The sequence below is a fragment of the Peribacillus sp. NPDC096622 genome (assembly GCF_044762665.1).
GTDB classification, from domain to species: Bacteria; Bacillota; Bacilli; order Bacillales; family DSM-1321; genus Peribacillus; species Peribacillus frigoritolerans_B.
This window is the reverse complement of sequence record NZ_JBIWES010000015.1, coordinates 1-81,979: the sequence shown is the minus strand read 5'-3', so window position 1 is coordinate 81,979 and position 81,979 is coordinate 1. Positions and strand designations below refer to the sequence as shown.

Sequence of the window (81,979 nt, the reverse complement as noted above, 5' to 3'; positions counted from 1 at the left end):
CTTTGAGTTAGATTGGACTCTATACTCGTATCTTACTGAGGGGCTCTATTTTTTTCAAACCTGATATTTAACGATCTACAGGAATGCTAACCTGCTCCTTTAGTTCCATAAGAAAAAGCTGCATTAAAGCAGCACCGATCTTCAGTTAACGCACCCTTAGTTCATTAAGACAGGAGATGCCTTAACAACTCCTTTAAGAACAAAATTTATTTATTAGGCACTAATAATACTTTTTTTATTTTTAAAGTAAATAAACAAATTAAATATGCTTAACCCTAAAATTATAAGAAACAAATATGAGGAAATAGCGTCTCCTGCTAAATTTAATTCATCAGCTATATATCCCATAATTATAAGATTAATACCAGAAACAATTATTGAAATTATTGAAGTAATACTTACTGTGAATCCATTAACGAGGTTGCTTCGTTTCTTTTGAACCAACAAAAAGATGGAAATAACAATTAAACTAATTATAAAAGTAATAAAAACTAATCTTAAAAAATCGTATATCTCTAACCCTCCCATAGTCATCCCCTTATTATCCTTTTTCTATTAATTTTACCACAAAAAACCATTTTCCTTAAGCCAAAAAGTCCACCAAATGGCAGCCCCGATCTCACTAACGCCACATTAGTTAAAGAAGAAAAGCTGCCTTTATAGTTGATCTACATTCTTATTGAGACAAATGTTTGTAATCTAATATTTCTATCTTAAAACCATGATTACATTTCAGTTGATTAAGCTTTTCACTGTCACAGGAGGGAGATATTCTTAATTTAACTTGGTCGTCTACATAATCCAATGGTTCATTACGTTCGGAAGAGACTTGAATTTTTATATCGACATCGTAAGAATGATTTTCATTGTAACTTATGCCAACAATTCTTTGCCATTGCCAACTCAAATTACGTCCATACTCTTTTTCAACTTTCTTATCTAGCATTGGAAACACGATATCTCCAAGAATATCCTCTGTTGTTCCATACCATCCTTCCACTTTTGAAACCGATTCTGCATTAACTGCTTGCATAGGAGCTAAGGCAAATAAAAAAAATCCCAATAAGATTAAATGTCGCTTAGCCATCAAGGTTCACCTCATAATTCTGTTTACTCCTTATTCTTTAGCTAAACTCAATAGTTATGCCTTAGTAAACTAACCTACACCTTAGTTCCATAAGAAAAAGCGATCCTTCTTAATTAAGAATCGCACACAGTTGAATTAATGATTGGGTTTGCTGTTAATAAACTCCTCGATTTCACCTTCTCTTAACCTATAAACAAGGTCGAAATAATTCTCTTCTGAAAGGATACCTTTAGTTCTCCACTTTTGCATTTCTTTATAGTGTAAACTTACAAAATAACCTTCTAAATCCCTTCTTGAAACACCCTGTTTTTTCGCCATTTCAGCTATAGAAAGACCCTCTTTCCGGTATTGGTCAAATTCCTTCTGATTAACTTTTAGCAAAGTATAGATTGGTTCATAATCATAGTGGATTTGATAAACTACTTTTCCTTCTTGATTATGTACTTCTTCTGCTAGAACACTTTGTGAAAAAGTTAGAAATACTGCACTTAAAAATAGTACTTTTTTCAAGGTTACCTTCAACACCGACATAAAACCTCCCACTTTTATAAATAGTTCATGTTTATTGTGTAGGTTTCTATATATTTTATGTCTCTTATTTAAAAAAAGCTGAATAGCCTTCTAACCTGCCACGTTAGCTGCATAAAGAAAAAGCTGCATTAAAGCAGCTCCGATCTTCAGCTAACGCACCCGTTAGTTCATTAAGGCTTAATGTAGAGTTGACACAAACTGTGCAATAGGAGGAGAAAGTCTCTCCCTTAGATTATTTGCCTTTCGGAGCTTCTGAAACCCTTACCGCGACCCGGTGGCTTCAATGTTTTCCTGTACTCTCCCTTCTAGAGCCACAGATGAGTTTTAATTTCATTTAATCATTGCCTTAATTTATTTTAAATTCTATGTATATAACTCTTAACAATATCAAAACCTATGACCAGCAACACATTACATTCATAGGAGCTGACAACATGGCTAGAAATAACAACAATAATCAATTAGTAGTTAATGGTGCAGAGCAAGCTCTAGAACAAATGAAATACGAAATCGCTAGTGAATTCGGTGTTACACTTGGCGCTGATACAACATCTCGTGCAAACGGATCTGTTGGTGGAGAAATTACAAAACGTTTAGTGCAAATGGCTGAACAACAATTAGGTGGAAGAACTCGTTAATCGAAATCATATGTATTGTAAGGGATAGTGATTGGACTATCCCTATTTATAATTCACCAAATCTCAAAAAAGAAACAGAAACATCAGTTGCTGTTATTTTGCTAAGTCGCAGTACGAATACACTGAGCTTGTTGAACTAACCTCCCCCGATAGTTCCATAAAGAAAAAGCTGCCTTAAAGACAGCTCCGTTTTTCAGCTAACGTTAGAACCATCAAATCCTCATCAAAATAGTGCCCATTATACTTTAAGGCATTTCGTTCTGTTCCATATACTTCAAATCCCAAAGACTTATATAGTTTCTTTGCGGAGTCATTATCAGATACAACAGTTAAATTTATTTGTTCCAATCCATCAGAATTCTTCGCCCTACTTATAAGTTCATTCATTAATGATTTCCCTAAACCCTGACCTCGATTGCCTGGAGCTATGTACATTCCAAAAACATTCCCTTTATGTTTGGTTTTGAGATTGTTTTCACGTATAAAAGTAACAATTCCAACTAAAGATTTTCTATTATCAAAAGCACCTACAATGAACTTGTCCCTTATTGGTTTTATTCGCTCCTTTACCGTTTCTAATGAAAATCCCACCTCTCTCTCATATGTTGAACCAAATGCTTCTGGGTTAATTTTCAATGCATTCAATCGCACTTCCTGGTATAAATGGGCATCGGACTCTTTTAAAATACGAATATTCATTAGCTACTCCCTCCGTTATTTTGCATGAAACTTTGTATAGAAGAGTTTTTCTATACGATTAAGTTTGTATAAAGCATTCTATTTATCGCTACTAATATCCTTCTTGATGTAACCTGCCCCGTTTGTTCCATAAGATCAATCTATTGAACCAATTCCTAATAAAAGATATATATATTTTTTATGAATTTAAAATCATTAATTATACATAATATTAAAATTAAGCCCATTGCTATTATCATTAAATATCTAATCAGTATAAATGGTTTAGTACTTTCCTTTTTTCAAAAAACAATCCCATTACATATTTCAACTTATTTGACACTAAATTTCCCCCATTAACTACAATTGTAATATTCGTTTGATCCTAAAGCACTTCGTCTACAGTAACTGAAAGCTTTGATTGGAGGTTTTTGTTTAACGATTTACCAAACTCAATCAGATCACTCATAAGGCTCTGCCTTTTTTTAAAAAGCGTTTTTACTGGGTCTATTTTCCTCCTATTACGAAGATTACTTCATTATAAAGAAGATGAAATTCTACTAATTATTATAAAAAAAAATTATAATATTTATTTTTTGAAAATTCTTAATTTTCAGTATTTACAAAGTTCGACTTTTTTTGTATTATTTAAGAACAAGAAATGATAAGGAGGTGAGGCCAATCGATTAGGTAAGGCGAAGGTTAAAGAAAATTATAGACTCTCGTGAAGAAGCATTTTACACTTACAATCTTATGAAAGGATTTCAGGTAAATGGAAGGCGAATAAGCGACCTTGTGATTCCAAAGTTGATGGATGATCAAGGTCGCTTACTTCTTTATTTTAGTAAGAAAATTTTTCTTCGTCGATTTGACTCTCATTTTCTCTTATTGTTTTTAACACCCTCTTTGGAAAAGGAGATTGACAATGACATGGATGGATATTTTTATACTAGAAAACTTAATATGGATGGATATTTTAATGCTAGAAAACTTAATTAGAGCGAAAAAAGCCCAGTTATTAAATATAGTTGAACACCATGGCCTCAATCATCTTAAAACGATTCAATGTAGCCAAGAGTTAGATCACTTGTTGAATCTACATGAAAGAACAAAATTCAGTTCCATGTAAGCAGAACACGTAACCATTCATTTATACATAACCCAATTACTGTTTTCTTTTGCCTATTCAACTCTACCATCTATGTTCCAAAACCCGTCCTTTTTAGTTACAATGCACGTCATTAAACCCTGTTCATTATTCGTCCAATAACCTAATAAAATCTATTTTATTGTAGATTTGAAACAAAGTTTGATCAAATTAATCCAAGAAACCTTGATAAATGAATAATTAGAAAAGGCATGTTTTGAAAAAATATTAATCAAAACATGCCTTATAATATTTAATTGAATTAATCTTTCACAAAAAGATTGATAATTTGTGTTCCTTAATGTACTAACTCAACCGGTAGTTCATTGAGAAAAGTGAAACTTCTTCAAGAATCGCGCCCTTTAATGGAATAACTGATAAGCTTCTATTGGTCGGTATTGTGGGACAAAAAAACATATTATTTACTACATAACACCTAAAAGGGGGTAATCAACCGCAGCAACATATCTACCTTCGGAATCCGGTAGTCATCAATCCCGTTCGAATTGATGACCATGATACCAGAAAGGATTGTCAGATAATAGGCGATAAGTTCTCTGGGATCACCTGCTACCAATTCTCCGACTTGCTGACCCTCTTGAAATAAAGGAAGCAGTACATCAATAAAACTATCCATCGAATACTGTTCAAGCAAATGCTTCACCTTCTCAGGCACACCGTCTGACGTACGTGCTTGGTGGATAAGCATGAAGTATGGAGCGCCGCTTTCGTCGAGAATTTCCGTTGTCAACGCCCTGATTTTTTCAATCGATGTACCTGGCAGTTTATATACGCTTCGTATGGCCTCCTCTGTTTCAGCCATTGCCTCTTCAACAAGCGACACGAACAATTCGTCTTTCGATTTGAAGTAATGGTAAAGCAGCCCCTTGCTGATGCCTGCGGTTTCTGCTATCATACTCATCTTTGCACTTATGATACCTTTACGGGCAAAAACCTGGATGGCCGCCGAATTAATTTGCTCTCTTCGTTCATCGCGTATTTGATGCAATTGATCATCGTTAAATGGTGCCAATGTTGAGCGCTCCTCTACAAGACAATATAGTTATTTTACAGTATATCAAATAGATCTTAAAATTCGCTAATGCTACTGCTCAAACGGCGTTTCCGAGAATCGCGGTAGCATTTCTTCCAAAATCGCCTCGACGGATCGTTCGTCTTCCACCTTAATCATAGAGAGTAGGCGCATGCCTTCATCCGAAGAGGATAGAACTTGGACCGCCGTCTGTGGGTTGAAGATGTGACGGGGTGATATAGATAACGTATTCACACCCCAGTAGAGCCCGTAAAGTCGCCAATCAGGCTTGCTTGTAGCTTGCTTGAGAAACAGCTCCATATATTCCCGGCTGAAGGCATTCCCCATGTTTGAATCCGTGCCTTTATATTCGACGCCTTCCCACCGAAGATCAGCCGTACAGTTCAGCCAGAAGGCCGGCTCAATTGCTTCTTTAATTCGACGAAGCACGCCTTGCTCCCAATCAAACCGGTCTTCCCCACGCCGTTTTAGCAAACAAGCCTCCAGTATTTCGGCTGCCATCGCAACCACGGTCATACCTTGGCCGAAGATCGGATCGTAGATACAGTAAGCATCTCCCAAAACCAGTAAGCCTGCAGGCCAACGGGACATCTGTTCGTAACGATGGCAGTACAATTCTGGAACACGGAACCCTCTGGGAGAGGTGATCGGATCAAAGTCGTGTACGATTTCCGATATGATCGGACTTGGAAGTTTCTCCAAGGCCAGCTCGAATTCGGCTGCATCCGTTGGAGGATATTTCCCTCCTGGACGGTAAAGCAACACTTCGGCAGTCTGGTCTTCGATAAAGGAGAATACGCCCGTGTAAGTACCGCTGTCAGGCTGACCCTGGAGGTTGATGACATCCCATTTATCAATCAAATGAGTCAAATGAGAAGGCACTTTATAACGTCGGGTACTGTACCCAAGGAAAACTTTTAGCAAATCTGGTTCTGGAACCTTGTAATTCAAATCCTTAAGCCATCCCGAAAGTTTCGAGGAACGCCCGCTTGTATCAATAACCAGATCTGCTGTCAGGGCTTCCTCGTGCTTGGATTGATCGCGACTTCTAACTTGAACGCCAGTAACAGTTGTCCGATCAGGGGTCGTTAATAGCCCGATAACGTTGTGCTTGGATAGAAAGCGCACGTTTGGAATAGCCTTAACTCGTTGGCGAATGACCCACTCCAGAACAGCTCGACTGAATTTAAGATCGTTCCGGTCATACTTCATTTCTAAACTCCCGTGCTGGTTCATGAAAAAAACCTCTTTATTCAGAGATGAAGGGGTACCTTGCTCTAACAAGTCATGCTCAAATCCCGGAAAGAGGCGTTCAGTGATCGTTTTCCCACGAGTGGTAAAGCGATGCGGATGGAATGCCTGTGGAGTCCCAGAACGGACGTCTGGCCCTGATGGAATATCATCTTTCTCAACAATTAGTACCTCGTCGAAATGATCGGAGAGTATACGTGCAGTCATTAATCCTCCCATACCTCCACCAATGACGATGGCCTTACCTTTATTAAAATAAGTTGTCATGATATCCCACTCCTTTTTTTGACTGACTCAGTCGGTCAATACGTGTTATTATATGGCTGCCCTTGATTCGTTGTCAACAGTTTTTTTATACTATACTAATAAGACCATCGCAAAGGACTTGATAACTAAAGTCTTTGAAACATTATCGGAATCTGTAGCCAGCATTACTTCTGATAAGGCCGATAATAACCTTGATAAACGAACAAAAAGAAAGAGCGTGTTTTGAAAAAAAGATTGATCAAAACACGCTCTAAATATATTCAATTCAATTATTACAATCATTCTTTTATAAAAAAGTTTATTCATTTTCGGTAGGTGCTGTAAAACATTAGCCCCTGTTAGCGAAACATGTCCCCTGATGCTGAGAAATATTATCTTATGTTTATCGCCACTCAACAATTTCATCAAGATTTTGTCTTGTTTTTGGACGTTTGGGATCCTCTTGCCGATATCCGAAAGCAACCATACAGGCTACACCGTAATCGTTGTTGTTTATGATACCCTCATTTTGTAAAATATCTGTTACCTGCTTTTTATCAAAACCTTCGATCGGACAGGAATCAATACCGATTTGAGCCGCGGCTGTCATCATGTTTCCTAATGCTATATAAGTTTGCTTACTTGCCCATTCAAAAATGAGACGGTCATTATCTTCGAGTTCTGTTTCGACGAAGTATTTGTAGAAACCGGAAAGACCTTGCACAACTTCTTCAGGCATATGATGAATGTCTTTCATCATTTTGATCACGTGAACGGAATCATGCCTTAAGTCTTCTTTTCTTCTGGCCAATATAACTACAAAATGGCTGGCAGTGGGCAGTTGTCCCTGGGCACCGCCAGATACATGTTTTAATTTTTCGCGAAGCGCTGCATCCTGGATCACGACAAACTTCCACGGTTCAAAGCCAAATGAACTTGGGGACAATCTTCCTATCTCCAAAATAAAGTGAAAATCTTCATCCGAAATCTTTGTGTTGATATCAAATGCCTTGCAAGCATGTCTGAACTGGTACGCTTTTAAAATTTCCTGTTTTTTACTCTCTTTTCCTATCATGTGGAATCATCCTTCCTTTTTAGTTATACCAAAAATTATATTTACCAAAAGTATTTTATTATCCTGCTATTCAGCTCAATAAGCTTTAATTTAGCGACCAGTTAGGTTTGACTTTTCATAACAAATCCCTCATCTATTTTTACTCGTTTGGTTATCTAAGAAAATACCAAAAACCACTGTTATTGTAATCCCCTGCCCATGGATTAATAATTTGTCTGTTACCAGGCAATTTCAAAAAAACATATCCCAAATTATTACCATAACTATAGTACTTTTGTTACTTTACTTTACGGTCAGTAAAACGAACAAATCCTATAATATTTGAATAGAGAACACTAAAGAAGTAAAATTACTTCTTAAAGAAAAATCATTACAACTATATATGTATACACCTTTTTCTTTCCTTAATTTCATTCCAGATTGGGAATCATGATATCCTATCATTCGTTCTTCTTCCCATACATTAAAAACATTTAAAACACCCTTGGAACAATTTAAGATTAGCTCAGATGACTGTTCGTTCTTCCATATAACAGCTGATTTTTGTTCTAATTGATCCTGAATTGAAATTCCATTAGTTGTTATAAGTGCTATTCCCTGGTTTCTCGATGAATTTGAACTGATAAATTTCAATCTAATCGTTTGTTCTTGATTGATTTTATGAACATCAGTTCGGATAACTCCATTATATCCCCTATGATTACCAGTGTTATATAGTCTTTCCTCAGTTAGTAGCATTCTTCTTCACCTCTCCCACAATATTAACTTGCAAGTTTTTATTTTTATCATTTAAGTTAAGTACTAAACTTAATGAATAGCATAGAATCAAACAGGGAACACAGATTAATGCCATACCTAAAAAAGAAAAAGATGGAGAAATGGAGTATAGATACCCACTAACTATAGTTAATATCCCACTGCCTAAGCTTAAAGCAAGAGCAGCATAGATTCCATGAGCAAAAGGAAAGTATTTATTTTCTACATGTTCATCTAAATATTTAACAAATGCAAACTGAGTAAGTCCAAAAGTAATAGAATGTAAAAGCTGTGAAAATATAAAGACTGAAATATTGTTAAAACAAGCTATTAATAACCACCTTATAATGGAAGCACTAATACTATACATCAGTAATTTAGGAACTGATTGTTTCTTAAATAAGGTATCAGATACATAGAAAAAGACTATTTCAGAAATTACAGCAATAATTAGTATAATCCCTGTAAAACTAGTTTTTATACCAATAGTTTTTAAAAATAAAACAGCGTAACTATAATATGCGGCATGAGCAGCTTGGATGATACTACACATAGCTAAAACTAGCAAAAATGACTTAGATTTAAAAAGATGAAAAGATGGTACTTTGTTCAATGCGATTTTTGTTTTTAAAGGTACAGGAGCGTTAAATGATGCAATTAAAACAAACATGATACACCCAATAATCATTAAGTAAATAATAACGGTTTCATCTTTTAATGAAATTATTACCCCTGTTAATGACAAAGAAATAATATATCCAATGGATCCGTAAGATCTACTTTTTCCATACTGTATTCCACTTTCTCTAATAAGTGTGGACGCCATAGCTTCGTGCATTGCTAAAGGCATTGGATAAATTAGGCTTAATAATATAGTGATTAAAACAACTGACATTACATTATCTAAAGGTATCAAAACTATTATTAATACGACAGATGCTAAGGGAACTATCCGATTTAATTGAGCTAAAGTTATATATCTACATGCAAGTGGGAATATAAAAAATGTTGTTATTGCCCTTGTTATTAGACCCATAGCAATAATAAGACCAGCTTCATCAGCCGTAAAACCTTTACTTAAAATTAGCCAAGAAGACCAATAAGGTACAAAAATTCCAAAGGTAAAGAAAAATCCAAAAAACTGTAAAGACATCCATCTTTGGTTAGTCATTATATTTCTCCATGTTTAAAATAAATTTGATCTTTCTTATTACTTTGTTCCAAAATAAATTTATTCATTATTTTGAAACACAATTTAAAATCGTTCTCGTTGTAATTAGATGTTAATTTATCCATAAAACCATGTTTACTACTTACCTTTATTACCTGGGTGCTATTTTTCTCTTCTAACTCTTTGATAATTTCATTAGGGTCAAATGATTTTTCTTTTTCAGGAAAGAATAATAAGGTTTTACATTTTGGTGTAACACTTAAGTAATCCCTTATTCTCGAACCATAAAATCCAATAGCACCATTAAATAAGTTAAATTCATTACTACATAGCCACGCTATAGTGGCTCCTACACTAAAACCTAATATGTATAATTCCGAAAATTCAGATCTCAATTTTCTTGCTAGAACTTTTACTTTTTCTGCTGCTACTTCAAAACCAATTTCTTTAACAAAATGTAAGTACGCCTTGTTTTCCTCTTTGTACGTATAATACTCAACCTTCTCCAGCAAGTTCGGGCTTATTACAGTATAATTCAGCTGCTTTAAATTCGCACAAATATCTTTAATATGAGCGTTGAGCCCATATATCTCATGAATAACTAAAATAGCTATCCTATCCCTACGATCTTCCACTATGTACACCTCCAAATAAAATATAAGTGGCATTACGTTAAATATATAAAAATTTTAAAATAATGCTACTAGGAAGGGGCATGAACTAAACACGCAAAATAAGAATAGACTTTTAAATTCTATTCTTATTTTGCGAAAAATCTCTAATACCGATTCTCTAAAAATCTTATTTCTTAGTATCTTACTTGCATCTTTGCAATTCCTGTAAAAGTAGGATTAGAAGACCAAGTTGGTTTTTCTAAATCATATAACGCTTCAATATTAGGGAAACGTGTTAGAACTTCTTTAAGAATTTCAACAATTTCTGCACGAGCAAAAGCTGCTGCTATACAAGTATGGTATCCCCCACCGAAAGCAACATGGCGGAAACCTGTTCTATTTATATCCATTACATTAGGATTTTCAAATACTCTCTCATCCCTACCAGCCGATGCTAAAAAGAAGTATACAGAATCGTTCTTCTTAATTTGCTGACCGTGTATTTCAATATCCTCTGCTGCATGTCTAATAATATATTGAATTGGCCCCTCTAATCTCATTGTTTCATCTAACGCTTTTGATAGGAGTGACTTATCCTGCTTTAGGGTATCAAGTACACTTTTGTTTTCAAACAATAAATGTAAAGTATTACTTAGTACAAATTGAGGGATTTTATGGCCACCAAATATTAAATGCATCGTTTGAGCAATTAGTTGTTCATCAGTTAATTCCCCATCTACACCAGGAGTATCAGAGATTAGGCGACTTAATAAGTCATTTTTCTTGTCTTTTCTTCTTTCTGCAATTGCTTCAGAAAGATAGGCATAAATTTCTTTTACACTTCCTCTGACTTGTTCACTAATTTCCTTGCTAGGGACATGAGATACTACAAAATCTTGCATGAATAATGCGAGATCATCAGACCACTTAATAAACCTTTCAACTTCTTCTCCTGGAATCCCCAGCATCTTACATAGAACCATTGCCGGGATAGGATGGGCAATTTCTTCAACAAAATCAAAAGAACTAGTATTACTTTCTACTACTTTATCGATAGTATCTGAAACAATCTTTTTAATTTCAGGTGTAATAAGCTCTATTTCACTCACTAAAAATGCTCTATTCATGTACCCTCTAAGCTGTGTATGAATAGGGCGATTATTATACACCATCCACGTCTTAATTATATCTATAATATCGCTAAAATGTTTATCTTCTCCTTCAGCAAGGTTACTCATTTTATTTGGAATAACAGGAGTTGAAATGAATTTTTCTCCTGGTAAATTCTTAGAAACATCCTCATATCTTGTAATAAACCATGATTTCATCTCTTCATTCCAGTACACAGGTGCTTCGTTTCTTAAATGCTCGTAATATGTATAGCGATTCTCAAAATACTCCTTGCTATATACACTTAACTGTTCTAATGATTGTTTCTCGATAACACTCATTTTTACTTCCTCCTACTAAATTGAAATTATTTTTTCCTCTAAATTATTTGTAAGATTTATAATTTGTTTCTCTGATAAATGACATATTAAATCACAAACATATCTTGCTTTCTCAATATCACTAGAGGTATTGACTACTTTATGAACTGCTTGCTTTTCGAAAGGAAACATAGATACCTCAGTATTTAAATAAAACAGGTATTCAAAAGTTCTATTCATTAGATTATCTATCTTCCTATCAATTTCTAAATTAATTTCTCGCTCTAAGAAGCACTTACGCGTAATTTGATTTAGTAAAAAAAGTTTCAATTGATCCTGTATAGGAATTTTCAGTTTACTATACATTGGTTTTTGAACATTTATTTCAATAGATATGTTATTTATAAAACCATTAATTATAGACTTCTCGTGCATTGACTTTCTTTTAATATTACTTTTTAATAATCCTTTAAGAACATTTTCATTAATATCTCTTATAGTATTAAGTACTAATTGACGTAATTCTGTTGTACTTAAATTTGTAAAAGCATGCCTTGCTTCATCAAAAACTACACTATTTGTAAAATGAGCATTGATTAATTGTGAAAATTTTATTTTTCCAAAAAACTCAATAAGATCTTTAATATCCGAAATTACATATGATAGTGTGTCTGCTATGTCTACAATCCCTTGTTCCAAAACACTCTCCTGATATAATGAGAATATTGGTTCTAGAGTAGTAGCCATATATCCGTAATATCCTTTAATCAACCCCGTATACTCTTCTCTAACCTCAGGAATTATTCGTTTATGTTTTAATAGCGAAGTCAATGTTCTAAAGGTTCCATTAAACTGACTGTTGACTAACATTTTAATTGTCTGCGCATTTGATTCAAAGCCTCCCTTTCTAGCCATAATGGTGTCTAAAGAACGTTCACCTGTATGACCAAACGGAGGATGTCCAATATCATGGGCCAGACTAATTGCTTTAACCAAATCCTTATTAATTAGCGAAATATTATTCTTTTTCATACTGATATTAAGGTAATCCACAATTAAGCTTGAAACATTACAAACATCAATACTGTGGGATAACCGATTATTACAATTTTTAGAACTAGGGATTAACTGAGTTTTTTCTGACAACACTTGAAGTTGTTGTGATTTTAATACTGTATTAAAGTCATGTAGAAAAGGATTATTACATTCTTTTGGCTCACCAGATAATCTTAAATGATCATGATTGTGATACATGGCTTTACACATAACAATAAATCCCTTCAATCGAGAATAAATTTTAAAGAACTCAATAAAAAACCAAGAGAAAGTAAGGATTATTTTCTCTAAAGAGAGATAAGTCCTACTTTCACTTGGTTTTTTAAAAGGTGAATATTAAAAAGATACATATGTTAGCTTAATATACTAATAAGTAAATATGCTTAAATAAAATATTAATGATTTATAGAGTATTAGTATCTGTTATGCAAACAGATACTAATACTTAAAATACACTTAATACTCTTCCTCTTTTTAAAATCAATTTCCTAATACCAATAAAGTAAAAATTACCTCGTAGTCTAATTCTTTAACGGGAATTAGGTAGAGACTCTCGGACCATATTTCCAAGGATATACGAGTTATAAACTAAATATCACACAACACAAAATGGGATAATATTGATTTATTAGCAATAATAACCTGCAGGGAATTATTCTAATTATAATACATTGATTAAAAATACATTTCAACTAAATCCAAAAAAATAGTATATTAGGCATTTATGGTATTTTAAGTAAATCGATTCTGGTTCAAAAGTCTATGTTGGATAGCTGCTTTATATATTGAGCCCTCAACTAAACATTTCTTTTCGATTTCATTGAAGAAGGACAAGCCGTCAACCATATAGCTTCTTGTTTATGTTAGATGAGCACACGTTTTTAACGGTCGGGTATAATCAAGTGGAAGGGTTTGAACTTGAAGGTGTGAAAATGAGGAATATCATTTGTTCCTATTAACGATTCCCTGTAATTATTCGTGACTTAGCATTACAAGGGTTTACAATTGTCGTAGATGGCCACTTGCAATGGAAACACATTGGAATACGCTACCGTGCGCGAGCAATTGAGAACCAAATGTATGGGTTACATTAAATGTAGCGGGGACAAAGTTAGGAGGGGAATTCGCAGGTTGCTCACAAATTGTAGATCCAGGAGGAGACATTTTTCGAAAATTAGATCAAGAAAGTTGGTGAATTAAAGGCCATTTTAGGTTTAGAGAAAGTACCCCAAATTAGAAAGGATGTTCCCCTATTCGCTTCCAGAGTACCAGAAAAGTATAGAAAGGTATTAAGTGGGAGCAACTCCAGAAATACCAGTCTTTAGGAGTAGCTATTTAGGTTTTATTCAAACAAAGCATAAGTTTCACGAAAATACAAGATAAGGAAATATTTAGTTATATAACTAAACTCTCTCAATATAGAAAGCGAAATCTCTCGATATCTCGTGTTTTTCTTAGAGTTTCATAGTTAACATATTACAATTTCCCTCCAAATGGAATTAAATATCTAAAAAGGAATGTACGGACCTGTGAAGGAAAAGAGCTGTTCGTCACAGCTTTTAAAACAACTATTACACCTGTTAGTTCAACCTTAACTTGTTGGTTATACTCCTGATTCTTATGTAGGAGTTCCTTCTACTCTTTCCAATTAGGAATGTTATCATCTTCCCAATTTAACTGTTTTAATTGGTCCGCAACTTTCACGTAATGTTTTCATATCCTTTAAGTGATCATTACCTTTATTTCCATACTATTCCATACTATCTTTTCAACGGTTAGTGTCTAATATGTGCCCCAACCTTCTTTTTCGAATGAAGAATGCACTGAACCTTTAAGTCCTCCACATCCTCATTAAATATATTATGCTAATTAAAAAAAATAGCTTAATGTCCGATTTAAGCCTGCAGTATTGTATTCTGAACGGACCACATCTTCATTAAAACAGATAGTAGGGATTTTGGGTCAACTCCTGGATATAATGTAAAATACGCTTGAAACGCTCACTAATCATATTAAGGTCTTTAAACGTGCCCAAATCCCATAAAAAAATTGTATATAGTTATTTTATTATCGATGATAATTTTCGCTTAACCCATTTACTAATACTAATTCCTTCTTGTTCAGCTACAAAGCAGTGTATCCCGACCATTGGGATGCACTGCTTTGTTGTTTGTTCGAAAGATAACTGGCTTTATTTCTCTTAGGTTATACAGTATTTGATCGATAGCAGGCTTTGTTTTAACTTTACCCGTTTTAAAGGTCTTTCCAAGTTCACCGTAATCATTGTGGTAATTTAGTAAGTGGTTCCAAATTCAAAAGAATCTCCTACTGGTGAGCGAGCCCGGCGGAGAAAAAACGTTATTTAGTTTAAAAAGAATCACAAGTAGATGAATCTATATTGTGATTCTTTTCAAGCTAAAAAAACTCGGATTCAAATCTTTAATCCTTCTCTCCGAACTCTTTTCCTGATGATTTTTGATCCTTTATTTTAAAAGAAATGAGGAAGCTAATTAACGAAAGTACAGCGATGACAATAAATGAGATTTGCGCGCCATACATATCAGGATGTACGATCTCGGGACGCTGCTGAGCATTTTCGGTTGCTGATGTCATCACAGTAACAAGTATTGCAGTACCTACAGATGCGGCAATCATTTTCATCGTATTATCCATTGCTGCACCATGGGCGATTAACCGTTTAGGCAGCTGGTTTAAGGCGGCCGTTGAAACAGGCATCATAACCATGGCTAATCCGAACATCCGAATACTGTACATTACCATAATAAATGTAAAACTTGTCGAAGGACCCACATCCGTAAAAGTAAAGGAAGAGGCGGTTATGAGGAGTAATCCGCCAATAACCAGCCACCTGGCCCCAATCCGGTCAAAAATACGTCCAATGAACGGGGACATTAACCCGGTAATAAGTGCTCCAGGGAGTATCGCCAATCCAGCTTCAAACGCAGTAAATCCTCGCATGTTTTGCATAAATAGCGGGATGAGCGTTTCGGCACCTATCAGACCCATAAAGGTAATGGCTCCAATAATGATGGCAATCGGGAATAATGAATACGTGAACACACGGAACTCCAGCATTGGATGCTTCAATCGCAATTGCCTTTTGATAAACCAAACAAGTGTAATTGTTCCAATGCCTAGGGATATGATGGTACTCTCGTCTGTCCAGCCATAATTACCTGCAGCTGTAAAACCATACAATAATCCACCGAAACCTACGGAAGATAAAACAATCGAAAGTACATCCACTTTTGGCCGTGTAACTTCTGTTACATTTTTTAAAGCGAAGAACGCAACTATGATATCAATAATAGCAATTGGAAGAATGATAAAGAATAACACCCTCCATGAGTAGGTCTCCGTAACCCAGCCCGACAAAGCAGGCCCAATAGCCGGCGCGAAGGAAATGACCAGACCGACCAGTCCCATAGCTGCACCCCGTTTATGAACAGGGAAAATCATTAGGAAGACTGTTTGCATTAACGGGAGCATGATTCCGGCTCCGCTCGACTGAATCATCCTTCCTAGCAGCAGCATTCCAAAATTAGGAGCTAGCCCCGCTACCAATGTACCTATGGCGAAAATCCCCATCGCGGAAAGGAAAAGCTGTCTGGTGGTAAAGCGCTCCAGTAAAAACGCGCTAACAGGGATCATGATCCCATTAACAAGCATAAAAACGGTAGTTAGCCACTGTGCACTATTTGCAGTAATATTCATTTCCTCCATTACAGGAGGAATGGCGGTAATCATTAATGTTTGATTCAAGATCGCAATAAATGTACCCGCAAGCAAAAGAGCAACAATCGTTGTCTGTTTACTATTTGTTGAACTCAATTATGGTCCCCCTTTACGATTTGGAAAAAAACATACTTTTGTAGATTACACGAATTCACATCAGATATCCAGTTATTTGCTGTTAAAAATAAAAGCAATAAAGTCAGCATTAAATCATTACTTTCCCTACTAATAAAAGTGGATTTCCTTTGAAGAACAAGCTGCAATTGATTTCCGTTTTGGCCTAGTCACAGGGTTGCTGTTGAGCCAAACACGGAAGCACCTTCAAAAGCCACTCCACTATAAGGGCAGATCAAATAGGCGCAGTAGACATCAGCACATTTTATCAAGCGATCGACTTTTCATTGCATAAAAACTTAACTGGCTTATAACCACTATTCACCATTGCAATTACGTTGTCGAAATTTGCTTAAATAACAATAGAAGAAAGTCGTCAGTTTCAGAGGGGTTTTTGCTCAATTTTGGACTCTATTGAATGGCACTCTCTTAAAAGATCCATAAATGGTTAAAAACTTTTTATATGGAAAAAGTTCAAAAGAGGGAGAACTAGTCATCTGGATGACTTGGTCGCCCTCTTTTGTTGAATAATCACTATACTTCTTTATTCGAAACCCTGTATGAGTTTGCTGCATATCTCCATCTTTATATTTTTCCAATGTTATTAAAGCGACCTTCGGTAAAGACAAAACAAATACTAGTCAATATAAATGAGCTATTAAACCCCTTGTGGATGCAATTACCCTAGAATTTCCGATTAATTTAACACTTCTATTTAATTCTTTAAAAAGTTCCTATATTTTCTTTATCCCTCCTGCAAATAAAAAGCACCCTATTTAATGGATGCTAAGATTTCCTTTCTTTCGTAATCTTATTTCGAATTTTTCACTGAAAAATTCATTTGCATTAAATATAGTACTAATGTCTGAAATATCACCTACGTTCACGATTAAAGCTTCATCAACTTCTTGATCTGTGAGAACTATGCGATATTCATATTGATTTTCAAAATATTTATCTTTCCAAAAATAAATATCAGTCCCTTGATTTTTATAAGAGCTCATCCTAGCTGAGGAATTGATGTTATAATCGTCATATTTTACCAATCCGCCTCTGTAAGCATAACCTTTTTCATTGAGTGCTCTAGTAATTCTGTCAATAAATTGCGATGGCGTAACAAAAATTAAGCTATCACCGAACTCCCTGATCATTTTATTGATTTGTTCTTTAGGTAAATCAAATTTGGTATAGTAATACTTTTCATCCTCCTTAACCACTTTTAACATATCGCCAACAATTGCAAACATACAATATAATGGTCTTTTTTCATTTATATTTTTTCTGAAATTCATCTTTTTAGTTCGCCCCGACATTATTAATTCATGGGTATCTTGAGTAAAGAAATTCATTGTTAATTCCGTAAAAACATGTGCTGCTTCAAATTTATCTCCTACCCCTTTTTCTCCCGAAGCACTCTCCATATCAATATACTTTTTGAAATTGTTCATATATAAATCCCCAGACAAGAAACTTTCCACAAAAGATGTGAACTTTATAAATCCAAAAACTTGACCCTTAAATCCAACGTCTGATATTTTCATACTCTTCATTCCCTCCTATTTGACTACTAAATTCGACAAAAGGGACTATTCACCGTTATTTATTCCAAGAATATTAAGGAACGTTTACTGTTAGTGAACATGTAAAAATGTATGCCTAGTTTACAAAGAATATACTTCATTAAAAAACGCTTATCCAAAGGATAGACAGTCTTTCTTCTATTAAGCTTCCAACAGCATATTCGATATGATTTCCTGTTGACAAATTACGAAGGTCTAAAAGCTGAATTCCTCTATTTTTATGAGGTTCACCTTTGTAAAGCAGCACACACAACTGGTTCGCATCGAATTCGTATGTTTTTACCTTCCGTAAACTGGAGTTCTGATGAGAAATAATCCGATTTAATAAGGTATATAGAACCCCTTGTTCCTCCAAATATTGAATTACGTAAGAATGGTAATGCCATGTAGATAGATTCTAAAATGATCATATCCAGCCTTAAAGAATTTTTAGAGCTTCAGCCAATATTTCGGCTGTTTCTTTATCAGGTAATGTACCTGTTATGTCCTGTACATATTTATAGAAAGCTTTATAAGATATTAAAAAGGACATACAAGCAATGAAGTAAGAAATAATTAACGAGGAAAATAACCGTTTCCGCTTATTAACAAATATTTAAAGCGGGATCGTGAATATACAGAATATCACTAGGACAGCGGTACTGTATAATAGAAATATAAGTTTACATATTTTAATGCTAATTACATAGCGCTCAGCTTTTTACAAACAAAAACTTAACTAAAATATCGGCAGAAAGGTTGGTAACTATTTTGAGTATAAATCCAAATATGGTGGAGATAGCCTCCCTCCTCGGGGAAACGTCACGTGCAACTATACTGGCAAGTTTAATGGATGGGCGTTTTCATACTGCAGGCGAATTAGCATTGATGGCTGTAATAACACCTCAAACCGCCAGCTTTCACCTTTCTAAATTAGTGGAAGGTAACCTTGTTAAAGTTGAAAAACACGGACGACATCGTTACTATCAGCTAGCAAATGGAGAAATTGCACACATTTTGGAATCGTTTCTTGCCATTTCCCCATCTCCTCAAGTTCGGTCGTTAAAACAATCAAGTCAAGTCAAAATGCTTCAGGAAGCCAGAACTTGCTATGATCATTTGGCAGGAAAACTAGGCGTCCAATTAACTGAATCGATGTTGAAGGCCGGATATTTGAAAAAGGAAGAGAGGGAGTTTACAGTTTTGCCCAAAGGAGATCGTTTTTTTTCTGAATTCGGCATAGATTTACTTGATTTAAGAAAAAAACGCCGTTCCTTTTCCCACTCATGTTTAGACTGGAGTGAACGTCAGCATCATCTTGGCGGTGCTTTAGGAAATGGGCTCCTTTCACATTTTTTTGATTTAGGCTGGATAGTCCGTGTTCCATCTATTCGCGCAGTAAAAGTAACACCTAAAGGGAAAGATGGATTTAAAGAAGTTTTTTGCATAGAGGTATAATTTAATAATCCCTCGTAAAAAAGAAAAGAGGCTCATTTCTTTTTCACGAGGGATTTTCTGTTGAACTATTCATACGATTACTATAAAGCTCTATTAACAAATTTATTTTCCTTTTGGAAATTGCTATTTACAAGATAGATGCCAATGATAATAAACAGTCCGCCAATTAGGACTGAAGTGTATATCTGTTCACCTAATAGTGCCCACCCTGATAATACACCGAAGAAAGGTGCCAAAAATAAAAAGGCACTTGTTTTTCCTGGATCACTCTTTTGTAAAAGGTAATACCAAACAGCAAATTGAACGATCGATGACATGATACTTAACCATAATAAAATGAACAACGAATTACCATTCAGTATGAAAAATGGTTTTTCAAGATTAAAGCTGCCAAGTAAAAGCAGTAAACCGCCGAAAAGCATCTGATAGGCAGATAAAACCCATGTATCGGAAATCGCTCCCCATTTTTTCGCCAATAAAGTGGAAATGGCCCAGAAAACAGCAGAAAAAATGCCGAAAAGAATACCAACCTTGAATTCAAGTTGCGCCCCCATCGTTATAATTACCCCAACTAATCCTAATAAAACTCCAATCCATTGATATAGTTTATAGCGTGTTTGTGAAAAGATAGTACCGAATACAACAACAAGCAACGGGTTCGTGAATGTAAGAATGGAGGATTCACTTGCTGTAATAGTGCGTAAACTCAGGAAAATGCACCCCATTACTCCGGCTGTTTGAAATGTGCCGATAATAAGCATCTTTATCCAATCCCCTCTAGAGTTTGGATGCGGTCTTTTTAAAAAGATTACGATCATCGCCATTATGAATCCGGCAAGTGTGAAGCGTAATGCTGCTAATAATAATGGGGATGAATAAGGTAAACCAATTTTAACGACTGCAAAAGAAGAACCCATCAAAAATGTCGTTAAAAGTATCAACAGTGTAAATTTGTAAACATTCATTTTTTTATCTCCTGACATATTTAAATGACCGATCTACAGATATTATAGCTGGTGATTATTTCAGCTCTCATCGAAATATGGAATACAAGTGGAGATAAATTTAATAGTATCGACATATCATAGGGATCTTCATAGTTCAATTGGCATATGTAACCTCTTTAAATCTTTGAAATCAAATTTAAAAAAGAGTTTACCTCAAATCTTGAAGTTTTATCTCTTCTAGCAAACTTCATGCCTTAAATTTCTCTCATCAACCTAACTAAGCTTGTAATTCCTATTTTTCATATATTTCAAGAGGCAAATCATCCGGATCACAAAAAAAAGTAAACCTTTTTCCTGTTAACTCATCAACACGGATAGGTTCGACTGGAATGTTCTCTTTTTCTAAATCTTCAATCGCCTGATTAATATCTTCCACTTCAAAAGCAAGATGTCTAAGCCCTCTTGCTTCAGGATAACTAGGTCGGTGGGGGCTATCAGGAAATGAGAACAATTCCAGCTGATATTCCCCTCCGACGATTAGATCCAATTTATAGGATTTCCTTTCTGACCGATATGTTTCCTTCTCGATATCACACCCTAAAATATTCACATAGAAGTTTTTTGATTTTTCATAATCGGAACAAATTATTGCTACATGATGTATTTTATTAATCTTCATTTGCTTCCTCCCCAAGAACATCGGTTATTTTCAATCTAATTTTACCAAAGTTATACATTAGACAAAAACTTAGTTTTCTTTACTTCCTTCGGACTCAACTGCACGAAACTGCTGCATCCATTTCCCTTTCATCTGAATATAAAATGCTTTATTTTTTAAATAAATGAAAATTAACCTAAAGACTTGAATCAAGTCTTTTAATGTTAAGCTTATTTAATAGCACTTCATACTGATCAGAAGGTAAATAAAAATTAATCAGCAAATTAGATAGCCAGTCTTTTTTATATCACCATTCTTTTCATTTCACCTAGATATATATTTAGGTGGAAAGGGCTCTTTTTATCTTAAAAATGATGATTCCATATATCATGATTATGATCCCGATCAATTTATTTATGGTAAAGGTGCTTTTTCAAATCCGAACCACCCTAAGGTGTCAATCAGAACTGCCATGGTTAGTTGTGCGACAAGGACGATTGATATGGCATAGGCTGGTCCTAAGTGGCAGATTGCCTGCATGATGCAATAGTCGAGTAGGACTCCCAAGACGCCACTTAATAGATACAGCTTATTTATATGCCCAATCGCTAACAGGTTCTTATCCTCCAAGATGATGAAGATGGAACGCTTTAAAACATCGCATTTATAACCATTCTTATGAAAAAATCTATATATCCTTTCTCATCTCTTATAAAACGACCTGGATCTAACCAGTTCATAAAGAAGTGACAAAAAGGCTTATGTTGTACTTGCTAGGCTTAATTGCAATAACTCTCCCATTTTCCAATGTGGAGTTATGTCTACATTGGTAGCAGCTTTAAAAATTGAACCTTTTTCCCCTATAATAAAGAAAAAAGCATATCCCTTCGGGTATGCTTTTCTTTACCAGTTATCCGTTTTATCTAATAATTGATCAATATCAAATGTATCGAGATGAAATGGAATTGACTCTTCGGCAAGTTCTTCAGTAGCTAAAAGCAATTGGTCAATATCTATTATAGTCAAAAACAATTCACCTCCCTTTTAATACTTTTACACTCAAACATTACTACTAATAGTTGATTCTTTTGAGGGTATCATATCTACATTCGACATTTATTTAAGGGTAGTTCATAGGAACCGACAACGCTCTTAGTCTCCAAAAGCTCTCCAGAACTAGCCAAAAAAGTAGGTTTTGTTCAAAGGACGAACAAGCACCAAGCTAAAGATTTAAAAGCCTTGTATGGTGGTTAAGCCAAAAAGCAGGAGTACTTCACCATGGTTGTAGCTATCAGTCTTTAACTCGGGTCTTGATAAGTCTGAAGGATTTCAATGGATGTACTTATATCGTGCATTCTATTCAGGAGGAAGTACCATTGATGTGGTTCGGTACCAACTCTAAGTCTCATCCAGCCGACACAGCGACAGTTGCTCATTAAATCCAATATAAAATTGATCTTGTGCAAAATCCGATCATATGCATACCATGCAGCGAGCCAGCGTCCATGTGTATTATTCGCTGCTCTCGGAATGTATCGAACCGAGAACCTTCCATCTCCAATTCCAGCCCCTTCATAAGTACTGGCAAATGGAAATTCGTCACATTCATATCCTTCAGGCTTACTTAGTTTGGAACACGCTGCATCTTTCGCCTTTCTATTGGCGTTATACTGCACCAAATCATATTTAGAATACATTCGGGTAAGGGGGGGCTTCCCTTGTAATCCAGAAATCAAACTTCCTGGGGACGTTAGATCGTCCTTATGATGTTGAAAAGCTTCCAACATGACGTTGAAGTAAGAGTTATTCATGTCATAGTAGAAAACCAGTTGTACGTTAGCAAAGATGGACCCTTCATGATAGAAATGAGGGTTCAACACAAACATATAGTCGGCAGAGTCCATACGGATCTTCTCTTTAGGACCGTCTTCGGTAAGTGGCGGGAATTTATTACAAGGAGGGAGAAATGAATAGCTCCCTATTTGTAAATATTCATACACATAATACTTTTCTAATAATTTCCATTATACCGAAAATAAAACTATATAATTTTACAATTGTATAACAATTGTATGTATTGAATTTTCAGTCAAATCTAAAATACTTTTGGGACTTTTTATTTTTTGTGAGAAAGCTAATAAAATGGAAGGTGCAATTGGATTTATTATTTTTATTGAGCCTTAAATGAAATAACTCACCCGTAAGTTCTATAAGTAAAACGATTCTTGATCGCTCCCTATTGTGGAAAAAGAACCAGCTGACATAAAACTAATTTCAGGAAGTTTCAACCATATTCTTTTCCGATTTTTACTGGTATAATATGGATGATTTTGTTAGTGAGAGGAGAGAAAAAGATGAATCAACTTGTATTTAAGCAATTTGAGATGACGAGAGAATACTTCATCAAGAATGTAGAGTCCATTTCTATGGAACTAAACGATGTGCAGCCAGATGGCTTTAATAACACAATTCATTGGCATACTGGTCACGTTTTGACAATTACAGAACAAACTATGTTTGGTTTCCCGCATGTAACAACCCATCTTCCCACGAATTATATAGAATTGTTTGGGAATGGCACAAAGCCAGCTGATTGGACAGGGAATATACCTGCTATGGATGAGCTGGTTGTACAGTTGAAAGATCAATTAACTCGTTTAAAGCAAATTCCTCCTGAACAGCTAGATCAAGATTTGGATACACCATTCCTAGGATGTAAGACTGTTGGAGAACTTGCAGGTTTAACATTAATGCATGAAGCGACTCATATGGGGCAAATTCAGGCAATGAAGCGTATGATTGAGCATGTAAGTCTTAAAAACTGAATTTAACAAAGTGTTATATTAAGATGAAAAAACCAGTCTAATAAAGCTGGTTTTTTCTTTTGGTATATTTTATACATCATTAGTCTACATAACACTCTCTATTTTCATTACTCCACAAACTATTCCTTCTTGAACACCCTTAATCTACCTATTTTTATTAAGCTATTCTGCCCCTTAGTGCCATAAGAAAAAAGCTGACTCAGCAATCTTATTGAAGTAAAGCACCCGTAATAAACATATATTAGATTTTCCCCATTAAAAATACCCGTTATTTTTTTAGAAGCTATAGAATATTATAAAAGGGTATGATTTTTCTAAATGAGGTTTTCTATTATGTCAAAAAACAATCAACTGCAAAAACAAATAGACACTCAACTATCTGTAGCAAACTTTACTGGTACTGAATTAGGACAAGAGCTTGCAAATATTCATCAAGAAGTTTCTCAATTAATTAAATCGTATCTCCATTTCAAAATTTCCCACAAGGTGGCCCAGCAAATCTAGCTTCAAACTCATAAAAAAAACAGATAGTATCATATAGTTCTCAAGCTCAACAACAAATGAAGAAAGCAGATCAACAAAGAAGAAACTCCAAAAGAAAAACATAATATAAGAGATTATATAGGGCATGGGAAGATGACCGTCTTTAATAGAGGGCATCTTCCTTTCTCAAGTCCTTCATTTCCTTTCACTAAAAAGGAGATGCCGATCATCTCCTGGTAATGAAGTAAAGCACCTGTTAGCCATCCATTAAGCGCAAAAATCAGCGCTCCACCACAGAGAATGAAAATCGTGGGAAATCGTCCATACTCATTCTATGGCTGGATGAGTAAGGCGATGACTATGGTGCCAATAGAGCCCATTCGTTAGTCTGACTCCAACGGCCCCGGTGCATCACAGACTGTCGCTCCCTTAAGGGGTTGACAATAAATAATGGATGATAAACAATACAACCAGGCTCGGACCTTTTTTAGTAGATCTTATTAACTAGCTCACCTCGACAATAAACCCATGAGCTAGCCTGTTTTGACCCTGATGATGTAGATGTACAAGAGTTCCCTGGTTATCCTCTGAGGTTATTGTTTACTTAAAGATATCCAATCCAACTTTAAAGAATGAGTTTAATCCATAAGCCACTGATTGAACCGTATTCGCATTATCCAATAGTGACTGTTTATTCTCCCCAGTTGGATTCTCTTTTGCACGTATAAAGGAGGCTTCCAGAGCTGACAACTTTTGTTTCAACTCATTGATTTGCTCTTGGACTGAACCCTTAATTGCAGTAGCTTCCCTGAAGCACTGTTTACCTTTTGGACTAATCGTTGCTCTGCTTATCTTCCCAGTTGTACTCTTTTTGATAGCTATGAGGTTCTTGTTCGCAAGTATCACTAACTCAGCCCTTACCACTTCAAGATTTTTATCGTACTTTTCAGCAATTTTACTTACACATCTTTCTCTATTGCATTCCTCAAGGAAAAAAAGTATTTGCTTTTGTAGATGATTCATATTGGTTTCTCCTCTTAAGTTTGTTTCCATTTGCAAGAATTATGAAGTTTCTTTCTACCGTTTCTATAAAGTTTGCATACCATAAAACCCCAAAACACATATATTGTTTTTTTCGTATTTTCTCTCACAAAAAAACACCTTTAATTTATCACAGGAACCACAGAATCTAATATAAAACTACAGAAACTAACAAATGTTTTTTAAATATTCAATTAATCGCACAAAAATTGGAAGTATACACATTCATAACGTAAGGGAAAGAACGAGACAAACATTGTTTAAGGATATAGGGACAAGAGGATCAGTGCCATTCGATTGCGGGAAGTATTAGGCTCAACAACTCGAAGAGTAAGAAAAACAGCTGCTATGTTAACCGAAATCGATGAATATAGTAAAAGGATCTAAGATCATCTCACCAAGAAAAGCTGGTGGCAGAAATTATGAAAGTAAATAAAAATATCCATATGGGTTATACCAAGATAAAATTCTCTGGCGCCCGTTAAGAAAACAGGTTTTTTCTGAAGTATATATCAATTAGGGTTTTCCATCCTTTTCCCAAACAATAGTTAGCTCGGATTTTGAAGATATATCATCTATAAATTCTTCATCACGATTTCTATATCCCTTTCCTCCGTCTGAAGTTAAAAAGTCATTCCACCTTGTGAAATCATATTTCCACTCAAATGCTTTACTATTACCGCAACAGACTCGATATTATGAGTCCAATGTATTTTCCTTTCGGATAATTGATTTACCGTTTTATCTCCAAGGCTTTTTACACTTTTAAACCTTTCGATTAATCTTTAAATATTCGTTTCCAATATCATAGTCAGTCCCTTCCAAAAATATTATTTTCTTAAAATTAACTTGAAATTTTTACCACAACCATTAAAATAAGGTTTTCTTCAACTAACTGCCCATTTAGCTCATTAAGAAAAACCGAAATCAGGTCATTTCGGTTTTTCTTTTTTATAAACAGTACAACTTTTTTCTAATCCACAATTTCGATTCTTATCGCAGTTAAAACATCTATTAATAACCGATAAAACTTAACAACTTTCATTTTCTTTTCATTTGTATATTCCTCAAAACTTTTGCCCTTTTTAAGTCATTAAAAACCCCTCTAGATAGTAGTTGTAACATCGTTTGTTCGTGATCTTGTTACACTGCATACCTTAAGTGGATAATATGACTTGAAAATTCAAGTAGCCTAACTCTCTCGTGGCTATCTTAGTCCATATGGACTTGGACTTGCCCAAAACTTTCGAACTTCTGAGTAAAATAACTTGAAGTAAGATCAGATATATGAACTCCAGTATTCCTTGTTGTATGAATAAAGCGACCATCCCCTAGATAAATACCGACGTGGGTTATCTCTTGACTTAAGTCTGTATCTCTAAAAAATACAAAGTCCCCTGCCTTTGGATCGCTGATTTTCGGCAGCAAGGAATGGTAGTCCGCTGCTGAACCACGTTTAAGGGAAATGCCCTGCTCCTTCATGGCCCAATAGATAAAACCGCTGCAATCCATTCCAATCATCGGATCATATTCCCCGAAAACATAGTTAAATCCACGTAGAGTATAGGCATACTTTATGACATCGTAAGCTTTATCATAGGAAGCCTCTTGATTTGTATAAAATGGATACAAGGGATTGCTGTATATTTGAAGATACTGTCCCTGCATCAAGCTCTCAGTTGGTAACGCGTTACGCTTTTTGATTGTATCCACCGATACACCGTAATTATCCGAGATACTTTTAAGTGTTTCATTATTTTGAACGACATGCTCTCCTTTTGGTGTATACGTTTTATACTCGGCTTGGTATTGTGCAAAATATTTTTCTGTGGTAGATCTCACCTGAACTGTCTCTGCTCCGTATCCAGAATTAACGAACTGATTTCCCCCCAGATAGATCCCAGCGGTGACGACTTTTGTACTTCCCATTTCTAGAAAAAATATAACATCTCCAGCCTTAGGCGTATTTGTATCCATTCCTTGCTTATAATAGCCTTCAACTGACAAACGGTCGATAGGCACCTTTTGTCGGGAGAGTACCCAATGAATCAATCCGCTAGAATCAAACCCTTTGATAGGTGTCTCTTCCCCAGCCGTTTTTTTAAATCCTGTAAAAGATTTCGCATAATTCCCAATTTGTTTCCCTCTCTCTGACCACTGATAGTTCGAAGGAGTATAATCAGTCTGAATGGTTAACTTCTGGCCAATATATAACTTATCATCCGGTAAACCATTCATATTCATTAGTTGCTCTGTCGATATATCATAGATCGCTGCAATCGATTCTACCGTTTCTTGAGAGGATACAGTATGCACTCGATCTGCTGCTTCAACTTTCAAGCCAGATAAAAAAGTAAAACTAACCATGCCTAGTAATAAAAACAACATACTACCTAATATTCTTTTCGCCATTTAACCCTTCCTTTATCATACAGATTTTGTTCCTTCCTAATGAAATGATGTAATAAAATATCAACTTTACAACTTTAACATAAAAATACTATTAATTGGATTTACTTCCACTTTTATAAAATTGAACTAACCTGCTCTTTTGTTTATACTTTTGCGATATTAATATAAGGCCATATTGTAAAAAAATGCCCCTTCGTAAAAGTGTCTTTTACGAAATACGCTATTAAGCTAATTATAGGATCAACAATAATAATGATATGACGCGAAATACAAAAAGCTCAGTTCCAAAGTAAGAAAGAACTGAGTTCAGACTGTAGACGAACTCGATGAAGAACAAGTTTGTCTCAATTTTATTTAGGTTTATAAAACCTTGAACATCGCTTGGAACATAGGGTACTCGCTTTCCGCGGGCGGTCCGCCCTCGGCGCTTTTGCGCCTGTAGGGTCTCCCCTAGACGTGCCTTTCCGCAGGATTCTCCCACAAACGCTCCAATCAACTCTGTTTTGAAATTTAGATAAGACCCCCTTTTGTCTACAAACTCCTGAGTTTTTAAATATTTCCTTCACTCTTATATGTTGTAAAGTTATGAATAAATAACTTTATCTTTAACTTTGCATAGTGACTTCTTGTTCCTTTTTTCTAAATATTTGTTTTCTTAAGAATGGGATTATCCAACGATCTAAACCTATTCTCGCTGCATTAAAGCCTGCAACAAGGATAAATATTTCAATTAAAACCATCTGTGGGTTTGTACTCGTTGCTCCAGAGAACATGTAGGAAAAGTTCATTAGCACTCCCATTAATACAGCAAAAGTTGTAAAAGTTCCTAAAATTAATCCAAGTCCGACTAAAAATTCACCCCACGGAACTAGAATGTTGAATATCCCTACATTTGGTAATGCAAAGTCACCTAAAAAGTCAGCCCACCAAGATTGAACAGATGGATGTTCACCAGTTACTTTTCCTATTGCACCTGTTATGAATCCAGATGCATCAAATTTCCCACTAGTTATTTTACTCCACCCTGCATTCAACCACTGCCACCCTATAAATATACGAAGTATTGTCAGCATAAATGACGCGTAAACATTTTCTCTTATAAACTTAACTAACATTATTAAATCCTCCTTAAAAATAAGTAGTTATACTGGTTAACAACAATTTTCACAAGGCTATTAAATTGTCTTAGTCTTAGTCGTATCTATTCAAAAAAAGATAATCCGTAAAAATTTATCAGTATTTTTAGCAAGCTCCATTGCTAAAAAAGACCCTTGTTTGTTGCCCTCTTGAAATTTCTCCAACTAACCATTTGCAAACCTTTAAGTGCTCATTCTTTTTCTTTTTTTTTAAATAAACCTAGATGGGGATACGTTCCGAGAAATACAGATCCAAAACAGTAATTAGAAAATCTCATTCAATATTGCTTCTTGGGGACATATGGACAGATTTTCTTAGCTCGTTAAAACTTTTTCCGGATATTTGAATATTGACTTATCTTTCGGGATTAAGTTTAACAAACCTATTAATAATGTTTATTTCCCTGCCCCATTTGGACTGATAACCCCAACCAATTCACGTTTACCGCTTCATTACCATGTTAGGATACAAACAAACTCTTAACGGTAAATGCGGAATTCATTGCAAACATCTCCTTTGTAAATAATTTTTCGATAAACTAATAATGTTTACCAAAGGCAACATCAATCTAAAAAAATAAAGTGGTTATCTATCACACTTCACTTTAACTGCATTATATGCACTAAGGTAAAAAAGTTTCCCTAAGGAAAATTTTAAGCTAAAGGTAAAACCTTGTCAATCAAAATGGAGCCATTACTACCCTTATCTTCGGGTGGCTGGGTGTGCACTTTCTTAAGAAAAACGTTTAAATGTGAATGCCCCATTTCTACTTCTTATATGTAACAGGTTTTTCACTTGGTAACGTGACAGTTATTTACTTTATTAATTCTAACAATAGTAAAGTAGTGAACTTGCCCCTAATATTGGGAAATACTTTGCTCAAAAGAAACAAAAATACCTAATAATGTGACTAAATAAAATTAATCTAATAATTTATTCTTTTTTCTCAAAACCAGACTAATCTAAACGTAAAGATATTAGCATACGTCCATATACTATTTGAAATGAGTAGGAAAATGGTGTATAGACCTACTGAAAGATGCCCGAACGTATATAAAAGTTATATAGAGAATATCTAATATACGACCGATCTAGATCGTAATCGAATTATCCGTTTGGCCTTATTTATCGCCGCACATTCAAAAAGAGGATAAAAGTATCCTCCATAAACATAAAATTACTGAATTCCCTCTCCCCTGCAACTGCTTGTATCGTTTCTTCTTCCAAGGAAATGTTTTTAGCATTCCCGGGGATTTTTTCATTATATGCAAAAAAAAGAGCCCTCCAGTAGAGTTGAGTAATCTAACCCCACTCACCTTACGGAAGAAGCTCTATTTTTCATGTAATTTTCATATCAAACGAATTTGACTGATTGATAGAACCAGCCATTAATCCTTAAACGAGGCCTTTTTATACTGCCGTATAACCGCCGTCGACAATAAGGCTTGTGCCTGTAACAAATGATGCATCGTCACTTGCAAGGAAGAGAACGGCTTTAGCCACTTCTTCCGCTCTGCCTAAACGGCCGATTGGATGTAAATCGATCAAACCTTGTCTGATCTCACCTTGAGCTTGGGCAATAAGTGGTGTATCAATATATCCTGGGCAAACTGCATTGACACGAATGCCATCTTTTGCATAAGTCGCACCTAACGTTTGTGTTAACAGTTTGACCCCTCCTTTCGCAGCAGAATAGGCTGTTACCCCAGGTTTCCCTGCATGGCTATGGATGGAGCCTGTATTGACAATTGCGCCGCCAGTAGATTGTTTTTGCATTTGCTCTATCGCATATTTATCGGATAGGAAGACACCGGATAAATTAATATCAATTGTTTTTTGCCATTGCTCATAGCTTAACTCATGAATGTTTCCGTCTCTGGCAATTCCCGCGTTAGCGAACATGATATCCAGTTTTCCATATTTGTTAACCGTCTCTTCGATCATATTCTTTACGTCCGTTTCATTCGTCACGTCAGTTTTAACAAAAAGAGTATCATACCCTTTGCCATTTAACTCTTCTGACACCGCTTGTCCATGATCAGCAAAATCGGCAATGACCACCTTTGCTCCTTCTTCTGCAAATAATTGAGCCGTACTTGCTCCAATCCCGCTTGCTCCCCCTGTTACGATTGCCACTTTATTTTCTAATCTCATATCTAAACACTCCTTTGTTTTTTAGTTTCTAATATCCCCTAATAATGTAGGGATTTTAGCGAGCAGTCGCTCCGCCATCTATCACAAATTCAGTACCCGTCGTATAGGAAGATTCGTCCGAGGCAATGAAAAGCACTGTATTCGCCACATTATTGACGCTGCCCAGATGTCCCAACGGAAATTCTTTACCCAATTCATCTTTTGAACTGCCCGTTTGTTCAGATGCATAGTCCGCCATCCCGGTATCGATATATCCTGGATGAATCGAGTTTACACGGACCCCTTTTGAAGCATACTCGATGGCAGCATCTTTAGTCATAGTCCGGACCGCTCCCTTGCTTGCACCGTATAAAACATGACCAGGCGCGCCAATCAAGCCTGCAATGGAGGAAGCGTTTATGACCGACCCTTTATTTTGTTTCGCCATGAGTGGCATAATATGTTTTATTCCCAAGAATACGCCGGTCACGTTAATCGACATGAGGCGATTCCATTCCACCAGTTCAATTTCCGCAACTGGTTTAATGATATAAATACCCGCATTGTTGAACAGAACATCCACCTTATCAAAAGTATCGATCGTATCCTTTGCAACCCTTTTCCAATCTTCTTCATTGCTGACATCATGACGGATGAATAGGGCTTCACCGCCGATTGCCTGAATGTCATTCACAGCTTGATCACCGGATTCCTGGTTGATGTCAGTGATGACGATTTTTGCTCCCTCCCTAGCAAATAACAAAGCTGTTTCTTTCCCGATTCCTGTACCCCCGCCTGTAATGATTGCCACTTTGTTTTCAAGTCTCTTCATATTACCAAATCTCCTTTTCTTACTACGCAACAGATTCCTTGAGCACCAGAAATCTCCATCCCTTGAGGTTCTCCCTGGACGACCATTCTTATACAAGCAAATAGCTGACTACAATGTTGAAATCCTTGATTGAATTAGAAAATGGTCATCTAATAGCTTCATTCTGTGTTCATACATTTATTTTACTCCTTACAATTTGAATTACTATCCTATAAAGTGCTGTATAATAATAAGGTTAGTTCCCCCTTTTTATAGGGTATTTTGTTTTAAGGAGAAGGAATTCACATGGCTCATCCCTTTCATGCATATGAAGAAATAACATTGCAGCAATACATATTATTCATTAAAAGTCATAACAAACAGATTGAAGAAAATATCAATATTTATTTGAATCTAGAGCCCTTCATATTAGAACCTGAACGTAAGATGATACAAACATTATTGGAATCATTTTTACTATTTTTATCCGCTCCAAATATCGAGGACATAAAAGACACATTCGAAGAGCATTTGGATACTTGGCTTCAATCACATTTACCCCTTTTAAATGATACTCATTTCAGCATGTTCCGATTAATCTTTGAAAAGTCGATTGTTACCTTAATGGTAAACCTGAAACATGCCCAACCGCTTTCCATTCTTATGTTCTTATTATCCATTTTCTCTCATCTCATCCATTACTATAACAAGTGGACGGGCGATGAACCGGATCAACATCCCAAAACCAAACAAGAGAATGCAGAACTTAAAAGACTGCAGTTACTGGACCGATTAGATGAACTTTTAATTAACTCGGCAGGATTTAAGGATTTTGCTTTTATCCTAAAAAAATGTGAGGAGTTCTTTAACTATAAAAGATGTGTTTTTTATGCTTATATTCCTTGGTCCAATCAATTTTACGGCACCATTGGATCGGAGCTGCCAAAAGTTCAAAGCATGAGGGGGCAACTCAGCTCCAAGCAATCCATGGTATTCAATTCAAAAAAGCCGGTATTTTTAAAGAATCCCCGTAATCACATTAAAGAGGAACATATACAGCTATTTAATCTTTCATCTGTCATTTTTGTACCCATTGTTCATGACCAGCAAGTCTTCGGCTGGCTGACCTTTGATCAATTAGGGGAGGAATTCGATTATTCAATAGATGAACTGACTTTACTTGAACAGGTCGGAAAACGGCTCGGTTTATATTTATCAAGAAAAGATGATGAGGTGTCAATTGGTACCGACATACAACTGACGGAACGGGAAGCCATGATTTTAAATTTACTGGCTGAGGGCTATAACAATAAAAAAATGGCTGAATTGCTGCTATTAAGCGAGCATACCGTTAGAGATTATGTAAGCAGTTTAATAACAAAGTTTAAAGCTAAAAACCGTACACAGGCAGTCGTTTATGGTTTTCGGTTAGGGTTATTGAAGTAAAATTGAATCAATCAACAGCTTTACTGATCTTTATGACGATTTGTCATATTTTCAACATTAAGAAATCTATATAGAAGGGCATTGTAGAATAACCCAAAAAAAAGACCGAAAAATTTTTTCCGGTCTTTGATCTTCTTGAAATTTTCATTTATTAATTTACTTTCACTTTATTTACTTTCACTTTTTTTCTCTGTTTTTCCAGATAAAAACCATCCGCCTATAGCAATGAGAAGCATGACTGACCAAAAGATTATATTCCAAATCGGTCCTTCAACAAACTCGTGAGAGATAATGTGCACGGCTGGATGCGCAAGAGTATGCATTAATAATTTAACCCCTACCCAGCCAACGATTAACATGGCTGCCGTTTCGAGGCTAGGTCGCTCCGTCAGTATCTTAACGAAGTATCCTGCCGCAAACCGGATGACGATTAAACCTGCAATTGCCCCTAATAAAATAACAATGAATTTTGCCCCATCCATACCTCCTATATCACCCATCGGCGTATCTGGCAAGGCAATGACAAGAGCGACTGCAGCTAAAATTGAATCAATAGCAAAAGCAATATCAGCTAATGCAATTTGCGCAACGGTCATACGGTAGCTTTTCCCTTTTTTTTCTTTTTCTCCGTGATCCCTTTTTAATAAATGCTTTAATGAGATGAAAATTAAATATGCAGCCCCAATGGCTTGAACTTGCCAAACATGGAAAAGGTACGAAATGATGAAGATTGCACCAATCCTAAATATAAAAGCCAAAAGCAACCCAATATTAATCGCTTTTTTTTGCTGTTCTTTTGGTAAATGCTTTGACATTATGGCTAAAACCAATGCATTATCAGCAGATAATAAACCTTCTAAAAAAATTAGAATAATTAACACCCAGCCATATTCCAATAATAACGATAGTTCCATGATACCCCCCTAAAAGCATGTATAAGAATGCGTATATGACTTCAAACCCAACAACACTTTCTCCTCCAATATTGTCCCATCTTATCTACTTCCTTATTCAACCCTTCCGTCCCATTAGCTTCATAAAAATAGGGTACCGATGCAGCTCCCTGTTTAAAGTAAAGCATCCGTCAGCTCTATAATATCTTTTATGCTTAGACTTCATCCGATTGGGAAAAATCGGGATTTATATCTTCACACTTCGGAAAGCACCAACTTAATTCCCAATCTGACGTTAAATGGTATTTCTGTAAAATGTCTTTCATGATGTTCCTGGCGTCTGCCGATGTATCGGAGATATTCGTTACAAAAACATAGTCAAGTTCTTTTGTTTCAATAAAACCAACATACCAGCCAACGTTTGACCCCTGCCCCGTTTTTCCGTAAAGTTTATAGTTGTCCCCTTCAGTCTGGATCATCATTCTTTTAACGGTTTTCATGATATCCTTATAAAAAGGAAGATTTTGTATGTATAAATTTTCCATATATTCCACTAGGAGAAATTTTGAGTGAGCTGCTTAGCCAAAACTGATCAATCCCTCCACTAATATCTTGGTTGCCATAAGAAATCTTATGAATCCATTCCTCGATTCGACTCTCTCCAATGTCGGGGGCCATTACTTGATAATACCAAACAACTGAGTTCCTTAAACCGGACCCAAGCGTATGATCCTGGTTCCATATCTCAATTTCCCTTTTCACACCATCCCAGTATTTAATGTCATATTCATCCTCTACAGCCCCGACCTGTAATCCGATGAGTGCATTGGGCACCTTAAAAGTCGATTGCTGCGCAAATCTTTGTTCGGCACGTTCATTATTATAGATAAAAGTCTTGCCTGTTTTCACTTCACGTAATATAAAAGTTCCATCACGTTCAGCAAAAATTCATCAATGTCGAGCTTCTTCATGTTAAGTTTATCTTTGGCGGCATTGGCCCCGCTTGGCTGTTGCATGCATGTAAATAGTACGGATGCGCAAATAAGTATTAAAAGGGCTGCCAGAAGACTGCTTTTTTTAAAATTCATCACCTCAAAAAAATTATTTACAATCCTATCCATTCTAGCAGATAAATCCAATATTTTTAAGATTAAGAATTCTCATCTTTTCATAACAAGCTTAATTAAAAAAGAGTTACGGCGGATAACGTGGAAAGTTAAACATCATTGCACTCCTTATATAATTTAGTTGCAATATTAATCAAATGAATAAAATCAAGGCTTTTCCTAAATAATAGGAAGACTAATTAACAGGGAGGGATTTATATGGATGCTAAGCGTGTAAAGCAGATACTTTCTTCATCAGCTGACATTGAGGTTAGATATAATGGCACTTCAGTATGGATTGATAATTTAAATGAAGATGGAAGAACGGCTACAGTACATCTAAGAGGCCCATTAGAGGAAAGATCAGACGTAGCAATAGACGAACTTAAAGAAATATAATATCCATTAAAATAAGCTCCTCTTAATGAGAAGAGCCGAGTTTGTCTACAGTAAATTAAGGATTTGTACAATTTGAACGTTGATTTACTCTCCAGGCACTCGCTTTCCGCGGGCGTTCCGGGAAGCCTCCTGCGCCTTTGCGCCTATGGGGTCTCCCTGGACCCGCTTTTCCCGTCTCGCACACCCGCTCCAATCTACCTTGTTTTGACCTTTTGAAAGAACCCCATACTTCGTACCTCTCGTAATGAGAAGATCCTTTATTTCAACCTTAATTTTTGACCGATATAAATTTTGTCGGGGTCTTTAATTCCGTTAAGACTAACAAGCGATTTCACCGTTGTTTTATGATTTTTTGCAATGAAGCTAAGAGTGTCACCTTTTTTTACAGTATACGTTGTGGCTGGTGCTGTTTTCAATGCACGGGAGTTGCGGGCCCTAAAAGTATTTATTGGATCTGTAAAATCCCTATAGGCTATGTTCAAATCCACCTTTGTCCTGATCCCACTTACCTTACCTGAATCAGAATGCTGCCAAATATCCGTGCTACGTCCCAACATGCTGTTGTATCTGGCAATCCACAAAGCGTAGTTCGTTAACCTTGATTCATCTAGGGCATTTTCGAGAAAGTATTTACCACTATACAGCATAGCCGTATATCCAGCTTCTTCAATAGCTTCCAAAAAAGCGATTGCTGCATCGGTTAGCGTTTTTTTATTTGCCTTTTTTTTATTTTCCTCAAGATCAAGGACAACAGGGTAATTTAAAGCAAAAGAGCTGATAGAATCTAAAAAATAAGCAGCTTCAGCCTTTGCTTCTGCAACAGTTGCAAACTTTGCATAGTGATAGGCCCCGACTTTCAATCCCGCTGCCAATGCTTGTGGTGCATTTTCTTTGAAATAGGAAAGCTTAGAATAACTTGTTCCCTCTGTTGCTTTAATGAATACGAACTTCACGTCTGCCTTTGCAACTTCCTCCCAATTAATAGCACCTTGCCAATGTGAAACATCGATTCCCTTTATATATTCCATATTAATGACCTCCTCAAGGAACAACCCTATGGGTGGTAAATGTTTATGGTTTCCACAGGAAATATTCAGTCCTTGTACACCTTATAATAAGGTGTTTGATTGAGTTAAAACAATTATAAATCTTATAGTATCATGCCGCTTCCCTTTGTTTAAAACAATCATATTATGCTATACTGATTTTATTAATACCAGAAGGGATGATGGGTGGCCGATGATTAACTAATCTTATTTTTAAAAATTTGAAATCACATATTTCAAATCATACAAAATAGGATTAGTCTGCCCATTTTCTATAAATTTTAGAGCTATCATGAAAATAGCTCTTATTTGATAATGCACAGGTACGACTAATCCTTCCATATGAACTGGGAGGATTTTTTTTATTCTCCCTTTAAGGAGAGGATTGATCATAATGAAAGAATTATTAAAATTAACCAATATCAGCTATGGAGTACTGGACCATGACATTTTTGAAAATGTTAATGCTAGTGTTCAAAAAGGGGAGATAATCGGTATCATTGGCAAAAATGGTGCCGGTAAATCTACGTTGTTGCAATTAATTAATAATGATTTAGAGCCTGCACATGGACAAATCCAATGGCTGCAGCAAGACGTGAAGGTTTTTATCGTTGAACAAGAAGTCGAGTCCCATTCAACAGAAGATAAGACGCCTTCCGAAGTTAAATTACTTGATAAAATGCATGTACCAAGACATGACTTCCAACGATTAAGTGGGGGAGAAAAACTGAAAGCCCGGCTAGCAAAAGGACTTTCTAAGGATGCAGACCTTTTACTATTAGATGAACCGACGAACCATCTTGATGAGGAAAGTTTAGAGTTCCTCAAAGGACAAATTAAAAATTATAGAGGTACCATTATTTTTGTTTCGCACGATCGTTATTTTTTGGATGCTGTAGCAACGAAAATTTGGTCGATTGAAGATAAAAAGCTAATTGAGCACAGAGGGAATTATTCTAGTTATATGGAGGTTCGCAAACAGAAAAGACTTACACAACAACGTGAATATGAAAAACAGCAAAAAATGGTTGAACGGATTGAGGGACAAATGAAAGAAATCACTTCTTGGTCAAAAAAAGCCCATTCCCAATCGACGAAAAAGGAAGGGATTAAGGAATACTATCGTGTAAAAGCAAAGCGAATGGATGCACAGGTAAAATCTAAACAAAAGCGTCTTGAAAAAGAGCTTGAAAAAGCAAAAACTGAACCTGTTGAACCAGAATACACTGTACGCTTTTCAATTAATGCAAAAAACAAGATGGGAAAACGTTTTTTGGAAGTTAAGAATTTAACTAAGACTTTTAACGGCCGAACACTTTTTAAAAACGTCAATTTCACGGTTCAGCATGGTGAGAAGGTTTCCATTATAGGTCCCAACGGCAGCGGAAAGACAACATTATTAAAAATAATTCTTGGACATCAAACTTTTGCGGGCGAGGTATGGATTTCACCATCTGCAAAAATAGGCTATTTGACGCAGGAAGTGTTTGATTTACCGCTTGAACTAGCACCCGCCCAACTATTTCATAAAGAAACTTTCGAGTCGAGAGGGCGCGTTCAAACTTTAATGAAGCATTTAGGCTTCACGGCATCTCATTGGACAGAACCTATTAAGAATATGAGTATGGGTGAGCGTGTCAAATGTAAGTTAATGGAATATATATTAGGGGAAAAAGATGTGCTTATTTTGGATGAGCCGACAAATCACCTGGATTTAGCTTCACGGGAACAACTTGAGGATACCTTAGCACAGTTCACTGGAACGCTACTCGTCGTTTCGCATGATCGATATTTTCTCGAAAAAACGACAAGCAGCAAACTCCTCATTTCGAATAATCGCATACAAAAACAATTGTATGAATCATCCCCAAAAAGAGATGATTTGGAAGAACTTCGATTAACGCTTGAAACAGAAAGACAAGAAGTTTTGGGAAAACTTAGCTTTATGACTCCAAACGATAAAGCGTACACAGAACTCGACCAAAAGTTTAATGAGCTTACGAAAAAAATAAATGAACTTTGTGACAAATGACAATCAAATGTAACTTAATGAAACTGATAAATTAAATGCGAGAACCCTTAGAATGAATTAAGTCTAAGGGTTCTTTAAATACTGCCCTGGAGTGCTTGATGAAGTATTATAGAAGATCTAAGAAATTACGGTTTCAGACTCAAATCGGTCAGATTTTTGTATACCCTTCGGTTCGAAATCCATTTTCCTTCCTCTCTAAAATGCACGCTTGCTACTCTTCAAGGACGATGGATGAATCACGATATTTCCCCTACAAGAGAAAACAAAAAAACTCATTGGTTTGAGGTGCTAAGGATATCCGTAATGATTCGATTTGCAATTTGAGCAGAATACTAATGCCCCCTCGTTAATATTCTTTTAATGATGGATTTGTTTTAAAAAGGGGGCATTAGTTATGAATGAGAACACGCAGGAAGCTAACATGAGGAATAACTCTGGAATGTTTGTTGCACGCTCTTTGGATGAGATTCGTTTTTGGTCAAGAATAATGAAGGAACACTCGTTATTTCTAAGACTAGGTTTTAGATGTGAAGATACACAGCTAATTGAGGAAGCTAATCAGTTTTTTCATTTATTTGAACGGATAGAACAGCAATCCCATTCATTAACAAATCAAGCTGATCCAGAACAAATCAGAAGATTTAACTCGGAAGTGCAACAAGCTGCTACTGGCATATTTTTATTTAAAAGAAAAGTATTGGGATTAATACTCACGTGTAAATTGCCTGGTGCGAACAATTTCCCGCTATTAGTCGACCATACAAGCAGGGAAGCCAATTATTTTAGAAAACGATTAAAAGAATTAAATGAGGGTAAATTGAAACCTCTTGCAGATGCGATCATCAAAGAAAATGTTTTCTTTTTAAGGATCATGGCGGATCATGCAAAATTCATCGGACATCTCCTTGATCCATCGGAAAGAAAGCTGGTGGATATGGCGCGTAATTTCAGCAATGATTTTGATCAATTAGTATTTCAAGCTGTAGACTTAGAGTCCATGAAACCGCAATCTCAAACCGCTCCTCTTTTGGATCAATTTCTAGATCAGAACCGTGTTTCCGTCGTATCACTTCGAGACTTTAAGAAAACCGCCAGGGATTTAATCGAGGAATGCAAAATCAAGAGCATTATCCATCCACTGTTGGCTGATCACGTTTTCCGTGAGGCCGAACGTTTCCTTGAAATCATCGATATGTTTGAATCCCACCTTACAGGTGAAACATACAATTAATTGAGTATGAAGTATAGAAAAATAATGATTTTTATAAAATTGCTATTAAGGATTAATAAATTCCAATAAAAATTGGCCCCTCTCGATTTAGAGAAGGGCTTTTATATGTAAAAAGTTAAGATTGGGAGTTCACCAATGTTTCAAGTTTCTCTTTATCAAAAACAGAAATCCATGGTAAATCCTGATTGACTTCATTAATACCAGGTTGGATAACGCGACTATTTAAAAGGTCACTAATACAATCATTTATTAATTGGATATCCTGGTCTGATATTTTCCGGTTATATGTAGCGGCTCCTGTTTGTGTGGTCATCCCCCCTATCAAGCCTCTTTGATTTAATGAACTCCTGATCACTTCTCTGATAGCCTCTAGACTAGTCAACGGAAATACATCAAGGTGCTTAACAATCATCCTAAAAATATCCTCTCTAGATAAATCCTGTTCAAAATGTTGTCTCAAATAATCCACCCCCGTTTGTCAAAACATTCTCCAAATGAAACGTAAAATCCTCCTATTAACAAAAAACCATTTAACAAATCCCAAAACAAAAAACCCCTCTCAATTAAGAGACGGGCTTTTAACAATGGAGGAGTACCACTTAGGGGGTAGTACAATAATATAATTATCGCCAAACGAATACATTTATATTCACTCCCTTCCTCAAGTTGGTGAAAACAGCCTTACCCATTACTTTTTTGCTTTGTTCCATGACCATTCTTAAGTCCTTCTACATTAAGACCTGCTATTATAACGTCTCTTTAATGTTTTAAAATTGCGTTCTCTCTCCTTTGAGTGCCGCCATTGCATTATATTAAGGGATTCAATGATTAAACGGGGGATGGACCTATCTTTGGAATTATGGATGCCTATTACACTATTCAATTTTCACCATGTTTCTGATATGCTTTTATTAATTGAAAAAGAAAGGTGTAGTTACGATGATAAAGGAATTCAGGGAGTTTATTACCAAAGGAAACGTTCTCGATCTTGCGATAGCTGTTGTAATGGGTGCTGCTTTTGGAAAGATCGTTTCATCACTAGTCAATAATATTATCACACCGCTAATAGGAATTTTATTAGGTGGGGTCAATTTTTCTTCGTTATCTTTCACAGTTGGAAAAGCAGTTGTTCAATACGGTGAATTTGTCCAAGCTGTGATTGATTTCTTGATCATTTCATTTGCGATTTTCATGTTTATGAAGATAGCGAATTCTCTTATTAGAAAAAAACAAGCGAACGAGGAAGAGGTATTGGAAGCGGTACCGGCATCCGAGCAATATTTAAAGGAAATCCGTGATCTTTTACAAAAAAATTCACGTCAGGATGAAACATCGTAAGTATATACTGAATCAGTGAAAAAGTGCAGAAATAGTCAAAAATCAGAATAAGAAAAAGCCCCTCTCTTAAATGAGAGGGGCTTTTTCTTGTCATAATGAACTACGTATCCGTTCCTATAACTAGACAGGCGACACTTAACCGTTTATTTCATATGGACTGGAAACTCTTCCTTACAAAATTAATTCACCCAATCTCCCACTGAAAATGAAGCACTTTTTTTACCCTTTATTGTAAAAATTTCAGAGAGGAAGAAATAAATATGCGTCATATTTTAATAACTTTAATAAAATAATTCGTCAATTCCCATACCCTTAGCACTTTGTTTTTTCCACTTATTTAAATCAAGAAGTAAAGCTTCCTCCGCACAATAAAAAGCTACTTTACACCCCTGCCTCGACTACACCGGTTCATTCATTGCAGCCTGGGCCAGATCACCAGCGGCTTTCACACGAATACGGGTTGCATTCCCAGGCATATATGCTAAAGGTACATCTTCTATGTCGACAATAACCAGCGTTTGAGGATCGGCTCCTGCACTGATCGCTTCTGACATCGCTATTTCCTTAGCCTGTTCCAATGCTGTTTCCCTTCCTATTTCAGCTAGTGCATAAACTTTTTCAATCTGCCCGCTAACCTGGGAGATGGCAGACCCAATGGCATTCGCTACACCTGAATGTAATGGGCGTATGACTTCAGATGCACCTTTTAATTCCTCAGGTAGAAGGATGCTTCCACCCCCAACGAGAATGACAGGCACTGGTGCAGCACTTGTTTTCATCTTATCGATAGCTTCTTCGACCAGATTGACCATATTTAAATAGATTCTATTTAATAGATCCTTTTCAAGGTGAGCCACTTTTGAAGCATCCCCAAGTTCCACTTTTCCAAGAGCCACTGCAACATCCGTCGTCGTTAAAGTATCGCCTCCGAAAATCAAGGCTTTTTCTGGCAGTCGGTAACCGACACTGTCCGGTCCAATCGTGAACTCTCCCTTTTCTCCTATGCGGATTATCGTGCCTCCTCCAAGTCCAATCGAGATTAAATCAGGCATCCGGAAGTTTGTTCTGGCTCCTCCAATCTCTACTGCCAAAGAAGATTCCCTTGGAAACGATTGAACGAGAACACCAATATCCGTAGTTGTTCCCCCAACATCTAAAACGATTGCATCGGTTAATTCACTCAAATAGGATGCTCCCCTTAAAGAGTTAGTCGGACCGCAAGCAACAGTGAAAATTGGGTATTTGACTGCATATTCGATTGACATTAATGTCCCATCATTTTGGCAAAAGAATACTTTTGCCTCAATTCCTTCATTCTTCAGTGCATTGATGAATCCGTCCGCAGTCGTTTTAGCAACATTCACGACAGCAGCATTAAGAATCGTCGCATTTTCCCTTTCCAGTAAACCGACTGAACCAATTTCTGAAGATAAAGAAATTGAGGTTTCTTCTCCCAGTACTTCTTTGAAAATTTCACTTGCTCTTTGTTCGTGTGTTTGCGATACAGGTGAAAAGACAGAAGTAATCGCGATGGAATCCACTTTCCCCTTGATTTCTTCGGCAATTTGATACAAATGAGCTTCATCTAATTCAACAATCTCCCGGCCATCAAATTCATGTCCGCCACGGATTAGATATACGTATTTTCCGAGGACTGCGCGAAGGTCATCAGGTACGCCGATAAGCGGTTTAACCGCTAAAGTAGCCGGAGCACCAATACGGATTATGGCGATATTGTTTAATCTCTTTCGTTCAACAATAGCATTTGTACAATGGGTCGTACCTAGCATTGCATATTTAATTTGCTCCCGCGGAACCTTTGCTTCATCGATTATTTTTCTCATTGCTGTATAGATGCCGACGGAAACATCCTCAGTTGTTGGTGATTTCGTTTCCGAAATGACCTGATTATATTGATCTAAAAGCACTGCATCTGTATGGGTTCCCCCGACATCAATTCCTATTCGATAAACACCCATTATACTAGCCCTCCTTTTTTCATTAGTTCCTCAACAGGAACATAACCGACTTCATAACCAAAGTATTTTGGACCAACCGCTTCAATTCCCTTTTCCGTTCTCCACTTTGGATGGCATGGCATTCCGATTACCACGCATCTTGCTCCATATCTGATCCCTTCAGTAGTGATCGGCAAGCCTGTTTCTGCATCAAGCACGGCAATCAAATCTGGAGTGACACAAAGCAAGCGTTCTTCTGTTTGTGCAATTAAATGCTCATTTTGGAATCGCACCTCGAGTTTTTCTCCCTTATACTCATTGATTCCCTCAAATGTTGCCACACCTCTGGCAAATCCCGATTCTGTCTTGCGGTTGATATCACTCACTTTTCCACGGAACAATTCAAACCCGTCTGCCTTATTCAACACTTCTTTTATTGGATCAACATTATTTTGCTTTGCAAGCCTGATTGTCTTGCCGATTTGTTCTTCTAAGCTCAGTATATTTCTAATTCCGCTTTCCTTAATATTCTTTCCTGTCATTGGATAAATCGCTGTCATTGTGGAACCGCCCATTTCAATCGTTGCTGCACGGGCAATCCTCTCTGTCCAGACATTGTTTATGGTTGAGAGCAGTGAAGTATTGCCTTTCTCATCCGCAAGCACCATCGGAGTAGCAGCAATTCCGTCCAAATAAAAAGTGACCATTTGCAATTCCGGGAATGCTCTCCCCATCCCATCAACATCCACCACAGGCAAGCCAAGCTTTGCAGCAAGTGCAAGGGGCACCATCGAATTCACTCCGCCTGCTTCAATCGGCATCGTTGCAAAAATCTTTTTTCCCAAATAAGATTCTAGGTTTTCGAAAGCTGCTGTTGCTTCTTCACCGCTTGGAGCTTTTTCCAACATAACCGTCGGTGCTCCCATCATTGCGGAAGGTACTACTAATGCGTCATCAGGAACTTCTTCTACATCCAACAATGTGATTTCCCCGTATTCTTCAATTGCCTGTAAAGCCATTAGTTTACCAATGTAAGGATCACCTCCTCCGCCTGTTCCGAGTAAAGCCGCACCTACTGCTATATCTTCAATTTCCTGTTTACCTAATTTCCTCATTTTCTCAAAACCCCCGATTTCAAAAATTATGATGCGATATGATCCCTATTCTCTTTTTTCCCTTTGATAGATTTAATTAATAACACACCTGCGTAATAGATAATTCCGCTTATTAAAAGGGAATTGATAGATGGTATGCCAACTGTAATAAAATAGCCGCTTGCAAATCCTGCTGCCCAGGCAACTAATGTAACTGGATTCAATTTTTCGGGCTCAGATGGCAATGTTCCTTTCTCTCTGCTTTCATCAAGAGCTTTTCGATACGTTTTCAGCACGAAATAATCAACCACCATAATTCCGGCTATTGGAGGTATCATGATTCCAAGTAAAACAAGGAAGTCTACAAATCTATCGAGAATGCCCATTATGGAAAGCAAAGTTCCGATAACACCAATTACAAGTGTAACGAGTCCTCGATTCATCTTGACCTTAAAAACAGAATCGAAAATATGAGTAAAGCCAAGAGAAGAGGAATATAAATTTACGTTATTAATTTTCACTGTGGAAAAAACGACAACTGCAGCGCCAAGCCAGCCAGACGTTTGCAGCATGATGCTGACAACATCGCTCGTTTTTGCTGCATGGGCCATTAACACAGCGATCATCCCTACACCAAGTTCACCCACTAATGTACCGATGGTAGTCATCCAAAAAACATCCTTGCCGTTTCTGGCAAACCGACTGAAGTCAGGTGTGATTACGGCACCAATAATGAATCCTCCAGCAACCATTGTTGCACCAACACCCAGAGAAAGACTTTCTCCTGGAGGAGGCGTTCCCATTAAACTTAAAATGGAATGATCATTGAGAACTTGATAAATGCCAATCCCTACCACTAATAGAAAGGCAGGAACGGTAATTTTGGCTGTCATGCTCAATAGTTTAAAACCAAATATAACTAGTACAGTTACGCTTAATCCTGTAATGGCAGCTGCAATTGGGAGGGTCAATTTACCGTCTGCAGCTTCCACCAAACCATTAGCAAAAACAGTGTTCTGCACTCCAAACCAGCCTATTGTACAAAAAGCAATGACCGCGCCAATGATACTCGAACCATACCTGCCGAATCCTGTCCAACGCGACAAAAGACTGGTTGAAAGGCCTTCACGTGCACCGGCATAACCGATTAGGAAACTTATAACTTGTAAAATGACACTTCCAAACATCATGGCCCAAAACGCCTGCCAAAAAGTCATTCCGTATCCTAATGCTGCACCAAGCATAAATTGAGAAAGTGTAGCTAGGGCACCCACCCGGACAATCATGATATCCCACATTGGCAATCTCGCATTTTGCGGAACTCTAGATAGAGAGTAATCGTCGCCCAACTTTGTATTATCTTCCATAAATTCACCCCCTATGAATTTCTCCTTAACTTTATCGATCAACTTGGAGATTTCCCTGCCTTTTTAAAGCTCTCTTGAATGTTTAATATCCTGAATATTCCGTTAATTATCCTTTCAAGAGTCGGTGTTTTCTTTTTCTTGAAAAAGTTTATGAACCTTTTACTCTCTGTTTGGAAGGGGGCGTCATGTAGGTCAAGCGGCTCTGTTTAACCCCCATAGCAATTAAAATTTCAAGCATCTTTGTAGCTGCAAAAGCGGGATCGATAACCGGAACATCATAACCCATTTGCGACAATCGTTCCTGAAGCTCCGCTGCAACACCCATAAAGCCTGTACAACCTAACACTAAAGAATGGGCATTGTCATGTTCAATCGCCTTTATCATTTCTTCAAACAATGCACTCTTTAACTTTTCCTTGTCTTGAACTTCTAGAACAGGAATATTTACATATCTAATTGAGGCGACATTCCCATCTACACCTAGAGTTTTGCTTATGTTTTCAATCATAGGCACAACATTGGGCAGCACCGTCACAATAGAAAAGGATTTTGCTAATGAGCTCGCAACAAGCATGGAAGACTCACACGGTCCAACAACTGGGATATCCAATATTTCTCTTGCAGGCTTCACACCTGGATCTCCAAAACAATCACTAATTACACCCTGATACCCCTCTTCTTCAGCCTGCTTTGCTTTTTCCAGGAAATTCGGTATACATAGTGCTTCATCATATTCGCTTTCAATTGATTCAGGTCCATAATCAAGATTGCAAACTCCTACTTCGGTGTTTTCGGAAACATAAGATTTAATCTCTCTTCTAATTTCTTCATTAAAAATATCCGATATAACCGGCATGATTACTTTAATTTTAATTGGAATACACTCCTTTATTTTTATTAGACCTGCTAAACCAATGTTTTTATTATTTCTATCACCCCCTTTTAGGTAATCATTCCATTTCTTCCGTTGTTTGACTTCACATTCTCATTATTTCAAACTGTGAGTATCTTCTTACTTTTCCATATTTGAAAATAAAGCTTTAAAGACTTTCATATGTTCCCCTTAGACATTAACTTCCTTTTGGTTATTCACTTTTGGACGGAGGCCCAAATTTTCTCTCTATATCTCTAAACATGGAGCTGATGAATCGATCTGCAATCTGAACTTGTTCCATTAAATCTTGTCCCTCATACAAGTTTATACCCCAGAATAATCCATTCCCGAGTAGAACAAATTGCTTTATGATTTGGTCAACTTCTTTGGTAGAAAGGCTCGGATAACTCTGCCTTAATAAATCCTCAAGTGAACTAACCAACCAATCATTAAAATGCAACAAATACTTTTGTAAATATAATTTAATTTCCGGAATGGGTGACGTAACCAATGATATATACGCCATAGTCCCTTGCTCATCATCTTTGTGATACTTAACGATCCCGTGAAGCATTTCACTAAAAATCCGATCAACAGATCGTGAACTTGTTGCCGCTAAAATTCGTTTCATTTCAGCTAAATGGTTATCAAGTAAATGTTGAAATGCAGCGATAAATAATTCCTCTTTGTTTTTATAAAAAAAATAAATGGATGCTGGTTTTATTCCCACTTCATCCGCAATCTTCTTCATGGTAGCTCCTTGATATCCATGTAGTGAATAATGCAAAAGAGCTGCATCTATTAATTCTTGCCTTTTCAATTCATCCCCACCTAACGTTTATTAGGTAAATTATAAAACGTATATTTCAGAAAAACAATAATTTTCTGATTTTTTCCCATTGAATAACTAATATTGTGATTACAGTAGTTATAAAGAAAACAAAACATTAACCTTTAGAAGGCCTTTAAGTACAGAACTTAGTGAAGGCCAACACTCGTTTTTCTTTTTCTATTAATGGACTAGTTATCCAGAATGGCAGTCCACAATGGTATCCAGCTTCCTCCTTAACCTCTTGACCAAAAGCGGATCTCTTAGGAACCTTAATTTTCGAATAATTTTTTATTATGCCTCAAGGGATTCGGCACTGGTCAAAAGAAACCAATCGTTTGGCAACATCGGCACTAGTATGTACTTTTTGTTGGATCTAGATAGCCGATTCATGGTTCAAAAATCATTTTGTTTATATTTCAAAAAAACAAAAAATCCATTTATCATTTAATAATGAAAAATGGATTTTAATAAACTTTTATAAAATTATAGTTATACACCCACATAATGTTTAATGAATTTTTGGAAAAACTATTTTTCTTATTCAAATAACGAAGCATTTGGCCACAATTTCTTGTCTAAATCATCAAGATATGGAACCTCTTTTCGCACCTCGGATATAATTGAAAAATCTACATCATGAATCAGAATACTCTGTTCCGATCTTGATGCTTGACAAAGGACCTCACCATTCGGAGCAATAAGTTTACTCTTTCCGCAGCTTCCCTCATTTACCGTGTTTACGCCAAGAATATAAACCGTATTATCGAGTGCGCGCGCAGGAAGTTGAATATCCCATCTTGTTTCTGCTCCGTAACTCCATACTGAAGGAACGATTATAAGTTCTGCACCTTGGAGAGCTAGAATTCGGCTTGGTTCAGGAAATTCAATATCAGCACAAATAAGAACGCCTATTTTTCCTTTTGATGTTTCAATTGCATGATAGACTTTCTCACCAGGAGTGAATATTTCCTTCTCTCTTCCCCATAAAAATGATTTTCGGTAAGTGGCAATGACTTCCCCTGTTGACTCAATTACAACTAAGGATATGTAAAGGTCTCCATTTTCTCCCTCAACAAATGGTACGATGAGCATTACTTTTAACTCTATTGCGAGCTTTTGAAATAATGAAACGGTCTCTCCAGTCGGAACCTCTTGCAACGATTGGAATTGCTCCTTCGATAAATAGTAACCACTCACCCAAAGTTCAGGTAATACGATTAATTCAGCTCCTTGTTTAGCCGCCTCTTCAACCATTTCAATACAATTTTCAATATTTTTATCCCTTTCTCCAGGGATAGATTGTAATTGGACTGCAGCAACCTTAACCATCAAAAGCACATCCTTTTCTACAAGTGAAAAATTATCAGATTTTTTAGAAACCTGTATTTAATATCATAATATTTTATTTTTTTAAATTACGCAAATATTATTTCTTTTTACATATTATTTTGAATCTTTTATTTCAAAAAATCTAAAAATTGTGTAAACTATAATCAATCCAGTTTCGGTTTGGGTATTTGTAAACATTTACACAACATTTTTTCAGGGAGGTCTTACATGAAAAAACAACAGAATGAATTAGAACAATCACTCAGTTCTCGTCACATGTCAATGATAGCTATCGGAGGAGTCATTGGAGCAGGTCTTTTTGTAGGTAGTGGTGCTGCAATACATAAGGTCGGGCCTGGCATCTTGGTTTCTTATGTAATTGCCGGTGTTTTAGTTTTCTTGATCATGAAGAGCCTTGGTGAAATGGCCACTTCCAATCCATCAAGCGGTTCCTTTTCAGAATATGCCCGAGACGCAATTGGCCCTTGGGCTGGTACAACAGTTGGATGGCTTTATTGGTTTCAATGGGTTGTCGTCATTGCCATTGAAGCCATTGCAGGAGCAGCTATCATCAATATGTGGTATCCAGGCATTCCTTTATGGTTTCTGGCTTTGGCCTTGACAATCGCACTGACTTTGACAAATATTTATTCAGTGAAGTCATTTGGAGAATTCGAATATTGGTTTGCCATGATTAAAGTAGCGAGCATTATCGCCTTTTTAATATTGGGAGTATCTTATATATTCGGATTTTCAGGGGAATCATCGGTGGTTGGCGTATCAAACCTTGTGCAAAATGGGGGATTTTTCCCTAATGGAATAAGTTCCGTTTTTGTGGGAGTCATCACTGTATTTTTCTCTTTTGCCGGTACAGAAGTAGCCACTATTGCAGCAGCAGAATCAAAGGATCCTGTTAAGTCCGTCTCTAAAGCTATCAATAGTACAATATGGCGTGTCCTGATCTTTTATGTAGGCTCAATAGCCGTAGTCGTGATATTGCTTCCTTGGAATTCCGCTAATGTATTACAGAGTCCATTTGTTGCGGTTTTAGAAAACCTAGGTATCCCTTTTGCAGCACACCTCATGAATTTCATCGTATTAACAGCTGTTTTATCATGTCTAAACGCTGGATTATATACTACATCCCGAATGCTCTTTTCTTTAGCAAAAAAAGGGGATGCCCCTAAATATTTTAGCAAGTTGAATAATAAAGGCGTTCCTGCCAGAGCTGTTTTTGCAGCTACCCTATTTTCTTATATTGCTGTAGTGATGAGTTATGTTTCCCCTGAATTAGTTTTTCTGTTTCTAGTTAATTCATCAGGAGCGATTATTTTACTAGTTTATTTGGTTATATCCATTTCTCAGTTAAGGATGAGAAAAAAATTAGAAAGAGAAAATCCTGATGCTCTAAAAGTGAAGATGTGGTTGTTCCCATATTTAACATATGCTACAATCCTGGGGATTTCCATCATATTGATTTCAATGGCATTTATCGATTCTACAAGAAGCCAGCTTTATTCAACACTATTACTAACTGTGGTTATCATTGTGTTGACTCATTTTTTTGGAAAAAAGAATATCAGCAGCGCAGAGGAGAAAAGTAAACTATCCAGTAATTTGCCTCCTTTGAAATAAGTTAAGGCAGAGTATTATTGGGATCAATAAAAAGCCTTACTCTTCCACATTGGAAAAGCAAGGCTTCTTTCTATTGCATTTTCTTTCTTTGAAAAACATCAAAATGACTCCATATGTCTTCTAAAACTTCCAATCGATCGTGGATATCTTCCTGCTTTTCTTTTCCGACAAACATTATTAAAGCATTGATCAAGCTTAATGGTGCAACAAAAGAGTCAATAAAGCTCGGCATCTGACTGGATGCTGTCAACGGAATGTCCGCATGAGGAATTAGCGGTGAGAGTAAATTATCAGTAATGGCAATTGTTGTCGCATTTTTTTCCTTTGCAAAAGAAAACATTTGAATGGTACTTTTCGTATATCGATCAAAACTGACACCAATCACTACATCTTTTTCACTTAAATTATATAACTTTTCCGATGAATTCTCTAATGACTGCAGGAGTTCCACATTATTGAGAACGATTTGAAGATAATACTCCAAAAACACACCCAGTGAAGTGGCACTTCGGTTTGCGATTACATATACCCTTTTCGCCTGTAATAAGCATTTCACCGCTTGATGGAAAGCATCTTCATCCAATTTCTCCATAGTGGATTTTATGTTTGCGATATCATCTTGGAAAACTTCATATACCCCTGAAGACTCTTTATTGTATACTTTTTGGGACATCTTTAATCGCTCTGTCGTTGTTAGCTGCTGCTTAACAGAATTTTGCATATACTGCTGCATCTCTGGATAGCCCGAATAGCCAAGCGAGGTTGCAAACCGAACAACAGTGGCATCACTGACCCCAGCCATTTTCGCTAATTTTCCAACTGTAAAAAAAGGAACGGTCGTTTGATTCTCTAATATATATGTAGCTATTTTCACGTGGGACTTACTCATTTCCCCTATTTGTCCAGCGATGTTTTGATAGACGTTTGACATTAAAAAGAGCGCCCCTTTATTTATATTTATGTATTGCAGGAGTATCGTGTAACCCTTTTCTGTATGTTTTATATTTTAACAATAGGTTTTTTCATCCTTTGTTGTCAAGTTAATTGCAAGTATTATCGTGGGATAAAAAAAGACCAGATCAATTAAAATCGCTTTGATCAGGCCTTGTATAATTCACTTTTCATCTAGGACTTAGCTAAACTGAATTATTTCAGGATCCGCCCAATAGCTTCGTCATGTGCTTCCACAGTTCGACGTATATCTTCATCCGTGTGTACAACAGACATCGAATAACGATTAAGCGGCTTTGTATAAATACCTAATTTTAATAACTCATAGTCAATTTCTTTCCTTGATTTCGTATTTGCCCTGCTCATATCACGATAATTTTTAATCGGACCTTCGGCTAAGATAATGTTAAAGATACTTCCCATACCGACCGTTTGCATGTTTAAGCCATGTTTTTCATACACACTCTCAAGTTCCTTACGTAAAGATTGCGTCTTAGCAAATAAATCTTCCATTGTTCCTTCTTGTTCTAATAAGTCAATAGTTGCTAAACCGGCAGCCAATATGGTTGGATGACCATTGTATGTTCCACTGTGATATAAAGGATTTTGTTTATTTGCATTATCTGCTCCAGCTGTCAAAATATCCCTTCCGCCTCTAGCTGAGGTAATCATCATTATTTCTTTTTTACCGCCGATTGCCCCTACTGGGAATCCGCCGCCCAGTACTTTTCCTAAGGTAGTAATATCCGGTTTAATGCCATATACTTTTTGAGCTCCCCCAATTGATATCCTGAATCCTGTTTTTACTTCATCGAAAATAAGCACTATCTTAAGTTCTTCTGTTATTCTTCGAAGTCCTTCCATAAATTCTTGTTCAGCAGGAATGAACCCTCCTTGAATTGGCTCTAAAATAACACCTGCTAATTCATGAGCATGGGCACGTAAAATCTTTTCGGTGGATTCTAAATCATTGAATGGAAGAATGATGGTATTTTCAATATAGTAATCTGGCATTCCTCTTGATTCTCCTACCGCTTTTGGAGCTGTTGCGTTTCCTGCTTGATCCATATCAGGGTTAACACTCACCAATACTTGATCATATCCTCCATGATAATGTCCTTCAAACTTCGCCAATTTCGGTTTTCCGGTATAAGCCACCGCGGTACGAATCGCAAGAAGTGTAGCTTCTAAGCCCGAATTCGTATAACGAACCATTTCAATACCAGGATATAACTCTACCAATTTTTCCGCCATTGTTGTTTCCATCTTGTGGGGCGTACCGAATATGGTAGTTCCAGACTCCATCATTTGTTTTGTCACAGCATCAAATACCTGTTGATGACCATGACCTAAAATAAGGGCTCCATAACATAATAAATAATCGATATATTCATTACCATCTACATCATATAACTTACTGCCTTTTCCTTTTTCCATCATTAGTGGATGTGGCGGGAAGTATTTAATATGTGCTGTAACACCGCCTGGAATCACTTCACAGGCTTTTTCAAATAGTTCAGCCGATTTATTTGTGTTTTCTGATAATAAAGAGTTGTTTTGCAGGATCATAATTGATTTCCCCTTTAAAAAATTATTATTTTCATTTAAATAATATTGATTAAACAACCATAATTTAAGAAGATGAGGGCCAGATAAGGTATACAAATGAAAATGCCTCGGCCAAAAACATACTTTCCAGTAACTTTAATTCCATTTCCTTCATACAAAATAAATAACCACGACTTCTGCTTTCGCTAATTCATCCAGAACTGCAATGTTTATATGATCATTAACAGCTAACCCCTCAAAAAGTAACCCCATAATCACCCCACGTTTATATGTGTTTTTTAATCCAATAAAGTTATACAAAGATTGGATTTAAATATTCATTTCATTATAAACAATAATATGAAATAAATATTTCAAAGTCAAGGATAATAAAGGCATTTTTATTGCAAAATTTCAAAGAAATATGATGCTATACATCAGGGTGAAGTAGATTCAACGACTATTTAAAAAACCAAAAATTCCAGATCAATCAATAATTTTGACTAAATTATTGTTCAAGATGATGACTTTAATGAAAAAACGCGAATTAAGCGCTCCCAAAAATGGAGCGCTTAATTCGCATTTATTCACCAAGCACTTCAATCATAATTGCATCTCCCTTGGCAACTACCAAGATAAGGGCTGAAATTCCTATAGCACCGCAGCTAATTGGAGATGTTGTATTGATTACATATTCTATCGTGGTCTTTATCAAAATATACCCAACCAAGACACTTCCGACCGTTCGCAAAAATCTACTAGTAAAGGTTAGAAAAATTGGACTGATCACCTTGGAGGTTTTAGATTAAACGGTGCTAAACAATATTGCTAAACATTTGATTCGAAAAACATTTAAAAGGCGTTTGGTAGACAAAGATCCCCCATGATTATTTATACCCATTTTCTATAGTCCAGCCTACTAAAAAGACTACTGATTCTGCGCATGATCTTAAATGTCCTCTCTCCTTATATTTACATTTACTAATATAAGGAGGAGGCTCATATAGCATGCTACAGTATATAAACGCGTTTCTGTTATTTTTTACACTTTTAAACTTTAAGAATTTCGTTCTAATGAATGAGAAAAAATTGAAAACGAAATATTCGTTTCCCTCCAGAAGGGGTGCACTTACATTGTTTCATAGTTTTTTATTTCAAATTCATTTAAGGGACGATTAATCGACTTACTCAATTTTTTAATAAGCTCTTGGTAATCCTTAGTATCATTTGGATCTATACCTTCTCTGACGTTTAGTATCTCGTATCGGTCATACTGTTCTGGAATAAGTTTTCCGTCTACATGGATATAAAGCCTATATTTGATCCTCAGATTCATATTACCATCTCCTTTACTATCAGTTCGATATAGGGAGCTATTTTCCTGCAAGAAAAAATGCCTATATGTGATGCTCCACTATCTATTCATTTTATAATCAGATTGTTCGCTGTTCGTATTATCTCAAAACCCCTTATTTATATATATTACATTTGAGGGGCACATATACCGTTAGAATCATTAGGAGGAATTGTTATATAAATTAGAGAACAACATATTAATGAATATACTGTATTGAATTCACCTGAATACTTTTGTTCTTACTGCATAATTGTTCAATACGAAAAAACTAGTGTATATGGAGGTTTTTTTAATGAATCACCCCGAGCCATTATTAGAATTGTATAACTATCACGCGTGGGCAAATGGAGTCATTATCGATCGGTTATATGAACTTCCAGAACACATTTACCATAAGGAAATTCAGAGTGGTTTTTCGTCGGTATCAAAAGTGTTGTCTCACATTTATCTCACAGATTACGCGTGGTTTGATATTATCTCAGGTAAAAGTATGAAGGAAGCAATGGCATCTTCTAATCAATTAAAAGAAGATGTGGAAAAGAAAAGTATTGAGGAAATGAAAAAAATATTTATGGACTTGTACGAAAGAAACAAAGCACTTCTGAGTACAGAGGATTTGGAAAAGGTAATTGTTGTGGATAACCCATATGCCGGATTGCTTGAAACTACCATTTCCGAATCGGTATTACACGTTGTCACTCACGGATCATATCATCGTGGCAATATAGCTACCATGTTACGGCAAATGGGGCACACTTCCGTTATGCAAGATTTTGGCCTTTACCTATATACAAAATAAAACACCAAGCTATATACCATTTCCTGAATAGGGGGATGTATCGATGGATGAACTAGTTGGCTCTTGTGTTCGCTGTGCACATGATGTGTATTGTACGGCTGGTTTTCTGAACGGTATTCTTTTAGATAACAAGAATATCTTATGTTTTAATTGTAAGGATATTTTAAGTTCGATGATCAAAGAAGAAAGTTTGGATGAGGAAAGTTAAAGGAGTAATCCACCAAAATCAAAACTAGATGTTTAAATAGGTCATGCCAAATTATTGGCATGACCTATTTTGCCCGATGAACAGTCAGATTGACCTTGTTCGTTTCACACATGAAAGTTGAGAGATGCACAGGTTGGTCGTTTGCATCGAAAGCAATCTTCACTATTCTAAATAAATTTGCGCCAATATCGCATTCTAAATATTTAGCATAGATTTTTGTAGCACCAATCACGTCTATAATTTTATCGTTACTGACTATTTCGGTATGGTAATCTTCCAAAAGGATCTTATAAGTTGATTCATCCCTTGCAATCTTCTTTTCTAAATCCGGAAAACGAAGTAACGAATAATGAGCGGTATCGTAGAAAAGCGGACGCTCATCTACATACATGAGTCGCTCAAGTTCGAGAACGGGGCTTCCTTCTTCAATGAGGAGATGACCTGCAACATCTTTTGGTGCGGCTATGACCTCACTCCTTAAAATCCGGGAATTCGGTATCTTCCCAAGCTGATGACTAAACTCTGAGAATCCACTTATGGATAACAACTCATTATGAAACTTATTAGATGCAACAAAGGTACCCCTGCGCGGAATACGTGTCAGTGTTCCTTCCTTCACCAATTCCTCTATTGCTTTTCGTATGGTAATGCGGCTAACGTTATAAGTTTCACAAAGCTCCGCTTCGGTTGGGATCTGTTCATCTGGTTTGTATTTACCGTTCTGAATATCATTCTTCAACATTTGCCTTATTTGCATATATAGTGGCTGGGGGGTTGAAGGATTTAAATTCATATTAGATTCATCCTTATCCGTCAAATTTATTATTTACTACCTATTATACATTATTTACAGTCCCAGTCACCACGCACCAAAATAGCTAATTGTTTTCGCAGCAGACTCTGTGCCCAATTCTAAGCAATTACCGATGGATTGGCCTTTCAATAATCCATAAATAAAACCGGAAATGAAGGAATCCCCCGCACCCATAGTATCCACCACATTCGCTTCAACGACACCGCATTGATAAAATTGAATGCCGTCATAGGCAAGTGAACCATTTTCACCTAAAGTGGCGACAGCAATTTTAGATCCTTGATTTTTTACATCCTTTAAAAATTCGCGGATAAAAGCATCATCCTTCGTATAAGAGAAAAAAGGATAATCAACAAACTGCGGTAAAGTCTTCACTAGATCGTGATCTAGCTGATCTGAGAAATCAAATGACGTGAGCATTCCATTTTCTTTAAAAAAGGAATAGTACTTATCCGCATGTCCCCAAATCCCTGAATGTATGAGCTGATATGTTTGAATGTAATGGAGTTCTTCCGTCGTTAAGCAGAAATGTTTCATGACACCTTCGTCGTATTCTCCAAACCTACGGTCATTTCCTACCATTTCAACAAAAGTAACAGCTGTTTTTCCTTCTTTCCGCGAAAGATGAGAAATATCAACACCTTTTTCCTGAATCGCTTTAACCATTTTTTCACTGTATTGATCGGACCCCACCCAGCCAATATAAGCAGATTCAGCACCTAACCCTTTTAAATAGACAGCCACATTTAAAGGATTACCGCCAGGATAGACCTCCCCGCTCTTTTGATAGACATCCATACAGTTATCTCCGACTGTAATCGTTCTCATCATTTTCCCCCGCTTTCTTTAAACTTAAGAAATGAGCACTACCAAGTAGTGCTCCACATATCTTAATATTCCATTTGTCGATAGTATCTTCTAAGTGTTAATGGATGATTTCTTTCACGCTCAAGGTAAACGCTGATTCGACTTAATACTGACCAGTTGATGCTAACAGAAAAGTGCTTTCTGAATTCTTCGCTGATTCCTTCCATTTCAAAGCTTTTCGTATCAATAACCGTTACATTTTTAGAGATTTTTTCTACAAACCTCTCTACACGGTCCATCAGCGGTCTTGTTTCATCTTCCCCTTTTAGTAAAATAACACTGGTATCTTCAACAACAAGTTCAAGCGTACCATGGAAAAACTCTGCAGCGTGGATGGATTTCGCTTGAATCCATTGCATTTCCTCTAAAATGCACATGGCATATGAATAAGTATTTCCCCATAGGTTACCAGAACCGACCATCATGTGGTAATCCGTGTCTTTATGTGTAATGGCAAATTCCTCCGCTTTTTTGTCAAAAGATTTAACTGCATCTAGAATTGCACGCGGAAGTAGAGAAACCTCCTTCGTGAATTGTTCATATTGCGGGAATTCATTGTTGTTATACATGAAACGGAAGACGACCATGTACAAAAGCATAAAGAAAGTATCAAAAGAGTGCGTTTCAGAACCTGTCGTTATACAGTAATCCGCAATTTGTGTTAACGGAGTATTTGGCTCAGCAACTAAAGCGATTGTAGTGGCCCCTTTTTCTTTACAATACTCAGCCGCTGCAACTGTTTCTTGAGTTGTCCCGGATACAGATGTAAAAATACAGACTGAATCTTTGCTGAAATGCTTATGATTCATCACCATGAACTCAGCAGCAATTTCTGCATGGACATCAATGTTAGAATTCGATTTTAAAATGTATTCATAAGGATACATCATGGCTATCGTGCCACCAGCACCGATCAGGAAAATATTGCTGAAACCCCTTTTTGTGATTCCATCTACGATTTCTTCAATCTGGCTCCTAAAAGCAAGGCCCTCTTTTTCTACAAGATTTAGAAATAACTCTTCATCAAACTTCAGCATCAACATCTTCCTCCCTGTATATTCGTTTATTTGTTATGCCTTGTATTATATCTAAACATAATAATTTGTACAATTGTTTTATTCTTTAATTTTCTGTGTGTTTGTCAAAAGAAGGCCTGACTTCCCTTAACATTCTGCTAAGCCACGATATCGCTGTCGTTATTTTTCTTGGATCCATATTTCCTTTCCCAATAATAGTAAACCGGCAGCCCTGTTGCGATGACGATCAATGCTGCAATCACTCCTTGGATAGGCGCCCAAGTAAATGTTCCCCAAGCCAGCCATGATGCTCCAAGAATAGCTAAAACCGTCGTTAATCTCCACATTGGCATACGATAGATTGGGTTATAATCGTCCCTTTTACGGCATTTATAAACTGCCGCAAAGTCCATAATGTTAATAACCAATTGAATCAGTGTGAAATAGCCAAGTAACATTGTTAAATTACTGAAGCACACAAGTATACATGCATACGTTACCTGAACGATGATGGAGAAACTTGGAGTTTCATATTTAGGATGGACTTTTGCAAAGCGTTGAAAGAATAGTCCATCCTTTGCCATTGCATATTCAAGGCGTGGCTGAAACATTATGCAAGAGCTCAGCGAACCCAAGATAACAATAATCGCTGTAATGGCCACAAATGATGATGCAATTTCCGATAATCCCGGAATATATTTTACAGCTTCGGAAACAGCCGCATTGGAGTTGATTAATTCTTCAAATGGCATCAAGCCGATGACACAAATGGCTAGCAGCGTATATAAAGCCAACACGATGAATACCGAACTAATAAGAGCTCGGGGAAGTATTTTCCCTGGATTTTTGAACTCCCCAGCCATGAAACAAATCGCAGCCATCCCCGTATATGCCCATGTGGTTGCAGATACACCGCCTATTAAACTTGACTTTTGGGCACCAGGTCCTGGATTATAAGCAAAGTTACCAGGGTTCATATACATTATTCCCAGCACAATGACAATCAGGAAAGGAATGATTTTGATAGCCGTGATGATGACTTGGAAAAGGCCTCCTTCTTTCACACTTCGATAATGAATCGATGTGATGAGCAGGATGATCGCAATACCCAATAATTTCCCGGCAACTCCTGAGAAAAATGGGAAAAAGGTTGCTAAATAAGAAACAATCGCTAAAGCCATAATCGATATGGATGGAGGATCCAAAGCCCAGAAAGTGGCCCATCCATATAAAAATGCCAAGGGCCTCCACCCAGCTTTATTCAAATAAACGTAACCGCTTCCATTTTGGGGGTATGCCGTCGATAACTCCGCCAGTACCATTACTTGCGGTATGGCAATCACCCCGCCTATTATCCACGCTAGAATAGAAATGGAAGGAGTACCCGCAGCCCTTGCAACATCACCAGATGAGACAAAAATACCCGACCCTATAGTAGTTCCAACAGCAATAGCCAGAGCAGACCAAAAACCCAGTTTTCGTGTAAGTGTGCCATTACTCATAAAGAGTTCCTCCAAATTAGATGATTAAATTCCCAATTCCCTTACTTTTTCAATAGATTTCATGATTGCATCACTTGGATTTTGATAATAATTCGATCCCATAATCTCTAGAGTACAACTCCCTTTGTAACGATGGCTTTGAAGGCTTTTTAAATATTCTCTCCAATTTAAAACACCATCATCTAGTGCCAAATGCGTATCTGATTGACCATCTCCATCCATTAGGTGAAAATGACTTAATTCGGGAAGAAAGGAAAAGTACTCATCAAGTGTTTCACCTGCCAGTTGCATGGAAACTGTATCTATCATTCCTTTTAGCGAAGGAGATTGGATTTCCTCTAACATTTTCTTTAGCCCCTTAGAGTCAATTACTAGATTGGATTCATATTTTGTCAATGGCTCTAAAGCAAGAATCAAACCTTCATTCTCAGCTACTTTGGTTAATTGAAAGATTGAGTCACTTGCATACTTCCATGATTCCTCTTGTGAAACTGAAAAGTCCCCTATTCCAGAAGTGATAAGCATCATGTTTGTGTCAAACTCCAGCGCGGCGTATAGATTTTCCATAAAATATTCAATGCTTTTTTTTCGCCAATGAGCATCCGAGGATGCAATGTTATAAGGATAAATACATTGTTCAGGAGTATAGCAGATGATTTTCATATTTCTAGATTTAATTTCCCTTCTCAAACTCCTTATATTTCCTAGTATGTTGCGATAAACATACAAATGCGGCTCCCCACCCCATAATTCAATGCTTTTAATCCCAAGGTTGTCCATGCAATCCAAAAAATAATGAAAAGGGAAATGCCTAAAAGTGATATTCATCCCTGCAATATTCAATTCTTTCACCCCCTCAAAACGACTTTTTATTTGTTATGTTTTGTATTATAATTAACCAATACAATGATTGCAATTATTATTTTGAATATTTAAAAAATAATAATTCGCAAAATACGGAAAAGGCATGCTTTTATTGTTCATCACACCTTTTTATCAATTAACTATTTTTTAGTGAATACGAATGGTAGAATGTTAAAGTATTTATCCTAGTGCAAAAAATTTCTCTGGTTCATTGCAAGTATTATATTGGTGATTATTGTTTGAAATATGATATACCTGTAGAATGGATGTTAACCTGGGGGATTTCCAAGAGAATGTATCCTGAAATATTGTCAAGTGAGTGGTTAATAAAGAATAAACACCTCAAAAAAGCCGTAAATTGAGATGAATCTCCTTAAATGGTGTATTTTATTGGAAAATATAGGTTGGTTACACTAATACTTCGTGAGACGAATTAGTTTCTATAACTTTTAAAAATAGCAGACAGTACAATTTGTACTATCCTAGCGGAAAGGACGTGCCATAATAATGAATCACGACAAAACAGCCATCACTAAAATTCGTACAGGCCCCATGTTTGCGGTGATGCTGGCTGGTGCTCTAGTCGCTTTCTTAAATCAGACTTTAATCAATATCGCATTACCTCAATTAATGACTCACTTTGACATATCAGCTGCAACAGCTAATTGGCTTACTACAATCTTCTTATTGGTCAATGGGATTGTCATCCCGATTACCGCTTTCTTAATGGAACGATTCAATACAAGACAATTATATCTTGCTTCGATGGGACTCTTTGCATTAGGAACTTTTTTATGTGGAATTGCCCCCAGCTTCTCCGTCTTATTGATCGGACGTGTGGTTCAAGCTGCAGGTGCGGGGATTTTATTCCCGTTGATTACAAATGTAATTTTCACTTTATTTCCGCCCAACAGACGAGGTTTCGCAATGGGCATATTTGGAATCGCGATGAATTTTGCCCCAGCTGTAGGACCGACATTATCAGGATGGATCATCCAAAACTATTCATGGCGGGTTCTGTTTTTCATCATTTTCCCATTCGCCCTGCTTGACTTCATCTTTGCCATTTTCATCATTAAAAAAGTAGGGAAAACCAGCCGGCCTAAACTCGATAAACTGGGTGTAATTCTATCCACTATCGGATTCGGCGGAGTTCTATATGGATTTGCTACAGGCGGCACCAAGGGCTGGGCCAGTCCCGAAGTACTGACGATGTTCCTTATCGGAGGAATCAGTTTAGTTTTATTTGTCTGGAGGCAATTCACTGTATCTCATCCTATTTTGGAATTTAGAATCTTCCGGTATCGGATGTTCACTTTAACGACAATCATCAACATCATCGCAACTATGGGTATGTTCTCCGGAATGATCATCATGCCAATCTATATGCAGAATATCCGTGGGTTCACTCCGATGGAATCCGGTCTCATGCTATTGCCTGGCGGGATTTTAATGGGGATCATGTCTCCTATCACAGGTAAGCTGTTTGATCGATTTGGTGCGAGATGGCTTGCAGTGAGCGGGCTTGCCATCACTATCATTACAACCTATCTTTTAACGCGACTTCAAACAGATACGTCATATTCTTATGTGGTGTGGGTATATACCATTAGAATGTTCGGAATGTCGATACTGATGATGCCTATCTTCACTGCCGGATTAAATGAATTGGCACTTAGCCTAAATAAATATGGAACAGCAATGGTCAATACATTGAGAATGGTGGCAGGTGCTGTTGGCATGGCATTCTTTGTGTCCATCATGTCAAACCAGGGAACGAAACATGTACAGGAAATCTTATCTCAAAGGAACATATCCCCAGATAATGCATCACAAATGGCCATGGCCATTAAACAAGGCAGCGTAATGGGAGTGGATGATGCATTCATGATCGCAACAGGTTTGACCGTAGTTGCATTCATACTGGCCTTTTATATACGGCAAACTTCACCCCAAGAAGATACCATTACAAATCGCCTAACAAAAAAAAGCACTTTGAATAACCAAGGCTAAAATCAACCTATTTTCCAAGGTGAAAAATTCTTATATCATTAAACTGCCTTGCCCCATGGAACAAGGCAAAAGAGACTCTTTTAGAGTCTCTTTTTTTTGCACTAATTACATTACTGCCTCAAGGGGACGGCCTTTATTTTGATCCAGCGTAAATTTAGGAATACCTTCTGAAGAACAAAGTCAACAATAAACAATAGCGTAATTTTCAATCAGCTAAGTATATATTTGCATTCCTCTCATATATTTTAAAATAATGATTTGGACAAGGGGAATGCTTTTATGAAAAAGTTTGTTACTCTGCTTTTTTGAAGTTTTTGCATTGGAGTAGGTCTTAACTTATTTATTATCCCCATTCATCTAATAAATGGCGGGATATTTGGCATAAGTTTATTAATCAAATATGTGTGGGGAATCCAGGTTGGACATACCATGATCATGATCAATATTCCCATATACCTTTTATCTCTTCTATACGATAAGTCTTATTTCTTTAATGCCATCCTTGGGTTAGCTTTCACTTCAACCATCATTGATTGGCTAACACCACTAAACGGTTTAGTTCATCTGCCGATCATAATGAGTGCCATATAGGATCTCATACATTGCTAAAGTTGTAGAATATAGATCTGTTGGGAACTCATCGGTATCCCATCCTAAAAGAGGATCACCTTGGTTTGCATCCACTGATCCCAAGAAGCCTTGAACTCTGGCTACGCGTAATTCATGTTCAAACGTATGCCCAGCTAAAGTAGCATGGTTAGCTTCAAGATTTAATTTAAAATGGTTATCTAATCCGTATTGTCTTAGGAACGAAATGGTCGTAGCTGCATCGGTGTCATACTGATGCGTTGTTGGTTCCTTTGGTTTTGGCTCAATTAAGAATTGACCTTTAAATCCAATTTCCTTAGCATAATCTACAGCCATATGCATAAATCTGGCCAAGTTATCTAACTCTAACTTTAAATTTGTATTGAGCAGTGTTTCTTAGCCTTCACGGCCGCCCCAGAACACATAGTTTTCTGCTCCTAACTCTTTTGCCGTTTCGAGTCCTTTCTTTACTTAGGCTGCTGCATAAGCAAATACATCTGCATTACAAGAAGTTGCTGCACCGTGAACGAAGCGAGGATTTGTAAACATATTAGCTGTGTTCCACAATAACTTTACGTTACTTGTTTTCATATATTCTTGAATCATGCTAACGATTACATCAAGATTTTCATTTGTTTCTTTCAATATGTTTCCTTCAGGTGCGATGTCTCGGTCAACAGTACATCATTGCTATTGGTATTGGAAAGGGAACGGATTTCTGAAATCAACTGGATATTTTCCAAAAAACAACTGTTCTTTATATTATCCTACAGTAAAGCTATTCTTAAGCCCCACAACTGTTGAAGTTCAAGTTTTTTTTAGAATGCATTAAAAAAAGGAAAGTGGAATATGATTAAAATGTCAATCTAAGGGAGGGAATGAGAATAAATGAAAAAAATAAAAATTATATATTGGATTTTCACAGGACTTTTGGTGGCACTAATGGTTTTGGGTTCTATTCCGGATATAATGTCTGTTCCCGATGCTGTCGCTTTATTTAATCATTTAGGTTATCCTACTTACCTCCTACCCTTTATTGGAATAGCCAAATTATTAGGTGTCGTGGCAATACTTATTCCAGGCTTTCCGAGAATCAAGGAATGGGCTTATGCCGGTTTTGTATTTGATTTGACGGGGGCTATGTATTCAAGCATTTCAGTGGGCGACCCTGCCAGTGGATGGCTAATTTTCATTATCGGGTATATATTGATAGCTGGCTCTTATATTTACCATCATAAAATATTAAAATCCGCTGCCTCGGGCACTTCAAGCAATAAAAATAGTTTAACAATATAAATAAATCGGTGTTTTTTCTAGTTCGCCTTTCCTTTCTAAAAAGAAATAAAATTATAAGAGTCCCAATAGGGTTTCCTTATTGGGACTCTTGTTTAAGTACATTGGATTAACTTACTGTTTTTGAAGTCAAATACGCGACAAGTATATAGCGTTCAGGTGCTGACCCAATATAATCAAAAGGGTAACAGGTACTGACGGTTAGCGTTGCCCGTGGCTTTGGTACGATTACTGTTCGATCATCCTCATCCACTATTCGAACTTTGTTGACTTTGTATGTGAACTCTCCTGCCGATGTTCTTACTATCAACAAATCTCCTTCTCCAACTTGCCCGAGTTTACGGAATACCGTATCTCTATGACCGGAAAGAACGGAATTGTCATTTTCACCAGGTAGCACACTTCCCGCAAAGTGACCAACGCCTTTTTCCAATTCATCCTCGTTTGTGCCATGGAAAATAGGGAGTTTTGTTTTTAGTTTGGGTATATAAAGCTCCCCGATTTCTTCACCCGTTTTTGGGCGGACAGGATATAGTTCTTTCTTTGTTGTTTTATTACTTGGTGGCTCATCACTTGGTGGTTTCTTTACAGTTTCATTCACTTGGCTGCTTGGAGAATGTGTCTTGTAAAGAAAGTAGCCTTTTGCAAACTTATACATATTGGATGTTGAAAACCAAACCCCAAATAAAATGATGGCAATTGTACAAGAAAGCAACAGTAACCGCTTTTTCTTTAATTGTTTCATATTAAGCTTTCCTGATTTTTCGATACATCAAGCTTCCGAACAAGACAAGAAGTAGTCCTAAAAGGGCACTGGGCAAATAATCGGAAGCGGTATTTGGTAGTTTAGCCCCTTTTACAGTTTGATGTTCTGAATTAGTCTGAGTACTGATCTTTTGTTTTACTGGTTTAGCAACTGGTGCCTTTTCAATCTTCTTTTGCACCTCTTTAGCAGATTCCTTTATTTGTCCGCCTGCATTAGTAAGAGTATCAGAATCGACCATATCACCTGTTATTAAAAGATCAGCCAAGAACTTCCCGTCAGTATTAAATATGGCTATTTTCAGGTTAGCTCCCTTCAATTCTTCCAATTGCATTAAATCCAAAAGGGATACAGGTGATTCCGAGCCACTTTTCACAAGGGAATAGGAAACATTGAGCTTAAAGATGGAAAGTAATTCTTCATAGATTGAGGCCATTTCAGCTATCTGTTCAGCTGTAAGCTCGGTTGCTACATCAAATTCCTCGAAAGCCATCATGCGATTGCCCAATTCTTCAAGTTGCTTGACTGTTTCCGGGCTGGAAAGATGGTCTTCCAAAGACATCAAGTGGTCTTCAAGCCGCTGTAGTTCCTCTTCCGTTAGACCGAGTTCTTGCTCGAAAATAGGAAGAAGATCTTCGGCAACTTCGCCATCCATCCCGCCACCAGTAAGGTTCCAAACAGTTTCTTCAAGATTATCTATGTATATATAATCATTAATATTTTCACCATTTTCTTCTAACATTTGAAGCAATGCTTGTTTATCCAATCCATAATTCTCATTAAAATAATCTAAGTTGCTTAGATCTGCCTTTATGACGTCACCTAGAAATTCGCTAAGCTCTTCGACAGATTCAAATTCTTCCGTACTTAAATCATAGAGTTCCAATGACGCTTCGATATCTTCTTTCGTTACTTGGAAGCCTCTTTCCTTGCTAACCTTGGCTAAATAATTGACTAATTCTTTGTCAAAGTTTGGATCGCGTTCAAAATCACCCTCTTCTGTATAGAAATATACAGCTTCATCGAGGTCCCAGATAAAGATATAATCGTCTAGTTCTTCGCCATTTTCGTGTAATAGATTAATTAGGCTCTCATTAGTTAGATTATAATCATCATAAATGGCATCTAAATTACTTAAATCAGCTTTAATAACTTCGCCCAAGGCTTCTTTTAGATCACCAATAGATTCAAAGTTCTCAATACTTTCATCGTAAAAAGAAAGTGATGTTTCAATATCATCCTTCGTCACTTCAAACCCCCTGACAAGGCTTACCTCTTTTAAATACTTTGAAAGTTCTTGCTCAAAATTTTTGCTTGATGCTGCCGATGCTAATTGGGGGAATAAGCTAATTAACAACGTAAATGAAACTAAAATGGTCCACAGTTTTTTCATACTTTTCTCCTATTCATAACATTTCATATGTTTCTAGAAAATTATAAGGTAATAACAATAATTTAACAATGAGGTTATTTTTTCCAATAAGGGAAAATTGCTATTTTACTTACAGTGCTAGTAAACTTTTTAAAAGCATTTACCTCTATTCGGTGTATTCTAGACGTGTTTCTTCCTATTAATATATTGATTTCAAAAAGAGGGATTAAGACACTCCCCTACCGTGAATCTAGATAAAAGTATTCCTACTAAATTTACTATAGGGCTATACATCAATTTTGCCATATCAAGTAAAGTAAAAATTATCGGACCTCATATCCTATAAATTATACGCTTAGAACTTATAAAAGCTTCAATTACACTTTTTCAAACAAAAAAAAGAGATTGTTAAAAGAATGACAATCCCAAGTGATGTACGTTTTAAAAGAAAACGAAAAGGTATTTATCGAGTTCCTTATATATATTGGTGTTTTTTTACAAAAAAAATTAAAAGTGAACCTAGACCCAAAAAGTCAAACCCAACTACCGAAACTCTTACAATCCTTTAGTAGCATCCATGCGATCTAACGACATCTGATACCCACCATTACTCCCAAAATTCAATAGTTTATTAACTCTTGAAATAGTAGCTGAAGCGGCACCAGTTTCTGCCTCGATTCCTTCATATGTAAAACCATCCCGAAGCATTCTGGCAACTTCTAGTCTTTGGGTAAAAGCTTTTATTTCATTCATTGTGCACAAATCATCAAAAAAAGCCATACACTCTTCTTGTGTCTGTAAAGAAAGGATAGCCTTGAATAATTGTTGTATGTTTTTTTCAGACAATTTACTTTTGTACATAACCTACCTCCGATAAAATTTTTCAAAATAATATTTATCTTCACAAAAACCCGGTTCAATTATCTTTCCTTCTGACTAGAGCCCCCGCAGCGATTACTGCTCCATTTAAAATTGTTGCGACCATACCAATTAACGCGCCATCTTCTACAGTACAGCCATGTAAAACCACGTTATGTCATACTGTAACATTTTCACCGATTTAAATTGGAAAACCTGGATCTACGTGAACTATTGCACCATCTTGAATATTCGATCCTTTTCCTTATCCCTGTTAGATTGCTTTTTGAACGTTTTTTTTGACAGTGACAAGGCAGTTCTTAGTAAATCCGCTCCCTATTTACCATCTTTTAACAAGTTTTTTCTTAAATAGCTTATTAATTTTGGTTTGTAAAGCTATAATTCAAAACAGGCGGCTTCTAGAAAATGTTAAGTATATTTTTTTATTGAAATAATTATAAGGGACAGCTATGATAGGTTGCCTATCATATTAAGAAAGAGTGATCAAATGGATAGTACTATACAATCGTCTTTTGAAAATTTACTTTCTCAAGATAAGGACTTATAGTACGCAGCCTACAATCATATTCTTGCTTCTACCAAAGAAAAGGTAGACTGGGCTTATGATGTATTGGGATCAATTGAAGCTAGATTTAACGCATTCTGATAACCTTCGAAGATCAAGGGCTGCTTAATTTCTTTATAGTTTGGCTAAAAGCGATCCTGAAAAAAGAATGCTAGAAGATTTCTCGTTGGTTTGGGAAGTACAAAAGATAAAAAATTCGTCACCGCACGACATAGCCTACAATCTATTTGGAAAATAGGACTAGCTGGCACTGAGCAAAAAGAGATGGTAATAAGAAGTATTGTTAATCGGTATTTAAATTGTGTACATGAAAAAAACTACACCTTAGTTCGTTTTAATATTATTCAAGGGCTTAAAAATTCAATGAAATAAAAGATGAGGAAATAAAGCAAATTGCACTGGATTTTGTTGAAAAAGAAGAAGATCCAAAATATCAAAAGAAGTATGCAACTGTATGGAAAAATTCGTAGAGAACAACAAAGATGTTTCTTTTTTATTATGCTCAACAGCCGGACACTTTATTAAATAAAAGGGGAATACATATTAGATATGTTTAATATGCATTCCCCTTTCTTTTATCCTTAAAGAAATGATCTGTTTTGTTCCAACCAGATATGCCCGATTGTTGGCTTAAGGATTAGGATTACACTAAAACATTTTAATTTAACATGAGTGGTAATCCCCCTTCAACCTCATGTTACTTTTACCCCCGAAAAACCTTTTAGGTTATCATCTTCGATTACATTTACTGAAACAAAAAATTTACTTTAACCGCCTTCATTCTTTAACTAATTTCGATTTATTCCACCTTAACCTTAATTTTATCAATCGCATTATATCCATAACCTTTTTTATTCCAAAAAGGTAAATTAGGTTGAATTTGACCAAATGAATCTGTTGCTCTGGATTTAATCGTGTACTCACCTTTTTCTAGAATATTCCATTCGAATGTCCAATTAACCCATCCATAACCAACATTCTTACTAGGTAATATAACGGTATTACTCCATGTATAGCCATCATCAATACTGATTTCCACCTTTGTAATTACTCCTTTTCCTGTCCATGCAATCCCTTTTATTAAATGCTTACCCGTATTAATTTTTTCCATATCCAGCGGTCTTTGGATAGTCGAATTAATATTTATTGCAGTGACTGGAAATGCATTTTGATCATTTTCTTTATTTGGATAATACACATAATCAATAGTTTGAAAAGGTCCAGTGAAAGTAGTATTAATAACACTTATCTGCTTTATCCACTTAACAGATGCCATTGCATACCACTGCGGAACGATTAACCTCAGTGGGTAACCATGTTTAAAAGGAATTGGCTGGTTATTATACGCATATGCAATAATGGTATCCGGATGCAGTGCTTTCTCGATAGGCAAACTCCTAGTATAGGTGTATACCGCATCTAGATCGGTCCTATTTCCATAATCATAACCCTCCACGACAACTTCTTTTGCCCCTTCCCCTATTCCTGACAATTCAAGTAATGTCCGTAATGGTACACCTTTCCACCTACCTTGGCTAATAGCCCCTTTTCCCCATTGTTCTCCAAATATTTTAGGTTCGAAGAGATTACGCTTGTCACCCGAGCATTCAAGGACAACTTCCAGCGTTTTTGATGGATATTGAAGAATGTCCTGCATGGACAGCAGTAATGGAGCTGATACTAAGCCATTTATAGGAAGCCAATAGTTTGAATATGAAAGTGTCGGATAAGAAAAGTGATTCCTTCTAAAAAATAGTTGGGGTTCCATACTATCATTATTGATGAATTGAATGGGTGTCTCCTGATTTTCCGGCAGCAAACTACGTGTAGTTAAATAGGGTTTCACTTTTTGAGGTTTTGTCATGATTCCCTCCTATTTAATATGAATCATTATAGATGTATACGTTCGTTACTCCCATTCCATCCTACACACAATCTCTTTGAAATCCAGTTTGATCTTACGGCTGATCCCATTGATTCATAGTTGAATGGCTATCCGCTGTGTATTTTCTTGGCAGCTTCGAATAATTCTTCCTTAGTTCTGAACCTCATTAAAGCAACAAGTAAGGTCAGGATTTATTTAATTTCCAGACCTTAGGATATTAATCCAATCGCAGTTTTCAGAACTTTCGGTGCCTTTTTAATTCCTTCCGTTCCAATAAAACTGCTCGCACTCGCTATAATTATGCTTGAAGAAATGAATTTGACCACATAAAAAATTCCTGATCCAATAATTAGATCTAGGATTAAAAACCTTTTAATTGTTGAACCTTTTATGATATAAATAACGATTTGGTCGTTTTGCTTCCTATTCAGCATTGTCACACCCTTATCTTTTTCTATATGTTATGCCAAAGAGGGGTTGTCATATTCTTCTGCCTCTTGTATTTACAGGAGAACCGCCTCCTGAAGAACAAGAAGAAATATGCTCTTTGACACTTACTCAAAATGTAATTGCTGGAAGATGGAAAATTATTGATTTATGGTACCTAAGTAGGCAAACAAGAAGATTTAATGAACTTCAAAGGTTGTTACCGGGCATTTCAAAAGGAATATTGACAAAACAACTGAGAGAATTAGAAGAGGACGGAATGGTTCACAGAGAAGTGTATAAAGAAGTTCCTCCTAAAGTAGAATACTCACTAACACCTCAAGGGAAAAGCTTTATCCCAGTACGGGACATTATGGGAGAGTGGGGAAAAAACAATGTGAACAAAACTACTCTACCCAAGTTAATGAAGAAGATCTATAGAATAAACTTGATTTACCCCCCGGATAACCTAACGAAACACATAAAAAAGTGCCCTTTATCCGGATTTTTTGTTTCATTAGATGTAATTGGACAGGGGATTTTAGTGAATTCTACGCTATAATTAGTCTGATATCGTACATAAGGAGACAAAAATGTATATTTGGAATATTAACAAACTCGTCATGGCGTTACAGGCAGGAACAATAACTGGCAAACAAAAGAAAAGGTACCGGATAACTTTTTGGGTACTAGTTGCTCTTACAGTGTTTTCACTGTCTGGAGTTTATAATTCTTCATCTATGAATGGATATGATGTTATTGATCTAATTTTATTTATTATTATCAATGTGATTGCAATCTATCTTTTAGTCGGTATTTATAAAAAGAGAAGTAGGAAAGAATTAGATTTCTTTTTGCCCTTTTTTGGCTTAATGATTCCACTGTTTTTACGTAACAGCTTATGGACCATACTTTTAACTATCATTGGCTCTATTTATATTGTCTTATTTGCTCCTTATCATTCACTTGAGGAAACTAATATTATCGATGTATGTATTAATGCTATAGTCGAAATTGTCATGAATATTATGTTTGTCCATTACTTTAAGAAGATATATAACTAGGAAGCACCTATTTTGGTGCTTTTTAATTTGGCTTCACAATTTCACTTCTTCCTAACAGCTTCATTCATACCTTATAGGTATCACATTTCATTCCTATTAATTAAACAAACGAGAAAAAAATTTTGCCTCTTATCAGGTTCTTAGTACTAATCTCTTTTTCTCCTAATAAACTTAATAAACTAACTATTTAGGAGGCGTGCAATGTTTAATCAAAAACTGGATAATATTAGTCCAATTATTTGTAAAATTAATGACGTCACTTACCAAAAGTACCATCTATATAAGAAATCATATGAGCGGGAAGTATTCGTCATAAAAGATTACGGTGAAGACCGCGGTATTACCAATAAAAGTATTGCATTATTCGAAGCAGTCAAAGATCAGTTTGATCGTTTTAAAATTGCTAAAATTACTAAAGAGATTAATAAAGATAATATTTTGCTCGATAGCGATCTCATCCTTATAGACAAAAAAGGAAATGAGCTACACCTTTCTGGTTGTAGTTGCGGGTATGCTGGCACTGGTTCACATGGGACAGTTGAAATTTTGAATAAAGCTGGATTCGAGATAGATAGAAGGTTTGTGTTTTGTTCAAAAGGTTTCACTCTTTTTCATCCAAATGAAGAAAAAAAACTTTATGGCGAACGTTTATAAATAGACAACAGTTATATCTTTTTTAGAGCCTAAATTTATATTACTACCTAATCTCCCATGCAAGATTTAATATTGAAATGTATGAAATAATAATAAAAAAAGCCTTGGGAACTGAGAATCAGTAATACCAAGGCTTTAAAGCTATTAATACATTGACATTAATTGAAAATTAACGTAACTCGTGATATATCGATATATCTCAGAAGAACAGTAATATATCAACGAAATTCAGGTTTATCTCCGAAAAACACAATATATCTTCGAAATTCGGGATATATCTCCGAAAAATGCAATATATCGACGAAATTCGGGATATTTGTATAATTGCTCACGACAGTTCCAAACAGCAATGAACTATTATCTAACCTAATGCGCTTTTATACATTTCACTGTCACTTAAAAAACCTGTTATTCCTCAAGCATGCCCTTCACTCGCTTTACTTTGTCTTCCATCCTGCGTTCTTTATCACGACGGTCATCGATTCGGATATTCGTACAAACTCTAGCAAGACCTTTTTCAAAAGGTACTTCATGCATCGCTTGGATCACTTCAAACAATTTAGGCAGGTCGCCTTCAATGATTGTATTCATGGGTGTCAGCTGAAAACGAATTTCTCCCTTATCTTCATATTGCTTTAATACTCTTTGAATATCCGCCACATACCTGCTAACACTTGGAGTTTGTGTACCGACAGGAATAACCGTTACATCAACTATTGCCATTCTTATTCACCAATCCTTTTTATGTATTTCAATCAAGAAGCATCCATCCTATATAGACGGATGTTTTTTACTATTATAACGCAAACTTCGCACCTGGGAAATTTGATATGAGCTTTGAAGCTAGTTACCTCTTAATGGTTTCTTCATTCTTACATCTTTCGTTATTAAATTTTTTCCTTACAAGAAGTGAAAAACACTCTACATTTGCTGTGTGTATGTGGCAACACATGAGATGTTGTGGGAGTAAATAAATCTGTCTCAAATGATTGCTCAGATTCTAAGATACGTAATCAACCGTTTTGATATATGCTTGGCAATCCGTATAATCCTCTGATGCTGTCCTCTATATAAACTTACCCATACTAAATGAGTAAAAAGTTATTTGGAGTAATATGTTTTTTTCTACTGTCAATTAAAGCAATACAGTGAGCCAATCGCTCTACCCCTAGTTTAATTTGACTCTCGTTCACTTGAGAGATGCATAAACGAACGAGATTTTCCTTTTTATATTCTGCTAAAAACATTCTAGAGGCATCATCAACATATATATGCTGCTCGTTTAGCATATGAACCACCTGTTTTGCTTTCACATTCTCGGGCAAACTGATGGAAAGATAGAATCCGGAATTTGGTTTAGAAAAAGAAGTATTAGTCGGCAGCAATAATTCACATGCTTCTTGAAGGATTTGCATTTTACTACGGTATACCTCTTTTACTTTTTTGAGATGACTATTAAACATACCGCTTTTTAAATAGATTTCCAGCGCACCTTGAGAAAGTGCTGAACTATTAAAATCCGAACTGAATTTATAGCGTAAAAAGTTGTTAATCATTAATTCTGGAAGAATGACAGTCCCAATCCTTAACCCTGGGAGAAAAATTTTCGAAAGGCTTTTAATATAAATCACTCTCCCAGAAGGATCAAAAGAAAATAAAGGATCTGATTTTGGATTTGGATCAAGGTCTCCTAAAATATCATCCTCCACTATATATACATCGTATTTTTCAGCTAACTCAACGATTTTTTTCTTTTCGCCATTCGTGTAACTATGCCCAAGTGGATTGTGGAATCTCGGGATAATATAGAAAAATTTTATATCATTATTTCGAAAAATGTATTCCAGTCGATCAAGGTCAATCCCTTCCATTGATAATTCGATCCCAAAAGTAGTAGCTTGATGCAGATTGATGGACTCAATGAATCCAAAGTAAGTAGGCTGTTCAATTAAAATATTGTTTTTCCCATTTGGAAATGGCATAGAAACTAATAAATGGAGGGCTTGCTGTGAGCCAGAGACAACGACTAATCTTTCTGGGTGAGTGAAGACCTGTAAATTTTGCAAATATTTCACCAACTGTACTCGGAGTGAGTAAAGCCCTTGTTGATCAGAGTATGTAAAAAGCTCTTCTTTATAATGGTCAATTGCTTGATTCATACAATGTTGAAATTCAACATATGGCATAACATTTTTATCTGGACCGGCAGACAAAAAATCAATCACCTCATTTTCTTCCGGCGCTTTTTGATAATCATTCACAACATAGTAGCCGCTTTTAGGAACAGAATAAATTAAATGCTCTTTTTCAAGTTCTACATATGCTTTTATTACCGTATTTTTGCTGCATGAAAAATACTCAGATAACTGTCGAACAGAAGGAAGTTTACTGCCTGCAATTAGCGAACCATCTTCTAGTCGAAGCTTAATGTCTTGCATTATCTTCATATATTTTGAGTTCATATATTGATCCCCCTTCAACTGTACCAGGACAGTTAAGTAAAAAAATGGTTTATTTTTATTGAATGTACTCATAGTATGTTAATTATATCAAAACTGTTTTTAAAATAAGTAAAAAATGGTACAGATGTGGTACAAAGTATAAAGATTGGGGCTGGAAAAGATGCGGGGAGAAACAAGAGAAAAATTCGGATTATTTTTGGGATTAGTGGGCGTCATTTGTTTTAGCTTAACACTCCCTTCTACAAGTATTGCAGTGGAATATTTCGGGACTACGATCGTTGGTTTAGGAAGAACAGTGGTGGCCGCTTTTTTAGTAGCAGTGGTATTGATTGTTCGAAAAGAAAGGCTACCTTCTCTTCGCCAATTCAAGCGTCTACTTATTGTTGCTTTTGGTGCAGTTTTGGGATTTCCTCTCCTCACTTCTTGGGCAATGGAATCCTTGCCGGTTTCTCATGGAGCTGTGGAATTGGCTCTGTTACCGTTAGCAACAGCCGGATTTGCCATATTTAGGGCAGGTGAAATACCATCTCTCAAATTCTGGATTTCAAGTATAATCAGCTCTTTAGCGGTAATTATGTATGCACTTCACCTTGGATTCGGCCAATTGCAATTAGCCGATTTAGCTTTACTGGCAGCTGTGATCATACTGGGACTTAGTTACGCAGAAGGAGGGGAATTAGCAAAAGAGTTAGGCAGCTGGCAAGTGATTGCATGGGCAATTATGATTGGTGCTCCATTTTTTATAATTCCAGTTGGGCTAAACGTTACAACTGAAATGCTTCATGCCCCTATACAAGCATGGATTAGCTTCATTTATCTTGCAGTGGTTAGTCAATTTCTAGCATATGTTGCTTGGTATAGCGGAATGGCAATGGGCGGGATAGCAAGAGTCAGTCAGATTCAATACTTACAACCATTTTTGATGATTGTATTTGCAACAGTATTTCTAGATGAATCCATCACATTTTTCACCATTGTAATAGCAGTGATTGTTGTCTTTTCTGTTATATTAGGCAAAAATGCTCCAGTATCAAAAAACGGAGCTATATCAAGGAAGAGCTAATTGCATGAATATACTTTTAAAACAACCGAATTCCAATAGATAAAGAGGACGTCATGAATATAGACTTATCTTATAGAGAAATTATTAATTTAATGCTAAGAAAAGGTTTTGAGAGGAGAAAAAATGTATATTCCTGCACATTAAAGATGAAACACTTTCCTTCAACGTTATGAAGGAACATAGTTTTGCGAATCTTTTTTCTCAACATGATGGAATGCCCTGCGCGACTCATTTGCCGTTAATATTGAACAAGGATAATTCTTGCTTATATGGACATTTTGCTCGTCCTAATCCTCATTGGAAAGACATCAACAATCAAACCGTCTTGGCTATTTTTCATGGTCCGCATTGTTATATCTCTCCATCTTGGTATGAGACGAAAAATGCAGTACCAACATGGAATTATGTGACCGTCCATGTATAGGGAGAAGTGGAACTTCAAGAGGATGAACATGAATTAATGGGCACCCTACATGATATGGTATCAAAGTACGAAGCTCCTGACAGCTCATACAGTTTGCAAAATGTAGATGCTGAGTTTCTCGCTGGTATGAACAAAGGAGTTCAAGGGTTCAAAATAGAAGGGAAAGCTAAGTTAAGTCAAAATCATCCATTGCAAAGACAAAAGTTAATTGTTGACCAACTGGAACAAATTTCAAATACGGCTGAGCAACAGATTTCATTATTAATGAAATCAAATCTAAAAAAATAACTTGAATGTTACTGCACTAACAGGAGTGTTGATCAAATAAAGATTAACGCTCTTTCTTTTTTCACATTCGGAATCTTCTGGCTTGAATTTGTAAAATACTAAGTTGTAAAAGCTTTCATTTTCATTAGGTCTTCCAGATCTCTGCGACTTGGCTTCACTGGCTTCTTAACCGTTTGCTTTTCTTATAATGATTCATCGTTCTCACCCAAAAAAAAAAAGCACCCAAATTAATGGATGCCTCCTCCTTTCATTCATCGATTTTGACTTCTTTCAATAGATCATTTCTATACGAAATTGCATCTCGTTCAAAAACTTTTTTAAACCTGTTTTCGTACTCTTCGCGGGTTATTAGACCTTTTTCTTCCAGTAATTCTACTATAGCTCTAACCCTTACTCTACTCGAAACTAATTCGTTTGTCATATTGGACAATAAAATACCGATTTTCTCATCATCATTCATTTTTTCATCCCCTTTGTTTAACTAATTTGACAAAAGGGACTAATTCCCTGCATAAAAAAGGACCCAAAATAATAGATGCTAATGTTTTTCAATAGGTAAAATATATAAATTAAGGGCGGGCTGCTCCTTCCTAACCTTTTAGGTTCACTTCATTTTTTTTAGGACTACTTTATTGCATCCTATGGAAATAATGCACCTTTTACTTATGTACACTCATGTTAACAGCTATGAGATTATGCTATTCTATTGGCTTAACCTTATATCTCAAAACTGTTTTTAATTTTGAAGGTTCAACTTTTCTAAAATCTGAAAGATATATTTCTTTATGTTGTAGTGAAGTTCTTTCAAGATTATTATTTTTTATGAATTCATTCATTACTTTAAAACTTTGAGGTTCATCATCATATGGACCAACATGAAGCATTTGGACAGATAAACCATCTTGAAATGTACCGAACTTTACATCATTTAGAAATGGATGTGGTTTCTTTTTTTCTACATTTTCAAATGCTCTGTCCACTATATCTTTTGTTACAAAATCCGGTTGTCTAATCATGATCGTATATAATAATTCATCTTTATTTAATGTATCTAGTTTCTTTCCCTCTTCCGTTAAATCCCAAATTCCTTCTAATGGAAATACAGTATATTCAAAATATCCAGCTGGAGTGTATCCTTGCTTCGGCATCATCCTGACCGCATAAGCCAATGAATAAAGAACACCTATCTTTTCAGCGAATTCGTTCTCATTTGGATTTCCTATTCCCTTTATCAAAAAAAATTTCTGTTCTGGAATTGTTACAAGTTCAGGTTTTTGTTTTGGGATATATAAATTCTTCTCTTGTTTTCTCCATTCGTATTTCATAAGTTTTTGTTCCCCTCTATATATTTTTTCCATTCATCAAGAAATTAACAACACCCCTGACAGGCCCCTTGAATGAAAAAGCCAAGGCAAAAGCCCCTTTTTTTCAGATTTCTTTTAATACCAGTTTGCCATCTTCTTCTCAGAGGACAATAGTTCCTCTAAACGTTCCATCCTCAACCTTTTTATTAGCCGTGTTCGGAAAAGTCTCACCATAACGATAAATCTTCCTTTTGTCCTTCAGGTCTTTAAAATTCACTATTGCTTGATATTTCTTTTTATCACTCATCTATTATCCCCCCCTCGTGTTGCAGGATAACACTTTCCAAATATCTTTCGGAAAAGGGCATCCCGGTTCTCTATTTTTGTCCGCTCACGCGTGAACATTCCTGTAAGCCTTACCCATTGCCGTCCTCAAAGGTCTTGGGTCGTCCACGCGTTTCTGTTCCGCGTCTAATGCCTCACGCAATTAGTTCCCATTGAATGTCACTGAAGCTTTCAACTTACCGACAAGGATCAATACCAAAATTCCATCCACAATTTAATCAATCTTTTTTGAATAGATTTCACTTATATAAGCCAGATTATTAAAATATATGAGTGATACAAATGAGGGTCCTACATGAATCAAGCTGGTGTTAATGAAAAATATAAGGTATCGCCATTTTATGTGTTTTTTTTAATTCATTCCATGCAAACTGGATTAGGCGTCTTGAGTTTTCAAAGAGATTTGGCTAAAGCAACGGGAACCGATGGCTGGTTATCCATACTCCTAGCTGGACTGATTGTTCATATATTAATTTGGCTAATATATAAGATATTCAGTGTTGTTCCTGGTGATATTATCTACACTAATAATCATGCATTCGGTAAATGGATTGGTAATTTCTTCAGTATTTTATTTATTCTTTACTTTTTTATCCTTGGAATGACGATCATAATCGGCTATATAAATGTCATACATGTTTGGATGTTTGACGAGGTACCTTCTTGGGCATTTGCTTTGGTTTTCCTTATCTTGATTTTTTATATAAATACAGGAGGATTCCGAACCATTACGGGTATTGCCTTCATAACTGTAATTGTTTCATACTGGCTGTTATTTGTACCTTTTTATGGTTTTAAATACTCTGATTTCACCGGTTTTCTTCCTATTTTCCATCATAATTTATTAGAAATAATGAAAGGAACTAAAAGCATTTCATTATCCATGCTTGGTTTTGAAATGATACTGATGTATTATCCGTTCATCAAAAATGCTGAAACATCGCAAAAGTATGCTCACGGAGGAGTTGTGCTCACTACGTTATTGAGCTTATTACTTTATTTTGTATCGATAGTCTTTTATTCACAGAAACATTTGACCCTTACTCTATGGCCAACACTAACATTGACCAGCATTATTGAGTTGCCCTTTATTCAACGGTTCGAATACATAACTGTTTCTTGGTGGGCCATCGTTATCATACCCAATATGGTCATTCCTTTGTGGGCTGCCAGCAGGGGTGTCAAGCGCTTATTCAATGTCCAGCAAAAGTATCCTTTATGGGTAATGTCCATAATCATACTACTTGTGAATATACTTTTTTATGATATCGATTCCTTATATATATTAAATAAAATAATCAATCCCTACAGCGTATGCTTCATTGTTATATACTTACCTCTTCTTTTTGTTTTCATAAGCATTAAAAAATTGAGGAACCGGTTATGACAAAGTTAGAAATTCCCAGTGATACTGTAGCTGCTGTTCTTATAACGAGCCCTCTATCACGAATTGTCCCCATCAGATAAATCCCAATTCCTTCCGTAAATAGGTTCGGGCAGAGAAACAAAAGGAAGACCACTTATTGTGGTCTTCCTTAATGCCCTATGGAACTAAACCAGCTAATAGAATGTCAATATCTTTCTCAAAAAAATTCATTTCCCTTATGATATTTTTGGATATGCCAAATAACCCTCCAAAAACCTTTTGGAAGGATTTTTCTCAGTTTCAAAACCATTAATTAGGCTAAATCCAGTAACGTTTTTTCTCTTTAATAGAGCGTAAATCCAATGAAGCAATTATTAATACAGGCATCGATTCTTTTGCAGGTTTTCCTTTTGATTTTTTCTTATCCTAGAATGCTTTAAGCTTTTTGAGATCTTTTTATGTAAACGGGTTTAGTTATTATAATAACAGGGTAATTATAGTTTTGCATATAAAAAATAGGGGGATTAAATTATGAAGGGTTCACTAGATGCATATAAATTACTGGAATTTATCCAAGAAAATAAAGAGGATTTTGAAGATTCATTATTAAACGAAGCATCTAATGTGAAAGAAAAAATTGAAGAAATATTAACGGTCGGTAATATTGACCTGATAAATAATGCCCATATTCTGATTCAATACATTATTGAGGGTAAAGAACAAGAACTTCAATCATTTGCTAAACAAGAAGGTATAGCTTGGGCGACACACGCAATTCCATTATCTTTCAAATTAGAGTGGGTGCAAGCTATTCGAAGAACCTTGTGGAAGTTCCTACAAGAATATAACAAGGTAACGAATAAGGTTTTAACTGAAGAGTTTTTTTCGGTAGAAAAACAAGTAAATAATCAAGTGGACAGGTTTTTAAATGTATTTTTTATCACATATTCTCAATACAAAGATTCGTTGATAATGGCTCAAAAAGAATTGGTTGAAAATCTTTCGGTGCCTATAATACCAATAACACCCAATATATGTATTTTGCCTTTAATTGGTGCTGTCGATCTTTACCGAACGAATATTCTCGAGGAAAAAGTTTTAATAGAGATTGGAAAATTACGTATTCAAACATTGATTATGGACTTATCTGGAATTATGGAAATGGAGACTGAAGTAATTGATCATTTAATGAAGATTATTGACGGCACTTCATTAATGGGATGTAACACTGTGATTACCGGGTTAAGAGCTGAAGTGGTTAGAAAAATGATAAACGTAGGAATGAGATTAAATGAAAAAGCACTAACATTTGGAACTTTACAACAAGCATTGAATAAATACTTATTAAGTTAAACACGAAGAATCTTAGAGAGGGTCGCTTTGCCGACTCTTTTTCTAATTCAATATATTCTGACCAACTGTCTAAATATTTGTTCCTGCCCAGCAGTTACATCTTGGTATAAAAACTATAGTTAGGTATTTAATTCAACACCAATCAATTCGTTTTCTTCTTCAACTCCCTCAGTTTGATGCAAATATCTCTCGAATGCTCACTTATTCGCAGGATTTCATCACCCTTGATTGTGAGGTCAAAGTTAAATGGAGTGATTTCAGGACATGAGGATTTCGTGAAGGCATAGTAAAATAACGGAGTTTTACATCACTCCACATTTTACCATACAATGCACATTCTCCACGCCGCCCCTGGAGGCTTTCCCTCCCATGTCTCAACGGGTCAATTGCCCTATCATTCCTTCGTCAGATTTTTTTATCTTGCATTTTAAACTTCAGTTCCTCCTAAGGTTTTGAGTTAGAGTGGTGTCTTACTCACATCTTACTGAGGAGCCCTATTTTTTTCAAAGCTGAAAAATAACGAACTACAGGAATGCTAACCTGCCCCGTTAGTTCCATAAGAAACTCCTATGGCGGCGCTCCTCGCCGCCACCATCTACTACGAAAATCTAAACTCAAAATAGAGTCTAACCCATTAACCCCTTGACGATAATGGATAATAACAATACAACCAGACTGAACTTTTTTTGGTGGATCTTAAGGAAGATACCCTGTATAAGAAACTGGTTGTGACAGTATGGAAGAACCATTTAGTGTACTACTAGTACGTATACAAAAATTTTTGTAACAAATCTCCTGTCATATGTATTGTTAATCTTTTTTGAGGTGATTCTCCTATGGAAGCAATGATTGAACGGTGTGCTGGCCTAGATGTACACCAAGAAACAGTAGTAGCTTGTGTATTATTTGGTCCATTAGATAAAAAACCAAAAACCTCTATTGAAACTTTTTCAACTACAACAACGGGGCTCTTGGCTTTAAGTGATTGGCTCGCTACCCTTCAGGTATCCGATGTTGTGATGGAAAGTACCGGAGTCTACTGGAAACCAATATGGAATATACTCGAAGGATCCTTTCACCTTGTTCTTGCCAATGCCAGGCATGTCAAAAATGTTCCAGGGCGTAAAACTGATGTGAAAGATGCCGAATGGCTTGCCAAGCTTCTAAGATGCGGACTTATTGAAAGCAATTTTGTCCCACCAGAGGATATTCGTGATTTACGTGATCTTACTCGTTATCGAAAAAAATTGATTCATCATCGCACATCAGAGCAGAATCGCATTCACAAAATTCTTCAA

Annotated in this window: 74 protein-coding genes, 5 pseudogenes and 1 riboswitch; of the genes and pseudogenes, 24 read left to right on the top strand and 55 right to left on the bottom strand. The window is 36.3% G+C overall.

What is annotated here, in order from left to right:
* Positions 1-213 precede the first annotated feature (213 nt).
* From ACIQYG_RS21770 to ACIQYG_RS21760, 3 genes are all read right to left on the bottom strand, one after another.
* On the bottom strand, positions 214-528 hold the full coding sequence (locus ACIQYG_RS21770; RefSeq protein ID WP_402842353.1) for a hypothetical protein: 315 nt from the start codon (positions 526-528) through the stop codon (positions 214-216).
* Positions 529-676: 148 nt separating this feature from the next.
* A complete protein-coding gene (locus ACIQYG_RS21765) occupies positions 677-1,087 on the bottom strand; it encodes a hypothetical protein (RefSeq protein WP_402842351.1) in 411 nt (136 codons plus the stop codon).
* A gap of 135 nt (positions 1,088-1,222) precedes the next feature.
* Positions 1,223-1,612 (bottom strand): hypothetical protein, encoded by a 390-nt coding sequence (locus tag ACIQYG_RS21760; protein WP_402842348.1) that lies wholly within the window; start codon positions 1,610-1,612, stop codon positions 1,223-1,225.
* 440 nt (positions 1,613-2,052) lie between these two features.
* Between ACIQYG_RS21760 and ACIQYG_RS21755 the strand changes: the two genes are divergently transcribed.
* A complete protein-coding gene (locus ACIQYG_RS21755; RefSeq protein ID WP_034315006.1) occupies positions 2,053-2,256 on the top strand; it encodes an alpha/beta-type small acid-soluble spore protein in 204 nt (67 codons plus the stop codon).
* A gap of 174 nt (positions 2,257-2,430) precedes the next feature.
* Here the strand turns inward: ACIQYG_RS21755 and ACIQYG_RS21750 are convergent, their stop codons facing one another.
* Positions 2,431-2,955 carry a GNAT family N-acetyltransferase gene (locus ACIQYG_RS21750; RefSeq protein ID WP_402842345.1) on the bottom strand — a complete coding sequence of 175 codons (525 nt, stop codon included), beginning with the start codon at positions 2,953-2,955 and terminating at the stop codon, positions 2,431-2,433.
* 904 nt (positions 2,956-3,859) lie between these two features.
* Here ACIQYG_RS21750 and ACIQYG_RS21745 point away from each other — a divergent pair.
* Entirely contained in the window at positions 3,860-4,063 is a 204-nt protein-coding gene (locus ACIQYG_RS21745; RefSeq protein ID WP_275729751.1) for an aspartyl-phosphate phosphatase Spo0E family protein, read from the top strand.
* 454 nt (positions 4,064-4,517) lie between these two features.
* On the opposite strand, the gene ACIQYG_RS21740 is transcribed toward ACIQYG_RS21745, so the two are convergent.
* The 10 genes from ACIQYG_RS21740 to ACIQYG_RS21695 form a co-directional block, all read right to left on the bottom strand.
* A complete protein-coding gene (locus tag ACIQYG_RS21740) occupies positions 4,518-5,114 on the bottom strand; it encodes a TetR/AcrR family transcriptional regulator (RefSeq protein ID WP_402842341.1) in 597 nt (198 codons plus the stop codon).
* Between the two features lie 72 nt (positions 5,115-5,186).
* A complete protein-coding gene (locus ACIQYG_RS21735; RefSeq protein ID WP_402842339.1) occupies positions 5,187-6,653 on the bottom strand; it encodes an FAD-dependent oxidoreductase in 1,467 nt (488 codons plus the stop codon).
* A gap of 382 nt (positions 6,654-7,035) precedes the next feature.
* Complete coding sequence (locus tag ACIQYG_RS21730; protein WP_402842336.1) at positions 7,036-7,707, bottom strand: NAD(P)H-dependent oxidoreductase; 672 nt, start codon at positions 7,705-7,707, stop codon at positions 7,036-7,038.
* A gap of 312 nt (positions 7,708-8,019) precedes the next feature.
* Positions 8,020-8,445: a hypothetical protein gene (locus tag ACIQYG_RS21725; RefSeq protein ID WP_402842333.1), complete on the bottom strand. Its 426-nt coding sequence runs from the start codon at positions 8,443-8,445 to the stop codon at positions 8,020-8,022.
* Entirely contained in the window at positions 8,432-9,634 is a 1,203-nt protein-coding gene (locus ACIQYG_RS21720; protein WP_402842331.1) for an MFS transporter, read from the bottom strand. Before ACIQYG_RS21720 ends, ACIQYG_RS21725 begins: the two co-directional genes overlap by 14 nt.
* The gene (locus ACIQYG_RS21715; protein WP_402842329.1) at positions 9,634-10,269 is read right to left on the bottom strand and encodes a dienelactone hydrolase family protein; all 636 of its coding nucleotides are present in this window, start codon (positions 10,267-10,269) and stop codon (positions 9,634-9,636) included. Before ACIQYG_RS21715 ends, ACIQYG_RS21720 begins: the two co-directional genes overlap by 1 nt.
* Positions 10,270-10,442: 173 nt before the next feature.
* Complete coding sequence (locus tag ACIQYG_RS21710; protein WP_402842326.1) at positions 10,443-11,699, bottom strand: cytochrome P450; 1,257 nt, start codon at positions 11,697-11,699, stop codon at positions 10,443-10,445.
* Between the two features lie 15 nt (positions 11,700-11,714).
* A complete protein-coding gene (gene dgt / locus ACIQYG_RS21705; RefSeq protein ID WP_402842323.1) occupies positions 11,715-12,944 on the bottom strand; it encodes a dGTP triphosphohydrolase in 1,230 nt (409 codons plus the stop codon).
* Between the two features lie 287 nt (positions 12,945-13,231).
* A riboswitch (purine riboswitch) is annotated at positions 13,232-13,334 on the bottom strand.
* A 1,839-nt stretch (positions 13,335-15,173) separates the two neighbouring features.
* Positions 15,174-16,586, bottom strand: coding sequence for a DHA2 family efflux MFS transporter permease subunit (locus ACIQYG_RS21700; protein ID WP_402842321.1), 1,413 nt, complete (start codon positions 16,584-16,586; stop codon positions 15,174-15,176).
* 794 nt (positions 16,587-17,380) lie between these two features.
* Entirely contained in the window at positions 17,381-18,145 is a 765-nt protein-coding gene (locus tag ACIQYG_RS21695; protein ID WP_402842318.1) for a hypothetical protein, read from the bottom strand.
* A gap of 789 nt (positions 18,146-18,934) precedes the next feature.
* Here ACIQYG_RS21695 and ACIQYG_RS21690 point away from each other — a divergent pair.
* On the top strand, positions 18,935-19,621 hold the full coding sequence (locus ACIQYG_RS21690) for an ArsR/SmtB family transcription factor (RefSeq protein ID WP_402842315.1): 687 nt from the start codon (positions 18,935-18,937) through the stop codon (positions 19,619-19,621).
* Positions 19,622-19,701: 80 nt separating this feature from the next.
* On the opposite strand, the gene ACIQYG_RS21685 is transcribed toward ACIQYG_RS21690, so the two are convergent.
* The 5 genes from ACIQYG_RS21685 to ACIQYG_RS21665 all read right to left on the bottom strand — a co-directional run bounded on the left by ACIQYG_RS21685 (position 19,702) and on the right by ACIQYG_RS21665 (position 23,226).
* On the bottom strand, positions 19,702-20,586 hold the full coding sequence (locus ACIQYG_RS21685; protein WP_402842312.1) for a DMT family transporter: 885 nt from the start codon (positions 20,584-20,586) through the stop codon (positions 19,702-19,704).
* Positions 20,587-20,860: 274 nt separating this feature from the next.
* Entirely contained in the window at positions 20,861-21,247 is a 387-nt protein-coding gene (gene gloA2, locus ACIQYG_RS21680; protein WP_402842309.1) for an SMU1112c/YaeR family gloxylase I-like metalloprotein, read from the bottom strand.
* 393 nt (positions 21,248-21,640) lie between these two features.
* Positions 21,641-21,856 carry a DMT family transporter gene (locus ACIQYG_RS21675; RefSeq protein WP_402842307.1) on the bottom strand — a complete coding sequence of 72 codons (216 nt, stop codon included), beginning with the start codon at positions 21,854-21,856 and terminating at the stop codon, positions 21,641-21,643.
* Positions 21,857-22,129: 273 nt separating this feature from the next.
* A complete protein-coding gene (locus tag ACIQYG_RS21670; protein WP_402842304.1) occupies positions 22,130-22,252 on the bottom strand; it encodes a hypothetical protein in 123 nt (40 codons plus the stop codon).
* Positions 22,253-22,524: 272 nt separating this feature from the next.
* Positions 22,525-23,226, bottom strand: a complete 702-nt coding sequence (locus ACIQYG_RS21665) for a NucA/NucB deoxyribonuclease domain-containing protein (protein ID WP_402842301.1) — start codon at positions 23,224-23,226, stop codon at positions 22,525-22,527.
* A gap of 354 nt (positions 23,227-23,580) precedes the next feature.
* On the opposite strand from ACIQYG_RS21665, the gene ACIQYG_RS21660 reads away from it, so the two are divergent.
* Positions 23,581-24,051: a DinB family protein gene (locus ACIQYG_RS21660; protein WP_402842298.1), complete on the top strand. Its 471-nt coding sequence runs from the start codon at positions 23,581-23,583 to the stop codon at positions 24,049-24,051.
* Between the two features lie 333 nt (positions 24,052-24,384).
* Entirely contained in the window at positions 24,385-24,555 is a 171-nt protein-coding gene (locus tag ACIQYG_RS21655; protein WP_402842295.1) for a hypothetical protein, read from the top strand.
* A 579-nt stretch (positions 24,556-25,134) separates the two neighbouring features.
* On the opposite strand, the gene ACIQYG_RS21650 is transcribed toward ACIQYG_RS21655, so the two are convergent.
* The 7 genes and pseudogenes from ACIQYG_RS21650 to ACIQYG_RS21620 form a co-directional block, all read right to left on the bottom strand.
* Positions 25,135-25,557, bottom strand: a complete 423-nt coding sequence (locus ACIQYG_RS21650; RefSeq protein ID WP_402842292.1) for a hypothetical protein — start codon at positions 25,555-25,557, stop codon at positions 25,135-25,137.
* 534 nt (positions 25,558-26,091) lie between these two features.
* Positions 26,092-26,166, bottom strand: a pseudogene (locus tag ACIQYG_RS21645) (hypothetical protein); the annotation flags it as partial.
* Positions 26,167-26,198: 32 nt separating this feature from the next.
* The gene (locus ACIQYG_RS21640) at positions 26,199-26,354 is read right to left on the bottom strand and encodes a DUF1572 family protein (protein ID WP_367233714.1); all 156 of its coding nucleotides are present in this window, start codon (positions 26,352-26,354) and stop codon (positions 26,199-26,201) included.
* A gap of 433 nt (positions 26,355-26,787) precedes the next feature.
* Positions 26,788-27,987, bottom strand: coding sequence for a C40 family peptidase (locus ACIQYG_RS21635; RefSeq protein ID WP_402842289.1), 1,200 nt, complete (start codon positions 27,985-27,987; stop codon positions 26,788-26,790).
* 605 nt (positions 27,988-28,592) lie between these two features.
* Complete coding sequence (locus tag ACIQYG_RS21630; RefSeq protein ID WP_402842286.1) at positions 28,593-29,102, bottom strand: DoxX family protein; 510 nt, start codon at positions 29,100-29,102, stop codon at positions 28,593-28,595.
* Between the two features lie 1,432 nt (positions 29,103-30,534).
* Positions 30,535-31,278 (bottom strand): SDR family NAD(P)-dependent oxidoreductase, encoded by a 744-nt coding sequence (locus ACIQYG_RS21625; RefSeq protein WP_402842284.1) that lies wholly within the window; start codon positions 31,276-31,278, stop codon positions 30,535-30,537.
* 55 nt (positions 31,279-31,333) lie between these two features.
* Positions 31,334-32,089 (bottom strand): SDR family NAD(P)-dependent oxidoreductase, encoded by a 756-nt coding sequence (locus tag ACIQYG_RS21620; RefSeq protein ID WP_402842281.1) that lies wholly within the window; start codon positions 32,087-32,089, stop codon positions 31,334-31,336.
* Positions 32,090-32,374: 285 nt separating this feature from the next.
* On the opposite strand from ACIQYG_RS21620, the gene ACIQYG_RS21615 reads away from it, so the two are divergent.
* Entirely contained in the window at positions 32,375-33,514 is a 1,140-nt protein-coding gene (locus ACIQYG_RS21615) for a LuxR C-terminal-related transcriptional regulator (protein WP_402842279.1), read from the top strand.
* A gap of 167 nt (positions 33,515-33,681) precedes the next feature.
* Here the strand turns inward: ACIQYG_RS21615 and ACIQYG_RS21610 are convergent, their stop codons facing one another.
* Positions 33,682-34,428, bottom strand: a complete 747-nt coding sequence (locus ACIQYG_RS21610) for a TerC family protein (RefSeq protein WP_402842276.1) — start codon at positions 34,426-34,428, stop codon at positions 33,682-33,684.
* A gap of 275 nt (positions 34,429-34,703) precedes the next feature.
* Positions 34,704-35,423, bottom strand: a pseudogene (locus ACIQYG_RS21605) (penicillin-binding transpeptidase domain-containing protein); the annotation flags it as partial.
* A gap of 309 nt (positions 35,424-35,732) precedes the next feature.
* On the opposite strand from ACIQYG_RS21605, the gene ACIQYG_RS21600 reads away from it, so the two are divergent.
* A complete protein-coding gene (locus ACIQYG_RS21600) occupies positions 35,733-35,912 on the top strand; it encodes a small, acid-soluble spore protein, H family (RefSeq protein ID WP_402842273.1) in 180 nt (59 codons plus the stop codon).
* 257 nt (positions 35,913-36,169) lie between these two features.
* Here ACIQYG_RS21600 and ACIQYG_RS21595 read toward each other — a convergent pair whose 3' ends face one another.
* Complete coding sequence (locus tag ACIQYG_RS21595) at positions 36,170-36,940, bottom strand: GH25 family lysozyme (protein ID WP_402842270.1); 771 nt, start codon at positions 36,938-36,940, stop codon at positions 36,170-36,172.
* A gap of 412 nt (positions 36,941-37,352) precedes the next feature.
* Here ACIQYG_RS21595 and abc-f point away from each other — a divergent pair, with 412 nt between their 5' ends.
* Both abc-f and ACIQYG_RS21585 read left to right on the top strand, forming a co-directional pair.
* A complete protein-coding gene (abc-f, locus tag ACIQYG_RS21590) occupies positions 37,353-38,990 on the top strand; it encodes a ribosomal protection-like ABC-F family protein (protein WP_402842268.1) in 1,638 nt (545 codons plus the stop codon).
* 394 nt (positions 38,991-39,384) lie between these two features.
* Positions 39,385-40,221 (top strand): DUF2935 domain-containing protein, encoded by an 837-nt coding sequence (locus ACIQYG_RS21585; RefSeq protein ID WP_402842265.1) that lies wholly within the window; start codon positions 39,385-39,387, stop codon positions 40,219-40,221.
* A gap of 115 nt (positions 40,222-40,336) precedes the next feature.
* Here the strand turns inward: ACIQYG_RS21585 and ACIQYG_RS21580 are convergent, their stop codons facing one another.
* Positions 40,337-40,681 carry a hypothetical protein gene (locus ACIQYG_RS21580; RefSeq protein ID WP_402842262.1) on the bottom strand — a complete coding sequence of 115 codons (345 nt, stop codon included), beginning with the start codon at positions 40,679-40,681 and terminating at the stop codon, positions 40,337-40,339.
* 479 nt (positions 40,682-41,160) lie between these two features.
* On the opposite strand from ACIQYG_RS21580, the gene mscL reads away from it, so the two are divergent.
* Complete coding sequence (gene mscL / locus ACIQYG_RS21575) at positions 41,161-41,559, top strand: large conductance mechanosensitive channel protein MscL (protein ID WP_402842259.1); 399 nt, start codon at positions 41,161-41,163, stop codon at positions 41,557-41,559.
* 398 nt (positions 41,560-41,957) lie between these two features.
* Here mscL and ACIQYG_RS21570 read toward each other — a convergent pair whose 3' ends face one another.
* The 6 genes from ACIQYG_RS21570 to ACIQYG_RS21545 form a co-directional block, all read right to left on the bottom strand.
* Positions 41,958-43,538, bottom strand: coding sequence for a hydantoinase/oxoprolinase N-terminal domain-containing protein (locus tag ACIQYG_RS21570; RefSeq protein ID WP_402842255.1), 1,581 nt, complete (start codon positions 43,536-43,538; stop codon positions 41,958-41,960).
* Positions 43,538-44,632, bottom strand: coding sequence for an S-methyl thiohydantoin desulfurase family protein (locus tag ACIQYG_RS21565; protein WP_402842252.1), 1,095 nt, complete (start codon positions 44,630-44,632; stop codon positions 43,538-43,540). Before ACIQYG_RS21565 ends, ACIQYG_RS21570 begins: the two co-directional genes overlap by 1 nt.
* A gap of 26 nt (positions 44,633-44,658) precedes the next feature.
* Positions 44,659-45,978: a purine-cytosine permease family protein gene (locus tag ACIQYG_RS21560; protein WP_402842249.1), complete on the bottom strand. Its 1,320-nt coding sequence runs from the start codon at positions 45,976-45,978 to the stop codon at positions 44,659-44,661.
* A 148-nt stretch (positions 45,979-46,126) separates the two neighbouring features.
* A complete protein-coding gene (locus ACIQYG_RS21555; protein ID WP_402842247.1) occupies positions 46,127-46,834 on the bottom strand; it encodes an aspartate/glutamate racemase family protein in 708 nt (235 codons plus the stop codon).
* A 229-nt stretch (positions 46,835-47,063) separates the two neighbouring features.
* Entirely contained in the window at positions 47,064-47,672 is a 609-nt protein-coding gene (locus ACIQYG_RS21550) for a TetR/AcrR family transcriptional regulator (RefSeq protein ID WP_402842244.1), read from the bottom strand.
* A gap of 549 nt (positions 47,673-48,221) precedes the next feature.
* A complete protein-coding gene (locus ACIQYG_RS21545) occupies positions 48,222-49,013 on the bottom strand; it encodes a nitrilase-related carbon-nitrogen hydrolase (protein WP_402842242.1) in 792 nt (263 codons plus the stop codon).
* 228 nt (positions 49,014-49,241) lie between these two features.
* Between ACIQYG_RS21545 and ACIQYG_RS21540 the strand changes: the two genes are divergently transcribed.
* Positions 49,242-50,648: an amino acid permease gene (locus tag ACIQYG_RS21540; protein WP_402842240.1), complete on the top strand. Its 1,407-nt coding sequence runs from the start codon at positions 49,242-49,244 to the stop codon at positions 50,646-50,648.
* Between the two features lie 70 nt (positions 50,649-50,718).
* On the opposite strand, the gene ACIQYG_RS21535 is transcribed toward ACIQYG_RS21540, so the two are convergent.
* From ACIQYG_RS21535 to ACIQYG_RS21520, 4 genes are all read right to left on the bottom strand, one after another.
* Positions 50,719-51,579, bottom strand: coding sequence for a MurR/RpiR family transcriptional regulator (locus tag ACIQYG_RS21535; protein ID WP_402842237.1), 861 nt, complete (start codon positions 51,577-51,579; stop codon positions 50,719-50,721).
* A gap of 215 nt (positions 51,580-51,794) precedes the next feature.
* Positions 51,795-53,168 carry an aspartate aminotransferase family protein gene (locus tag ACIQYG_RS21530; protein WP_402842235.1) on the bottom strand — a complete coding sequence of 458 codons (1,374 nt, stop codon included), beginning with the start codon at positions 53,166-53,168 and terminating at the stop codon, positions 51,795-51,797.
* Between the two features lie 562 nt (positions 53,169-53,730).
* Positions 53,731-53,862, bottom strand: a complete 132-nt coding sequence (locus tag ACIQYG_RS21525) for a hypothetical protein (RefSeq protein WP_402842233.1) — start codon at positions 53,860-53,862, stop codon at positions 53,731-53,733.
* 414 nt (positions 53,863-54,276) lie between these two features.
* Positions 54,277-54,483, bottom strand: coding sequence for a hypothetical protein (locus tag ACIQYG_RS21520; RefSeq protein ID WP_053534520.1), 207 nt, complete (start codon positions 54,481-54,483; stop codon positions 54,277-54,279).
* Between the two features lie 313 nt (positions 54,484-54,796).
* On the opposite strand from ACIQYG_RS21520, the gene ACIQYG_RS21515 reads away from it, so the two are divergent.
* Together ACIQYG_RS21515 and ACIQYG_RS21510 are read left to right on the top strand one after the other, a co-directional pair.
* Positions 54,797-55,303: a DinB family protein gene (locus tag ACIQYG_RS21515; protein ID WP_402842230.1), complete on the top strand. Its 507-nt coding sequence runs from the start codon at positions 54,797-54,799 to the stop codon at positions 55,301-55,303.
* 43 nt (positions 55,304-55,346) lie between these two features.
* Positions 55,347-55,511, top strand: coding sequence for a hypothetical protein (locus ACIQYG_RS21510; RefSeq protein WP_402842227.1), 165 nt, complete (start codon positions 55,347-55,349; stop codon positions 55,509-55,511).
* Between the two features lie 64 nt (positions 55,512-55,575).
* On the opposite strand, the gene ACIQYG_RS21505 is transcribed toward ACIQYG_RS21510, so the two are convergent.
* The 5 genes from ACIQYG_RS21505 to ACIQYG_RS21485 all read right to left on the bottom strand — a co-directional run bounded on the left by ACIQYG_RS21505 (position 55,576) and on the right by ACIQYG_RS21485 (position 60,553).
* Positions 55,576-56,304, bottom strand: a complete 729-nt coding sequence (locus ACIQYG_RS21505) for a GntR family transcriptional regulator (RefSeq protein WP_101221531.1) — start codon at positions 56,302-56,304, stop codon at positions 55,576-55,578.
* Positions 56,305-56,370: 66 nt separating this feature from the next.
* Entirely contained in the window at positions 56,371-57,153 is a 783-nt protein-coding gene (gene frlD, locus ACIQYG_RS21500; RefSeq protein WP_402842359.1) for a fructoselysine 6-kinase, read from the bottom strand.
* A gap of 62 nt (positions 57,154-57,215) precedes the next feature.
* Positions 57,216-58,229: an SIS domain-containing protein gene (locus tag ACIQYG_RS21495; RefSeq protein ID WP_402842222.1), complete on the bottom strand. Its 1,014-nt coding sequence runs from the start codon at positions 58,227-58,229 to the stop codon at positions 57,216-57,218.
* Positions 58,230-58,366: 137 nt separating this feature from the next.
* Positions 58,367-59,710, bottom strand: a complete 1,344-nt coding sequence (locus ACIQYG_RS21490; protein WP_402842219.1) for an amino acid permease — start codon at positions 59,708-59,710, stop codon at positions 58,367-58,369.
* A gap of 24 nt (positions 59,711-59,734) precedes the next feature.
* The gene (locus tag ACIQYG_RS21485) at positions 59,735-60,553 is read right to left on the bottom strand and encodes a TIM barrel protein (protein ID WP_402842216.1); all 819 of its coding nucleotides are present in this window, start codon (positions 60,551-60,553) and stop codon (positions 59,735-59,737) included.
* 528 nt (positions 60,554-61,081) lie between these two features.
* On the opposite strand from ACIQYG_RS21485, the gene ACIQYG_RS21480 reads away from it, so the two are divergent.
* Together ACIQYG_RS21480 and ACIQYG_RS21475 are read left to right on the top strand one after the other, a co-directional pair.
* Positions 61,082-62,587 (top strand): DHA2 family efflux MFS transporter permease subunit, encoded by a 1,506-nt coding sequence (locus tag ACIQYG_RS21480; RefSeq protein ID WP_402842213.1) that lies wholly within the window; start codon positions 61,082-61,084, stop codon positions 62,585-62,587.
* A 318-nt stretch (positions 62,588-62,905) separates the two neighbouring features.
* Entirely contained in the window at positions 62,906-63,178 is a 273-nt protein-coding gene (locus ACIQYG_RS21475) for a YitT family protein (RefSeq protein WP_402842356.1), read from the top strand.
* Here the strand turns inward: ACIQYG_RS21475 and ACIQYG_RS21470 are convergent.
* A pseudogene (locus ACIQYG_RS21470) lies at positions 63,176-63,850 on the bottom strand (apurinic/apyrimidinic endonuclease family protein); the annotation flags it as partial. The gene ACIQYG_RS21475 and the pseudogene ACIQYG_RS21470 overlap by 3 nt on opposite strands.
* A gap of 213 nt (positions 63,851-64,063) precedes the next feature.
* On the opposite strand from ACIQYG_RS21470, the gene ACIQYG_RS21465 reads away from it, so the two are divergent.
* Positions 64,064-64,471, top strand: coding sequence for a DoxX family protein (locus tag ACIQYG_RS21465; protein ID WP_402842210.1), 408 nt, complete (start codon positions 64,064-64,066; stop codon positions 64,469-64,471).
* 106 nt (positions 64,472-64,577) lie between these two features.
* Here ACIQYG_RS21465 and ACIQYG_RS21460 read toward each other — a convergent pair whose 3' ends face one another.
* The 4 genes from ACIQYG_RS21460 to ACIQYG_RS21445 all read right to left on the bottom strand — a co-directional run bounded on the left by ACIQYG_RS21460 (position 64,578) and on the right by ACIQYG_RS21445 (position 69,911).
* Positions 64,578-65,213 (bottom strand): class D sortase, encoded by a 636-nt coding sequence (locus tag ACIQYG_RS21460; RefSeq protein ID WP_402842207.1) that lies wholly within the window; start codon positions 65,211-65,213, stop codon positions 64,578-64,580.
* Between the two features lies 1 nt (position 65,214).
* Positions 65,215-66,624, bottom strand: coding sequence for a processed acidic surface protein (locus tag ACIQYG_RS21455; protein ID WP_402842205.1), 1,410 nt, complete (start codon positions 66,622-66,624; stop codon positions 65,215-65,217).
* A 534-nt stretch (positions 66,625-67,158) separates the two neighbouring features.
* Positions 67,159-67,464, bottom strand: a complete 306-nt coding sequence (locus ACIQYG_RS21450; protein WP_402842203.1) for a YerC/YecD family TrpR-related protein — start codon at positions 67,462-67,464, stop codon at positions 67,159-67,161.
* A 1,382-nt stretch (positions 67,465-68,846) separates the two neighbouring features.
* Positions 68,847-69,911: a sulfite oxidase gene (locus ACIQYG_RS21445; protein ID WP_402842200.1), complete on the bottom strand. Its 1,065-nt coding sequence runs from the start codon at positions 69,909-69,911 to the stop codon at positions 68,847-68,849.
* A gap of 484 nt (positions 69,912-70,395) precedes the next feature.
* Here ACIQYG_RS21445 and ACIQYG_RS21440 point away from each other — a divergent pair.
* From ACIQYG_RS21440 to ACIQYG_RS21430, 3 genes and pseudogenes are all read left to right on the top strand, one after another.
* Positions 70,396-70,764 (top strand): annotated as a pseudogene (locus ACIQYG_RS21440) (winged helix-turn-helix transcriptional regulator); the annotation flags it as partial.
* A 187-nt stretch (positions 70,765-70,951) separates the two neighbouring features.
* Positions 70,952-71,422, top strand: a complete 471-nt coding sequence (locus ACIQYG_RS21435) for a hypothetical protein (RefSeq protein ID WP_402842198.1) — start codon at positions 70,952-70,954, stop codon at positions 71,420-71,422.
* A 201-nt stretch (positions 71,423-71,623) separates the two neighbouring features.
* Entirely contained in the window at positions 71,624-72,076 is a 453-nt protein-coding gene (locus ACIQYG_RS21430; RefSeq protein WP_402842195.1) for a hypothetical protein, read from the top strand.
* Between the two features lie 408 nt (positions 72,077-72,484).
* Here ACIQYG_RS21430 and ACIQYG_RS21425 read toward each other — a convergent pair whose 3' ends face one another.
* Both ACIQYG_RS21425 and ACIQYG_RS21420 read right to left on the bottom strand, forming a co-directional pair.
* Complete coding sequence (locus tag ACIQYG_RS21425; RefSeq protein WP_402842193.1) at positions 72,485-72,799, bottom strand: MTH1187 family thiamine-binding protein; 315 nt, start codon at positions 72,797-72,799, stop codon at positions 72,485-72,487.
* A 362-nt stretch (positions 72,800-73,161) separates the two neighbouring features.
* Positions 73,162-74,538 carry an aminotransferase-like domain-containing protein gene (locus tag ACIQYG_RS21420; RefSeq protein ID WP_402842191.1) on the bottom strand — a complete coding sequence of 459 codons (1,377 nt, stop codon included), beginning with the start codon at positions 74,536-74,538 and terminating at the stop codon, positions 73,162-73,164.
* Positions 74,539-74,698: 160 nt separating this feature from the next.
* Between ACIQYG_RS21420 and ACIQYG_RS21415 the strand changes: the two genes are divergently transcribed.
* Entirely contained in the window at positions 74,699-75,601 is a 903-nt protein-coding gene (locus tag ACIQYG_RS21415; RefSeq protein ID WP_402842188.1) for a DMT family transporter, read from the top strand.
* A gap of 127 nt (positions 75,602-75,728) precedes the next feature.
* Positions 75,729-76,313, top strand: a pseudogene (locus tag ACIQYG_RS21410) (FMN-binding negative transcriptional regulator).
* Between the two features lie 247 nt (positions 76,314-76,560).
* Here the strand turns inward: ACIQYG_RS21410 and ACIQYG_RS21405 are convergent.
* The 3 genes from ACIQYG_RS21405 to ACIQYG_RS21395 form a co-directional block, all read right to left on the bottom strand.
* Positions 76,561-76,773, bottom strand: a complete 213-nt coding sequence (locus ACIQYG_RS21405) for a hypothetical protein (protein ID WP_053534479.1) — start codon at positions 76,771-76,773, stop codon at positions 76,561-76,563.
* 238 nt (positions 76,774-77,011) lie between these two features.
* Positions 77,012-77,638 (bottom strand): GyrI-like domain-containing protein, encoded by a 627-nt coding sequence (locus tag ACIQYG_RS21400; RefSeq protein ID WP_402842184.1) that lies wholly within the window; start codon positions 77,636-77,638, stop codon positions 77,012-77,014.
* A gap of 139 nt (positions 77,639-77,777) precedes the next feature.
* Positions 77,778-77,924, bottom strand: a complete 147-nt coding sequence (locus ACIQYG_RS21395; RefSeq protein WP_402842181.1) for a hypothetical protein — start codon at positions 77,922-77,924, stop codon at positions 77,778-77,780.
* A gap of 333 nt (positions 77,925-78,257) precedes the next feature.
* On the opposite strand from ACIQYG_RS21395, the gene ACIQYG_RS21390 reads away from it, so the two are divergent.
* The 3 genes from ACIQYG_RS21390 to ACIQYG_RS21380 all read left to right on the top strand — a co-directional run.
* A complete protein-coding gene (locus ACIQYG_RS21390) occupies positions 78,258-79,349 on the top strand; it encodes a GerAB/ArcD/ProY family transporter (protein WP_402842178.1) in 1,092 nt (363 codons plus the stop codon).
* A 510-nt stretch (positions 79,350-79,859) separates the two neighbouring features.
* Entirely contained in the window at positions 79,860-80,681 is an 822-nt protein-coding gene (locus tag ACIQYG_RS21385; protein WP_402842175.1) for an STAS domain-containing protein, read from the top strand.
* Positions 80,682-81,517: 836 nt separating this feature from the next.
* Positions 81,518-81,979, top strand: a 462-nt coding sequence (locus ACIQYG_RS21380; RefSeq protein WP_402842172.1) for an IS110 family transposase, incomplete at its 3' end; no start/stop codon positions are given.

What these genes read in the sequence shown, in the direction of transcription:
- ACIQYG_RS21450 (WP_402842203.1), bottom strand. Translation starts at nt 67,464, where the DNA reads ATGTACAAAAGTAAATTGTCTGAAAAAAACATACAACAATTATTCAAG.
- ACIQYG_RS21615 (WP_402842279.1), top strand. Translation starts at nt 32,375, where the DNA reads ATGGCTCATCCCTTTCATGCATATGAAGAAATAACATTGCAGCAATAC.
- ACIQYG_RS21515 (WP_402842230.1), top strand. Translation starts at nt 54,797, where the DNA reads ATGAATCACCCCGAGCCATTATTAGAATTGTATAACTATCACGCGTGG.
- ACIQYG_RS21685 (WP_402842312.1), bottom strand. Translation starts at nt 20,586, where the DNA reads ATGAATGTTTACAAATTTACACTGTTGATACTTTTAACGACATTTTTG.
- ACIQYG_RS21540 (WP_402842240.1), top strand. Translation starts at nt 49,242, where the DNA reads ATGAAAAAACAACAGAATGAATTAGAACAATCACTCAGTTCTCGTCAC.
- ACIQYG_RS21565 (WP_402842252.1), bottom strand. Translation starts at nt 44,632, where the DNA reads ATGAGGAAATTAGGTAAACAGGAAATTGAAGATATAGCAGTAGGTGCG.
- ACIQYG_RS21725 (WP_402842333.1), bottom strand. Translation starts at nt 8,445, where the DNA reads ATGCTACTAACTGAGGAAAGACTATATAACACTGGTAATCATAGGGGA.
- ACIQYG_RS21650 (WP_402842292.1), bottom strand. Translation starts at nt 25,557, where the DNA reads ATGAATCATCTACAAAAGCAAATACTTTTTTTCCTTGAGGAATGCAAT.
- frlD (WP_402842359.1), bottom strand. Translation starts at nt 57,153, where the DNA reads ATGAGAACGATTACAGTCGGAGATAACTGTATGGATGTCTATCAAAAG.
- ACIQYG_RS21460 (WP_402842207.1), bottom strand. Translation starts at nt 65,213, where the DNA reads ATGAAACAATTAAAGAAAAAGCGGTTACTGTTGCTTTCTTGTACAATT.
- ACIQYG_RS21735 (WP_402842339.1), bottom strand. Translation starts at nt 6,653, where the DNA reads ATGACAACTTATTTTAATAAAGGTAAGGCCATCGTCATTGGTGGAGGT.
- ACIQYG_RS21635 (WP_402842289.1), bottom strand. Translation starts at nt 27,987, where the DNA reads ATGGCGAAAAGAATATTAGGTAGTATGTTGTTTTTATTACTAGGCATG.
- ACIQYG_RS21745 (WP_275729751.1), top strand. Translation starts at nt 3,860, where the DNA reads ATGACATGGATGGATATTTTTATACTAGAAAACTTAATATGGATGGAT.
- ACIQYG_RS21655 (WP_402842295.1), top strand. Translation starts at nt 24,385, where the DNA reads ATGTCAAAAAACAATCAACTGCAAAAACAAATAGACACTCAACTATCT.
- ACIQYG_RS21445 (WP_402842200.1), bottom strand. Translation starts at nt 69,911, where the DNA reads ATGACAAAACCTCAAAAAGTGAAACCCTATTTAACTACACGTAGTTTG.
- ACIQYG_RS21765 (WP_402842351.1), bottom strand. Translation starts at nt 1,087, where the DNA reads ATGGCTAAGCGACATTTAATCTTATTGGGATTTTTTTTATTTGCCTTA.
- ACIQYG_RS21400 (WP_402842184.1), bottom strand. Translation starts at nt 77,638, where the DNA reads ATGAAATACGAATGGAGAAAACAAGAGAAGAATTTATATATCCCAAAA.
- ACIQYG_RS21630 (WP_402842286.1), bottom strand. Translation starts at nt 29,102, where the DNA reads ATGTTAGTTAAGTTTATAAGAGAAAATGTTTACGCGTCATTTATGCTG.
- ACIQYG_RS21610 (WP_402842276.1), bottom strand. Translation starts at nt 34,428, where the DNA reads ATGGAACTATCGTTATTATTGGAATATGGCTGGGTGTTAATTATTCTA.
- ACIQYG_RS21425 (WP_402842193.1), bottom strand. Translation starts at nt 72,799, where the DNA reads ATGGCAATAGTTGATGTAACGGTTATTCCTGTCGGTACACAAACTCCA.
- ACIQYG_RS21495 (WP_402842222.1), bottom strand. Translation starts at nt 58,229, where the DNA reads ATGCTGAAGTTTGATGAAGAGTTATTTCTAAATCTTGTAGAAAAAGAG.
- ACIQYG_RS21385 (WP_402842175.1), top strand. Translation starts at nt 79,860, where the DNA reads ATGAAGGGTTCACTAGATGCATATAAATTACTGGAATTTATCCAAGAA.
- ACIQYG_RS21570 (WP_402842255.1), bottom strand. Translation starts at nt 43,538, where the DNA reads ATGGGTGTTTATCGAATAGGAATTGATGTCGGGGGAACCCATACAGAT.
- mscL (WP_402842259.1), top strand. Translation starts at nt 41,161, where the DNA reads ATGATAAAGGAATTCAGGGAGTTTATTACCAAAGGAAACGTTCTCGAT.
- ACIQYG_RS21545 (WP_402842242.1), bottom strand. Translation starts at nt 49,013, where the DNA reads ATGGTTAAGGTTGCTGCAGTCCAATTACAATCTATCCCTGGAGAAAGG.
- ACIQYG_RS21755 (WP_034315006.1), top strand. Translation starts at nt 2,053, where the DNA reads ATGGCTAGAAATAACAACAATAATCAATTAGTAGTTAATGGTGCAGAG.
- ACIQYG_RS21405 (WP_053534479.1), bottom strand. Translation starts at nt 76,773, where the DNA reads ATGAATGATGATGAGAAAATCGGTATTTTATTGTCCAATATGACAAAC.
- ACIQYG_RS21535 (WP_402842237.1), bottom strand. Translation starts at nt 51,579, where the DNA reads ATGTCAAACGTCTATCAAAACATCGCTGGACAAATAGGGGAAATGAGT.
- ACIQYG_RS21620 (WP_402842281.1), bottom strand. Translation starts at nt 32,089, where the DNA reads ATGAAGAGACTTGAAAACAAAGTGGCAATCATTACAGGCGGGGGTACA.
- ACIQYG_RS21465 (WP_402842210.1), top strand. Translation starts at nt 64,064, where the DNA reads ATGAAAAAAATAAAAATTATATATTGGATTTTCACAGGACTTTTGGTG.
- ACIQYG_RS21660 (WP_402842298.1), top strand. Translation starts at nt 23,581, where the DNA reads ATGAATCAACTTGTATTTAAGCAATTTGAGATGACGAGAGAATACTTC.
- ACIQYG_RS21730 (WP_402842336.1), bottom strand. Translation starts at nt 7,707, where the DNA reads ATGATAGGAAAAGAGAGTAAAAAACAGGAAATTTTAAAAGCGTACCAG.
- ACIQYG_RS21430 (WP_402842195.1), top strand. Translation starts at nt 71,624, where the DNA reads ATGTTTAATCAAAAACTGGATAATATTAGTCCAATTATTTGTAAAATT.
- ACIQYG_RS21435 (WP_402842198.1), top strand. Translation starts at nt 70,952, where the DNA reads ATGTATATTTGGAATATTAACAAACTCGTCATGGCGTTACAGGCAGGA.
- ACIQYG_RS21585 (WP_402842265.1), top strand. Translation starts at nt 39,385, where the DNA reads ATGAATGAGAACACGCAGGAAGCTAACATGAGGAATAACTCTGGAATG.
- ACIQYG_RS21415 (WP_402842188.1), top strand. Translation starts at nt 74,699, where the DNA reads ATGCGGGGAGAAACAAGAGAAAAATTCGGATTATTTTTGGGATTAGTG.
- ACIQYG_RS21510 (WP_402842227.1), top strand. Translation starts at nt 55,347, where the DNA reads ATGGATGAACTAGTTGGCTCTTGTGTTCGCTGTGCACATGATGTGTAT.
- ACIQYG_RS21595 (WP_402842270.1), bottom strand. Translation starts at nt 36,940, where the DNA reads ATGGAATATATAAAGGGAATCGATGTTTCACATTGGCAAGGTGCTATT.
- ACIQYG_RS21710 (WP_402842326.1), bottom strand. Translation starts at nt 11,699, where the DNA reads ATGAGTGTTATCGAGAAACAATCATTAGAACAGTTAAGTGTATATAGC.
- ACIQYG_RS21390 (WP_402842178.1), top strand. Translation starts at nt 78,258, where the DNA reads ATGAATCAAGCTGGTGTTAATGAAAAATATAAGGTATCGCCATTTTAT.
- ACIQYG_RS21505 (WP_101221531.1), bottom strand. Translation starts at nt 56,304, where the DNA reads ATGAATTTAAATCCTTCAACCCCCCAGCCACTATATATGCAAATAAGG.
- ACIQYG_RS21480 (WP_402842213.1), top strand. Translation starts at nt 61,082, where the DNA reads ATGAATCACGACAAAACAGCCATCACTAAAATTCGTACAGGCCCCATG.
- ACIQYG_RS21490 (WP_402842219.1), bottom strand. Translation starts at nt 59,710, where the DNA reads ATGAGTAATGGCACACTTACACGAAAACTGGGTTTTTGGTCTGCTCTG.
- ACIQYG_RS21720 (WP_402842331.1), bottom strand. Translation starts at nt 9,634, where the DNA reads ATGACTAACCAAAGATGGATGTCTTTACAGTTTTTTGGATTTTTCTTT.
- dgt (WP_402842323.1), bottom strand. Translation starts at nt 12,944, where the DNA reads ATGTGTAAAGCCATGTATCACAATCATGATCATTTAAGATTATCTGGT.
- ACIQYG_RS21530 (WP_402842235.1), bottom strand. Translation starts at nt 53,168, where the DNA reads ATGATCCTGCAAAACAACTCTTTATTATCAGAAAACACAAATAAATCG.
- abc-f (WP_402842268.1), top strand. Translation starts at nt 37,353, where the DNA reads ATGAAAGAATTATTAAAATTAACCAATATCAGCTATGGAGTACTGGAC.
- ACIQYG_RS21455 (WP_402842205.1), bottom strand. Translation starts at nt 66,624, where the DNA reads ATGAAAAAACTGTGGACCATTTTAGTTTCATTTACGTTGTTAATTAGC.
- ACIQYG_RS21770 (WP_402842353.1), bottom strand. Translation starts at nt 528, where the DNA reads ATGGGAGGGTTAGAGATATACGATTTTTTAAGATTAGTTTTTATTACT.
- gloA2 (WP_402842309.1), bottom strand. Translation starts at nt 21,247, where the DNA reads ATGAAGATTAATAAAATACATCATGTAGCAATAATTTGTTCCGATTAT.
- ACIQYG_RS21600 (WP_402842273.1), top strand. Translation starts at nt 35,733, where the DNA reads ATGGATGCTAAGCGTGTAAAGCAGATACTTTCTTCATCAGCTGACATT.
- ACIQYG_RS21750 (WP_402842345.1), bottom strand. Translation starts at nt 2,955, where the DNA reads ATGAATATTCGTATTTTAAAAGAGTCCGATGCCCATTTATACCAGGAA.
- ACIQYG_RS21625 (WP_402842284.1), bottom strand. Translation starts at nt 31,278, where the DNA reads ATGAGATTAGAAAATAAAGTGGCAATCGTAACAGGGGGAGCAAGCGGG.
- ACIQYG_RS21395 (WP_402842181.1), bottom strand. Translation starts at nt 77,924, where the DNA reads ATGAGTGATAAAAAGAAATATCAAGCAATAGTGAATTTTAAAGACCTG.
- ACIQYG_RS21520 (WP_053534520.1), bottom strand. Translation starts at nt 54,483, where the DNA reads ATGAATCTGAGGATCAAATATAGGCTTTATATCCATGTAGACGGAAAA.
- ACIQYG_RS21695 (WP_402842318.1), bottom strand. Translation starts at nt 18,145, where the DNA reads ATGAAAATATCAGACGTTGGATTTAAGGGTCAAGTTTTTGGATTTATA.
- ACIQYG_RS21555 (WP_402842247.1), bottom strand. Translation starts at nt 46,834, where the DNA reads ATGCCGGTTATATCGGATATTTTTAATGAAGAAATTAGAAGAGAGATT.
- ACIQYG_RS21560 (WP_402842249.1), bottom strand. Translation starts at nt 45,978, where the DNA reads ATGGAAGATAATACAAAGTTGGGCGACGATTACTCTCTATCTAGAGTT.
- ACIQYG_RS21420 (WP_402842191.1), bottom strand. Translation starts at nt 74,538, where the DNA reads ATGAACTCAAAATATATGAAGATAATGCAAGACATTAAGCTTCGACTA.